Source organism: Kineococcus anabasis, from assembly GCF_054590795.1.
In genome coordinates this window covers 171,240-286,582 of record NZ_BAAIHU010000009.1, presented here as the reverse complement: position 1 = coordinate 286,582, position 115,343 = coordinate 171,240, and the positions used below count along the sequence as shown (strand labels likewise).

At 76.3% G+C, this 115,343-nt stretch carries 95 protein-coding genes and 1 riboswitch (2 of these 96 cut by a window edge); of the genes, 60 read left to right on the top strand and 35 right to left on the bottom strand.

The window, feature by feature from the left end; translation table 11 throughout:
• From ACYQBY_RS15795 to ACYQBY_RS15780, 4 genes are all read right to left on the bottom strand, one after another.
• Positions 1–371: the 5' portion of a phosphoadenylyl-sulfate reductase gene (locus tag ACYQBY_RS15795; RefSeq protein ID WP_459644833.1), read on the bottom strand. Its footprint begins 349 nt before the window's first position; the window shows 371 of its 720 coding nt (coding positions 1–371); its start codon is at positions 369–371; its stop codon lies beyond the left edge, outside the window.
• Positions 368–538, bottom strand: coding sequence for a hypothetical protein (locus ACYQBY_RS15790; protein WP_459644832.1), 171 nt, complete (start codon positions 536–538; stop codon positions 368–370). The genes ACYQBY_RS15795 and ACYQBY_RS15790 overlap by 4 nt, the downstream gene beginning before the upstream one ends.
• The gene (locus ACYQBY_RS15785) at positions 535–2,250 is read right to left on the bottom strand and encodes a nitrite/sulfite reductase (protein WP_459644831.1); all 1,716 of its coding nucleotides are present in this window, start codon (positions 2,248–2,250) and stop codon (positions 535–537) included. The genes ACYQBY_RS15790 and ACYQBY_RS15785 overlap by 4 nt, the downstream gene beginning before the upstream one ends.
• A 293-nt stretch (positions 2,251–2,543) precedes the next feature.
• Positions 2,544–3,851 (bottom strand): class I SAM-dependent methyltransferase, encoded by a 1,308-nt coding sequence (locus ACYQBY_RS15780; RefSeq protein ID WP_459644830.1) that lies wholly within the window; start codon positions 3,849–3,851, stop codon positions 2,544–2,546.
• A gap of 187 nt (positions 3,852–4,038) precedes the next feature.
• On the opposite strand from ACYQBY_RS15780, the gene groES reads away from it, so the two are divergent.
• Together groES and groL are read left to right on the top strand one after the other, a co-directional pair.
• Entirely contained in the window at positions 4,039–4,335 is a 297-nt protein-coding gene (gene groES, locus ACYQBY_RS15775) for a co-chaperone GroES (protein WP_459644829.1), read from the top strand.
• A 123-nt stretch (positions 4,336–4,458) separates the two neighbouring features.
• Entirely contained in the window at positions 4,459–6,075 is a 1,617-nt protein-coding gene (gene groL, locus ACYQBY_RS15770) for a chaperonin GroEL (protein ID WP_459644828.1), read from the top strand.
• Positions 6,076–6,222: 147 nt separating this feature from the next.
• On the opposite strand, the gene ACYQBY_RS15765 is transcribed toward groL, so the two are convergent.
• Complete coding sequence (locus tag ACYQBY_RS15765) at positions 6,223–6,531, bottom strand: WhiB family transcriptional regulator (RefSeq protein ID WP_459644827.1); 309 nt, start codon at positions 6,529–6,531, stop codon at positions 6,223–6,225.
• 380 nt (positions 6,532–6,911) lie between these two features.
• Here ACYQBY_RS15765 and ACYQBY_RS15760 point away from each other — a divergent pair, with 380 nt between their 5' ends.
• The 7 genes from ACYQBY_RS15760 to ACYQBY_RS15730 all read left to right on the top strand — a co-directional run bounded on the left by ACYQBY_RS15760 (position 6,912) and on the right by ACYQBY_RS15730 (position 14,525).
• Positions 6,912–7,949 carry a MerR family transcriptional regulator gene (locus ACYQBY_RS15760; RefSeq protein WP_459644826.1) on the top strand — a complete coding sequence of 346 codons (1,038 nt, stop codon included), beginning with the start codon at positions 6,912–6,914 and terminating at the stop codon, positions 7,947–7,949.
• A 173-nt stretch (positions 7,950–8,122) separates the two neighbouring features.
• Complete coding sequence (locus tag ACYQBY_RS15755; protein ID WP_459644825.1) at positions 8,123–8,734, top strand: response regulator transcription factor; 612 nt, start codon at positions 8,123–8,125, stop codon at positions 8,732–8,734.
• Positions 8,735–8,840: 106 nt separating this feature from the next.
• A complete protein-coding gene (gene shbA, locus ACYQBY_RS15750; protein ID WP_459645104.1) occupies positions 8,841–9,425 on the top strand; it encodes an RNA polymerase sigma factor ShbA in 585 nt (194 codons plus the stop codon).
• Positions 9,422–10,819, top strand: coding sequence for a hypothetical protein (locus ACYQBY_RS15745; RefSeq protein WP_459644824.1), 1,398 nt, complete (start codon positions 9,422–9,424; stop codon positions 10,817–10,819). Before shbA ends, ACYQBY_RS15745 begins: the two co-directional genes overlap by 4 nt.
• Before the next feature lie 9 nt (positions 10,820–10,828).
• The gene (guaB, locus tag ACYQBY_RS15740) at positions 10,829–12,370 is read left to right on the top strand and encodes an IMP dehydrogenase (RefSeq protein ID WP_459644823.1); all 1,542 of its coding nucleotides are present in this window, start codon (positions 10,829–10,831) and stop codon (positions 12,368–12,370) included.
• A 66-nt stretch (positions 12,371–12,436) separates the two neighbouring features.
• Positions 12,437–13,561: a GuaB3 family IMP dehydrogenase-related protein gene (locus tag ACYQBY_RS15735; RefSeq protein ID WP_459644822.1), complete on the top strand. Its 1,125-nt coding sequence runs from the start codon at positions 12,437–12,439 to the stop codon at positions 13,559–13,561.
• A 10-nt stretch (positions 13,562–13,571) separates the two neighbouring features.
• On the top strand, positions 13,572–14,525 hold the full coding sequence (locus ACYQBY_RS15730) for an oxidoreductase (RefSeq protein ID WP_459644821.1): 954 nt from the start codon (positions 13,572–13,574) through the stop codon (positions 14,523–14,525).
• 54 nt (positions 14,526–14,579) lie between these two features.
• Here ACYQBY_RS15730 and ACYQBY_RS15725 read toward each other — a convergent pair whose 3' ends face one another.
• Complete coding sequence (locus ACYQBY_RS15725) at positions 14,580–16,355, bottom strand: ABC transporter ATP-binding protein (RefSeq protein WP_459644820.1); 1,776 nt, start codon at positions 16,353–16,355, stop codon at positions 14,580–14,582.
• Positions 16,352–18,202 (bottom strand): ABC transporter transmembrane domain-containing protein, encoded by a 1,851-nt coding sequence (locus ACYQBY_RS15720; protein WP_459644819.1) that lies wholly within the window; start codon positions 18,200–18,202, stop codon positions 16,352–16,354. Before ACYQBY_RS15720 ends, ACYQBY_RS15725 begins: the two co-directional genes overlap by 4 nt.
• Positions 18,203–18,388: 186 nt before the next feature.
• Here ACYQBY_RS15720 and ACYQBY_RS15715 point away from each other — a divergent pair, with 186 nt between their 5' ends.
• Positions 18,389–18,766, top strand: a complete 378-nt coding sequence (locus ACYQBY_RS15715; RefSeq protein ID WP_459644818.1) for a hypothetical protein — start codon at positions 18,389–18,391, stop codon at positions 18,764–18,766.
• Here the strand turns inward: ACYQBY_RS15715 and def are convergent.
• Positions 18,730–19,293: a peptide deformylase gene (gene def / locus ACYQBY_RS15710; protein WP_459644817.1), complete on the bottom strand. Its 564-nt coding sequence runs from the start codon at positions 19,291–19,293 to the stop codon at positions 18,730–18,732. The two genes, ACYQBY_RS15715 and def, sit on opposite strands and share 37 nt — an antisense overlap.
• Positions 19,294–19,580: 287 nt before the next feature.
• Here def and ACYQBY_RS15705 point away from each other — a divergent pair, with 287 nt between their 5' ends.
• The 3 genes from ACYQBY_RS15705 (at position 19,581) to ACYQBY_RS15695 (ending at position 24,935) form a co-directional block, all read left to right on the top strand.
• Positions 19,581–20,774: a glycerophosphodiester phosphodiesterase family protein gene (locus ACYQBY_RS15705; RefSeq protein WP_459644816.1), complete on the top strand. Its 1,194-nt coding sequence runs from the start codon at positions 19,581–19,583 to the stop codon at positions 20,772–20,774.
• 269 nt (positions 20,775–21,043) lie between these two features.
• Positions 21,044–22,678, top strand: a complete 1,635-nt coding sequence (gene guaA / locus ACYQBY_RS15700; protein WP_459645103.1) for a glutamine-hydrolyzing GMP synthase — start codon at positions 21,044–21,046, stop codon at positions 22,676–22,678.
• Positions 22,679–22,814: 136 nt separating this feature from the next.
• A complete protein-coding gene (locus tag ACYQBY_RS15695; RefSeq protein ID WP_459644815.1) occupies positions 22,815–24,935 on the top strand; it encodes a methyl-accepting chemotaxis protein in 2,121 nt (706 codons plus the stop codon).
• A 252-nt stretch (positions 24,936–25,187) separates the two neighbouring features.
• Here ACYQBY_RS15695 and ACYQBY_RS15690 read toward each other — a convergent pair whose 3' ends face one another.
• Entirely contained in the window at positions 25,188–25,508 is a 321-nt protein-coding gene (locus ACYQBY_RS15690; protein WP_459644814.1) for a putative quinol monooxygenase, read from the bottom strand.
• Between the two features lie 114 nt (positions 25,509–25,622).
• Here ACYQBY_RS15690 and ACYQBY_RS15685 point away from each other — a divergent pair, with 114 nt between their 5' ends.
• Genes ACYQBY_RS15685 through ACYQBY_RS15675 form a run of 3 tightly spaced genes read left to right on the top strand, consistent with a single transcriptional unit; the run spans position 25,623 to position 27,735 of the window.
• Positions 25,623–26,444, top strand: a complete 822-nt coding sequence (locus ACYQBY_RS15685) for an SURF1 family protein (protein WP_459644813.1) — start codon at positions 25,623–25,625, stop codon at positions 26,442–26,444.
• Positions 26,441–26,824, top strand: a complete 384-nt coding sequence (locus tag ACYQBY_RS15680) for a DUF3817 domain-containing protein (protein WP_459644812.1) — start codon at positions 26,441–26,443, stop codon at positions 26,822–26,824. The genes ACYQBY_RS15685 and ACYQBY_RS15680 overlap by 4 nt, the downstream gene beginning before the upstream one ends.
• The gene (locus ACYQBY_RS15675) at positions 26,821–27,735 is read left to right on the top strand and encodes an NUDIX hydrolase (RefSeq protein WP_459644811.1); all 915 of its coding nucleotides are present in this window, start codon (positions 26,821–26,823) and stop codon (positions 27,733–27,735) included. Before ACYQBY_RS15680 ends, ACYQBY_RS15675 begins: the two co-directional genes overlap by 4 nt.
• A gap of 66 nt (positions 27,736–27,801) precedes the next feature.
• On the opposite strand, the gene ACYQBY_RS15670 is transcribed toward ACYQBY_RS15675, so the two are convergent.
• The 3 genes from ACYQBY_RS15670 to ACYQBY_RS15660 form a co-directional block, all read right to left on the bottom strand.
• Complete coding sequence (locus tag ACYQBY_RS15670) at positions 27,802–28,827, bottom strand: ABC transporter ATP-binding protein (RefSeq protein WP_459644810.1); 1,026 nt, start codon at positions 28,825–28,827, stop codon at positions 27,802–27,804.
• Positions 28,824–30,317, bottom strand: a complete 1,494-nt coding sequence (locus ACYQBY_RS15665) for an ABC transporter permease (protein ID WP_459644809.1) — start codon at positions 30,315–30,317, stop codon at positions 28,824–28,826. Before ACYQBY_RS15665 ends, ACYQBY_RS15670 begins: the two co-directional genes overlap by 4 nt.
• Positions 30,318–30,454: 137 nt before the next feature.
• Positions 30,455–31,501, bottom strand: a complete 1,047-nt coding sequence (locus ACYQBY_RS15660) for an iron ABC transporter substrate-binding protein (RefSeq protein WP_459644808.1) — start codon at positions 31,499–31,501, stop codon at positions 30,455–30,457.
• A gap of 145 nt (positions 31,502–31,646) precedes the next feature.
• Here ACYQBY_RS15660 and ACYQBY_RS15655 point away from each other — a divergent pair, with 145 nt between their 5' ends.
• Positions 31,647–34,217 carry an AMP-binding protein gene (locus ACYQBY_RS15655; protein WP_459644807.1) on the top strand — a complete coding sequence of 857 codons (2,571 nt, stop codon included), beginning with the start codon at positions 31,647–31,649 and terminating at the stop codon, positions 34,215–34,217.
• Here ACYQBY_RS15655 and ACYQBY_RS15650 read toward each other — a convergent pair.
• From ACYQBY_RS15650 to ACYQBY_RS15640, 3 genes are all read right to left on the bottom strand, one after another.
• Entirely contained in the window at positions 34,162–34,449 is a 288-nt protein-coding gene (locus ACYQBY_RS15650; protein WP_459644806.1) for a hypothetical protein, read from the bottom strand. The two genes, ACYQBY_RS15655 and ACYQBY_RS15650, sit on opposite strands and share 56 nt — an antisense overlap.
• A 127-nt stretch (positions 34,450–34,576) precedes the next feature.
• Positions 34,577–36,745 (bottom strand): MMPL family transporter, encoded by a 2,169-nt coding sequence (locus ACYQBY_RS15645; RefSeq protein ID WP_459644805.1) that lies wholly within the window; start codon positions 36,743–36,745, stop codon positions 34,577–34,579.
• A 17-nt stretch (positions 36,746–36,762) separates the two neighbouring features.
• Positions 36,763–37,332, bottom strand: coding sequence for a TetR/AcrR family transcriptional regulator (locus tag ACYQBY_RS15640; RefSeq protein WP_459644804.1), 570 nt, complete (start codon positions 37,330–37,332; stop codon positions 36,763–36,765).
• A 115-nt stretch (positions 37,333–37,447) separates the two neighbouring features.
• Here ACYQBY_RS15640 and pcrA point away from each other — a divergent pair, with 115 nt between their 5' ends.
• Both pcrA and ACYQBY_RS15630 read left to right on the top strand, forming a co-directional pair.
• A complete protein-coding gene (pcrA, locus tag ACYQBY_RS15635) occupies positions 37,448–39,847 on the top strand; it encodes a DNA helicase PcrA (RefSeq protein WP_459644803.1) in 2,400 nt (799 codons plus the stop codon).
• A gap of 131 nt (positions 39,848–39,978) precedes the next feature.
• Positions 39,979–42,624, top strand: coding sequence for a S8 family serine peptidase (locus tag ACYQBY_RS15630; protein ID WP_459644802.1), 2,646 nt, complete (start codon positions 39,979–39,981; stop codon positions 42,622–42,624).
• A gap of 37 nt (positions 42,625–42,661) precedes the next feature.
• Here ACYQBY_RS15630 and ACYQBY_RS15625 read toward each other — a convergent pair whose 3' ends face one another.
• Positions 42,662–43,822, bottom strand: coding sequence for a magnesium and cobalt transport protein CorA (locus ACYQBY_RS15625; protein ID WP_459644801.1), 1,161 nt, complete (start codon positions 43,820–43,822; stop codon positions 42,662–42,664).
• A gap of 271 nt (positions 43,823–44,093) precedes the next feature.
• Entirely contained in the window at positions 44,094–44,945 is an 852-nt protein-coding gene (locus ACYQBY_RS15620; RefSeq protein WP_459644800.1) for an alpha/beta fold hydrolase, read from the bottom strand.
• Between the two features lie 138 nt (positions 44,946–45,083).
• Here ACYQBY_RS15620 and ACYQBY_RS15615 point away from each other — a divergent pair, with 138 nt between their 5' ends.
• From ACYQBY_RS15615 to ACYQBY_RS15580, 8 genes are all read left to right on the top strand, one after another.
• Entirely contained in the window at positions 45,084–45,659 is a 576-nt protein-coding gene (locus tag ACYQBY_RS15615) for a PAS domain-containing protein (protein ID WP_459644799.1), read from the top strand.
• A gap of 1 nt (position 45,660) precedes the next feature.
• Positions 45,661–46,620, top strand: a complete 960-nt coding sequence (locus ACYQBY_RS15610) for a methyl-accepting chemotaxis protein (protein ID WP_459644798.1) — start codon at positions 45,661–45,663, stop codon at positions 46,618–46,620.
• Between the two features lie 134 nt (positions 46,621–46,754).
• Positions 46,755–48,209, top strand: a complete 1,455-nt coding sequence (locus ACYQBY_RS15605) for an OFA family MFS transporter (protein WP_459644797.1) — start codon at positions 46,755–46,757, stop codon at positions 48,207–48,209.
• The gene (locus tag ACYQBY_RS15600; RefSeq protein ID WP_459644796.1) at positions 48,206–48,373 is read left to right on the top strand and encodes an MFS transporter small subunit; all 168 of its coding nucleotides are present in this window, start codon (positions 48,206–48,208) and stop codon (positions 48,371–48,373) included. Before ACYQBY_RS15605 ends, ACYQBY_RS15600 begins: the two co-directional genes overlap by 4 nt.
• Before the next feature lie 230 nt (positions 48,374–48,603).
• On the top strand, positions 48,604–49,779 hold the full coding sequence (sucC, locus tag ACYQBY_RS15595) for an ADP-forming succinate--CoA ligase subunit beta (protein ID WP_459644795.1): 1,176 nt from the start codon (positions 48,604–48,606) through the stop codon (positions 49,777–49,779).
• Between the two features lie 3 nt (positions 49,780–49,782).
• Positions 49,783–50,682 (top strand): succinate--CoA ligase subunit alpha, encoded by a 900-nt coding sequence (gene sucD / locus ACYQBY_RS15590; protein ID WP_459644794.1) that lies wholly within the window; start codon positions 49,783–49,785, stop codon positions 50,680–50,682.
• A 154-nt stretch (positions 50,683–50,836) separates the two neighbouring features.
• Positions 50,837–52,207: a cell division protein PerM gene (locus ACYQBY_RS15585; RefSeq protein ID WP_459644793.1), complete on the top strand. Its 1,371-nt coding sequence runs from the start codon at positions 50,837–50,839 to the stop codon at positions 52,205–52,207.
• Positions 52,208–52,336: 129 nt separating this feature from the next.
• On the top strand, positions 52,337–52,948 hold the full coding sequence (locus ACYQBY_RS15580) for a class I SAM-dependent methyltransferase (protein WP_459644792.1): 612 nt from the start codon (positions 52,337–52,339) through the stop codon (positions 52,946–52,948).
• A gap of 154 nt (positions 52,949–53,102) precedes the next feature.
• Here the strand turns inward: ACYQBY_RS15580 and ACYQBY_RS15575 are convergent, their stop codons facing one another.
• Entirely contained in the window at positions 53,103–53,897 is a 795-nt protein-coding gene (locus ACYQBY_RS15575) for a VOC family protein (RefSeq protein ID WP_459644791.1), read from the bottom strand.
• Between the two features lie 125 nt (positions 53,898–54,022).
• On the opposite strand from ACYQBY_RS15575, the gene purN reads away from it, so the two are divergent.
• From purN to ACYQBY_RS15560, 3 genes are all read left to right on the top strand, one after another.
• Positions 54,023–54,724, top strand: coding sequence for a phosphoribosylglycinamide formyltransferase (purN, locus tag ACYQBY_RS15570; RefSeq protein ID WP_459644790.1), 702 nt, complete (start codon positions 54,023–54,025; stop codon positions 54,722–54,724).
• On the top strand, positions 54,721–56,367 hold the full coding sequence (purH, locus tag ACYQBY_RS15565) for a bifunctional phosphoribosylaminoimidazolecarboxamide formyltransferase/IMP cyclohydrolase (RefSeq protein WP_459644789.1): 1,647 nt from the start codon (positions 54,721–54,723) through the stop codon (positions 56,365–56,367). The genes purN and purH overlap by 4 nt, the downstream gene beginning before the upstream one ends.
• Positions 56,368–56,476: 109 nt before the next feature.
• Positions 56,477–56,929 (top strand): GNAT family N-acetyltransferase, encoded by a 453-nt coding sequence (locus ACYQBY_RS15560; RefSeq protein WP_459645102.1) that lies wholly within the window; start codon positions 56,477–56,479, stop codon positions 56,927–56,929.
• A gap of 73 nt (positions 56,930–57,002) precedes the next feature.
• Here the strand turns inward: ACYQBY_RS15560 and ACYQBY_RS15555 are convergent, their stop codons facing one another.
• From ACYQBY_RS15555 to ACYQBY_RS15535, 5 genes are all read right to left on the bottom strand, one after another.
• Positions 57,003–57,854: a sulfurtransferase gene (locus tag ACYQBY_RS15555; protein WP_459644788.1), complete on the bottom strand. Its 852-nt coding sequence runs from the start codon at positions 57,852–57,854 to the stop codon at positions 57,003–57,005.
• 366 nt (positions 57,855–58,220) lie between these two features.
• Complete coding sequence (locus ACYQBY_RS15550; protein WP_459644787.1) at positions 58,221–59,117, bottom strand: aldose epimerase family protein; 897 nt, start codon at positions 59,115–59,117, stop codon at positions 58,221–58,223.
• A gap of 36 nt (positions 59,118–59,153) precedes the next feature.
• The gene (locus ACYQBY_RS15545; RefSeq protein WP_459644786.1) at positions 59,154–59,966 is read right to left on the bottom strand and encodes an ATP-binding cassette domain-containing protein; all 813 of its coding nucleotides are present in this window, start codon (positions 59,964–59,966) and stop codon (positions 59,154–59,156) included.
• Entirely contained in the window at positions 59,963–60,997 is a 1,035-nt protein-coding gene (locus ACYQBY_RS15540; RefSeq protein ID WP_459644785.1) for an ABC transporter permease, read from the bottom strand. Before ACYQBY_RS15540 ends, ACYQBY_RS15545 begins: the two co-directional genes overlap by 4 nt.
• Positions 60,998–60,999: 2 nt before the next feature.
• Positions 61,000–62,094: a substrate-binding domain-containing protein gene (locus ACYQBY_RS15535; RefSeq protein ID WP_459644784.1), complete on the bottom strand. Its 1,095-nt coding sequence runs from the start codon at positions 62,092–62,094 to the stop codon at positions 61,000–61,002.
• A gap of 199 nt (positions 62,095–62,293) precedes the next feature.
• Here ACYQBY_RS15535 and ACYQBY_RS15530 point away from each other — a divergent pair, with 199 nt between their 5' ends.
• Positions 62,294–63,346, top strand: coding sequence for a LacI family DNA-binding transcriptional regulator (locus ACYQBY_RS15530; protein ID WP_459644783.1), 1,053 nt, complete (start codon positions 62,294–62,296; stop codon positions 63,344–63,346).
• Between the two features lie 90 nt (positions 63,347–63,436).
• Positions 63,437–63,775: a DUF3017 domain-containing protein gene (locus tag ACYQBY_RS15525; RefSeq protein ID WP_459644782.1), complete on the top strand. Its 339-nt coding sequence runs from the start codon at positions 63,437–63,439 to the stop codon at positions 63,773–63,775.
• A 24-nt stretch (positions 63,776–63,799) separates the two neighbouring features.
• Here the strand turns inward: ACYQBY_RS15525 and ACYQBY_RS15520 are convergent, their stop codons facing one another.
• Entirely contained in the window at positions 63,800–64,807 is a 1,008-nt protein-coding gene (locus ACYQBY_RS15520; RefSeq protein WP_459644781.1) for a malate dehydrogenase, read from the bottom strand.
• 178 nt (positions 64,808–64,985) lie between these two features.
• On the opposite strand from ACYQBY_RS15520, the gene ACYQBY_RS15515 reads away from it, so the two are divergent.
• A complete protein-coding gene (locus ACYQBY_RS15515) occupies positions 64,986–65,513 on the top strand; it encodes a flavin reductase family protein (RefSeq protein ID WP_459644780.1) in 528 nt (175 codons plus the stop codon).
• Positions 65,514–65,586: 73 nt separating this feature from the next.
• Here ACYQBY_RS15515 and ACYQBY_RS15510 read toward each other — a convergent pair whose 3' ends face one another.
• Together ACYQBY_RS15510 and ACYQBY_RS15505 are read right to left on the bottom strand one after the other, a co-directional pair.
• Entirely contained in the window at positions 65,587–70,236 is a 4,650-nt protein-coding gene (locus ACYQBY_RS15510) for a rhamnogalacturonan lyase family protein (protein ID WP_459644779.1), read from the bottom strand.
• A 127-nt stretch (positions 70,237–70,363) separates the two neighbouring features.
• Positions 70,364–72,625 (bottom strand): GDSL-type esterase/lipase family protein, encoded by a 2,262-nt coding sequence (locus ACYQBY_RS15505; protein WP_459644778.1) that lies wholly within the window; start codon positions 72,623–72,625, stop codon positions 70,364–70,366.
• 206 nt (positions 72,626–72,831) lie between these two features.
• On the opposite strand from ACYQBY_RS15505, the gene ACYQBY_RS15500 reads away from it, so the two are divergent.
• Positions 72,832–73,545 carry an alpha/beta fold hydrolase gene (locus tag ACYQBY_RS15500; protein ID WP_459644777.1) on the top strand — a complete coding sequence of 238 codons (714 nt, stop codon included), beginning with the start codon at positions 72,832–72,834 and terminating at the stop codon, positions 73,543–73,545.
• Between the two features lie 9 nt (positions 73,546–73,554).
• On the opposite strand, the gene ACYQBY_RS15495 is transcribed toward ACYQBY_RS15500, so the two are convergent.
• Positions 73,555–74,364, bottom strand: a complete 810-nt coding sequence (locus tag ACYQBY_RS15495; protein ID WP_459644776.1) for a PIG-L family deacetylase — start codon at positions 74,362–74,364, stop codon at positions 73,555–73,557.
• A 273-nt stretch (positions 74,365–74,637) separates the two neighbouring features.
• Here ACYQBY_RS15495 and ACYQBY_RS15490 point away from each other — a divergent pair, with 273 nt between their 5' ends.
• Complete coding sequence (locus tag ACYQBY_RS15490; RefSeq protein ID WP_459644775.1) at positions 74,638–75,753, top strand: lysylphosphatidylglycerol synthase domain-containing protein; 1,116 nt, start codon at positions 74,638–74,640, stop codon at positions 75,751–75,753.
• Positions 75,750–76,946 (top strand): glycosyltransferase family 4 protein, encoded by a 1,197-nt coding sequence (locus ACYQBY_RS15485; RefSeq protein ID WP_459644774.1) that lies wholly within the window; start codon positions 75,750–75,752, stop codon positions 76,944–76,946. The genes ACYQBY_RS15490 and ACYQBY_RS15485 overlap by 4 nt, the downstream gene beginning before the upstream one ends.
• A gap of 55 nt (positions 76,947–77,001) precedes the next feature.
• Here the strand turns inward: ACYQBY_RS15485 and ACYQBY_RS15480 are convergent, their stop codons facing one another.
• Together ACYQBY_RS15480 and ACYQBY_RS15475 are read right to left on the bottom strand one after the other, a co-directional pair.
• Positions 77,002–80,688, bottom strand: coding sequence for an AAA family ATPase (locus ACYQBY_RS15480; protein ID WP_459644773.1), 3,687 nt, complete (start codon positions 80,686–80,688; stop codon positions 77,002–77,004).
• Entirely contained in the window at positions 80,685–81,971 is a 1,287-nt protein-coding gene (locus ACYQBY_RS15475) for a metallophosphoesterase family protein (RefSeq protein WP_459644772.1), read from the bottom strand. Before ACYQBY_RS15475 ends, ACYQBY_RS15480 begins: the two co-directional genes overlap by 4 nt.
• A gap of 102 nt (positions 81,972–82,073) precedes the next feature.
• On the opposite strand from ACYQBY_RS15475, the gene ACYQBY_RS15470 reads away from it, so the two are divergent.
• Together ACYQBY_RS15470 and ACYQBY_RS15465 are read left to right on the top strand one after the other, a co-directional pair.
• Entirely contained in the window at positions 82,074–82,502 is a 429-nt protein-coding gene (locus tag ACYQBY_RS15470) for a hypothetical protein (protein WP_459644771.1), read from the top strand.
• Between the two features lie 155 nt (positions 82,503–82,657).
• Positions 82,658–83,872, top strand: coding sequence for an NADP-dependent isocitrate dehydrogenase (locus ACYQBY_RS15465; protein ID WP_459644770.1), 1,215 nt, complete (start codon positions 82,658–82,660; stop codon positions 83,870–83,872).
• An 81-nt stretch (positions 83,873–83,953) separates the two neighbouring features.
• Here ACYQBY_RS15465 and ACYQBY_RS15460 read toward each other — a convergent pair whose 3' ends face one another.
• Complete coding sequence (locus tag ACYQBY_RS15460; protein WP_459644769.1) at positions 83,954–85,408, bottom strand: family 1 glycosylhydrolase; 1,455 nt, start codon at positions 85,406–85,408, stop codon at positions 83,954–83,956.
• A 170-nt stretch (positions 85,409–85,578) separates the two neighbouring features.
• On the opposite strand from ACYQBY_RS15460, the gene ACYQBY_RS15455 reads away from it, so the two are divergent.
• Entirely contained in the window at positions 85,579–86,331 is a 753-nt protein-coding gene (locus ACYQBY_RS15455) for a DNA-formamidopyrimidine glycosylase family protein (protein ID WP_459644768.1), read from the top strand.
• A gap of 12 nt (positions 86,332–86,343) precedes the next feature.
• Here the strand turns inward: ACYQBY_RS15455 and purU are convergent, their stop codons facing one another.
• Positions 86,344–87,201 carry a formyltetrahydrofolate deformylase gene (gene purU / locus ACYQBY_RS15450; RefSeq protein WP_459644767.1) on the bottom strand — a complete coding sequence of 286 codons (858 nt, stop codon included), beginning with the start codon at positions 87,199–87,201 and terminating at the stop codon, positions 86,344–86,346.
• Between the two features lie 23 nt (positions 87,202–87,224).
• Between purU and ACYQBY_RS15445 the strand changes: the two genes are divergently transcribed.
• The 4 genes from ACYQBY_RS15445 (at position 87,225) to ACYQBY_RS15430 (ending at position 92,455) form a co-directional block, all read left to right on the top strand.
• A complete protein-coding gene (locus ACYQBY_RS15445) occupies positions 87,225–88,466 on the top strand; it encodes an isochorismate synthase (RefSeq protein ID WP_459644766.1) in 1,242 nt (413 codons plus the stop codon).
• A 4-nt stretch (positions 88,467–88,470) separates the two neighbouring features.
• Positions 88,471–88,559: riboswitch (ZMP/ZTP riboswitch) on the top strand.
• A 57-nt stretch (positions 88,560–88,616) separates the two neighbouring features.
• Entirely contained in the window at positions 88,617–89,930 is a 1,314-nt protein-coding gene (glyA, locus tag ACYQBY_RS15440; protein ID WP_459645101.1) for a serine hydroxymethyltransferase, read from the top strand.
• A complete protein-coding gene (locus tag ACYQBY_RS15435; protein WP_459644765.1) occupies positions 89,927–90,814 on the top strand; it encodes a bifunctional methylenetetrahydrofolate dehydrogenase/methenyltetrahydrofolate cyclohydrolase in 888 nt (295 codons plus the stop codon). The genes glyA and ACYQBY_RS15435 overlap by 4 nt, the downstream gene beginning before the upstream one ends.
• A gap of 96 nt (positions 90,815–90,910) precedes the next feature.
• On the top strand, positions 90,911–92,455 hold the full coding sequence (locus tag ACYQBY_RS15430; RefSeq protein ID WP_459644764.1) for a hypothetical protein: 1,545 nt from the start codon (positions 90,911–90,913) through the stop codon (positions 92,453–92,455).
• Between the two features lie 13 nt (positions 92,456–92,468).
• Here the strand turns inward: ACYQBY_RS15430 and ACYQBY_RS15425 are convergent, their stop codons facing one another.
• On the bottom strand, positions 92,469–93,263 hold the full coding sequence (locus ACYQBY_RS15425; RefSeq protein WP_459644763.1) for a LamB/YcsF family protein: 795 nt from the start codon (positions 93,261–93,263) through the stop codon (positions 92,469–92,471).
• On the bottom strand, positions 93,260–94,480 hold the full coding sequence (locus tag ACYQBY_RS15420) for an NRAMP family divalent metal transporter (protein WP_459644762.1): 1,221 nt from the start codon (positions 94,478–94,480) through the stop codon (positions 93,260–93,262). Before ACYQBY_RS15420 ends, ACYQBY_RS15425 begins: the two co-directional genes overlap by 4 nt.
• A 143-nt stretch (positions 94,481–94,623) precedes the next feature.
• Between ACYQBY_RS15420 and ACYQBY_RS15415 the strand changes: the two genes are divergently transcribed.
• The 12 genes from ACYQBY_RS15415 (at position 94,624) to ACYQBY_RS15360 (ending at position 107,693) form a co-directional block, all read left to right on the top strand.
• Positions 94,624–95,316, top strand: coding sequence for a GntR family transcriptional regulator (locus ACYQBY_RS15415; RefSeq protein WP_459644761.1), 693 nt, complete (start codon positions 94,624–94,626; stop codon positions 95,314–95,316).
• A 244-nt stretch (positions 95,317–95,560) separates the two neighbouring features.
• Positions 95,561–98,224: a family 43 glycosylhydrolase gene (locus ACYQBY_RS15410; RefSeq protein ID WP_459644760.1), complete on the top strand. Its 2,664-nt coding sequence runs from the start codon at positions 95,561–95,563 to the stop codon at positions 98,222–98,224.
• Between the two features lie 153 nt (positions 98,225–98,377).
• Positions 98,378–99,169: an alpha/beta fold hydrolase gene (locus tag ACYQBY_RS15405; protein WP_459644759.1), complete on the top strand. Its 792-nt coding sequence runs from the start codon at positions 98,378–98,380 to the stop codon at positions 99,167–99,169.
• Between the two features lie 4 nt (positions 99,170–99,173).
• Positions 99,174–99,950, top strand: coding sequence for a MerR family transcriptional regulator (locus ACYQBY_RS15400; RefSeq protein ID WP_459644758.1), 777 nt, complete (start codon positions 99,174–99,176; stop codon positions 99,948–99,950).
• A 126-nt stretch (positions 99,951–100,076) separates the two neighbouring features.
• Positions 100,077–100,715, top strand: coding sequence for a 5-oxoprolinase subunit B family protein (locus ACYQBY_RS15395; protein ID WP_459644757.1), 639 nt, complete (start codon positions 100,077–100,079; stop codon positions 100,713–100,715).
• Entirely contained in the window at positions 100,712–101,584 is an 873-nt protein-coding gene (locus tag ACYQBY_RS15390; protein WP_459644756.1) for a 5-oxoprolinase subunit C family protein, read from the top strand. Before ACYQBY_RS15395 ends, ACYQBY_RS15390 begins: the two co-directional genes overlap by 4 nt.
• Positions 101,581–102,921: a carboxyl transferase domain-containing protein gene (locus ACYQBY_RS15385; protein ID WP_459644755.1), complete on the top strand. Its 1,341-nt coding sequence runs from the start codon at positions 101,581–101,583 to the stop codon at positions 102,919–102,921. The genes ACYQBY_RS15390 and ACYQBY_RS15385 overlap by 4 nt, the downstream gene beginning before the upstream one ends.
• A complete protein-coding gene (locus ACYQBY_RS15380) occupies positions 102,918–103,154 on the top strand; it encodes an acyl-CoA carboxylase epsilon subunit (RefSeq protein ID WP_459644754.1) in 237 nt (78 codons plus the stop codon). The genes ACYQBY_RS15385 and ACYQBY_RS15380 overlap by 4 nt, the downstream gene beginning before the upstream one ends.
• Entirely contained in the window at positions 103,151–104,911 is a 1,761-nt protein-coding gene (locus ACYQBY_RS15375) for an acetyl/propionyl/methylcrotonyl-CoA carboxylase subunit alpha (RefSeq protein WP_459644753.1), read from the top strand. The genes ACYQBY_RS15380 and ACYQBY_RS15375 overlap by 4 nt, the downstream gene beginning before the upstream one ends.
• Before the next feature lie 50 nt (positions 104,912–104,961).
• Entirely contained in the window at positions 104,962–105,771 is an 810-nt protein-coding gene (locus ACYQBY_RS15370) for an exodeoxyribonuclease III (RefSeq protein ID WP_459644752.1), read from the top strand.
• A gap of 198 nt (positions 105,772–105,969) precedes the next feature.
• Entirely contained in the window at positions 105,970–106,821 is an 852-nt protein-coding gene (locus tag ACYQBY_RS15365) for a DUF559 domain-containing protein (RefSeq protein WP_459644751.1), read from the top strand.
• Positions 106,822–106,976: 155 nt separating this feature from the next.
• Complete coding sequence (locus tag ACYQBY_RS15360) at positions 106,977–107,693, top strand: Clp protease N-terminal domain-containing protein (RefSeq protein ID WP_459644750.1); 717 nt, start codon at positions 106,977–106,979, stop codon at positions 107,691–107,693.
• Between the two features lie 72 nt (positions 107,694–107,765).
• Here the strand turns inward: ACYQBY_RS15360 and ACYQBY_RS15355 are convergent, their stop codons facing one another.
• On the bottom strand, positions 107,766–109,169 hold the full coding sequence (locus tag ACYQBY_RS15355) for a dihydrolipoyl dehydrogenase family protein (protein WP_459644749.1): 1,404 nt from the start codon (positions 109,167–109,169) through the stop codon (positions 107,766–107,768).
• Positions 109,170–109,261: 92 nt separating this feature from the next.
• Here ACYQBY_RS15355 and ACYQBY_RS15350 point away from each other — a divergent pair, with 92 nt between their 5' ends.
• From ACYQBY_RS15350 to ACYQBY_RS15330, 5 genes are all read left to right on the top strand, one after another.
• Complete coding sequence (locus tag ACYQBY_RS15350) at positions 109,262–110,287, top strand: ABC transporter ATP-binding protein (protein ID WP_459644748.1); 1,026 nt, start codon at positions 109,262–109,264, stop codon at positions 110,285–110,287.
• A complete protein-coding gene (locus ACYQBY_RS15345) occupies positions 110,284–111,171 on the top strand; it encodes a hypothetical protein (protein WP_459644747.1) in 888 nt (295 codons plus the stop codon). Before ACYQBY_RS15350 ends, ACYQBY_RS15345 begins: the two co-directional genes overlap by 4 nt.
• Positions 111,168–112,121: an ABC transporter ATP-binding protein gene (locus ACYQBY_RS15340; RefSeq protein ID WP_459644746.1), complete on the top strand. Its 954-nt coding sequence runs from the start codon at positions 111,168–111,170 to the stop codon at positions 112,119–112,121. Before ACYQBY_RS15345 ends, ACYQBY_RS15340 begins: the two co-directional genes overlap by 4 nt.
• Positions 112,118–112,849, top strand: coding sequence for an ABC transporter permease subunit (locus tag ACYQBY_RS15335; RefSeq protein ID WP_459644745.1), 732 nt, complete (start codon positions 112,118–112,120; stop codon positions 112,847–112,849). The genes ACYQBY_RS15340 and ACYQBY_RS15335 overlap by 4 nt, the downstream gene beginning before the upstream one ends.
• A 106-nt stretch (positions 112,850–112,955) precedes the next feature.
• On the top strand, positions 112,956–115,010 hold the full coding sequence (locus ACYQBY_RS15330; RefSeq protein ID WP_459644744.1) for a putative bifunctional diguanylate cyclase/phosphodiesterase: 2,055 nt from the start codon (positions 112,956–112,958) through the stop codon (positions 115,008–115,010).
• A gap of 38 nt (positions 115,011–115,048) precedes the next feature.
• Here ACYQBY_RS15330 and ACYQBY_RS15325 read toward each other — a convergent pair whose 3' ends face one another.
• Positions 115,049–115,343: the 3' portion of a galactokinase gene (locus ACYQBY_RS15325; protein ID WP_459644743.1), read on the bottom strand. Its footprint extends 965 nt past the window's final position; the window shows 295 of its 1,260 coding nt (coding positions 966–1,260); its start codon lies off the right edge, out of view; it ends in the stop codon at positions 115,049–115,051.

The window sequence follows — 115,343 nt, the reverse complement described above, 5'->3', positions numbered from 1 at the left end:
CCCGGGTCGCGCTCGTACAGGCGCGGGCCGAACTCCGCGTCCTGCTCCGCCACGCTCTGCCGGGGCATCACGTTCTTCACGGTGATCGGGATCCTGCGCTGCACCTGCTCGCGCATGAGCAGCGTCTCGGGGAAGTGGTAGCCCGTCTCCAGGAACAGCACGTCCACGCCCGGCAGCACCTGCGCGTACATGTCCAGCAGGACGGCGTCCTGCATGGAGCCGGCGACCGCGATGGAGTTCCCGAACTGCTCCACCGACCAGCGCACGACGTCCATCGCGTCGGCGCCCTCGAGCTCGGTGCCGGCGCGGGCGGCCAGCTCCCTGCGCCCTGCCTCGTCCAGCGCCAGCGCGGGTGCGGTGGTGGTGGTCACGACGTACCTCCTCGGGGAACGGGCGCGACGCCCAGGATGCGGACGGTGAAGATGCGCAGGCACTCCGCGCACCGCCACGCAGTGGGCGACGCCTCGTCGGGGAACAGCCGTTCCCCGGCGCACATCGGGCAGTGCAGCGGGGTGCTGCGCCCGCCCTCGTCGCTCACCGCAGGGCTTCCTCGTCGGCGCGGGTGGCCCACTGGGCGAAGCGCTCCCCGTCGGCCCTTTGTTCCAGCCAGCGGCGGGTGAGGCGCTCGACGTAGTCCGGCAGCTCGGTCGCGGTGACCTTGTGGCCGCGCAGCTTGCGGCCGAAGCCGGCGTCCAGGCCGAGCCCGCCGCCGAGGTGCACCTGGAAACCGGCGACCTGCTCGCCCTCGTCCGTGGTGACGATCTGCCCCTTGAGGCCGATGTCGGCGGTCTGGATGCGGGCGCAGGAGTTCGGGCAGCCGTTGATGTTGACCGTCACCGGCTCGGCGAGGTCGGGGATGCGGCGCTCCATCTCGGCGACGAGCTCCGTCGCGCGGTGCTTGGTCTCCACGATCGCGAGCTTGCAGAACTCCACACCGGTGCACGCCATCGTGGAGCGCCGCCACTGGCTGGCGCTCGCGGGCAGGCCGAGCTCCGCGACGGCGGCCGTGAAGGACTCCACCTGCTCGTCCGCGACGTCGAGCACGACGAGCTTCTGGTGCGCGGTGGTGCGCAGGCGCTGCGAGCCGTGGGCCTCCATGACGTCCGCCAGGCGCAGCAGCGTCTCCCCGTTCACCCGGCCCACCGCGGGGGCGATGCCGACGTAGTTGCGGCCGTCGACCTGCTTGTGGACGCCGATGTGGTCGGGGGCGTTCACGGCCTGCGGCGCGGGCCCGTCGACGAGCTTGCGGTGCAGGTACTCGTCCTCGAGGATCTGGCGGAACTTCTCCGCGCCCCAGTCGGCCACGAGGTACTTCAGGCGGGCGCGGTTGCGCAGCCGCCGGTAGCCGTAGTCGCGGAAGATGCCGACCACCCCGGCCCACACGTCGGGCACCTCGTCCAGCGGCACCCAGGCACCCAGGCGCTGGGCGAGGTGCGCGCTCGTGGAGAGGCCACCGCCGACCCAGACGTCGAAACCGGGGCCGTGCTCGGGGTGGACGGAGCCGATGAAGGCCACGTCGTTGATCTCGTGGACGACGTCCTGGCGGGGGGAGCCGGAGACGGCGCTCTTGAACTTGCGCGGCAGGTTGGAGAACTGCGGGTCGCCGACGTAGCGGCGGGTGATCTCGTCCACGGCCCAGGTGCCGTCGATGATCTCGTCCGCGGCGATCCCGGCGACGGGGCTGCCGAGCACGACGCGGGGGCAGTCGCCGCACGCCTCGGTGGTGGACAGGCCCACCGCCTCCAGGCGGCGCCAGATCTCGGGGACGTCCTCCACGCGGATCCAGTGGTACTGGACGTTCTGCCGGTCGGTGACGTCGGCGGTGCCCCGGGCGAACTCCACGGAGATCTGCCCGATCACGCGCAGCTGCTCGGTGGTCAGGGCCCCGCCGTCGATGCGCACGCGCATCATGAAGTACTCGGCGTCCAGCTCCTCGGGCGGGATGCTCGCGGTGCGGCCCCCGTCGATGCCCTCCTTGCGCTGGGTATAGAGCCCCCACCAGCGCATCCGGCCGCGCAGGTCCTTGGGGTCGATGCTCCCGAAACCCTGCTCGGAGTAGACGTCCTCGATCCGCTGCCGGACGTTGAGGCCGTCGTCCTCCTGCTTGAACTCCTCGTTGCCGTTGAGGGGGTCGCGGCCGTCGACCTTCCACTGCCCCTCGGAGCGCTTGGCGGCGCCCGCCCGGGGACCGCGGGCGCGCGGCGGGGTGGTGGCCGAGGAGTCGGCGGGGGCAGCGGGTCCGGCGTTCATGGCTGAGGTCCTCGTCGTGGGTGCGGGCGGCGGGCTGGCGTCCCCGGCCGCGGGCGGACGGCGGGAGGTGGCGTCGGGCGCTCGGCGGCGTCAGGCCGCGCGGGTGTCCCGGGCGCGGCACAGGGACGCGCTCTGCAGGCGGCAGAGGTCCACGTGCAGGCGCGCCACGAGTCGCAGGGAGACCGCACGCACCCGCCCATGGTGCCACGCCCACCGCGCCACCCCGCACGCGCGAGACGGCCGTCCCACCATGTGGGCGCACCCGCACCCGCACCGCGCGGCGGCGCAGGGGCTCACCGCACGGCGGCGCCGGGCAGGGGGTGCACGACGAGGACCACCTGGCGCCCGGCGAGACGCGTCAGCACGACCGTCGCCTCCGCGGAGCCCTCCAGCCGCAGCTGCCGCCGCAGCACCTCCGGCTCGACGGCGGTGCCGCGCTTCTTCACCACGAGGCGGCCGACGTCCCGCGCGCGCAGCCAGGCGCGCAGCGGCTTGAGGCCGAACGGCATGACGTGCTCGACGGCGTACGCGCGGGCCAGGGGGGTGGGGACGTGGGTGTCGGCGGTGACGTAGGCGATCGTCGCGTCGAGGAGGCGCCCGCCGACCGCCGCGGCCACGGCACCGACCAGCCCGGCGCGGATCACGGCGCCGTCCGGCTCGTAGAGCACGGTGCCCACCTCGCCCACCACCGCCTGCGGGCAGTCGCGGTCGTCCACCACGTGCCACGCCACCCCCGCGCCGTCGCCCACCCCCGTGCCCACCCCGACGGCGGCGCTGCGCCGCACACCCGCCCGGGCCAGCGGCCCGCACCACAGCGCGCACTCGAGGACGTCGCCGTCCACCGACGTCCACTGCGCCTCCGCCGCCCGGCCGGCCACCTGCGCGGGCAGGGCGGCGTGCGGGACGCCCGGGGCCAGCTTGGCGCCCGTGGCCGGCACCCGGGCGGCCACGCCGAGCACGAACGACAGGGGCGGGGAGGTGGCCTCCGGGTCGAACAGGCGCCGCCCGCCGCTGCGCCGTGCCGGGTCGAACCACGCCCCGCCGCCGGGGCGCACGGCCGCCTCCACCACGCCGGGGGCGGTGACGTCGGCGCAGCGCACCTGCGCGGCGGGCACGGGCAGGTTCGCCGCGGCCACCGCGGCGGTCAGGGGGTCGGCCTCGACGGCGGTGACGCCCAGGCCGGCGTCGAGCAGGGCGAGGGCGTCGGCGCCGATGCCGCAGCCGAGGTCGGCGACGTGCCCGGCCCCCGCGGCGGCGAAGCGCCCGGCGTGGCGTGCGGCGACGACCGCGCGGGTGGCCTGCTCCACCCCGTCGGGCAGCAGCAGCAGGGACGCGGCGCGCGGGCCGAGCCGGGGCACCGCCCGCGCGCGCAGCCGGGACTGGGTGAGGGCCGCCGCGACCAGGGCGGCGGGGTGGCCCTGCGCCCGCAGCCGCTCGCCGAGGGCCAGGGCGGTGCCGGGGTCGTAGGGCGGCAGCGACGCCAGCAGCGCCCTGCCCGCGGGGGAGAGCAGGGCCGCGACGTCGGCGAGGTCCACGCGCCGATCCCACCACGTCGCGGGCGCCCGCACCGCCGCGGCGCCCGCACGGGTGGTGGTGGGCACGCGGAGGGCGGTCGTGCTAGCACTCGGGAGAGCGGAGTGCTAACGTCTGGAACGCGTCGGGCTGGCACTCTCCACCGGAGTCTGCCAGCTCGCGAGGCGGCGCCGCCCGGCACCCGCGACGACGGTCGTGCGCCCCTCGTGACCGACTGCCACCCGTACCGACGTTGGAAGAAGGGGAGGGCCGCACGTGTCGGTCTCCATCACTCCGCTCGAGGACCGCATCGTCGTCAAGCCGCTGGACGCGGAGCAGACGACCGCTTCCGGTCTGGTCATCCCGGACACCGCCAAGGAGAAGCCCCAGGAGGGCGAGGTCCTGGCCGTGGGCCCCGGCCGCGTGGACGACAACGGCAAGCGCGTGCCCGTCGACGTGACCGTCGGCGACAAGGTCATCTACTCCAAGTACGGCGGCACCGAGGTCAAGTACGCCGGCGAGGAGTTCCTCATCCTCTCCGCGCGCGACGTCCTCGCCAAGGTCGCCAGGTAAACAGCTGCTGAGGCCCCTCCGGGGTCTCCCCGCACGACGTCGCCCCGGCGCACCGGCTCACACCCGGGGCTGCCGGGGCGTCGTCGTCATCCCCACCGCTCCTCGAAGGGACTTCGACCGCACATGGCCAAGACGCTGCAGTTCAACGACGACGCCCGCCGGGCGCTCGAGCGGGGCGTGGACGCCCTCGCCAACGCCGTCAAGGTGACCCTCGGCCCGCGTGGCCGCAACGTCGTCATCGACAAGAAGTGGGGCGCGCCGACGATCACGAACGACGGTGTCACCATCGCCCGCGAGGTCGAGCTGGAGGACCCGTACGAGAACCTCGGCGCCCAGCTCGCCAAGGAGGTCGCCACCAAGACCAACGACGTGGCCGGCGACGGCACCACGACCGCGACCGTCCTGGCGCAGGCGCTGGTGCACGAGGGCCTGCGCAACGTCGCGGCCGGCGCCGCCCCCTCCGGCCTCAACCGCGGCATCGACGCGGCCGTCAGCGCCGTGAACGACAGGCTGCTGGAGCTGGCCCGCGAGGTCGACGGCAAGGACGAGATCGCCCACGTCGCCACCATCTCCGCGCAGGACCGCTCCGTCGGCGAGCTGCTGTCCGAGGCCTTCGACAAGGTCGGCAAGGACGGCGTCATCACCGTCGAGGAGTCCTCCACCACGTCGCTGGAGCTGGACTTCACCGAGGGCATGCAGTTCGACAAGGGCTACATCTCGCCCTACTTCGTCACCGACCCCGAGCGCATGGAGGCCGTCCTGGAGGACGCCCACGTGCTCATCCACCAGGGCAAGATCTCCGCCGTCACCGAGGTCCTGCCGCTGCTGGAGAAGGTCCTGCAGACCTCCAAGCCGCTGTTCATCATCGCCGAGGACGTCGAGGGCGAGGCCCTCTCCACCCTGGTGGTCAACAAGATCCGCGGCACCTTCAACGCCGTCGCGGTGAAGGCCCCCGGCTTCGGCGACCGCCGCAAGGCCATCCTCGGCGACATCGCGATCCTCACCGGCGCGCAGGTCGTCTCCGAGGAGGTCGGCCTCAAGCTCGACCAGGTCGGCCTGGAGGTCCTGGGCTCGGCCCGCCGCATCGTCGTCACCAAGGACGAGACCACCCTCGTCGACGGCGCCGGCGACCGCGCCGAGGTGGAGGCCCGCGCCGGCCAGATCAAGGCCGAGATCGAGCGCACCGACTCGGACTGGGACCGCGAGAAGCTCCAGGAGCGCCTCGCCAAGCTCGCCGGCGGCGTGTGCGTCATCAAGGTCGGCGCGCACACCGAGGTGGAGCTGAAGGAGAAGAAGCACCGCATCGAGGACGCGGTCTCCGCGACCCGCGCCGCGATCGAGGAGGGCATCGTCGCCGGCGGCGGCTCCGCCCTGGTGCACGCCGCCGCCGTCCTGGACGGCGACCTCGGTCTCACCGGTGATGCGGCGACGGGTGTGGCGATCGTGCGCCGCGCCGTGGCCGAGCCGCTGCGCTGGATCGCCGAGAACGCCGGCCTCGAGGGCTACGTCGTCGTGGAGAAGGTGCGCGACCTCGGCCCGGGCAAGGGGCTGAACGCTGCGACCGGCGAGTACGTCGACCTCATCGCCGGTGGCGTCATCGACCCGGTCAAGGTCACCCGGTCGGCCCTGCGCAACGCCGCCTCGATCGCGTCGATGGTCCTGACCACCGACACGCTCGTCGTGGAGAAGAAGGAGGAGGAGTCCTCCTCCGCCGGCCACGGCCACGGCCACGGTCACTGACCCGACCCGCTGATCCACGCGGCCGGGCCGCGCGCCCGCCGACGCCGAGAGGCCCGGCACCCCTGGTGGGTGCCGGGCCTCTCGTGTCCCAGGTGTCGCCGCGGCCGGGGCCGCTGGTCGTGCCGTACCGGGTGGTGGTGCGCCGGCTCAGACCGCCACGCGCAGGGGCAGGGCGCGTCCGCGCTGGGCGGCGTAGAGGGCCTCGCGGTCGTCCTCGGTGAGCCCGCCCCAGACGCCGTAGGGCTCGCGGACCTTCAGGGCGTGCTTGCGGCACTGCTCGATGACGGGGCAGGCGGCGCAGACGGCCTTGGCGGCGGCGTCGCGGTTGCGGCGGGCGGGGCCGCGCTCGCCCTCCGGGTGGAAGAAGAGGTCCGGGTCGGCCTCGCGGCAGGAGCCGTCGAGCTGCCACTCCCAGATGTCGGCGACGGGTCCGGGGAGGCGCGAGATCTCAGCCATGGTGGGCTCCCTGCTGTGCTGGGTGTCCGGTGCGACACGGTGACGACCGGTTGGCGACGTCCGTAACCGTACAAGCGCGTCAGAAGTTGTTCAAGCCCCTTCGCGCCAAAAGTTGTTCGGAGATGTCGCTGGACGGCCCGGGAGCGGTCCGGGTGGCCGACGAGCGGGGAAACCGCGTCAGGCTGCGGGCCACAATCAGGTCACAGGCGGTTCACGGTGCGGGTGCACAAGGTGACCGCTCGCGCCACCCAGGCACGGCGTGGCGCGGTCCTGACCGGATATCTGGCGCGGTTCGCCCCAGCTGGCGCGTTTGCCCGCGTCGTCCGGCGGTGGTGGGACGCGCGAGTGGCGGTGCTCCGGGCGCACGGCACAATCGAGCCGTGTCGTCGCCATCGGGAGCGGATGCGTCGGAGCAGCCGCGCGTCACGCTGACCGTCGCGGCCGTCGCCCGGCGCCTCGGCGTCGCCCCCGCCACCCTGCGCACCTGGGACCGGCGCTACGGCGTGGGTCCCTCCGAGCACACCGCGGGCGCCCACCGCCGCTACTCGGCCAGCGACCTCGCCCGGCTGGTCGTCATGCGCCGCCTCACCCTCGAGGGCGTGGCCCCCGCCGAGGCCGCCGCCCTGGCCACCGCCGCCACCGACGCCGGCGCAGGCCCCGGCGCCGCCCTGGCCGGCGCCTCCAGCGTGCCCCGCTCGCTCCTCGAGGCCGCCGTCAGCGACGCCGCGGCGGTCAGCCGCACCGTGGAGCTCGAGGGCGAGGACGCCGCCGACGACCCGCCGGGGGAGGCGCGCGAGGCGCGGCGCGAGGGCCGCCAGTTCGTCCTGCCGCTCGACGCGCCCAGCGCCGTGCGCGAGCTCCTGCGCAGCGCCGACGCGCTGGAGGAGCACGAGACCGCCGAGCGGGTCACGGCGGCGGTCCACGAGTTCGGCACCGCCCGCGCCTGGGACGAGGTGCTCGCCCCCGTCCTCGCGGCCGTCGGCCCCGGCCGGGAGCTCGTCCTGACCTGCGCCACCGCCGTCCTGCGCCAGGCCGCACCCGTCGTGGCGGCCGCGGCCGCGGCGAGCGGGCACCGCTGCGCCCTCGTGGCCACCTGCGAGGAGGAGACGCAGGGGCTGCCCGTCCTGGCCGTGGCGGCCGCTCTCGCCGAGGCGGGGGTGGGCTCGCGCTCCCTCGGTGCCCGCGTGCCCCGCCGGGCCGTGGCCGCCGCCGTGCGCCGCACCGCCCCGCCCGTGCTCGTCCTCCACGCCCAGGACGCCGAGGCGGCGCCCGCCCAGCTGGAGGAGCTGCTGCTCGTGCGCCCCGCGCCCCTGGTGCTGCTCAGCGGACCCGGGTGGACGGGGGTGCCGCGCGGGGGTCAGCAGGCGGGCACGGTGGCGGACGTCGTGCGGGCCGCCGTGGACGCCGTGCGGCGCTGACCCGGCTGGGGCTGTGCGGGGGGCACCCGGGTGGACCCCCGGCGCGTCCGGGGAACGCATACCACAAGGTGCTCAGGTGGTGGTACCCGCCTGCCGAAGTATTCATTGGTGCCGCCCGCGCACCGGCTGGACCACGGAAGGTCCGGCTCCACCATGCAAGGAAGAGGTTCACGGTGGCAACCGTTCTCGTGGTCGACGATCTGCCCATGGCCCGTGAGGCCATGCGCCGCATGGTCGCTGCTGTTCCGGGCGTGACCCGCGTCGTCGGCGCGTCCTCCGGTGAGGAGGCCCTCGCCCGCTGGCCCGTCGAGCGCCCGTCCCTGGTCATCATGGACGTGCGCATGCCGGGCATCGGTGGCGTCGAGGCCGCCCGCCGGCTGCTCGCGCGGCACCCCGAGGCGAACATCCTCATGGCCACCATGGCCGAGGACGGCGACGGTGTGGCCCGCGCGGTCGCCGCCGGCGTGCGCGGCTACCTCGTCAAGGACGTCTCCCGCGAGGAGCTGGCCACCGCCGTGCTGCAGTCCCTGCAGGACGTCTCCCGCCGCCGCGGCACCCCCCGCGCCCGCACCGTCATGACGGGCCGCGCCCCCAGCCTCACCGAGCGCGAGTCGCAGGTCCTCGTCGGCATGAGCCGCGGGCGCAGCAACGCCGAGATCGGCCGCGAGCTGTTCCTGTCCGAGGACACCGTCAAGACGCACGCCCGCCGTCTCTTCCGCAAGCTCGAGGCCGCCGACCGCGCGCAGGCGGTCGCTGTGGGATTCCGCTGGGGTCTCGTACGGTAGGTCCGTGAGCCTCAGGGGCGATCCGGCCCGCGGCACCGCCGCGGACCTCGCCGACAGCAGTTCTCCGCAGGGCGGGGACGGTGTAACGCCGCCCCGCCCTGCGGCGATGTCGGGGGTGGATGCCGGGGGGCTCCAGACACTCGCGGCGCGTGCCCTGACAGGTGACCAGGGCGCTGTCGCAGACCTCCTGGCAGCGGTGCGCCGCCTCGTCCACAGGTACTGCCGGGCTCGGCTCGGGCGCATGCCCGGTGCCGATCACGCCGCGGAGGACGCGGCACAGGAGGTCTGCATCGCCGTGCTGACGGCTCTGCCCCGCTACCGGGACACCGGTCGCCCGTTCGAGGCGTTCGTGTACCGCATCGCGGCCAACAAGGTGGCCGACGTGCAGCGGCAGGCGTACCGCGCCCCCGTGCCGACGGAGGAGGTGCCGGACGAGCCGACCACGGCGCCCGGCCCCGAGCAGTCCGCCCTCGACGCCGCCGACGCGCGCGCCGTCACGGCCCTGCTGGAGCAGCTGCCGCCCAAGCTGCGCGAGATCATCACGCTGCGCGTCGGTGCCGGCATGTCGGCCGAGGAGACCGGCCGCGCCCTGGACATGACCGCCGGTGCCGTCCGCGTCGCCCAGCACCGCGCCATGCAGCGCCTGAAGAAGCTGGCCGCGGACGACGAGCGCCTGCGGGTGACGTCGTGAACGCCCGCCCCGGGGACGACCTGATGGCCCCCTCCGTCCCCGAGCTGCTCGCCACCGACGCCCTCCTGACGCGTCTGGCGGACCACGGCGCCACCTCCGGCGACCTCGACGAGGCCGTCGCGCGGATGCTCGACGCCTACGCCCGGCACGCGGACCCGCGGACCGCCGGGGTGCCCGTGCCCCCGCTGCGCGTTCCCGAGGAGGTCCTCGGCGCCGTCGCCGCCGCCCGCCGCCCGCGGGTCCTGCTCGCCCGGCGGCGGGTGCTCGCCGGCCTGGGCCGCGGGGCCGCCGCCGCCTGCGCCGCGCTGGCCATCGCCGGTGGCAGCGCCGCCGTCGCCGCCACCCCGCCCGCCGTCCCGGCCACCTCCCGCCCGGCCTCCGCGATGCCGATGGGCGCGGCCGCCCTGGTCCTCGTCGGGGTCGGGGACCGCCTCGACGCCTTCGGCGACCCCGGTGCCGTCACCGAGCGGCAGGCCGCCGTGCGCATGCTCGAGCGGCTGGAGGCGGCCGTCGTGGAGGGCCGCACCGAGGGCGCCGGCGTGGCGCTCGCGGGCGTCCGCCGGCGCCTCCTCGCCACCGGGGCCGACCCGGGGGTGCTGCAGAAGGCCGAGGACCTCGCGGCACAGGTGCGCGCCGCGGAGCCGCCTCCCGCGCCCGCCGTGCCGGCCGCCCCGCCCGTGCCCTACGCCCCCGGCGTGACGCCGCCCGCGGGCCCGGAGAAGCCCGGGGCGGACACCCCGCTCATCATCGACTCCCCGCGCGCACCCGGGGCGCCGGTCCCGCCCGGCCCGGTGACCCCGTCGCCGTCCGCTCCGACCGCGGGATCCCCCACCACGGCGCCGGTCCCGCCCCGGCCCGGCACGACGCCGCCCGCGGAGCCGTCCACGACGCCGTCCACGACGCCGTCCACGACGCCGCCGACCACCCCGCCGAGGCCCGGCACCGGCAGGCCCGTGCCGCCCTCGGCGTCGCCCGAGCCGACCCCGGGCTCGCCCACCCCGCCGACCACGGGTCCCTCGGACCCCCCGGCGAGCCCGTCCACGCCGCCCTCCACGTCTCCGTCCACGCCGCCGTCCACGGCGCCGACGGAGCCGCCGGCGACCCCGGGGCCGACCGACCCGGGCCCTGCGCCGACGTCGCCCGGGACCTCCGGGCCGCCCGTCCCGGGCGAGGGCGGCGCGAGCACGTCCCAGCCGGTCGAGCCCACGGCGCCCGTCGAGCCCTCCGGGCCGCCGCCCTCCGAGGCCTTCGTCACGCCGGCGCCCGGGGACGGGCCGACGCCCCCGGTCGCACCGCCCGCGCCCGAGCCCACCCCCGAGCCCACCCCCCACCGCGCCCCGCAGGACGGGCCGGGCGGGGCCGCGGCCGCCGGGGGGAGCGCCACCACGCCGTAGCATCGGGGGGTGACCTCGAGCACCCCCGCAGACGTCCCGGCCGGATCCCCCCCTGCCCAGGCAGGCTCGCCGTTCGGGCTCCTCGGCCTCACGTACGACGACGTCCTGCTGCTGCCGGGCGAGTCCGACGTCATCCCCAGCGAGGTGGACACCTCCAGCCGCGTGTCCAGGCGGATCACCCTGCGGATGCCGCTGCTGTCCTCCGCGATGGACACGGTGACCGAGGCCCGGATGGCCATCGCCATCGCCCGCCAGGGCGGCCTGGGGGTGCTGCACCGCAACCTCTCCGCCGACGAGCAGGCCGCGCAGGTGGACCTCGTCAAGCGCTCGGAGTCCGGGATGGTCACCCAGCCGGTGACCATCGGCGCGGACGCCACCCTGGCCGACGTCGACGCCCTCTGCGGCCGCTACCGCATCAGCGGCGTCCCCGTCACCGACACCGAGGGTCACCTGCTCGGCATCGTCACGAACCGCGACCTGCGCTTCGAGAGCGACTTCACCCGGCCGGTCCGCGACGTCATGACGCCCATGCCGCTGGTCACCGCCCCGCAGGGCGTCTCCAGCGACGAGGCGATGGCCCTGCTGCGCAGGCACAAGGTCGAGAAGCTGCCCATCGTGGACGGCGAGGGCCGGCTGACGGGGCTCATCACGGTGAAGGACTTCACCAAGCGCGAGCAGTACCCCTTCGCCACCAAGGACGACGGCGGGCGCCTGCGGGTCGGTGCCGCCATCGGCATCTTCGAGGACGCGTGGAAGCGCGCGATGACCCTCGTGGACGCCGGGGTGGACCTGCTGGTGGTGGACATGGCCCACGGGCACTCCCGCGCGGTCCTGGAGATGATCGGCCGGCTGAAGTCCGACGGCGCCGCGGCCCACGTCGACGTCGTCGGCGGCAACGTCGCCACCCGCGAGGCCGCGCAGGCCCTCGTGGACGCCGGCGCGGACGGCATCAAGGTCGGGGTGGGGCCCGGCTCCATCTGCACCACCCGGGTCGTCGCCGGTGTCGGCGTGCCGCAGGTCACCGCCATCCACGAGGCCTCCAAGGCGGCGCGGCCCGCGGGCGTGCCCGTCATCGGCGACGGCGGGCTGCAGTACTCCGGGGACATCGCCAAGGCCCTCGTGGCCGGGGCCGACACGGTGATGCTCGGCTCGCTGCTCGCCGGGTGCGAGGAGAGCCCCGGCGAGCTGGTGTTCATCAACGGCAAGCAGTTCAAGTCCTACCGCGGGATGGGCTCCCTCGGGGCGCAGCAGACCCGCACCGGCAGCCGCTCCTTCTCCAAGGACCGCTACTTCCAGAACGACGTGTCCACCGACGAGCGCTTCATCCCCGAGGGCGTGGAGGGCCAGGTGCCCTACCGCGGCCCGCTCGCCGCGGTGGCGCACCAGCTCGTCGGCGGGCTGCGGCAGTCGATGTTCTACGCGGGCGCCCGCACGGTCCCGGAGCTGCAGGCCAGGGGCCGCTTCGTGCAGATCACCGCAGCGGGGCTGAAGGAGAGCCACCCCCACGACATCCAGATGACCGTCGAGGCCCCCAACTACAGCCGTCGCTGAGGGCGGCGCGGCGGGGGCGGGGCGGACGCGTCCACCCCGCCCCCGCCGCGCGGGTAGCCTGCTGGGGTGCACGAGATCGAGATCGGCCGCGGCAAGCGCGGACGCCGGGCCTACAGCTTCGACGACATCGCCATCGTCCCGAGCCGCCGCACCCGCGACCCGGAGGACGTGTCGACGGGCTGGCAGATCGACGCCTACCACTTCGAGCTGCCGGTGCTCTCGGCGCCGATGGACTCGGTGGTCTCGCCCGCGACCGCGGTGGAGCTGGGCCGGCTCGGCGGCCTGGGCGTCCTCGACCTCGAGGGCGTCTGGACGCGCTACGAGGACCCCGAGCCGCTGCTGGCGGAGATCGCGGCCCTGCCCGCCGAGGGCGCCACGGCGCGCATGCAGCAGATCTACGCCGAGCCCATCAAGCCGGAGCTGATCGTCGCGCGGCTCGCCGAGATCCGCGCGGGCGGTGTCACCGTGGCCGGTGCCCTCTCGCCGCAGCGCACCCAGGAGCTGTGGAAGGTCGTCGTCGACGCCGGGGTCGACCTGTTCGTCATCCGCGGCACCACCGTCTCCGCCGAGCACGTCTCCGGCAGCGCCGAGCCGCTGAACCTCAAGCGCTTCATCTACGAGCTCGACGTGCCCGTCGTCGTCGGCGGGGCGGCGACCTACACCGCGGCCCTGCACCTGATGCGCACGGGCGCCGCGGGTGTCCTCGTCGGCTTCGGCGGGGGCGCGGCGCACACCACCCGCAAGACCCTGGGCATCCACGCCCCGATGGCCAGCGCCGTCGCGGACGTCGCCGCCGCCCGCCGCGACTACATGGACGAGTCCGGTGGCCGCTACGTGCACGTCATCGCCGACGGCGGCATGGGCACCTCCGGGGACATCGTCAAGGCCGTGGCGTGCGGCGCGGACGCCGTGATGCTCGGTGCGGCCCTGGCCCGCGCCACGGAGGCCCCCGGTGACGGGTGGCACTGGGGCCCGGAGGCGCACCACGCCGTCCTGCCGCGCGGGGAGCGCGTGCGGGTGGGCACCGTCGCCTCCCTCGCGGAGATCCTCAACGGCCCCGGCCGGGCGGCGGACGGCACGACGAACCTCATCGGTGCGCTGCGCCGCTCGATGGCCACCACCGGGTACTCCGACCTCAAGGAGTTCCAGCGCGTCGAGGTCGTCGTCTCGCCCTACCAGCCCACCGCCTGAGGCCGCGGACGTGGCGGAGCGGCGCTGGACCGTGCCGGACCTCAGCGGGCGCACCGCCCTGGTCACCGGCGCCAACGGCGGGCTGGGGTTCCCCGTCGCGCTGGAGCTGGCGCGCGCGGGGGCCAGGGTGCTCCTCGCCGTGCGCGACGCCGGCAGGGGCGAGGAGGCCCTGCGGCGGCTGCGGGCGGAGCTGGACGCCACCGGCACCCCCGCCACCGCGGAGCTCGTGCAGGTCGACGTCTCGGACCTGGCGAGCGTGCGCAGCGCCGCCGCGGAGGTGGCCGACCGGATCCCGGCCCTCGACGTCCTCGTCAACAACGCGGGCATCATGGCGACGCCCCGCTGGGTGAGCCCGGACGGCTTCGAGGGGCAGCTGGCCACCAACCACCTCGGGCACTTCGCGCTCACGGGGCTGCTGCTGCCCGTGCTGCTGGCCTCGCCGCAGCCGCGCGTGGTGAGCGTGGCCAGCGTGGCGCACTGGTTCGGGCGGCTGAACCGCCGCGACCTGATGTGGGAGAAGCGGTACTCCCCGTGGCTGGCGTACGGGCAGTCGAAGCTCGCGAACCTGCTGTTCGCCGCGGAGCTGCAGCGCCGGGCGCGGGCCGGGCGCACGTCCCTGCTCAGCCTCGCCGCCCACCCGGGGATCTCCTCCACGGAGCTGTTCTCCGTGGGGCCGCGCATGTCGGGCAGCCGTGTCTGGAAGCTCGTGCAGGAGGGCGGGGTCGCGCTCGTCGGGCAGGCCCCCGAGCGCGGTGCGCTTCCGCTGCTGCGCGCCGCGAGCGACCCGCACGTGGCGGGCGGGGAGTACTTCGGCCCCGACGGCCCCCTCGGCTTCCGCGGGGACCCGCGCCGCGCCTCCGCCATGCCGTGGGCGCGCGACGCCCGCGCCGCGCGGTGGCTGTGGGAGCGCTCGGTGGAGCTGACCGGTGTCGACCACGCGGCCCTGGAGCGCGCCGGCGCCTGAGCGCCCCGCCGCCCCGGGACCGCCCGGGCCCGGACCGGGGTCGCGGGGACGTGCTCAGCCCCCGTGCCAGGACTCCCACAGCGCCGCGTACGAGCCGCCGCGGCGCAGCAGCTCCTCGTGGGTGCCGAGCTCGCTGATGCGCCCGGCCTCCACCACGGCGATGCGGTCCGCGTCGGAGGCCGTATGCAGCCGGTGGGCGATCGCCACGACCGTGCGCCCGGCCAGCACCGCCGACAGGGACCGCTCCAGGTGCCGCGCGGCGGTGGGGTCCAGCAGCGAGGTGGCCTCGTCCAGGACGAGGGTGTGCGGGTCGGCCAGCACCAGCCGTGCCAGGGCCACCTGCTGGGCCTGCGCCGGGGACAGCGCGTGCCCGCCCTCCCCGACCGCGGTGTCCAGCCCGTCGGGCAGGCGCGCCACCCAGCCGTCCGCGTCCACGGCCGCCAGCGCCGCCGCCACCTCCGGCGCGGGGGCGTCCGGGCGCGCCATCACCACGTTGTCGTGCAGCGTGCCCGCGAAGACGTGCCGCTCCTGCGTGACCAGCGCCACCTCCCGGCGCAGCCCCTCCAGCGGCAGGCCCGTCACCTCCGCCCCGCCCACCCGCACGCTGCCCGCCGTGGGCGGCTGGATCCCCGCGATGAGCCGCCCCAGCGTCGACTTGCCGGCGCCGGAGGGCCCCACGACCGCGAGCCGCTCACCGGGGCGCAGGTCCAGCGACACGTCGTGCAGGACGTCCGCGCCCCGCGAGCCGTCCGGCCGGGTGTAGGCGTAGCGCACCCGCTCCACCCGCACCTCCGCCCCCTGCGGCACCCCGGGCAGCTCCACCCGGTCCGGCTCGACCTCGCCCAGGCCCACCACCCGCGCGAAGGAGGCCTGCCCCACCTGCAGCTGGTCCCACCACATGAGCAGCTCGGTCACCGGGCCCACGAGCTGGCGCAGGTACAGCACGACCGCCGCGACCTGCCCGGCGCTCGCCGAGCCCTGCTGCACCAGCCAGCCGCCCCACAGCAGCGCCACCACGACGGGCAGGGAGTACGCCAGCTCGATGCTCGGGAACCAGCGGGTCCGCAGCGCCAGGGTGCGGCGCTCGGCGAGGTAGGTGCGCCGCAGCACCTCGTCGAGGACGCTGTCCCGGTGGGCGCCGAGGCCGAGGGCGTCCACGGTGCGGGCGCCGTCGGCGGTCTCCGCCAGGGTGCTGCTGAGCCGGCCCCAGCAGGCGCGCTCGGCGAGGTACGCCTCGGGCGCGCGGCGCAGGTACCAGCGGGTGGTCAGCACCAGGCCCGGCGCGCCGACGAGCACCGCGAGGGCCACCAGCGGCCCGGCGAGGAACGCGGCGGCGGCGGTGAGCAGCGCGGTGACCCCGGCGACGAGGATCCGGGGGGCGCCGTAGCGGACGGTGTGGCTGAGCGCGTCGATGTCGTTGGTGGTGCGGGAGACGAGGTCGCCGGTGCCGGCGCGTTCCACGACGGACAGCGGCAGCGCCGTGGCGCGCTCGAGGAACTCCTCCCGCAGCTGCGCGAACACCTCCTCGGCCACGACGAGGGAGCGCAGGTGCGCGGCGCGCACGAGGACGGCCTGGGCGAGGACGGCGAGCACGAGCAGGGCGACGGTGCGGTCCACCTCCGCGAGCACGTCCCGGCCCCCGCGCCCCGCGGCGCCGGAGACGTCGTCGACGAGGCCGCCGAGCAGCCAGGGCCCGGCGAGGCCGGCGAGGGCGGCGGCGGCGTGCAGGGCGAGCATGCGGGACACGGGCCCGCGGTGCAGGCGCAGCAGCGCCCGGACGTTGTCCCGCACGGCCTCGCGGGCGGCGACGGGCAGCGCGCCGTGGCTCACGCGCCGGCCTCCTGGCAGCTGGTGCCGGTGCCGTGGCCGGTGCCGCAGGGGGCGGCGGGGGCGGCGGGCGGCGGGGTCGCGGGCGGCGGGGTCGCGGGTGGTGCCGGGGCCGGTGGTGTCGCGGGTGGTGTCCCCGTGCCGCGGGTGACGAAACGCCGGTACGCGGGCTCGCCCCGCAGGAGGTCCGCGTGCCGCCCGCGGGCCACCACCCGCCCCCCGGACAGCCAGTGCACCTCGTCGGCGGCGGCGAGCACGAGCGGGCTGGCGCTGGCGACGACGGTGGTGCGCCCGGCGCGTGCCGCGCGCAGCCGCCGGGCGGTGCGGGCCTCGGTGTGGGCGTCGACGGCGCTGGTCGGCTCCACGAGCACCAGGGCGTCGGGGTCGCGCAGCACGGCCCGGGCCAGGGCCAGGCGCTGGCGCTGGCCACCGGAGAGGGAGCGGCCGCGCTCGGTGACCTCCCCGTCGAGGCCGCCGGGCACGAGGTCGAGCAGGTCCTCCGCCGCCGCGACGTGCAGCGCGCGCAGCACGTCTGCGTCGGGGTGCTCCCCGGTGGGGTCGACCTGCTCGCGCAGGGTTCCGCTGAACAGCTGCGCGTCGTCCTCGGCGAGCAGCACGCGGCGGCGGACCGCGGCGACGGGCAGGTCCCGCAGCGGCACCCCGCCGAGCCGCGCCGCGGGACCCGGCACGGTGTCGTCGGTGCGCCCGAGGCGGTGGGCCAGGGCGGCGGCGTCCTCGGGCGGGTCGGCGACGACGGCGGTGAGCCGGCCCGCGCGGGCGTGCAGCCCGCTGACGGGGTCCTCCAGGTCCGCGGCACCCCCGGGCACCGCGGGAGCGGCGGGCGGCCCGGCGGGGTCGCGGACCAGCGGCTCCACCCGCAGCAGCGCGGTGACGCGGCGGGCGGCGACGTACGCGCGGGAGTACTTGTCCGCCGTCTCCACGAGGGTGCGCAGCGGGATGGTGAGGAACGCGGCGAACCCGTAGAGGGCGACCAGCTCGCCGGGGGTGATCTCCCCGCGCAGGGTGGCACGCGCCCCACCCCACACCAGGGCCGCGACGAGCAGGCCGGGAGCGAGGACCTGCAGGCACTCCAGGGCCGACTCCCAGCGCGCCACCCGCACCCCCGCGGAGCGCACCTCCTGTGACAGGTCGCGGTAGCGGCCGGTGAACACCTCCTCGCCGCCGATGCCGCGCAGCACGCGCAGGCCCGCCACGGTGTCGGCGCCCAGGGACGTCAGCTCCCCGGCGAGGCGGCGCTGCTCGCGCTGGCGGGCCTGCAGCGGCCGGACCGCGAGCACCAGCAGCAGCACCACGGCCGGCACGCCCAGCAGCACGAGCAGCCCCAGCGGGACGGACGTGCGCAGGACGAGGACCGCGACGAGGACGACCGCGAGGACGGAGCCGGTCGTGCGCTGGGTGACGTCGTAGGCGTCGCCGATGCGGGGGGCGTCGGAGGCCGTCCCCGCCAGCACCTCCCCGACCCCGGCCCGCCGGGCCAGCGCGGTCCCGGCGGCGGTGGTGTGCCGGCCGAGCTGCTGGCAGATGCGGAAGCGGCCGGTGAGCCGGTTCGCCACGGCGCAGCGGTGCCGCAGCACGGCCGACGTGGCCTGCACCAGCGACAGGGCGAGCACCACCGCCACCCAGCGCAGCAGCTCGCCGGTGCCGAGCACGACGGCGTCGAGGGCCCTGCCCACCACGGCGGGGAAGACGGCCTGGCAGAGCATCCAGGTCACGCCGGCGGCGACACCCGCGGCGAGCGTGGTGCGCTGCTGCCAGCCGGTCCACAGCAGGAACCGGGTGGGGGAGGACAGGTCCGGGTTCCCCGGATGCACCAGGGGCAGGTCACGCACGTGGAACCACGGTAGTGAACCGGTTCCACCGCGGCCACGTGGATCCCGCGTGCAGGAGCGGTGTCCCCGGAGCGCGGTCGGGGGAGAGGCCGCCCGCGGAGGTGGCCGCGGCCGTACGGTCGGCGCACGGCGACGACGCCCCGGCCGCGGCTCCCCGTCCTGCTCGCGCCCGCGCTGCTCCTCGGGGTGTGCGCCCAGCTCCTCGGGGCGTGCGCCCTGCCGCCGGAGCTGCCCGACCCCTCCGACCCGGCGGTGCGTGCGGAGGAGCAGCGGATCGCGGGCGTGCTCGCCGCCGATCCCGTGGTGATCACCCCGCCGGGCAGGTGCTCGGTGCGCCTGCTGCGGCAGGAGGAGGGCACGTCGTACACCTACGCGCTGTGCACGAACGGCACGACGTCGGTGGCGATGCCCGTGCGCGTCGACGGGGAGGAGGTCACCACGCCCGAGGACGGCTCCGGCCACACCCGCAGCATCGAGGCGATGTTCCCCGGTGACCTCGCGGCGGCGGTGCTCGAGCGGCCGCAGGACTACCGGCCCGGGGCGCCACCGGGCCGGCCCGGCTGATCCCCGCTGCCGGCCTGCTCCAGCACCGCCCGCTCCAGCACCGCCCGCCGCGCCGCGGGGGAGAGGGAGTCCACGTAGAGCAGCCCGTCGAGGTGGTCCACCTCGTGCTGCAGACAGCGCGCGAGCAGGCCGTGCCCCGCGAGGGCGACGGGCGCGCCGTCGGCGTCGAGGCCGGTGACGCGGGCCGACGCGGAACGCTCCACCACCCCCGAGGTGCCCGCCAGGGACAGGCACACCTCCTCCGCCCGCACCCGGTTGCGGGGGCCGGGGAAGGTGATGCGCGGGTTCACCACGTGGCCCGTGACCCGGCCGCCGCGCCCGTCGGGGCAGTCCAGCACGAACACCCGCGCGTCGACGCCGATCTGGTTGGCGGCCAGGCCGATCCCGCCGGCGGCGCGCATCGCGGCGGTCAGCTCCGCGACGAGGGCGTGCAGGCCGGCGCCGAACTCCGCCACCTCCGCGCAGCGGGCGTGCAGGGCGGGGTGCCCGTGCTGGACGATCCCGCGTGCCGCGCCGTGCTCGCTCACCCGCGGATCGTAGGCGCGCAGCGGTGCGGGGTGCGTGCGGGGGCGGGGTGCGTGCGGGGGCGGGGTGCGTGCGGGGGCGGGGTGCGTGCGGGGGCGGGGACGTCGTGCGTGCGGCGCGCGGGCGTGTCGGGGCGGAACGTCCCCACCCCGGGTGGGCGCGCCCCGGGTGGGCGCGCGCCGGGAGGATCGGCCCCGGGAGGTCCCGCACCGGGTCGTCGCCTGCGCGTGGCCCGCCGTTCGGCGCGGCGTCGCCCGGGGGCACCCCCGGCCGGTGTTGGCTGCGCCCCATGTCTCCCGCGATCTCCACCCCGCACCGGGCCCTCGTCCCCGGTGCGGCCGCCGGCCTGCTCGCCGCGGCCCTGCTCGCCCCCGCCGCGTCCGCCGCACCCGCCGGCACCGCAGCCCCGCGCCTGACGCCCAAGGCCGCCGTCCAGCAGGTCGACGAGCCCTACGTCGTCGCCCACCGCGGCGCCTCCGCGTACCGCCCCGAGCACACGATCGCCGCCTACGAGCTGGGGGCACGCCTCGGCGCCGACCGGATCGAGCCCGACCTCGTCCCCACCAAGGACGGCGTCCTCGTCGCCCGCCACGAGAACGAGATCTCCGGCACCACCGACGTGGAGACCCGGCCGGAGTTCGCCTCCCGCAAGGCCACCAAGGTCATCGACGGCACCGAGTTCACCGGCTGGTTCACCGAGGACTTCACCCTCGCGGAGCTGCGGACCCTGCGCGCCGAGGAGCGCCTGCCGCAGCTGCGCCCCCGCAACACCGCCTTCGACGGCCGCTACCAGGTGCCCACGTTCGAGGAGGTCCTCCAGGTCCGCGAGCGCCTCGGCCGCGAACTCGGCCGCGAGATCGGGATCGTCCCGGAGATCAAGCACTCGACGTACTTCCGCACCATCGGCCTGCCCGTGGAGGCGGAGGTCGTGCGGCTGCTGCGCAAGTACCGCCTCGACGACGCCGACGCCCCCGTGACCGTGCAGTCCTTCGAGCTGACCAACCTCAAGGCCCTGCGCACCGAGCACCGCCTGCGCGCGCCGCTGGTCTTCCTCACCGGCAGCAGCGGCGCCCCCTACGACCTCGTCGCCGCGGGTGACGAGCGCACGTACGCGGACCTGCTCATCCCCTCCGGCCTGCGCGACCTGTCCCGCTACGTGGACGCGATCGGCCCGTCGCTCGACCAGGTCATCACGCGCACCGCGGACGGCTCCCTCGGGCGCACGACCAACCTGGTGCGCAACGCCCACCGCGCCGGCCTGGAGGTGGTGCCCTACACGCACCGCCCGGAGAACAACTTCCTGCCGACGAACCTGAGGGTCGGCACCGACCCGGCGGCCCACGGCAAGGCCGTGGAGTACGCCCGCGCCGCGTTCGACGCGGGCGTCGACGGGCTGTTCAGCGACGCGCCCGACCTGGCGGACCTGGCCCGCGACGACTACGTCGCGGAGCAGGGCTCCGGGAAGGCGAAGGGCGCGGCCTGAGTTCCGCGCCCCGCGGGGGACGTCCGCGCCGGGTGCGCGGGCGTCCCCCTTCTTCGCCACTCTCCGGGTTCGGGCGATGCGCAAGCGCTTCCCGTCGCCCGGACCCGGAGAAGGGCGGAGGAGGGCGGGGGAGGGGGCGCACCCGCCCGCGCCACTACCCTGGGGCCGTGACGCAGGACGCCGGCAGCAGGCAGGACCCGACCCACTTCACGCCCCCACCGGGCAGCGGTGCCAGCCCCGACGACGCCGGGGTCCCCGCCGCCGAGGGCATCGCCGCGGACGCGCCGCCGCCGGCCGTCAGCGAGCCCGCCGAGACCCCGGAGCAGGCCGCCGAGCGCGCCCACCGCCCCGTCCTCGTCGTGGACTACGGCGCGCAGTACGCCCAGCTCATCGCCCGCCGCGTGCGGGAGGCCGACGTCTTCAGCGAGATCGTCCCCTCCACGACCCCGCTCGAGCGCATCCTGGAGAAGAACCCCGCCGCCGTGATCCTCTCCGGCGGCCCGGCCAGCGTGTACGCCGAGGGCGCCCCCCAGGTCGACCCCGCGCTGTTCGAGGCGGGCGTGCCCGTCCTCGGCATCTGCTACGGCTTCCAGGCCATGGCCAAGGCCCTCGGCGGGGAGGTCGCCCGCACCGGGCTGCGCGAGTACGGCGGCACCGGCGCCCGCGTGACCGAGTCGCGGGACTCCACCCTGCTGCGCGGGCAGCCCACCGAGCAGTCCGTGTGGATGTCCCACGGGGACGCCGTCACCCGCGCCCCCGAGGGGTTCCGGGTGGTCGCCGACTCCCAGGGCGCGCCGGTCGCGGCGTTCGAGGACGACACCCGCCGCCTCTACGGCGTGCAGTGGCACCCCGAGGTGCGGCACTCCACGTTCGGGCAGGAGGTGCTGCGCAACTTCCTGCACCACGGCGCGGGCATCACCCCGGACTGGACGACCGGCAACGTCATCGAGGAGCAGGTCGAGCGCATCCGCCGGCAGGTCGGCGACGGCCGCGTGATCTGCGGCCTGTCCGGCGGCGTGGACTCCGCCGTGGCCGCGGCGCTCGTGCAGCGCGCGGTGGGCGACCAGCTCACCTGCGTGTTCGTCGACCACGGCCTGCTGCGCGCGGGCGAGGCCGAGCAGGTGGAGCGGGACTTCGTGGCCGCCACGGGCGTGAAGCTGCACGTCGTGGACGCCGTCGACCGCTTCCTCGGCGCCCTCGCGGGCGTCAGCGACCCGGAGACCAAGCGCAAGACCATCGGCCGGGAGTTCATCCGCGCCTTCGAGCAGGCCGCCCGCGACATCATCGCCGAGGCCGGTGAGCACGGCGAGGAGGTCCGCTTCCTCGTGCAGGGCACCCTGTACCCGGACGTCGTGGAGTCCGGCGGCGGCGAGGGCGCGGCGACCATCAAGAGCCACCACAACGTCGGCGGCCTGCCCGACGACCTCGCCTTCGAGCTGGTCGAGCCGCTGCGCACCCTCTTCAAGGACGAGGTGCGGGCGGTGGGCCTGCAGCTGGGCCTGCCCGAGGAGATCGTGTGGCGCCAGCCGTTCCCCGGCCCCGGCCTCGGCATCCGCATCGTGGGGGAGGTGACGCGGGAGCGGCTGGAGACGCTGCGCGCCGCCGACGCGATCGCCCGCGCCGAGCTGACCGCCGCCGGGCTGGACCGGGAGATCTGGCAGTGCCCCGTGGTGCTCCTCGCGGACGTGCGCTCCGTCGGCGTGCAGGGCGACGGGCGCACCTACGGCCACCCGGTGGTGCTGCGGCCGGTGAGCAGCGAGGACGCCATGACGGCGGACTGGACGCGCCTGCCGTACGACGTGCTCGCGCGGATCTCCACCCGGATCACGAACGAGGTGCCCGAGGTGAACCGCGTCGTGCTGGACGTCACGAGCAAGCCGCCGGGCACCATCGAGTGGGAGTGAGCACCGGAGCCTGAGCGTCGGGGTCCGAGCGGGACGCGGCTCAAGGCGGACCCCCTGCGTGCCGAGGGCAACCGGGGGAGGACAGTCCGCCCCCGGGCCCGGCTGCGGCCGCCCGGACGTCTCCGAGGTGAGCCCCGTGCCCCACCGTCCCGCCGGCCGTCTGCGCGGCCTGCGCACCCAGCTCGTCCTGCCCGGCGTCTCCGCCGTCGTCGTCACCGCCGCCCTGCTCAGCTCCCTGGGCACGTGGCGCGGCAGCGCCCTGACCGAGGACGTGCAGCGCGACGTCGAGCGGATCGCCGCGCAGTCCCTGCGCGACACCACCGGGCAGATCGCCACGACCGTCGCCGCCCAGGCCTCCGCCGTGCAGGCCGACCTCGACGGCGACCTGCGCGTCACCACGGACCGCCTCGGCACCCTCGGCGCACCCGGCTTCGGCGAGCCGGTCACCTGGACCGCCCGCAACCAGGTCACCAAGGAGGAGCGCCAGGTCACCCTGCCGCGCCTGCAGTTCGGCGGCACCTGGCTGGGGCAGCAGTCCGACCCCGCGGCCCTCGTGCCCGGGCTGGACGAGGCGGCCCGGCTGACGGGTGCGGCCACCACGATCTTCCAGCGCGTCAACCCCGAGGGCGACATGCTGCGGGTGGCCACCACCGTGGTCGGCGCCAACGGCCGGCGCGCCGTGGGCACCTACATCCCCGCCGTGCGGGCCGACGGCACCGCGACGCCGGTGGTGGAGACGCTGCTGGCGGGGGAGACCTTCCGCGGCACCGCCACCGTCGTCGACCGCCCCTTCGTCAGCGTGTACGCGCCCCTCCTCGTCGGCGGCGAGGTCGTCGGCGCCGTCTACGTCGGCATGCCGCAGGCGGAGCTCACCGCCGACCTGCGCGAGCGCCTGGCGCGCGCCACCGTGGGCGCCACCGGGCAGATCGCCGTCTTCTCCAGCGCACCCGACACCCGGGGCCAGGCGGTGGTGGCCCCCGAGGGCGCCACCGACGGCGAACCGATGCTGGAGGCGGCCGACACCGCGGGGGAGCCGTACGTCCCGCGCCTGCTGGAGGCCGCCGCTGCGCTGCCCGCCGACGGTTTCACCACGCTGCCCGTCGAGCTGCCCTCGGGCCGGCAGACCGTGGGCGTCACGAGGTACGCCCCCTACGGCTGGGTCGTCACCGCCTGGGCACCGGTGGCCGACACCGCCGCCGTCACCGAGCGGGTGGTCGCCGGGCGCGCCGCGATGACGCGCGACATGGTCGTCGGCGGCCTGCTGGTCGCGGTGCTCCTCGGGCTCCTCATCGCCCTGCTCGCCGGCCGGATCGTGCGGCGCATCGCCGTGCTCACCGCGGCCCTGCGCCGGGTCAGCGAGCGCGACCTGTCCGTCGTCGTCGTGGACCCGGCGGCCGACGAGCTGGGCGACATGGCCCGGGCGCTCGGCTCCGCCGTCGACGCCGTCCGCGAGGCCGTCACCGCCATGGGCGACGGCGCGCTGCGCGTCACCCGCACCGCGGGGCAGCTCGACGGGGCCAGCGCCCGGCTCGCCGACTCCAGCGAGCGCACCTCCGCCGAGGTGGCCGGCGCGGCCGGTGGCGCGGCGTCGGTCTCCAGCGGCGTGCGGGAGGTCTCCGCCGCGGTGGACGAGCTGCGCGCGGCGGCCGACGCAGTCTCGGCCACGACGAGCTCGGTGTCCAGCGTCGCGGGCGGGGCCGTGGAGCTCGCGCGCACCGCGACGGACACCGCCGAGCGGCTGGGCGGCTCCTCGCAGCAGATCGCCGAGGTCCTCTCCGCCATCACCGCGATCGCCGCGCAGACGAACCTGCTCGCCCTCAACGCCACGATCGAGGCGGCGCGCGCGGGTGAGGCGGGGGCCGGCTTCGCGGTCGTCGCGCACGAGGTCAAGGAGCTGGCCCGCCAGACGGCGCAGGCCACCGAGGAGATCGGCCCGACCCTCAGCGCGGTGCAGGCGGAGGCGGCGGCCGTGCGCGACGACATCGCGCGCATCACGGCGACCATCTCGGAGATCGACCAGCTGCAGTCGACGATCGCCTCCGCGATCGTGCAGCAGCTCGCGACGACCACGTCCGTCAGCGGCACCCTCGGGGAGGCCGCCGAGCGCTCGGCGGCCATCGCCGACGCCGTCGGCTCCGTCGCGGGGGCCGCGGAGGGCACCGCCGCCCACGTCGGCACGGTCCGCACCGCGGTCGGCGACCTCGGCACGGTCGCCGCCGACCTCGACGCGACCGTGCGGCAGTTCCGCCTGTCCTGACGCACCCCGGGTGGCGGGGACGCCCGGGTGCGCCCCGGGCGGCGGGGACGTCCGGGTGCACCCCGGGTGGCGGGGACGCCCGGGTGCGCCCCGGGCGGCGGGGACGTTCTGCGTGCGACACGCCGGTGTCGCGCGGCAGGACGTCCCCGCCCACGGGCGCGCCCGGGGAGGTGGGGACGTTGCGCGTGCGACGCGCCGGTGTCGCACGGCAGAACGTCCCCGGCCCGGGTGGTCCCGTCCTGGGTCAGCGCGTCACAGCACGCCCTTGGCGGGGTCGCCCGCGGGCACCGGGTCCGCCACGACGACCTCCGTCGGCGCCGCGAGGTCGTCGCCCAGCAGTTCCGCCAGCCGCCGCAGCGGCTCCCCCTCCGCGTGCGCCTGCAGCGCCTCGCGGGACGTCCACTTCTCCACCATGTGGAGCGTCTCCGCGCCCGGCTCGCCGGCGACCTGCAGCGCGTAGAGCAGGCAGCCGTCCTCGGCGTGGACGTCCCCGATGATCTGCCCGAACGCGGCGCGCACGGCGTCCGCGCGGCCGGGCTTGGGCCTGATGGTGGCCAGGACGGTGATGGGCACGGTGTCCTCCTGAACGTGTCGGCTGGGGAGTCGATCGTGCCGGGCCGCGCCGGTGCCGCCTCCACCGGGTGGCCACCGGCCCGGGCGGGGCGTGCGGCGACGTAGCCTGGTCGGGTGCCCGCCCCCACCGTCCGCGTGCTGCTCACGCGGCGCTGGGCCGTGCTGACCCTCCTGCTGGTCTTCGTCGTCGGCACGTGCGCCCAGCTGGGGCTCTGGCAGTGGCAGCGCGGCGTCGTCGTCGTGCGGACCCCCGCCTCCACCCTGCCCGTGGCGCCGGTGGAGCAGGTCGTGGGCGGCTCCGACCCGCTCGTCGCCGCCGAGGTGGGCCGCCGGGTGCGGGTGCGGGGCACGTGGGACCCCGCCGTGCGTTTCCTGCTGCCGGGCCGCCCCCTCGACGGGCGGGACGGCGCGTGGGTCCTCGGCATGGTTCGGCTGCCCGGCGGTGCGGGCGTGCCCGTGGTGCGCGGCTGGGCGCCCGCGGGGGCGCAGGCCCCGCCGGAGGTCGTGCCGGCGCAGGGCGCGGCGGACGTCGTGGGCGTCGTGCAGCCCCCCGAGGCGCAGGACCAGGGCGCCGGCAGGGGGCCCCTGCCCCCCGGGCAGTCCTGGGTGGTGAGCGCCGCGGCGCTCGTCAACCAGGTCGGCTACCCCGTGGTGCCCGCGTACGTCGTGGCCACCGGGCCCGCCGTGGAGGAGGCCGGACTGCGCCCCGTGCCGCCGCACCTGCCCGGCTCCGAGACCCGCCGCCTGGACTGGCGCAACATCGCCTACGCCCTGCAGTGGCTCGTCTTCGCGGGGTTCTCCGTCGTGCTGTGGGCCCGGGCGCTGCGCGACGAGACCTCCCGCGCGCCCTCCGCGGCCGGGACGGGCACCCTGGACGACCGACCGCACCCCCGAGACGACGGCAGCGCCGAGCTGCTGGAGGAGCACAGCCGATGAGCAGCGAGAACAGCACCCGCGACACCGCGCCCCCCGCGGCCCCCACCCCGCTGGGGGAGCCGCGGAAGGTGGCGGCGGCGCTGCTGCGCTACCGGGTGATGGCGTGGGTGACGGGTATCGGCCTGCTCTTCGTCGTCGCCGGCATGGTGCAGGAGTACGCCCTGCACGCCGGGGACTCCCTCACGAGGATCATGGGGCCCGTGCACGGCGCGTTCTACATCCTGCTGCTCATCACGACGTTCGACCTGGGCACGCGGGTGCGGTGGCCGGCGGCCCGGATGCTGCTGACGGCGCTGGCGGGGACGGTGCCGTTCCTGTCGTTCGCCGCGGAGCGCCGCAACACCCGGGCGGTGTCCGAGCAGCTCGCCCGGCACCGGTGAGCAGCGCCGGCAACGGCGCGCGGCGGGTGCAGCGCGTCGCCGTCCACGCGGTGCTGCGCTCCGGCAGCCGGCTCCTCGTCGTGCCCACCGGCACCGAGCGCCGTCACGCGCTGCCGGCGACGGTCCTCGGCCACGGCGAGTCGCCCGCCGACGGGCTGCGCCGGGTGCTGGCCGCCGCGGGTGCGCCGCCGGTGCGCACCGGCGCCCCCGTGGAGGCCCGCAACGTCGTCGCGCACCGCCTGGCGCCGGACGGCGGGCACGTCGACGTGCACACCGTCCACCTCGTGCACTCGGTGCAGCTCGTGCACGGCGGCCACCTGGGGGTGGGGCCCGCGCCCGGTCCCGACGCCGGGCACTGGGTGCAGGCCGCGACGCTGCCGGACCTGCCGCTGGTGGACGACGCGGAGCTGCCCGTGCCGCCGCTGCCCGCGCAGCCGGTGGGCGGGCCGGAGGTGCCGGTGCGGCGCCAGCGCCTGGCGGCGTACGCCGTCGTCGTGGACTCGGGCCGGATGCTGCTGACGCGGCTGTCGGAGCGCACCCCCTCCCCGGGGCGGTGGACCCTGCCCGGCGGGGGCGTGGACCACGGCGAGCACCCGTGCGACGCGGCGGTGCGCGAGGTCCTGGAGGAGACGGGCAACGAGGTCGTGGTGGACGAGCTGGTGGAGGTCGGCTCGGAGCACTTCACGGGCCGCTCCCCGGCCGGGGTGCTGGAGGACTTCCACGCCCTGCGGGTGGTGGTGACGGCCACCGCGCCGCGGGCGGTGGAGCCGGTCGTGCTGGACGTGGGCGGCAGCACGGACCTGGCGCGGTGGGTGCCGCTGGCCGAGGCGCCCGGGCTGGGCCTGGTGGGGGTGGCGGCGCGCGGCCTGCAGATCGCCCGCCGCGCGGCCACCCGGGAGGCGAACGCCTGAGCCCCGCGCGCCGGTCCCGCGCCCGGTGCGGGAAGGCCACGGGCCCGGTGCGGGAAGGCCACGGGCTCAGCGCGCGAACACCACGACGGGGCCGCGCACGCCCACCGGCACCACGGCCCCCACCTCCGGCAGCGGGTGCCCCGGGGTGCGGGCCGTCGCCGTCACCCCGCCCGGCAGGCGCAGGCGCAGCAGCGCGTCGTGCCCGTAGAACTCCCGGTGGGACACGACGGCCTCCACCACCGGCAGGTCCCGCGGCCGGACCTCCAGCTGCTCGGGACGCACCACGACGTCCACGGCCCCCTCCACCCGCGAGGCGCTGTCGTGCCGCCCCAGCGGGGAGGTCACCACACCGCCCGCGGCGCTGCCGGGCAGCACCACCGACTCCCCGACGAACGTGGCGACCCCGAGGTCCACCGGCTGCGCGTAGACCGTCCACGGGTCCCCGGCCTGCACGATCCGCCCCCCGCGCACCACCGCGACGACGTCGGCGGTGGACAGGGCCTCCTGCTGGTCGTGGGTCACGAGCACCGCGGAGGCGCCCGCCGCGCGCAGCGAGGCCCGCACGTCGGCGCGCACCTGGGCCCGCAGCCCCGCGTCGAGGGCGCTGAACGGCTCGTCCAGCAGCACCAGCGACGGCCCGGGGGCCAGCGCCCGGGCCAGGGCGACGCGCTGCTGCTGCCCGCCGGAGAGCTCGTGCGGCATCCGCGAGCCCAGCCCGGCCAGGCCCACCAGCTCCAGCAGGGCCCCGGGCCGCGGGCCGCCGCGCTCGCGCCGGGGCAGGCCGAAGGCCACGTTGTCCCGCACGGACAGGTGCGGGAACAGGGCGCCCTCCTGCGGCACGACGCCCACCCGGCGCCGCTCCGGGGGCACGGGCCGCCCCGCGCCCTCCACGAGGCGCCCGCCGACCTCGACGGTGCCGGTGTCGGCGTGCTCGAAGCCGGCGACGACCCGCAGCAGGGTCGTCTTGCCGCAGCCGGAGGGGCCGAGGAGGGCGACGAGGGCGCCGGTGGGGACGTCGAGGTCCAGACCGGTCAGGACGGGGGCGCCGAAGGACTTCGTGACGCCGCGCACCCGCAGCGCGAGGTCGCTCACCCGGCGCTCCCGGAGCGGGGCCGGACACCCAGCAGGTAGGTCGGCACGGCGGACAGCAGCACGAGCACCGCAGCGTAGGGGGCGGCGGAGGAGTACGCGGCGACCCCCGTCTCCGTCCACAGCTGGGTGGCGAGGGTCGCCGAGCCGAGGGGCTGCAGGAGCAGCGTGGCGGGCAGCTCCTTCATGCAGGTGAGGAACACCAGTGCGGCCCCGGCGCCGATCCCGGGTGCGGCCAGCGGCAGGGTGATGCGCCGCAGCACCTCCCGGGGCGTGGCGCCGGCGCTGCGGGCGGCGTCCTCCAGGGCGGGCGGGAACTGCGCGGCGGCGGAGTGCACCGCGCCCACGGCCAGCGGCAGGAACAGCACGACGTACGCCAGGACCAGCGCGGGGGTGCGCTGGTAGACGGGCTGGGCGTAGCGGACGGTGAGGAACACGATCGAGAAGGCCACGACGATGCCGGGCAGGGCGTGGCCGATGTAGGCGGCGCGCTCCAGCAGGCGCGGCAGCCGGTCGCCGCGGCGTCCCGCGAGCAGGCCCACCGGCACGGCCAGGACGGTGGTGACGAGCGCCCCGAGCGCCGCGAACGCCAGGGAGGTGCCGGCCGCCGACGCCAGCTCCGCCACGGGCAGACCGCGGGCGGCGCCGACCGCGGTCCAGTGGACCAGTGCGGCCGCGGGCACCCCGAGGGAGAGTGCCGCGACGGCCGCGACGGCCAGCACCGCCAGGGGCCGGGCGCGGCCCAGGGCGAGCGGCCGCGGGGGCCGGGCCCCGCCGCCGCCGACGCGGGAGTAGGAGGCGCGGCCCTGGCTGCGCCACTCCAGGACGACGAGGACGGTGGTGACGGCCACGAGCAGCAGGCTCAGCACGGCCGCGGGGGTGCGGTCGAACGAGGCCTGGTAGGAGGTGTGGACCACCCGGGTGAAGGCGTCGAAGCGCAGGATCGAGACGGCCCCGAAGTCGCTGAGGGAGTACAGCGCCACCAGCAGCCCGCCCGCGGTGAGCGCCGGGCGCAGCTGCGGCAGGGTGGCGCGCAGGAACACCTGCCACGGGCTCAGCCCGAGGGAGCGGGCGACCTCCTCCCCGGCCGGGTCGGTGCGGCGCAGCGCGGCGGAGACGGGCAGCAGCACGTACGGGTAGGAGCAGGCCGTCAGGACGAGGAACGCCCCGGAGGGCCCGGCGAGCCCGGGGGCGAAGGAGATCCACGCGAAGCCCGCGACGTAGGTGGGCACCGCCAGGGGCAGCGCGGCGACCACGGCCCACGCGTGCCGGCCGGGCAGGTCCGAGCGGACGGTCAGCCAGGCCAGGCCCACGCCGAGGACGAGGCAGGCGGCGGTGACGGCGGCGGCGAGGGCGAGGGAGCGCGCCAGCAGCCGCACCGTGCGCTCGCGCAGCAGGATCTCGGCGACGGCGCCGGCCCCGTCCTCGCCGGCGCGCACCACGAGGTAGGCCAGCGGCAGCAGCGCCACCAGGGCGGTGAGCACGGCGGGCACGAGCAGCAGCGGCGGCGGCCCGGGGCGGCGACGCCGCAGGCTCGGCAGGCGACGCCGCAGGCCCGGCAGGCGCCGCGCCGGGCGGGGGCCCGCCGCGCCGGGTGCCTGCCGGGCCGGGGTGGCCGGGCGGGTGCTGCTCAGGTGAGCCCCACCTCGTCGAGCAGCGCGAGCGTCTCCTCCAGCGAGGACAGCTCGGACAGGTCGATGTCGGGGCCCTGCAGGGACTCCAGCGGCGGCATGCCCTCAAGGTCGGCCGGCACGCCGGGCACCAGCGGGTACTCCTTGGTCTCCTCCGCGAAGTACGTCTGCGCCTCCGTGCTGAGGAGGAACTCCACGAACTCCCGGGCGGCGTCGGACTCCTTGCCCGCGAGGACGCCGACGCCGGCGACGTTGACGAGGGAGCCGGGGTCGTCGCCGGGGAAGAGGTGGTTGCGGGCGGTGACCTTCTCCAGCCCGCCCGCCTCGGCGGCCTTCTCCAGCAGGTAGTAGTGGTTCACCAGCCCGAGGGGGACCTCGCCGGAGTCCACGGCGTCGACGATGAGGTTGTTGCGGTCGTAGACCTTGGGCTCGTTGGCCTCCAGGCCCTCGAGGAACTCCCGCGTGCGCTCCTCGCCGGCGCTGACGCGCATGGCCGTGACGAAGGCGTGGAAGCTGGCGTTGGCGGGGGCGTAGCCGATCTTCCCCTTCCACCGCGGGTCGGTCAGCTCGAACACGCTCTTCGGCAGGTCCGCCTCGGGCACCTGCCCGGGGTTGTGCACGAGGACGCGGGAGCGGCCGGAGACGCCGACCCAGGTGCCCTCGGCGGAGCGGTAGCGGGCGGGGACCTTCTCCAGGAGCGCGGGGTCGAGGGGGGCCAGGCGCCCGGCCTCCTGCACGGCGCCGAGCGCCCCGGCGTCCTGGGACAGGAACACCGCGGCGGGGGTGCGCCCGCCCTCCTCCAGCAGCTGCGCGGCCAGCTCGGCGCTGCCGGCGTAGCGGGCGGTCACGTCGACGCCGCTGGACTTCTCGAACCTCTCCAGCAGCGGCGCGATGAGGTTCTTGTTGCGGCCGGAGTAGACGATCAGCTCACCGTTCTCGCTGGCCTCGGCGATCTGCTCCTCCACGCTGGGCTCGCCGCAGGCCGCGGTCGTGAGCAGGCCGGCGGTGAGGAGCGCGGCGAGGAGGCGGCGGGGCAGGGAGGTCACAGGAGGGCTCCGGTGGAGTCGTCGGGTGGGAGGTGCCGGTCTCGCCCCGGGGTGCTGGGTGTGCAGGCGGGGCGGGCGGCGGCCCACCCGGACGGCGCACCCGGGCCGGCCGGAGCTGTGAACAAGCTGAGCCTAACCTCATACGATGGCGGTCGTGACCGTCCCCGACGTGCTCCCCGGCGTCCGGGGCGTCCCCCTGGTGCGGGAGCTCGCCCGGCACGGGGGGCGCACGGCCCTGGTGGGCGGCAGCGGGGACGGGCGCTGGGAGCTGACGTACGCGGAGCTGGCCGCGCGCGCCGGCCGGCTGGCCCGCCGGCTGGGCCCGGTGCGGCGCCTGGTGCTCGTGGAGGGCGCCAACGACCTCGACGCGCTCACCGCGTACCTGGGGGCGCTGGCGGGCGGGCACGTGGTGCTGCTGGTGCCGCCGGGGGGCGCCGCGCCGCTGGTGGGCGCCTACGACCCGGACGTGGTGCTGGCGCGCGGGCGGGAGGGCTGGGCGCTCACGGAGCGGCGGGCGGGCTCGGCGCACGAGCTGCACCCGGACCTGGCGCTGCTGCTGTCCACGTCGGGCTCGACGGGCAGCCCGAAGCTGGTGCGGCTGTCCGCGGGGAACGTGCAGGCCAACGCGGAGTCCATCGCGCGGTACCTGGGCATCCGGGACACCGACCGGGCGGTGACGACCCTGCCGGTGCACTACTGCTACGGGCTCTCGGTGGTGCACAGCCACCTGCTGCGGGGTGCGGCGCTGGTGCTGACGTCGCTGTCGGTGGTGGACCGCTGTTTCTGGGACCTGGTGCGGGCCGAGCGCTGCACGAGCTTCGCGGGGGTGCCGTACACGTTCGACCTGCTGGAGCGGGCGGGGTTCGAGCACATGTCCCTGCCGCACCTGCGGTACGTGACGCAGGCGGGGGGCCGGCTGGCCCCGGAGCGGGTGCGGCGCTACGCGGAGCTGGGCCGGCGCGCGGGGTGGGACCTGTTCGTGATGTACGGGCAGACGGAGGCCACGGCGCGCATGGCGTACCTGCCGCCGCACCTGGCCGTCTCGGCGCCGGAGGCGATCGGGGTGCCGGTGCCGGGCGGGCGCTTCCGGCTGGAGCCGGTGCCGGAGGCGGGGCCGGGCGTGGGGGAGCTGGTGTACTCCGGGCCCAACGTGATGCTGGGGTACGCCGAGGACCCGGCGGACCTGGCGCTGGGCCGCACGGTGGAGGAGCTGCGCACGGGTGACCTGGGCCGTCGCCGCCCGGACGGGCTGTTCGAGGTGGTGGGCCGGCGCAGCCGCTTCGTGAAGCTGTTCGGGCTGCGCGTCGACCTGGGTCACGCGGAGCGGGTGCTGGACGCGGCGGGCGTGACGGCGGCGTGCGTCGGGGTGGGCGAGGAGCTCGTCGTGGCCGTGCCGGAGGGCCGGGAGTCCGGGGCGGCGGTGCGGGTGGTGGCGCGGGAGCTGGGGCTGCCCGCGCACGCGGTGCGGGTGTGCCGGCTGCCGGAGCTGCCGCGGCTGCCGTCGGGGAAGGTGGACTACGCGCGGGTGCGGGAGCTGGCGGGGCCGGTGGCGCAGCCGCGGCCGGGTGCCGCGGGGTCGGTGCGGGCGCTGTTCGCGCAGCTGCTGGAGCGCCCGCACGTCGCGGGCGGCGACACGTTCGTGGGCCTGGGCGGGGACTCGCTGTCCTACGTGGAGGCCTCGGTGCGGCTGGAGGAGCTGCTGGGGCGCCTGCCGCCGTCCTGGCACACCACGCCGGTGCGGGAGCTGGAGCGCTCGTGCGTCCCTGCGCGGGCCGCGGGCCGCCGGGGCCGCAGCCTGGAGACGGGTGTGGTGCTGCGGGCGGTGGCGATCGTGCTGATCGTGGGCACGCACGCCCACCTGTTCCAGGTGCTGGGCAGCGCGCACGCCCTGTTCGCCCTGGCGGGGTTCAACTTCGCGCGCTTCCAGCTCGCCGCGCCGGGCCGGGCGGAGCGGCTGCGGGCACAGCTGGTGGGCCTGGCGCGGGTGGTGGTGCCGAGCGTGGTGTGGATCGCGGCGGCGGCGCTGGTGACGGGTGCGTACGGCTGGCTGAACGTGCTGCTGCTGCACGCGCTGCTGGGGGCCGAGCGCTGGAACGGGCGGTGGCACTTCTGGTTCGTCGAGGTGCTGGTGTACGTGCTGGTGGCGGTGGCGGCGCTGCTGGCGGTGCCGGCGGTGCACCGGCTGGAGCGTCGGTGGCCGTTCGCGCTGCCGGTGGCCCTGTTCGTGCTGGCGCTGCCGGCGCGCTACGGGCTGCTGGACGCGGGCCTCCCGAACCCGAAGCCGGTGCTGTGGCTGTTCGCGCTGGGCTGGGCGGCGGCGCGCGCGGGAACCCCGGGGCGCCGCCTGCTGGTGACGGCGGCGGCGGTGGCGACGGTCCCGGGGTTCTTCGGCGACCCGTGGCGCGACGCGCTGATCGCGGCGGGCGTGGTGCTGCTGACGTGGGTGCGCACGGTGCGCTGCCCGGCGCGGCTCGCGCCCCTGCTGGGGGTGCTGGCGAGCAGTTCGCTGTTCGTGTACCTGACCCACTGGCAGGTGTACCCGCACCTGGTGGGCCTCTCCCCGGTGCTGGCGGTGGTGGCCTCGCTGGCGGTGGGGGTGGGGTACTGGGCGCTGGTGTCGGCGGTGTCGCGGCGTCTGGTGCGGGTGCGGTGGGGGCGGGTCAGTCGCTGGGCTCGGAGTGCGGCATCCCGTCGGTGGTCTCCTGCTCCCCGCTGAGGGTGGGGTCGGCGGCACCGGAGGTGGTGTCGGGGACGACGTCCTGGGACGGGCCCTCGCCCTCCTCGGTCGCGCGGGCGGCCTGCGCCTCGCCGGAGCCGCCGTGGACCTCCTGCTGCACGTCGGCGGCGACGCGCTGCTCGATCTCGTCGACGACGTCGGGCAGGTTCGCGCCGGGCGGCGGGGGGACCTCGCGGGGGACGGGTCCGTCGGTGGGCGGCTCGTTGCTCATCGTGGGTCCTCCTCGTCGGTTGGCGGGTGGCGCGGCCGGGGTTCTGCTCGCTCAACGTAGCCGCCGGGGGCGTTCCGGCCACCCGGGAGGCCTCACGGCCGACCTCGATCGGCACGCGATCCGCCCGTCAGCGCCCGCGGCGCAGGGCCTCGCCCTCGACGTCCAGCACGGGCAGCCAGGACAGCCACCGCGGCAGCCACCAGGCGGAGCGCCCGAGCAGGGACAGCGCGGCGGGCACGGCGACCATCCGGACGACGACGGCGTCGACGAGGATGCCGACGGCCAGGGCGAACGCGATGGGCTTGACGGTGGCGTCGCCCTCGGGCACGAACCCGGCGAACACCGCGAACATGATCGCCGCGGCGGCGAGGACGACCGGGGCGGCCTGCCGGAACCCGGAGACGACGGCCTGCAGCGGCGGCGTGCCGTGCGCGTGGGCCTCGTGCATGCGGGAGACCAGGAACACCTGGTAGTCCATCGCGAGGCCGAAGAGGATGCCCACGACGATGATCGGCGCCATGCTCAGCAGCGGCCCGGTGACGTCGGAGTTCACGGCCTGCTGCCCCCAGCCCCACTGGAAGACGGCGACGGTGGCGCCGAGGGCCGCGCCGATGGTGAGCAGGAACCCGAGCACCGCGGTGACGGGCACGAGCACCGAGCGGAACACCAGGACGAGCAGGACCAGCGCGAGCCCGACGACGAGCAGCAGGTACAGGGGCAGCGCCTCGCGCAGCTGCTGGGAGACGTCGACGCTCACGGCGGTCTGCCCGGTGACGTAGGCCCGGGGACCCTCGCCGGCGGCGATGCGCTCGCGCAGGGCGTGGACGAGGTCGGTGGTGGCGGGGTCGGTGGGCGCCGTCTGCGGGATCACGGTGACGAGGGCGGCGTCGCCGTCGGCGCTGGGCCGCGGCGGGGTGGCGATCGCGACGCCGTCCAGCGCGGCGGCCTCCTGGGAGATCGCGGCGGCGCGCTCCGGCGCCCCGGTGCCGTCGACGAGCACGAGCAGGGGCCCGTTGACGCCGGGGCCGAACCGCTCGGCGACGAGGTCGTACGCCTTGCGCTGGGTGGAGGCGGGGGAGGCGGTGCTGTCGTCGGGCAGGCTGGTCCGCAGGTCGGCGACGGGCAGCGCGACGAGGCCGAGGAGCACGACGGCGCCGAGCAGGCTGAGCCAGCGCCGCTGCGTCACGAGCCGGCCCCAGCCCTCCAGGAACGGGTGTGGCCGGCCGAGGGCGAGGTGCTTCTCCCGCCGTCCCTCCAGCGCGGCGCGGGTGCGGCGGGAGAGGGTGCGGCGCCCGAGCAGGCTCAGCGCCGCGGGCACCAGGGTGATCGCGACGAGGACGGACAGCACGATCGTGGCGGCGGCGGCCAGGCCCATCTCGGCGAGGAAGGGGATGCCGGAGACGGTGAGCCCGACCAGGGCGATGACGACGGTGGTGCCGGCGGTGACGACGGCGGAGCCCGCGGTGCCGGTGGCCAGGGCGACGGCCTCGCGCACGTCCCGGCCGGCCAGCAGCTCCTGGCGGAAGCGGGAGCCGAGGAAGAGGGCGTAGTCGATGCCGACGGCGAGGCCGAGCATGACGGCCAGGATCGGGGTGGTGGACTGCAGGTCCACCAGGCCGGTGAGGGCGGTGATGCCCGCGGCGCCGATGCCGACCCCGACGAGGGCGGTGAGCATGTTCATGCCCGCGGCGACGAGGGAGCCGTAGGTGACGGTGAGGACCACGAGGGCCGCGACGACGCCCACGACCTCGCCGAGGCCGCCGACCGTGCTGACCTCCACGGTGGCGTCGCCGCCGACCTGCACGTCGAGACCGGAGGAGTCCCGCGCCTCCTCGACGGCCTCGAACAGCGCCTCCCGGGCCCCGGCGGTGACCTGGGGCTGGATCACCTCGTAGGTGACGGTGACGAGGGCGGCGCGCTGGTCGGGGGAGACGGCGGGGGCCTGCGGGTCCAGGGGGTTGGAGACGCTCTCCACCTGCGGCAGGCCGGTGAGCTCCCCGACGATGCGGAGGACCTCCGCGGCGTTGGCCGGGTCGGTGACGCGCTGGCCGGCCGGGGCGTCCAGGACGACGCGGGCGGTGGCCGAGCCGCCGCCGCCGGTGCCGGGGAAGCGCTCGTCCAGCAGGCCGATGGCCTCGGTGGACTCCTGGCCGGGGATCTCGAAGGTGGAGACGGACGGGCCGCGCAGGGTGATCGCGGCGACGGCGGCGGCCGTCAGCAGCAGCACCCAGGCGACGACGACGGCGAGGCGGTGGCGGAAGGCGGCGAGCCCCAGGCGGTGCAGGAAGGTGGCCAAGATCGGTCCTCTCGGGCTCAGCGCGCCGGCGCGGGGGTCGGGCGGTGGCCCAGGGCGGCGAGGGTGGTGGCGGTGATGAGGGGGCGGGTCCGCTCGGGGGGGTCCTCCAGCGGGGTCATCGCGGTGATGGCGAGGCTGCCGAGGGCGCCGAGGACGTGCAGCCGGCGCTCCAGGGGGGCGTCGGCGGCGCCGAAGGCGGTGAAGAAGCGCTCGGGCACCTGGGCCATGCGCCGGCCCGCGGCGGTGCCGGCGAGGGTCCCGCACAGCGAGAGCAGCAGGGAGACGAAGCCGGGGCGGCCGACCGCGAGGTCGACGAGGCGGCGGACGACCTCGGTGTCGCGGGCCGGGCCGGGGGGCAGGTGCTCGACGGCGCGCACGATGGCGTCGACGTTGCGGAAGCAGTCCTCGGCGACGGCGTCGAGCAGCGCCTCCTTGGAGGGGAAGCGGTGCAGCAGGCCGGTCTTGGAGTAGCCGACGGCGTCGGCGATGCGCTGCACGGAGGTCCCCTCGTAGCCGTGCTGGGCGAACAGGCTGGCGGCGGCCTCGACGATGCCGGCGTCGATGTCCTGGGCGGTGGGACGCGACATGGGACCAGGTTAGACCATTTCGGACCGGACCGGTCCGCCGCGTTCGGTGGAGAACCGCTCACCCACAGCATCGGCCTGACGCGCTGTCCCCGCATCCGCCTACGCTGTGCGGACGATGAGCACCCTGTTCGACGACCTCCCCCTCGGCCGGCCCGGCGCCGGCGCCGGCGCCGCTGCGCCCGCCTCCGGGGCGCCGGCGCGCCGCGCCCCCCGGGCCCTCGACGCCGAGGCGCTCCTGGACGGCCTAAACCCCCAGCAGCGCGAGGCCGTCGTGCACTCCGGCTCGCCGCTGCTCATCGTCGCCGGCGCCGGGTCCGGCAAGACCCGCGTCCTCACCCACCGCATCGCCCACCTCGTGAGCGCGCGCGGGGTGCAGCCGGGGCAGGTCCTCGCCATCACCTTCACCAACAAGGCCGCCGCCGAGATGCGCGAGCGCGTCGCCGCCCTCGTCGGCGACGTCGTCGGCCACGGGCAGCACGGCATGTGGGTGTCCACGTTCCACTCCGCCTGCGTGCGCATCCTGCGCCGCGAGGCCCGCACCGTCGGCCTGCGCCCCTCGTTCTCGATCTACGACGCCGCCGACAGCCAGCGGCTCATGGCCCTCGTCGGCCGCGAGCTGGACCTGGACCCCAAGCGCCACCCACCGCGCGCCTTCAGCGCGATGGTCTCCAACCTCAAGAACGAGCTCGTCGACCCGGAGACGTACAGCGCCCGCGCCCAGGGCGAGGACGGCAACGCCACCGAGCGCACCCTGGCCGCGGCCTACACGCTCTACCAGCAGCGGCTGCGCGAGGCCCAGGCCCTCGACTTCGACGACCTCATCATGACGACCGTCGCCATGCTGCAGGCCTTCCCGGAGGTCGCGGAGCACTACCGCCGCCGCTTCCGGCACGTCCTCGTCGACGAGTACCAGGACACCAACCACGCCCAGTACGTCCTGGTCCGCGAGCTCGTCGGCGGGTCCGTCTCCGAGGCGCGGGCCCGCTCCGGGCGCACCGCCGCCGACGGCACCGTCGTGCGCGAGGGCAGCGAGATCACCGTCCCGCCCGCCGAGCTCACCGTCGTCGGCGACGCCGACCAGTCGATCTACGCCTTCCGCGGCGCCACGATCCGCAACATCGCCGAGTTCGAGCAGGACTACCCCGACGCGCGCACGATCCTGCTGGAGCAGAACTACCGCTCCACGCAGACGATCCTCAGCGCCGCCAACGAGGTCATCAAGCAGAACCCCAACCGGCGGGCGAAGAACCTCTGGACCGCCTCCGGGGCCGGGGAGCCCATCGTCGGCTACGTCGGCGACGACGAGCACGACGAGGCCGCCTTCGTCGCCGAGGAGATCGACCGCCTCCACGACACCGCCGGCGTGCGCTACGGCGAGGTGGCCGTCTTCTACCGGACCAACGCCCAGTCCCGCGCCCTGGAGGAGGTGTTCGTCCGCACCGGCCTGCCCTACAAGGTCGTCGGCGGCACCCGCTTCTACGAGCGGCGCGAGGTCAAGGACGCCATGGCGTACCTGCGCGTGCTGGCCAACCCCGACGACACGGTGAACCTGCGCCGCATCCTCAACGTGCCCAAGCGCGGCATCGGCGAGCGCGCCGAGGCCTGCGTCGCCGCCCTGGCCGAGCGGGAGCGGATCTCCTTCGGCGCGGCCCTGGAGCGCGCCGGGGAGGCACCCGGCCTGGCCACGCGCTCCCTCGGCGCCGTCACCGGGTTCACCACCCTCGTCTCCGACCTGCGCACCCTGGTGGAGGCCGGCACGCCCCCGGCGGAGGTCCTGGAGGCGGTGCTGGAGCAGTCCGGCTACCTCGCCGAGCTGCGCGCCAGCCACGACCCGCAGGACGAGTCCCGGGTGGAGAACCTCGCCGAGCTCGTCGCCGTGGCGCAGGAGTTCACCACCGCCAGCCCCCAGGGCACCCTCGCGGACTTCCTGGAGTCCGTCTCCCTCGTCGCCGACTCCGACCAGATCCCCAGCCCCGAGGAGGAGGAGCAGGGCGTCGTCACCCTGATGACCCTGCACACCGCCAAGGGCCTGGAGTTCCCGGTGGTGTTCCTCACCGGCATGGAGGACGGCACGTTCCCCCACCTGCGCTCGCTGGCGGACCCCGAGCAGCTCGCGGAGGAGCGCCGCCTCGCCTACGTCGGTCTCACCCGGGCCCGGCAGCGGCTGTACATCACCCGCGCCGCGGTCCGCAGCGCCTGGGGCGCCCCGCAGCAGAACCCCGCCAGCCGCTTCCTCGACGAGCTCCCCGCCGACCTGGTGGAGTGGCGCCGGGCGCAGGCCCCCGTGACGCGCTCCACCGCCGCCCCGGCGGTCGCGCGGCTCGGCTCGCGGCCGGCGAGCGGCAAGCCGGTGATCAGCCTCGTCCCCGGCGAGCGCGTCACCCACGACACGTTCGGCATGGGGACCGTCGTGCGCGTCGAGGGCGAGGGCGAGCGCACCGTCGCCCACGTCGACTTCCGCACCGAGGGCACCAAGCGGCTGCTGCTGCGCTACGCGCCCGTCACCAAGCTCTGACGGGGCGCCGGCCCGCCGCCGCGCGCCCCGGCCTCACCCGAACGGCCCCTCAAGCCGCGGCCCTCCCTGCCGATGGGCTGACCTGGACGCCTGTGCCACGGACCGGGCGCCGAGGGGGACGGGGTGGAACGGTGGACCGCAGGACGGCCCGGCGGGTGGGTGCGCTCCGCAGAACCCGGACCCGGCGGGGCCTGGCAGCCCTCGTCGCGGCCTGCGCCCTGGTGCCGCTGACGCCGGCCGCCTCCTCCGCCGTCGGCGGTGACCTCGCCGCCCTGCCCGAGGAGGTCCGCGCGCAGCTCTCCGCCGCGGAGAGGTCCGCCCTCGGCGCCCTCACGGACGGCTCGGGGGTCGGCGTCGACGTCCTCGTGCGGACCGGGGCCGGGCTCGACGTCGTCGCCGTGTCCGCCGACAGCACCGCCGACGCACGGGGCGCCGCGGAGCTCCTCGACCGGCAGCCCGCCGTCGTCAGCGCCGACCTCGTCCAGGTGGCCACCCTCGTCGCGGACGCCGGACCGGACCTGACCTCCGGCCAGTGGGGCGACCTGCGCATCCGCTCGCGCCTCGTCGCCCCTGCGCTGCGGGACGAGCTCGTCTCCGGGGCCGTCACCGTCGCCGTCGTCGACACCGGCCTGCAGCCCCACGCCGACCTGCCCCGCACCACCGCGGGGATCAGCTACACCGGCGAGCCCGGTGGGGCGTTCGCCGACCGCCACGGCCACGGCACGCACGTGGCCGGCACGATCGCCGCCGCGACGGGCAACGGCGGTGTCAACGGCGTGGCGGACGGCGCCACGATCATGCCGGTCAAGGTGTTCGACAGCTCCGGCGGTGGCGGGACCAGCACCCGCGTCGCCCAGGGCATCGTCCACGCCGCGGACAACGGCGCCGACGTCATCAACCTGAGCCTGACGTTCGGCGCCCCCAGCGAGGTGGTCGCCGGCGCCGTCGCCCACGCGCGCTCCCGGGGCGCGGTCGTGGTCGCGGCGGCCGGCAACTCCGCCCTGGAGGGCAACCCGGTCCTGTACCCGGCCGCCTCGCCGGGCGTCCTCTCCGTGGGGGCCACGACCTCCCGGGACCAGCGGGCGGCCTTCTCCCAGCACAACCCCGCCGTCGACCTCGCCGCCCCCGGCCAGGACGTCCTGTCCACGACCCCCGGCAACGCGTACGGGTGGATGAGCGGGACCTCCATGGCGAGCCCGCACGTCGCCGGTGTCGCGGCGCTCCTGAAGGCCGTCGACCCGACGCTCACCCCGGACGAGGTCGAGGCGATCCTCACGCGGACGAGCCAGGACCTCGGCACCGCCGGGCGCGACGACCACTTCGGCCACGGCCTCGTGCGGGCCGACGACGCCGTCGCGGAGGCGTACCGGCTCACCACCCCCGCGCCGCCCGCCAACACCGCTCCCACCGCCGTCGCCGACGCCGTCACCGTGGCGTTCTCCGCCCCGCGGGCGCGCCTGGACGTCCTCGCCAACGACACCGACCCCGACGGCGGCGACGTCCTCGGCGTCACCGGTGTGACGGCGGCCTCGCACGGCACCGCGGAGGTCGCCGGCGGCGAGCTGTACTACACCCCCGCCCCGGGGTGGTCCGGGACCGACGCCTTCACGTACACGGTGACCGACTCGCGCGGGGGCACGGGCACCGCCGCGGTCACCGTCACCGTCGCCGGGCCCCCCGGCACCGCGCCGGTGGCCGCCGCCGACACGCTCACCGTCGCCTCCGGCGGCACGGGCCTGGTGGCCGTCCTCGGCAACGACACCGACGCCGACGGCGACACCCTGGCCCTGGTCTCGGTCTCCGCGCCCGCCTCGGGCACCGCCGTCGTGGAGGGCACCTCGGTGCGCTACACCGCGGCGGCCGGGTACGCCGGTGCGGACCGGTTCACCTACACGGTCACCGACGGACGCACCGAGGCCACGGGCACCGTGGACGTGACGGTCCGGGCGCCCGTCCCCGTCCAGGCCCCCGCTCCCGCGCCGGTTCCGGCACCCGTGCTCGCGCCGGCACCCGCCCCGGCGCCTGCCCCGGTGCCCGCGCCCACCCCTGCTCCCGCTCCGGCACCCGCGCCCGCCCCCGCACCTGTGCCCGCCGACGGGGTGCGGAACCCGGACGGCTCACGCACCTACGCCGGCACCGTCGTCAAGGGCGCCATCCTGGCCCACTACCTCGCCACCGGGGCGACCTCCGGCGCGCTCGGCAGGCCGGTGGGCACCGAGTTCGGCCCCCTGCGCGGCGGTGGGTACGGCCAGCACTTCGCCGGCGGGTCCGTCTACTTCAGCCCGGCCGGCGGAACCCACGTCCTGAAGGGTGCCGTCCGCGACCGCATCGCGCGCCTGGGCTGGGAGAACTCACCGCTGGGGTACCCCACCGGTGGTGAGCTCCCCGTCAGGGGCGGTGTCCTGCAGCGCTTCCAGGGCGGGCTGGTGCACTGGACGGCGGCCACCGGCCCGCAGGTGGTGCGCGGCGCCATCCTCGACGCCCACACCCGCGCCGGGTCCGCGGACGGGAGCCTCGGCCACCCCACCGGTGAGGAGTTCGCCCTCCGCCACGGCGGGCGCGTCCAGCGCTTCCAGGGCGGGCTGGTCTACTGGACGCCCGCGCTGGGTGCGCACCCCGTGAAGGGCGCGATCGGGGAGCACTACGCCGCCCGCGGCTGGGAGAACTCCCGGCTCGGCTACCCCAGGACCGGGGAGCACCCCGTCCGCGGTGGCCTGCGCCAGGACTTCGAGGGCGGGTCGGTGACGTTCAGCTTCGCCACCGGCCGCACCACCTGACGGGCGCCCCGGCCGGCGCGCAGGGGGCCGGCGGCGCTCAGATCCAGCGGCGGCGCTTGAACACCGCGTGCAGCGCCACGCTGATCGCCACCATGAGGAACATGGCGAAGGGGTAGCCCCACGCCCACCCCAGCTCGGGCATGACCTCGAAGTTCATCCCGTACACCGTGCCGATGAGCTGGGGCGCGAAGAGGATCGCCGCCCACGCGGAGATCTTCTTGACCTCCTCGTTCTGGGCGTTGCTCGCCTCCCCGAGCGTCTTCATCTCCTCGTTCTGCCGCTGGGCGACGAGGGTGGCGTTCACGGTGAGGATGTCCCGCAGGGCCGCGCGCAGGCCGTCGATGCGCTCGTTGATCTGCGTGACGTGGTCGGCGACGTCCCGCAGGTGCCGCTGCAGCTCCTCGTCGACGCCGTACTTCGCGAACCCCCCGCGCAGCGCCGAGAGGATCCCGACGAGCGGGTGCGTGGCGCGCTGGAAGTCCACGACCTCCCGGGACAGCTCGTAGATGCGCCGGGACACCTCGGGGTCCCCGCCGAACACCTCGGTCTCGATCTCGTCGACGTCGTTCTCCAGCCCCGCCACGACCGGGCCGTACCCGTCCACGACGGCGTCGAGGATCGCGTAGAGCACGGCCTCGGTGCCGTGGGCCAGCAGCCCCGGGTCGTCCTCCATGCGCTGTCGCACGGCGGAGAGGTCCGGGGACTCGCTGTGCCGCACCGTGAGGAGGAAGTCCTGCCCGATGAACAGGTGCAGCTCGCCGAACTGCACCTCCTCCGCCGCGTCGTCGTAGCGGGCGGCGCGCAGCACCACGAACAGGGTGTCGCCGTAGCGCTCCAGCTTGGGCCGCTGGTGTGCTTGGATCGCGTCCTCCACGGCGAGCTCGTGCAGCTCGAACTCCGCGGCCAGCGAGGCCAGCTCGCCGGCGTCGGGGCGGTACAGCCCGATCCACGCCATCGCGCCGTCCTGCTCGCGCAGGGAGCGGTACGTCTCGGCCAGGGACGACGGGGAGGCGGTGCGCCGCCCGCCCGAGTAGATGCCGCTGTCGACGAGGCTGCTGCGCGGCAGGGGGTGCTTGCCGGGCAGGGCCAGGGCGGCCGCGCGCACGGGCGAGGCGTTGCGGCGCCGGGGGCGCGCGGAGGCGGGCGTGACGGAGAACAGCCGGCGCTCGGCGGGCCGCTCGGACAGGCGGTCGGACACGGGCAGCTCCAGGGACACGGGGCGTGGGGGAGCCGCTCGCACCCGGGGAGCGGCTAGGGCGGGAACGGGGTACTCGGGGGCTCGCTGCTCACGCGGCGCCTCCTCCCGTACCGTCCCTGCCGTCCGCCACCCTCGTGCCGGAACCGGACCGCGGTGACCCGGGTCCGGGCCTGCGCGTGTCCCGACCAGGTTAGTCCAGCGCCGCCGGGCCCCGGGGCGGCTCCCGCCGGCGTCATCCGTCCGGCCCCGGCCCGCCGCCCGGCCCCGGCGCTCAGCCGCCCGCCGGGGTGGGGGAGGCGGTGCAGAAGTCCCGCACGGCCGCCCAGAAGGCGTCGGGCTGGCTGAACACCATGCCGTGGGTGCCGCCGGGCACCACGGCGAGCCGCCCGTCCGGCAGGAGCGAGACCAGCCGCCGCGCCCACGGCTCCGGGCTGACCGGGTCCCGCGTGCCCCACGCCACCAGCGCCGGCACGCCCACCGCGGCCAGCTGCAGCTCCTCCGGCTGGCCCAGCACGTGCCGCAGCACCGCCAGCATCCGGCGCGGCCCCGTGCGCAGGTAGTCGAGCAGCGCCAGCAGCAGGATGCCGGGGCGCTCGCGCCGCGCGTCCGCCAGCAGCCGCAGCGCCTGCCGCAGCGGGGTCGGTGCCGCGGGGTCGCGCGTCGCCCCGGCCAGCACCAGCCGCTCCACCCGGTCGGGGGCGCGCAGCGCGGTGGCCACGGCGAGCTGCCCGCCGTAGGAGTGGCCCACGAGCACCACCCGGCGCAGTCCCACGGCGTCCAGCCAGGAGACCAGCGCGGCGGCCTGCTCGTCGAGGCGCAGCGGGCGCGGCGGCGGCGCCGAGCGCCCCGAGCCGGGCGCGTCCGGGGCCAGCACGCGCCCCTGCCGCCCGGCGCGGCGCAGCAGCGGCACCAGGGACAGGCTCGACATCCCCAGCCCGTGCAGCAGGACGACGGGCGTGCCGCCGCCGTCCACCGCACCGGCCTCGCGGTGGTGCCAGCGCAGCAGGTGCAGCCCGGGCTCGACGGCGGGCCAGCCGCCGGGCCCCGGCTCCGCCTGCAGCGCCAGGGGCACCTGCGTCCACCCGCGCCGCAGGCCGCTGCCGCGCTGTCGTGCGTGCTCCACCCGGCGTCCTCCTCCCCGTCATCATCTGCCGCGACCGCGCGCCGGACCACCGCGCAGGTCACCCGTCCGGCTCAAGCGCGCGGGGCACCTGCCGATGGGGGGAGGGGCAGGTTGCCCCGGCGAACGACAGGAGACGACGTGAGCACCAACGGGACGACGCGCAGCGCGGCCGGGGCCGCCCGGCGCGAGATCCGCCCCACGGGGGTGGAGCGGACCTTCGACGCCGGTGAGCTCATCGTCTCCAAGACGGACACCAAGGGCGTCATCACCTACGCCAACGACGTGTTCCTCCGGGTCAGCGGGTACACCGCGGACGAGGTCATCGGCAGGCCGCACAACCTCGTGCGGCACCCCGGCATGCCCCGCGCCGTCTTCAAGCTCCTGTGGGACACCCTCGGCCGCGGGGAGGAGATCTTCGCCTACATCAACAACCTCGCCGCCGACGGCGCGCACTACTGGGTGCTCGCCCACGTCACGCCCTCGCGCTCCGCGGACGGCCGCGTGGTCGGCTACCACTCCAGCCGCCGCCGGCCCGACGCCGGTGCCGTCGCCGCGGTGAAGCCGCTGTACGAGCAGCTGCTCGCCGAGGAGGGGCGCTCCTCCGGCAGGGCGGCGGTCGAGGCGTCCGGCGCGCTGCTGGACCGCCTCGTGCGCGAGCGCGCGGGCGGCTACGACGAGTTCATCTGGTCCGTCATCCCCGAGGAGCTGAGCTGACGTGGGCCTCTTCGGCCGCAGCAGGGCCACCCGTCCCACCGAGCGCGAGGAGCTGGAGACCTACCGCGCGTTCGTCCGCCAGCTCACCGAGACCTGCGAGGCCGCGGCCCGCGGGGACCTGGAGGCCCGGGTGCGCCCCGTGCCCGGCTCGGACGCCGCCCCCCCGCTCGTCGCCTGCCAGCACAGCGTCAACCGCGTGCTCGACGTCTCCGACGCCTTCGTCCGCGAGGCGGGCGCCGCGCTCACCGAGGCCGCGCAGGGGCGCTACCACCGCAGACTGCTCCTGACGGGCCTGCACGGCGCGTTCCGGCAGGCCGCGAAGGCGATCAACACCGCGCGCGAGGCCATGCACCGCACCGCCGACCGCGTCACCGAGGCGCAGACCTCGCGCCTGGGCCTGGCCGACGAGTTCGAGTCGGTGGTGCTCACCATGTCCGAGCAGGTGGCCACCGCCGCCACCGAGCTGTCCGCCTCCGCCGCCGGCCTGCACGGCGCCGCGACCGCCGCCCACACCGAGGCCGAGCAGGCCCAGACCACCATCGGCTCGCTGACCCGCTCCTCCGAGGAGATCCAGCAGGTCATCGCGCTCATCAACGCCGTCGCCGACCAGACGCGCCTGCTGGCCCTCAACGCCACGATCGAGGCCGCCCGCGCCGGGGACGCCGGCAAGGGCTTCGCCGTCGTCGCGGCCGAGGTCAAGGAGCTCGCGGACCAGACCGGCCGCGCCACCGAGCAGGTCACCGCGCAGGTCGCGTCCATCCGGCAGGCGTCCGCGGGCGCCGCCGAGGTCATCGCCAGCGTGGGCGCGACGGTGGCGGAGATGAACTCCCTCGTCGACGGCATCGCGGCGGCGGTCGACGGGGCCCCGGGCCTCGGCGCGGGCGACACGACCGGCCTGTCGCAGCTCGCCGAGCGCCTGCGCAGCGAGATGACGGGCTTCCTCGCCGCCATGCGCAGCTGAGACCGGACGGTCCGCCGCACCCGCCCGGTCCCGGGCCGGGTGCGGCGCGCCCGGTGGGCGGTTGCGGGACGACGCACCTACCGTGGGGCGCAGCAGGGGCAGCGTCGCCCCTCCCGCCCCGTGGAGGTCCGCCGATGGCATCCGTCCTGGACCGCGAGCGCACGGTCGCCGGCCCCGGGTTCAACCGGTGGCTCGTGCCGCCCGCGGCGCTGGCGGTGCACCTGTGCATCGGGCAGGTGTACGCCACGAGCGTCTACAAGACCGCGCTCGTGCAGCACTTCGACACGAACCTCACGCGCATCGGCGTGGTGTTCTCCGTCGCCATCGTGATGCTGGGCCTCTCCGCGGCGCTGCTGGGCACCTGGGTGGACCGCAGCGGCCCCCGCAAGGCGATGGCGGCCTCGGCGGCGTGCTGGGTGTCGGGCTTCCTCGTCGGCGCGCTCGGCATCGTCACCGGCCAGCTGTGGCTGCTGTACCTCGGCTACGGCGTGATCGGCGGCATCGGCCTGGGCATCGGCTACATCTCCCCGGTCTCCACCCTCATCAAGTGGTTCCCCGACCGCCCGGGCCTGGCCACGGGCATGGCCATCATGGGCTTCGGCGGCGGCGCGCTCGTCGCGAGCCCGCTCTCCAGCCGCCTGCTGGCCTGGTACGACCCGGCCTACGACGCGGGCACCGCGGGCTCGGTGCCCAGCGGCGAGGCCGTCGCGTGGCTCTTCCTCACGCTCGCAGCCGGTTACGCGGTGTTCATGACGTACGGCGCCGCCACGATCCGCGTGCCCCCGCCCGGCTGGCGGCCCGAAGGGTTCGACCCCGCGTCGGTGCGCAGCCGTTCCCTGGTGACCACCGCCAGCGTCTCGGCGGGCAACGCCATCCGCACCCCGCAGTTCTGGCTGCTGTGGATCGTGCTGTTCTGCAACGTCACCGCGGGCATCGGGATCCTGGAGCAGGCCTCCCCGATGATCCAGGACTTCTTCCGCGAGAACGGGGAGAGCACCGTCGCCGCCGCGGCGGCCGGCGGGTTCGTGGGGCTGATCGCGATGGCGAACATGGCGGGCCGGTTCGTGTGGTCCACCACCTCCGACGTCATCGGCCGCAAGCCGGTGTACATGGTCTACCTCGGTGTCGGCATGGTCGCCTACGCGCTGCTGGCGCTGTTCGGGCAGACCAGCACGGCGCTGTTCGTGCTGTTCGCGGCGGTCATCCTCTCCTTCTACGGCGGGGGCTTCGCCACCGTCCCGGCGTACCTGCGGGACCTGTTCGGCACGTTCCAGGTCGGCGCGATCCACGGCCGCCTGCTCACCGCGTGGTCGGCTGCGGGGGTGTTCGGGCCGCTCATCGTCAACGGGTTCCTCGACGCCCAGGGCACCCCGGGGAAGCTGACCGCGGAGGCGTACCGGCCGGCGCTGCTGACGATGGTGGCGCTGCTCGGCGTCGGCTTCGTGGCGAACCTGCTGGTGCGGCCGGTGTCCTCGCGGTTCCACGAACCGTCCGGGAACCCGCCCGCCGCAGGTGCGGGGGAGCGCGCGCCCGCCGCGGGCGCGGAACGAGGCGTGCCCGGGACCGGGCGCGGGGAGGAGACGCGGTGAGCGGGACGACGGGGAGCACGGCGGGCGGCCGGGCCGGCGACGGGGCGGGCGGCCCGGGGAGCGCCCGGGCACGGCTCGTGGCCGGCTGGACGCTGGTCGGCATCCCCCTGCTCTACGGGGTGCTGGAGACGGTGAACCGCGCCAGCAAGCTGTTCACGTCCTGACCGCCCGCACCCCGGGCGCGCCCGCCGCCCGGGGCGGTTCCCGGGACGTGCTCCGCGGGGTGCGGTGAGCGGTGTGACGGAAACCGCTCCCCTCGTCGGGCTGTCGGGAGCGGTCCAGGTCTAGGGTGCTGGGTGGCTCCGGTGCCGGTCGCCGTCGACGCTCCGCGTGTGCGCCGGGGGTGCGGCACCCCGCCGACCTTGACGACCTAGGACGAGGACGAGGACGACGCGTGGACCTCTTCGAGTACCAGGCGCGCGACATGTTCGCGGCGCACGGCGTACCGGTGCTGGACGGCAGGGTGGCCACCACCCCCGAGGAGGCGCAGGCTGCGGCCGAGGCGCTCGGCGGGGGCACGGTCGTGGTCAAGGCCCAGGTGAAGACCGGTGGGCGCGGCAAGGCGGGCGGGGTGAAGCTCGCGCACGACCCGGCCGAGGCCGCCGACCGCGCCCGGGACATCCTGGGCATGGACATCAAGGGCCACACGGTCCACCAGGTGCTCATCGCCGAGGGCGCCAGGATCGCCGAGGAGTACTACTTCTCCGTCCTGCTCGACCGCGCCAACCGCACCTACCTGGCCATGGCCAGCAAGGAGGGCGGCATGGAGATCGAGCAGCTCGCCGTGGAGCGTCCCGAGGCGCTCGCGCGGGTCCCCGTCGACGCGCTCACCGGCATCGACGGGGCCAAGGCCGCCGAGATCGTCGAGGCCGCGGGGTTCGACGCCGACGTGCGCGACGAGGTCGCCGCCGTCATCCAGAAGCTGTGGACCGTCTTCACCGCCGAGGACGCCACCCTCGTCGAGGTCAACCCGCTCATCAAGAGCGAGGACGGGCGCATCATCGCCCTCGACGGCAAGGTGACCCTCGACGAGAACGCCGACTTCCGCCACCCCGGGCACGCGGACCTCGTGGACGTCGCGGCGACGGACCCGCTGGAGCGCAAGGCGGGGGAGATGGGCCTCAACTACGTCAAGCTCGACGGCGAGGTCGGCATCATCGGCAACGGCGCCGGGCTCGTCATGAGCACCCTCGACGTCGTCGCCTATGCCGGTGAGGAGTTCGGCGGCGTCAAGCCCGCGAACTTCCTCGACATCGGCGGCGGCGCCTCCGCGCAGGTCATGGCCAACGGCCTCGACGTCATCCTCCACGACGCGCAGGTCAAGAGCGTGTTCGTCAACGTCTTCGGCGGCATCACCGCCTGCGACGAGGTCGCCAAGGGCATCGTCTCCGCGCTCGGCATGCTCGGCGACGAGGCGTCCAAGCCGCTGGTCGTCCGCCTCGACGGCAACAACGTCGAGGAGGGCCGGCGCATCCTCGCCGAGGCCGCGCACCCCCTCGTCACGGTGGTCGACACCATGGACGGCGCGGCCGCCAGGGCCGCCGAGCTCGCAGCGACCGGAAAGGCCTGAGACGTGGCGATCTTCCTCACCGAGAACAGCAAGGTCATCGTCCAGGGGCTCACCGGCTCCGAGGGCCGCAAGCACAGCCAGCGGATGCTCACCTCCGGCACGAAGATCGTCGGCGGCGTCACCCCCGGCAAGGGCGGCCAGAGCGTGGAGCTCACCGGCGCGGACGGCTCGCCCGTGCAGGTGCCGGTGTTCGGCTCCGTCGGCGAGGCCGTGGAGGCCACCGGCGCGGACGTCACGGTCATCTTCGTCCCGGCGAAGTTCACCAAGGCCGCCGTCGTCGAGGCCGTCGACGCCGAGGTCCCCCTCGTCGTGGTCATCACCGAGGGCGTGCCGGTCCACGACTCCGCCGAGTTCTTCGCCTACGCGCAGTCCAAGGGGAAGAGCCGGCTCATCGGCCCGAACTGCCCCGGCCTCATCAGCCCCGGGAAGTCCAACGCGGGCATCATCCCCGCCGACATCACCCCGCCCGGGCGCATCGGGCTGGTGTCGAAGTCGGGAACGCTGACGTACCAGATGATGTACGAGCTGAGCGACATCGGCTTCTCCTCCGCCGTCGGCATCGGCGGTGACCCCGTCATCGGCACCACCCACATCGACGCCCTGGAGGCGTTCCAGGCCGACCCGGAGACGGACGTCATCGTCCTCATCGGCGAGATCGGCGGCGACGCCGAGGAGCGCGCGGCGGCGTACATCAAGGAGAACGTCACCAAGCCGGTCGTCGGCTACGTCGCGGGCTTCACCGCACCGGAGGGCAAGACGATGGGCCACGCCGGTGCCATCGTCTCCGGCTCCGCGGGCACCGCCCAGGCGAAGCAGGAGGCCCTGGAGGCCGCCGGCGTGAAGGTCGGCAAGACGCCGAGCGAGACGGCGCGGCTGGCGCGGGAGATCGTGCAGTCGCTCTGAGCGGGTGCTGACGGACGGGGCGCGGACCACACGGTCCGCGCCCCGTCCGTCGTCCGGCCCGGCCGCCGGTGTGGCGGCCGGTGTGGCCGCCGATGTGGCCGCCGCAGGCGCGTCCTGACCCCTGCCCGCCCGCGCGCGGGGGACGATGGTCCCGATGAGCACCCTCCTGGACTCCCGTGCCCCCCGCCCGGACGGCGCCGCGCCCGTCACGGCCGCCGACCTGCTGCCGCTGCTGCCCGCGGCCGTGCGGGCCGCACTGGGCTCCCTCCTCGTCGTCGTCGCCGCCGCGGTGGTCGCGTGGACGGGGTCGGCGAGCACCGGCGCCCCCCTGTCGGCCGCGGTGCGCGTCGGCGCCGACCTGTGGCTGCTCGCGCACGGCTGCGACCTGCTGGTGGCCGGCGGGCGGGTCGGGGTCGTGCCCCTGGGCCTGACCCTGCTCGCGGCCGCCACGTGCGTGCGGCAGGTGCGCCGCTGGAGCGAGGAGCAGCTCGCCGCGGAACGGCCCCTGCCGTGGGGCAGGGCCGCCGCGGTGTTCGCGGGCGGCTACGCCCTCGTGACGGCCGTGGTGGCGCTGGTGTCCCGGATGCCCGGCGCGGGTGTCGACCTGCCGCCCGCGCCCCTCGGCGGTGCGGCGCTGGCCGGGCTGGTGTTGCTCGGGTGCGCGGTGCGCTGGGACCCGTGGATCGTGGAGGCCGCCCCGCCGTGGCTGCGGCGGTGCCTGCGCCCGGCCGCCACGGCGACCGCGCTGCTGCTGGGCGCCGGGGCGCTCGTCGTGGCGGTGGCCCTGGTCGTGGCGCACGAGCGGGTGCTGCTGCTGCACGGGTCGCTGTCCCCGGGCCTGCTCGGGGGGTTGCTGCTGACCGCTGCGCAGGTGCTGCTGCTGCCGGACCTGGTGGTGTGGGCGCTGGCGTGGCTGGCCGGGCCGGGGTTCGCCGTGGGCACCGGCACCGCCGTCACCCCCGCCGTCGCCGAGGTGGGTGCCCTGCCGGCGCTGCCGGTGCTGGGTGCGGTGCCGGAGCCGGGCGCGCTGCCGACGGTGCTGCTGGCCGTCGTGGTGGTCCCGGCGCTGGTCGGTGCGGTGGTCGGCCTGCTGGGTGCCGCGCGCTCGGGCGGGGAGGTGCCCGCCCTGCCGCAGCGGCTGGGCACGGCCGGTGGGACCGGGTTGCTCGTCGCCGCGGTCGTGGCGGCGCTGGCCTGGGCGGCGAGCGGTCCCGCGGGGCCCGGCCGGATGGCCGAGGTGGGGCCGCAGCCGCTGCTCACGGGGTTCGTCACCGGCGCGGGCGTGGCCGTGGGGATGCTGTTGGCGGTGGGGCTGACGGCCGCGCTGGCCGGGGCGCGCCCCGGCGGTGAGCACGTCCCGCACCGGCTGACCCGGCCGCTGCCCGCCGGGACCATCAGCGGCCGCGGCCGGGTGCACGAGGGGCCCGGGCAGAGCGCCCCGCAGGCGCCGGACGCGGGGCTGCGGCGGCGGTGGGCTGCGGCGTGGTCGCGCCGGGGCCGCGGCGGGGGACCGGCGCAGCCCTGACCGCGGCCGGGCGCCCCGCCGGACGGTGGCCGGGCGCCCCGCCGGACGGTGGCCGGGCGCCCCGCCGGACGCCCCGCCGGACGGCGCCGGACCGTGGACAGCGCCGGTGGTCGCGAGCACACTCGTCCGGTGGGCCTCTACGCGCGCGAACTCCGGCCGCGCCTGCTCGACGCCACGATGCACACCGAGGCGATGACCGGGGCCCGGGTGCGTGCCTGCGCGGGTCTGGCCGGGGACGTCCTGGAGATCGGCTACGGCTCCGGCCGCAACCAGCCGCACCTGCCGCGGCAGGTGCGCGGCGTCTGGGCGGTCGAGCCCTCCGCCACCGCCCTGGCGCTGTCCGCGCAGCGCCGCGCCGCCTCACCCGTGCCGGTGGTGGTGGCGGGTGGGGACGCCCGGGACCTGCCGTTCCCGGACGACCGTTTCGACGCGGCGCTGTCGACGTGGACGCTGTGCGGCATCCCCGACCCGGACCGCGTGCTGCGGGAGGTGGCGCGGGTGCTGAAGCCGGGTGCGACCCTGCGGTTCGTGGAGCACGGGCTGGCTCCCGACGAGCCCGTCGCCCGCTGGCAGCGGCGGTTCAGCGGCGTCAACCGGCACCTTGCGGGCTGTGTCCTGGACCTGGACGTGCGGGCCCTGCTGGAGGGCTCACCCCTGACCGTCCTCGACCTGGAGACCTTCTACGAGGAGGGCGCCCCGAAGGTCCCGGGGTTCACCTACGCCGGGTCGGCCGCGGCCTGAGACCCGAGCCGGGTCCCGTCGTCGGGGGCCCGTGGCCCGGAACCCGTGGCCCGGACTCGTGGCCCGTGGCCGGGGCGGACGCCGGTGTGCGCCCGCCCCGGGCACCCGGTGTGCACGGCCCGGCCCCGCAGCGGGCCGTGCACGGGGTGCTGCCTCAGGCCGAGCGGTCGGGCTGCTGCGACCAGTCGCCCGCGATGACGGCGAACTCCGTGCCGTTCGGGTCGGTCAGGACGGCCATGCGGCCGTACGGGGTCGTCTCGGCCGGCATGACGACCTTGCCGCCGAGCCGTTCGGCGGTCGCGACCGCGGCGTCGGTGTCCTCGACGCCGAAGTACACCAGCCAGCCGCTGCCCTGCCCGGGGGTGTCGGGGCCGGCCGGCCCGATGCCGCCGAGGAAGACGCCCTCGGCCTCACCGGGCTGCGTGAAGGTGGTGTACCCCTCGAAACCCTCCATCGGCTGGAACGTCCAGCCGAAGACGCTGCCGTAGAAGGCGCGGGCGGCGTCCGGGTCGCTGCTGCGCAGGTCCTCCCACGTCAGACCGCCCGGCTCGTTCACGAGGGAGGCGCCGATGTGCTGTCCGGCCTGCCACAGGCCGAACTGGCTGCCGGTGGGGTCCTGGGCGATGGCCATGCGGCCGAAGGGGCCGACGTCGCCCGGCTCCACGAGCACGGTCCCGCCGGCCGCCGTGACGGCGGCGGCCGTGGCGTCGACGTCGTCGGTGGCGATGTAGAGGTTCCACCAGAAGGTGTCGGAGGTGGCCGGGGCGATGCCGGCGGCGGCGTTGCCACCGCGGTGGGCGCTGACGTAGCCGCCGTACTCCTCCCCGCCGTCCTCGACCTCCCAGCCCAGGACGTCGGCGTAGAAGCGGGAGTCGGTCGGGGGGTCGGGGGTGCCGAGGTCGATCCAGCACGGCACGCCGGTGGGCCAGGGCTTGGTTCGGATGCTCATGGCGGTACTGAAGCGCACGCCACCGACACCGTCGAGGCCATGTGCACGGAACCGGCGTGATCGCCACCCGGGCGTTCCCCGCTCGAGGCCCGGTCGAGGCCCCCCGGCCACTATCGTTGGCACACGTGCCGCTCCCCGCCGAGTCCAGCGCCCCCGACGACAGCACGACCGTCCCTGCCGGGGCGGGTCGTCCCTTCCGGGTGGTCGTCCTCGTCTCCGGGTCCGGCACCACCCTCCAGGCCCTCCTGGACGCCACCACCGGCCCCGCCGCCGCGACCCTGCCCGGCACGCTGCCGCCGGCCGCCCGGCCCGTGCAGGTCGTCGCCGTCGGATCGGACAAGCCCGCCGCGCAGGGCCTCGCGCGCGCCGCCGCCGCGGGGGTCACCACCTTCGTCGTCCCGCCCGCGGAACACCCCGACCGCGCCGCCTGGGACGCCGCGCTGGCCTCCGCCGTCGCGGACTTCGAGCCCGACCTCGTCGTGCTCGCCGGGTTCATGCGCATCCTCGGGGCGCCGTTCCTGCAGGTCTTCGGCGGGCGCGTCCTCAACACCCACCCCGCGCTGCTGCCCTCGTTCCCCGGCGCCCACGGCGTGCGCGACGCCCTCGCCCACGGCGTGCGCGTCACGGGCTGCACCGTGCACCTCGTCGACGACGGCGTCGACACCGGCCCCGTCGTGGCCCAGGCCGCGGTGGACGTCCTCGACGGCGACGACGAGGACACCCTGCACGAGCGCATCAAGGAGCAGGAGCGCCGCCTCCTGGTCGAGGTCGTCGGCCGCATGGCCCGCGGCTGGTCCGTCACCGGAAGGAAGGTTCGTCTCGCGTGAGCACAGCACCTGGAGCAGCACAGGCACCGGAAGCGGCCCCGCAGGAGCGCCACCCGCTCCGCCGCGCCCTCATCAGCGTCTACGACAAGACCGGTCTGGAGGAGCTGGCCACCGGCCTGCACGCCGCCGGCGTCGCGATCGTCTCCACCGGCTCCACCGCCGCGCGCATCGCCGAGGCCGGGGTGCCCGTCACCCCGGTGGAGGAGCTCACCGGGTTCCCCGAGTGCCTCGACGGGCGCGTGAAGACCCTGCACCCCAAGGTGCACGCCGGCATCCTCGCCGACCTGCGCCTGCCCGAGCACGCCGCGCAGCTCGCCGAGCTGGGCGTGGAGCCGTTCGACCTCGTCGTCGTCAACCTCTACCCCTTCCGCGAGACCGTCGCCGCCGGTGCCGGGCGCGAGGAGGTCGTCGAGCAGATCGACATCGGCGGCCCCTCCATGGTCCGCGCCGCCGCGAAGAACCACCCGAGCGTCGCGGTCGTCGTGAACCCCGCCGCCTACCCCGACGTGCTCGCCGCCGTCGCGGCCGGGGGTTTCACCCTCGCCGCGCGCCGCCTGCTCGCCGCCGCCGCGTTCGCGCACACCGCCGCCTACGACACCGCCGTGGCCACCTGGTGCGCCCAGGAGCTCGTGGCGGACGCCACCACCGCGCAGCCGCACTGGCCCGCGTTCGCCGGGAACTCCCTCGTCCTCGGCGACGTCCTGCGCTACGGGGAGAACCCCCACCAGGCCGCCGCCCTGTACGTCGACCCCGACGCCCCCGCCGGCATCGCCCAGGCCACGCAGCTGCACGGCAAGGCCATGTCGTACAACAACTACGTCGACGCCGACGCCGCCGTGCGCGCCGCGTTCGACCTCACCGGGCCCGCGGTCGCGATCGTCAAGCACGCCAACCCCTGCGGCATCGCCCTCGGCAGCGACGTCGCCGACGCCCACGCGAAGGCCCACGCCTGCGACCCGGTGTCCGCCTTCGGCGGGATCGTCGCCGCCAACCGCCCCGTGACCGCCGCGATGGCCCGGCAGGTCGCCGAGGTGTTCACCGAGGTCGTCGTCGCGCCCGCCTTCGAGCCGGAGGCCCTGGAGGTCCTGCAGGGCAAGAAGAACGTGCGCCTGCTCCAGCTGCCGGAGGGTTTCCGCCGCGACGAGCTGGAGTGGCGGCAGGTCTCCGGCGGCGTCCTCGTCCAGGGCACCGACCGCCTCGACGCCGTCGCCGACCGCGGTGAGGCCGGCGACGGCCCCGGTGGTGACGACCCCTCGACCTGGCAGCTCGTCGCCGGGGAGCCCGCCGACGCCGCGACCCTCGCGGACCTGGAGTTCGCCTGGCGCGCGGTGCGCGCGGTGCGCTCCAACGCGGTCCTGCTGGCCAAGGACGGCGCGAGCGTGGGTGTGGGCATGGGGCAGGTGAACCGGGTGGACTCCTGCCACCTCGCGGTGTCCCGCGCGGGCGGGGATCGCGCACGCGGATCCGTCGCCGCCTCCGACGCGTTCTTCCCGTTCGCCGACGGCGCGCAGATCCTCCTCGACGCCGGGGTGCGCGCCATCGTCCAGCCCGGTGGTTCCGTCCGCGACGGCGAGGTCGTCGAGGCCGCCCGCGCGGCCGGCGTCACGATGTACCTGACGGGCGCGCGGCACTTCGCGCACTGACGTCCACCGACCGGCACCGGTCCGCAGCGACCGGCGCCGTCCCGACCGGACGCCCCCGCCGCACCGGCGGGGGCGTCCGCCGTCCCACCCCGAGGAGTTCCGAGTGGAGATCGTCCGCGACGACCTGGCCGGACCCGCGATCGCGGAGTTCCTCACCGAGCACCTGCAGGACATGCGGTCCGTCTCGCCCCCGGAGAGCGTCCACGCCCTCGACCTCGACGCGCTGCGCCGCCCCGACGTGACGTTCTGGACGGTGCTCGACGCCTCCGGCGCCGTCGCCGGGTGCGCGGCCCTGAAGGAGCTCGACCCCGCCCACGGCGAGGTGAAGTCCATGCGGGTGGCCCCCGCGCACCGCGGCACCGGCCTCGCGACGCGGCTGCTGGAGCACCTCCTGACCGAGGCCCGCCGCCGCGGCTACCGGCGGATCAGCCTGGAGACCGGCTCGATGGGGTTCTTCGCCCCCGCCCGCGCCCTGTACGCCCGGCACGGTTTCACCGCGTGCGGCCCGTTCGGCTCCTACCGCGAGGACCCGCACAGCGTGTTCATGACCCGGGAGCTGTGAGCTCCCCGCCCGTCGCGGCCCCTACTGCGCCGTTCCCGTCGCGGTCCCTACTGCTCTGTTCCCGTCGCGGTCCCTACTGCTCTATTCCCGTCGCCGCCGGGCGCGCCGGGTCGTTCGACCACTGCGACCACGAGCCCGGGTACAGCGCCGCGTCGATCCCGGCGGCGGCGAGCTGCGCGACGGCCAGGCTCGCGAACACCCCGGAGCCGCAGTACGCCGCGACCGGGACCCCGGGCGCGGCGCCCAGCGCGGTGAGCCGCTCCCGCACCTGCGCGCCCGGCAGCAGGAGCCCGTCCGGGCCGGTCAGCGTGCCCGGCGGCAGGTTCCGCGCGCCCGGCACGTGCCCGGCGCGGGGGTCCACCGGCTCGCTCTCCCCGCGGTAGCGCTCCGCCGCCCGGGCGTCCAGGAGCAGCCCGTCCCGCGCCAGGGCCGCGGCCCCGTCCGCGTCGAGCACCGGCATCCGCCCGGAGCCGAGCACGACGTCACCGGGCTCGGGCACCACCTCGCCCGCCTCCAGGGGCAGCCCCGCCGCCTGCCACGCGCCGAGCCCGCCGTCGAGGACCCGGACCGCGTCCCAGCCCGCCCAGCGCAGCACCCACCACGCCCGTGCCGCCGCCGCGCCGCCGGAGTCGTCGTACGCCACGACCTGCGCCCCCGCGCGCAGCCCCCACCTGCGGGCGGCGCGCTGCAGGTCCGCCGCCCCGGGCAGCGGGTGCCGCCCGGCCCGCGGCGACGGCGGTGCGGACAGCTCCGCGTCCAGGTCCACGAACACCGCACCGGGCAGGTGCCCGGCGCGGTGGTGCTCGCGGCCGTGCGGGTCCCCGAGGCGCCAGCGCACGTCCAGCAGCACGAGCGGGGCCGCGGAGTCCAGCAGGCGCCGCAGTTCCGCGACGCTCACGAACGGGCCGGCCTGCGCGTCGGTCATGGCGTCATCGTGGCACCGGCGCCCCACGGCGTCGCGGGCACCCCGGGGTGCCGGCACCCGCCGTGTCGCTCCGTCCCCGCCCACACCCGGAGACGGGCGGGCTGGGGGCTGCCGCTGCCCGCCCACACCCGGAGATGGGCGGGCTGGGGGCTGCTGCTGCCTGCCCAAATCTGGAGATGGGCGGGGTGGGGGGTGCTGCTGCCCGCCCAAACCTGGAGATGGGCGGGCTGGGGGCTGCTGCTGCCCGCCCAAATCTGGAGATGGGCGGGGTGGGGGGTGCCGCTGCCCGCCCAAACCCGGAGATGGGCGGGCTGGGGGGTGTCCGGGAGCGCCCAAACCCGGAGATGGGCGGGCTCGGGGCGCGCCTCACAGCGTCGCGGTGACCCCGGCGGTGAACGTGCGGCTGCGGCCGGGCTCCAGGGGCGCGGCGGCGGACGGCGCCTCCGCCGGGGCCAGGGCGACCGAGCGGCGCCGGTCCCGCCCCAGGGTGTCGCCCGTCGACACCCGCAGAACCCCCGGCGCCTGCCACAGCGTGAGCGAGCGCCCACCGGCCCGGTGCCGCAGCGTGGTCCGCACCCGCCCGTCCGCGTCCACCCGCAGGTCCCCGTAGCAGGTGTCCAGCCGCACCCCCCGCAGGCTGCGGGACGTGCGCAGGTCCGGCGCCGGCCCGCCGCCGGTCTCCCCACCCGTGTCCGCGCCGGTTCCCCCGCCGGTGTCCGGGGGCAGCACCGAGGCCGCCGGGACCCGCAGCTCCAGCTCGTCGGCGCCCGGCGCCCCGAGCCGGAACCACGGGTGCCACCCGCAGCGCCACGGCGCGGGGGAGGTCCCGGCGTTGCGGCCGGTGACGGCCACGTCGATCCCCGAGGCGGTGACCGTGTAGTCGACCGTGACGTCGACCTCGTGCGGCCAGGCGGCCCGCGGGCCCGTCGCGCCCGCCGCGAACGTCAGGTGCGCCGCGCCCGCACCCGCGCTGCAGCTGCGCACCTCGAACTCCGCCGTGCGCACCAGGCCGTACCCGCGGGACCAGCCCGCGCCGGTGCAGGGCGCGACGACGGCGCCGCGCGCACCGTCCTGCGCGCGCAGCTCCGCCGCGCCGAGGTAGCCGTCCACGAGGTCCAGCCGCTCGTCCCCGTGCCCGCGCACCCAGCGCAGCAGGGTCGCCCCGAGGCAGCTGACGACGACGTGCACGCCCTCCTCGGCGTTGTGCACCTCCACGGTGCCGTGGCCGCCGAAACGGCCCCGCTGGATCTCGAAACCCGGCACGGCGAGCCCCAGGGGTCCCGGGCGGGGGTGGGGGCGTCAGCCCTGCTCCGGGGGTTCCATCGCCCCGGTCATGATCGCCACCGCGTCGGACATCGAGATGCTCCGCGGGTCCACCACGGCCTTGCGGCGGCCGAGGCGCTGGATGTGGATGCGGTCGGCCACCTCGAAGACGTGGGGCATGTTGTGGCTGATGAGGATCACCGGCAGGCCGCGCTCGCGCACGCGCAGGATCAGGTCCAGCACCGCGCGGGACTCCCGCACGCCGAGGGCGGCGGTGGGCTCGTCCATGATGACGACCCGGCTGCCGAAGGCGGCGGCCCGCGCCACCGCGACGGCCTGCCGCTGCCCGCCGGAGAGCGTCTCCACCGCCTGCCCGGGGTTCTGGATGGTCATCACGCCGAGGTCGTCGAGGTGCCGCTTGGCCTCCTCACGCATGCCCTTGCGGTCCATCATCCGCAGCACCGACCCCAGCGGGCCCGGGCGGCGGCGCTCCCGCCCGAGGAACAGGTTCGCCGCGATGTCCAGGGACGGCGCGACCGCGAGCGTCTGGTGGACGGTCTCGATCCCGGCGTTGCGGGCGTCGATGGGGGTGCTGAAGGAGACGGCCTCCCCGTCGAGGCGGATCTCGCCCTCGTCGGGCACCAGGGCACCGGACAGGGCCTTGATGAGGCTGGACTTGCCGGCCCCGTTGTCGCCGATGACGGCGAGGATCTCCCCGGGCAGCAGTTCCAGGTCCGCCCCCGCGAGGGCGGTGACCCGGCCGTAGCGCTTGACAAGGCCGCGGGCCTGCAGGATCGGCGCGGGAGCCGGCCCGGCGGGTTCCGGAGCGGTCCGCTCCACCAGGCTCATGCCTTCACCTTCCGGATCCACTGGTCGAGGGAGACGGCCACGATGACGAGCGCGCCGACGGCCACGGTCGTCCAGAGGGCGTCCACCCCCGCGAGGACGAGGCCGTTGCGGAACACCCCGACGATGAGCGCGCCGACGAGGGTCCCGACGATGGCGCCCCGGCCGCCGAACAGGCTGGTGCCGCCGATGACGACGGCGGTGATGGAGTCGAGGTTGGTGTCCTGCCCGACCTGCGGGCTGGCCGAGGCCAGGCGGCCGATGAGGATCCACGCCCCCAGTGCGTAGATCGCCCCGGCGACGGCGTAAACGCTCAGCAGGACCCGGGGGGTGCGGATGCCCGACAGCCGCGCGGCCTCGGCGTCGTCACCGGTGGCGTAGACGTGCCGGCCCCACGCGGTGGAGCGCAGCACGAACGCCATGACGGCGACGAGGAGCACCATCATGACCGAGCCGTAGGTGACGTTCGTGCCGCCGACCCGGAAGAACTGCCCCGTCCACGTGAGCAGGTCCGGGATGTCGCTGCCGCGGATCGTGGCGCTGCCGGAGTACCAGAGGTTGAGGCCGAAGAAGACGCTGAGCGTGCCGAGGGTGGCGATGAACGGGGGGAGTTTCAGGCGGGTGATGAGCAGGCCGTTGACGAGACCGCACAGGGTGCCCAGCACGAACCCCAGGAGCAGGGCCAGCGGCCCGGGGACGTCGTGGTCGACGGCGACCTTGGCCATCACGATCGAGGAGAGCACCATGATGGCGCCGCAGGACAGGTCGATGCCCGCGGTGAGGATGACGATGGTCTGGCCGACCGCGATGGTCCCCACCACCGCGGTCTGCTGGAGGATGAGCGCGATGTTCGAGGGCTGCAGGAACCGGTCGGAGAGCAGCGAGAACAGCAGGACCGCCAGCAGCAGGACCGCGGCGGGACCGAGCACGGCGTGGGAGTGCAGCAGGTGCTGGAGCCGGGCGAGCGGGCTGTCGTCGACGTGCTCGGCCAGCGGGCTCCCGGCGGTGTGGTCCGCGTCGAGGGTGCTCGCCACGGTCAGCCCCAGCAGTTCTCGAGGCCGAACGCGGTGTCCTCGGACTCCACCCCGTCCATCGGCTGGTCGGTGATGAGGGTGACGCCCGTGTCGACGAAGTCCTTGCCCTCGGTGTTCTGCGGTTTGGTGCCGTCCTTCGCGAACTTCGCGACGGCCTCCACGCCCATCTGGGCCATCTTCAGGGGGTACTGCTGGGAGGTGGCGCCGATGACGCCCTCCTTGACGTCCTCCACGCCGGGACAGCCGCCGTCGACGGAGACGATGGTCACGTCCTTCTCCTTGCCCGCGGCCTTGAGCGCCTCGTACGCGCCCGCGGCGGCGGGCTCGTTGATGGTGTAGACGAGGTTGATGGCGGGGTCCTTCTGCAGGAGGTTCTCCATGGCGGTGCGGCCGCCCTCGGGGTCGCCGTCGGTGACGTCGTGCCCGACGATCCGCGGGTCGGACTCGTCCCCGATCTTCGTCTTGTCCTCGACGTCGATGCCGAAGCCCTCCAGGAAACCCTGGTCGCGCTGGTAGTCGACGGTGACCCCGTTGGGGTTGAGGTCGAGCAGGGCGATCCTCGCCTCCTTGCCCTCCTTCTCGAACTTCGCCTTCGCCCAGCGGCCGATGAGCAGGCCGGCCTGGTAGTTGTCCGTCGCGAAGGTGGCGTCGGCGGCGTCGGCGGGTTCGAGCTGGTTGTCGAGGGCGACGACGAGGAGCCCGGCCGCGCGGGCCTTGTCCACCGAGGGGACGATGGCCTTGGAGTCGTTGGGGGTGAGCAGGATCCCCTTGGCGCCGGCGCCGATGAGGTTCTCGATGGCGTCGACCTGCGACTGGTTGTCGCCGTCCTTCTTCCCCGCGAAGGACTGCAGCTGCACCCCCTGCTCGCCGGCGGCCTGCGTCGCGCCCTCCTTCATCTTGACGAAGAAGGGGTTCGTGTCGGTCTTGGTGACGAGACCGACGAGGGCCTCGTCACCGTCGCCGCCGCCGGTCGCGGTGCCGCTGTCGCCGCCGCAGGCGGTGAGCACGAGGACGGGCACCGCCAGCAGCGCGACGGCCGCCCTGCGGCGCCGGGTGGACGGCGAGGAGCCGGGGAACGGGGGGACGGGGAGGGACATCGTGTGCTCCTGTCGCTCAGACATCGTTGACGTAGCGAGCTCCCGCCGGGGCGGGTGGAACGTGGTGCGGTCCGGCACGCCGGTCGGCCGGGAACCCTGCCGGCGGACGCACGCCGGGACGACACCGTTGACGTTAACCTCGTCGGCAGGGCAGCGGAAGGGGCCGTTACCCACTCTTGACCCCAGGTGCGAGGTGCCGGTGGACGCGGTGAGGCGGCAGCGGCGCTCCGAGCCGACCATGCGCGACGTCGCCGCGATGGCCGGGGTCAGCATCAAGACGGTCTCCCGCGTCATCAACGACGAGCCGGGCGCCGGGGCCGAGGTCGCCCGGCGGGTCCTGGAGGCCGCCGCCAGCCTCGGCTACCGACCCAACCTCTCGGCCAGCAGCCTGCGCCGCGCCGACGGGCGCAGCACCACCCTCGGCGTGGTCGTGGAGGACCTGTCCAACCCCTTCGACGCCGCCCTGCTGCGCGCCGTGGAGGCCCGCGCCCTGGAGAGCGGGTTCCTGGTGTTCGCCGGCAGCGACGAGGACGACCCGCAGCGGCAGGGCGAGATCCTCTCCGCGCTGGCCTCCCGCCGCGTCGACGGGCTCATCGCCATGCCCCTGGCGGGGCACCGGCCCGGGGACCCCGACCACCTGCACGCCGAGCACCGGCGCGGCATGCCCGTGGTCCTGGTGGACCGGCCCCCGGCGTTCGGCGGCACCGACTGCGTCACCACCACCAACCGCGACGCGAGCCGGGAGGTGGTGCTGCGACTCGCCGCGCTCGGGCACCGCCGGATCGCCCACCTCGGGGACCGCCCGACGCTGTGGACGGTGCAGGAGCGGTACGCCGGCTACGCGGAGGGGCTGCGCCAGGCGGGCCTGCCGCTGCAGGAGGGTCTCGTGCGCACCGGCCTGCGCGGGCCGGACGCGGCGGAGGCGGCCGTGGCGGAGCTGCTGCAGCTGGCCGAGCCGCCGACCGCGGTGTTCGCCGCGCAGAACCTGCTGACCGTGGGCGCGGTGCGGGCCCTGCAGCGCAGGGGCGCGGAGCACCGGGTGGCGCTGGTCGGTTTCGACGACGTCCCGCTGGCGGACCTGCTGCGCCCCGCCGTCACCGTCGTGCGGCAGGACCTGCCCGCCATGGGGCGGGCCGCGGCCGACCTCGTCCTGGCCCGCATCGAGGGGGACACCTCCCCGCCCCGGCACGTCACCATCCCGGCCACGATGGTGCGCCGCGGCTCCGGGGAGATCCCGCCGCCGGGGCGCTGAGCGCGGCGGGGCCGGGCCGCGGCGCGCGCCGGTAACCTGCACCGGCGCGCCGCGCGGCGCGCACCCCGCGACACGGGAGGAGCACCACCGGTGCCCACGGGCAGGGCAGGTCCGGACGGAGCCCGGCCGGGGGAGGGGCACCCGGGCGCCCGCCACGTCCACGACGAGGTGCCCCCGGGTGACGGGGTGCTGTACGGGGTCCTCGCCGGGGTGGTGCTCGCCCTCGTCGTCACCGTCGCGGCCGGGCCCCGGGCCGGTGGTGTGGTGCTGGGGGCCGACCTGCTCGTCGCAGCCGTGCTGCGCCTGGTCCTGCCCGTCCGCGTCGCCGGCGCCTTGGCGGTGCGCTCCCGCGGTGTGGACGTCGTGGTGCTGCTGGCGCTGGCGGCGGCGTGCGCCGGGCTGGCGTGGGTGGTGCCGACCACGGCCTGACGCCGGCACCACCCGCGCCGCGCGTCAGCCGAGCAGTCCCAGCTCCCGCACCGCCTCGCGCTCCCCGGCGAGCTCGGCGACGCTCGCGTCGATCCGCGCGCGGGAGGCGGCGTCCACCGCCAGGCCCTGCACGATGCTCCACGACCCGCCGGCCGTCGTGACGGGGAACGAGGACACCAGGCCCTCCGGCACGCCGTAGGAGCCGTCGGAGACCACGGCCATGGACGTCCAGGTGCCCTCGGCGGTCCCGTGGACCCAGTCGCGGACGTGGTCGACGGCGGCGCTGGCGGCGCTGGCCGCGCTCGAGGCGCCCCGCGCCTCGATGATCGCCGCGCCGCGCTGCTGCACGGTGGGGATGAAGTGCCCGCCCACCCACTCCGGGTCGCCCACGGCCTCCAGCGCCGGGCGGCCCGCGACGGTCGCGGCGGTGAGGTCGGGGTACTGCGTCGCGGAGTGGTTGCCCCACACCGTGACCCCGGAGATCTGCGCCACGGGCGTCCCGGTCCGCCGGGCGAGCTGGGCCACGGCGCGGTTGTGGTCCAGCCGGGTCATGGCGGTGAAGCGCTCCGCGGGCACGCCGGAGGCGTTGGACAGGGCGATGAGCGCGTTGGTGTTCGCGGGGTTGCCCACGACGAGGACCTTCACGTCGTCCGCGGCGGCCTCGGCGAGGGCACGGCCCTGGGTCGTGAAGATGGCGCCGTTGGCCGCCAGCAGGTCCTTGCGCTCCATGCCCTTCGTGCGGGGCCGGGACCCCACGAGCAGCGCGACGTTCGCGCCCTCGAACGCCACCCGCGCGTCGTCGCTGATGTCCACGCCGGCCAGCAGCGGGAACGCGCAGTCGTCCAGCTCCATCGCCACGCCCTCGGCGGCGCCGAGCGCGGGGGTGATCTCCAGCAGCCGCAGGCGCACGGGGGTGTCCGGCCCGAGCATCGCGCCGGAGGCGATGCGGAACAGCAGGCTGTACCCGATCTGCCCGGCGGCACCGGTCACGGTGACGGTCACCGGGGTCGTGCGTGCGGCTGCGTCTGTCACAGGGGTCCTCCAGCGCTCGGCGGGTGCCGGCCCGGTCGGCGCGGCACCGGCGGCACGCTAACCCGTGCCCGCACCGCTCCCGCGCCACCCCGCCCGGTTTGCACCCTCCCGCACGCGCGGCGACGCTGGGGAGCGCCGGCGGGTACCCGCCCGCACCCGTCCCGGAGGGAGCCCCCGCATGCGGTCCACCCCCGGCGAGGCCGGTCCCGACGGGCTGCGGGCCGCGTTCCGCCGCGCCGCGAGCAGCGTCTGGGTGGTCACCGCCGCGGCCGCCGGCGAGCCCGCCGGGTTCACCGCCATCTCCGTGACCTCCGTCTCCGCCGACCCGCCGCTGCTGTCGTTCAACGTGGGCGCGACGTCCTCGACGCTGGCCGTACTGCGGGCGGGCGGGCGCTACGCGGTGCACCTGCTCGCCGCGGACCAGGAGGCCCTCGCCCGGCGCTTCGCCGGACCGGCGGCGGAGCGCTTCGCGGACCCCTCCTCCTGGGGGTGGGGCGAGGACGGGCTGCCCGAGCTCGCCGGCACCGCGGCCCGGGTGGCGGGCCGGGTCACCACCCTGACCCCCGCCGGGGACAGCGTCGTCGTCGTGGGGGACGTGCGGGACGTCGCCGTCGGCGGCGCCGCGCCGCTGGTGCACCACGACCGCGCCTACGGCTCCTTCCTGCCCGCCGGCCCCGGCCGGCACCTGCGGGTCGCCGCGCCTTGAGGGCCGCTGCGGCGGACGCGGCGACGCCGCGGCCCCGGGGAGGGGACCGCGGCGTCGCCGGTCGTGGCGGGTGCTACTTCGTGAAGGTGACGAGCGTGCCGCCCACCGTGCCGCCGCCGACGTCCACGCTGACCGTCTTGCACGAGCCGGCGTAGGACTTCGGGGTCCGCCAGTTCACCTGGTACCAGCCGTCCCCGAGGTTCTGCAGGCCACCGGCGGTCTCCTCGCGCGGCAGGTCCGGGGTGGTGCCCGCACCGCAGGCCGCGGTGCGCGCGGTCACGGTCGCCGCCTTCAGGTCCGTCACCGGTGCGCCGTCGTGGCCGACGACGCGCCACTTCAGCGGGACGGTGCGCCCGGCGTTGACGGTGTTCTGCCCGCCGGTGGACACCGGCCCGTCGAAGTTCCCGAACTCGTGGGCGGGGGCGCCGGTGTAGAGGATGCTCGGGGCCTTCGGCTGCTGCATGCCCACACCCAGGTGGAAGGAGGTGTGCGGCGGCTGGTTGTAGCCGACGTTCTGCCAGGCCACCCCGAGGCGGTACACCGGGTCGTGCATGAGCGTGCGGATCCGGTGCTCCGTGACGTCCGTGGTCGTGTAGATGCGCAGCTCCTGCGAGTCCGCGGAGCGCCACACGACCTCCTCGCGCCAGTCGCCGAACAGGTCGGCCTGCACGGCGGGGTTCGCCTTGGTGCTGTTGCTCGACGACGCCCCGGTGGCGGTCAGGAGGTTGTCCGTCGTCGACGTGTTCCAGTTCCACTTGTCGATGCGGTTGGAGTCCTGCAGCTCCCGCAGCAGGTCACCGTCCCACCAGACGCCGAAGTTCGTCGAGGACGGCACCCTGTCGGCGATCTGCTCGCCCCGGGCGTTGAACAGCGCGCTCACCTGCTGCTGCTGGGCGTTGGTGATGTTCGACGCCCACGCCTCGCTGCCGGGGTGGCGCGGGTCGATGTCCACGGCGAGCCCGCGGCCGGTGTCGACGCCGGTGCGCTTGCCCCACAGGATCTCCCCGGTTTCGGCGTCCCGGAGCGCGAAGCCGTACGGGGCGTCGGTGTGCTCCTGCACCGCGAACGTCTCCAGCCCGGGACGGGCGGGGTCGTGGTCGGCGAGGTGCAGGGCGTCGCCGTGGCCGAGCCTCGTGTTGTACAGCGGCGTGCCGTCGTCGTCGACCGCCATCGCGCCGAAGGTGATCTCGTCCTTGCCGTCGCGGTCCACGTCGGCGACGGAGAGGTTGTGGTTGCCCTGCCCGGCGTACTCCGCCAGGCCGTCCTCGTTCGTGTCGAACCTCCACCGCTTGACGATCTTCCCGTCGGTGAAGTCGTACGCCGCCAGCACCGTGCGGGTGTAGTACCCGCGGCTGAAGACCATGCTCGGCCGTTCGCCGTCGAGGTAGGCGACCCCGGCGAGGAAGCGGTCGACGCGGTTGCCGTACGCGTCGCCCCAGGACGCCACGTCCCCGCGGGGCGGGTCGTAGGGCATGGTGTCACGCGCGGCACCGGTGCGGCCGTCGAAGACGGTGAGGAACTCGTCGCCCAGCAGGACGTACCCGGTGGAGTTGCGGTGGTCCACCCCCGCCCTGCCGATGACCTTCCCGGTGCCGTCGACGGTGCCGTCGGCGGTCTTCAGCGCCACCTCGGCCCTCCCGTCGAGGTCGAGGTCCTGGACGAGGAACTGGGTGTAGTGCGCGCCGGCGCGGATGTTCGGGCCGAGGCCGATGCGCCACATCCGCGTGCCGTCCAGCCGGTACGCGTCGAGGAGCACCTCGCCGGTGTAGCCGGCCTGGGAGTTGTCCTTGGCGTTGCTGGGGTCCCACTTCACGACGACCTCGTACGTGCCGTCGCCGTCGAGGTCCCCGACGCTCGCGTCGCCCGCGCTGTAGGTGTAGGGCTGCCCGTCCCTGGTGTAGCCGTCGGCGGGCTTGTCCAGCTCCACCGGCAGGTACTGCTCCCCCCGGACGCCGAACTCCTTCGTGCCCGGGCGCTCCACCCCGCCGCTGACCGGCACGACGCGGTACCTCGACGTGGCCGTCCCGGCCGGGTCGAGGAGGTTCGTGGCGCCGGTCACGGGGGCCTGGGTGATGCGGGTGCCGTCGCGGTAGACGTGGAAACCGAGGTCCGCGGGGTCCAGGCCGAGCAGGCGCCAGCCGACGTACACGCCCTTCTCCGTCGTGACGGCGACCGGCGCGCGGTCCAGGAACTCCATCGGCCGCTTCAGGACGGTGACCGCGGGGGTCTCCACCGGCGCGGACTGCTCCGAGACCCCACCGGCGTTGACCGCGGCGACGCGGTAGAAGTACGGGATCGTGGTCAGGACCGTGGTGTCGGTGAAGCGCGGCTCGGCGCTGCGGCCGACGAGGGTGTACGGCCCGTCCTGCTTCGTGGCCCGGTACACCCGGTACGAGCGGGCCGCGGCGTCCCCGGTCCAGGTGAGGGTGAGGGACTTCTTCTGCACGTCGGTGGCGCTCAGCCCCGTGGGCACGGGCGCCTTCGCCACCGCCGGGTCGATCATCGGCACGAGCAGCGGCGCCGACGGCACGGACTCCAGCCCGGCGGCGTCGACGGACGTGACGCGGTAGGAGTGCTCGATGCCGAGGTCGGCGGTGGCGTCGGTGAACGTGGTGCCGGTGACCTCCCCGAGCAGCGCCGGCCTGGCCGCACCGGGCTCGCCGCGGTACACGCGGTACTTCACCGCGCCCTCGGCCGCGGTCCACGACAGCGCCGCGGTGGCGGGGTCCTCCTCCAGGGACTTCGAGTCCAGCGTGACCGCCGCGGGTGCCAGCAGCAGCGGGGTGATCTCCAGGCCGTTGAGGTGGGCGGTCGCCCCCGAGACGGTGAAGTTCAGCTGGCCGTCGGTCACCGCGACCTCGTTGACGACCTTCTCCGCGGTACCCCGCGAGGCGTTGGCGGCGCCGTGGTCCTTGCCCTCGATGCGGACGTTGCTGCGCACCGTCCCCGAGAGGTCGCCGTGGTAGGACTTCACGGCGTAGGTGCCGTTGGGCAGGTCGACCCTGAACTCGTAGGAGTTGTTGAAGTACGCGACGAAGTCCCGGCGCAGGTCGTCCACCGCCGCGCCGCGGTCGCGGTCGATCATCGCGGCGGTGTTGCCCACGAGGCCGTACTTCTTCTCCGGCGTGTACACGTCCGCCCGCGTGACCCCGGTGTAGCCGGCGGCGACGGGCGCCCCGGCCGGGCCGAAGTCGAAACGCAGGTTCGCCGAGCGGGTCGTGAACGTGACCGCCTCGGAGGGGGCGGACTCGCCGCGGCCGTTGACCGCCACGACCCGCACGGAGTACGCCGCGCCCTCCGCCAGACCCCCGACCGGCTGCGAGGGCACCGTCGTGGCGCCCACGAGGGTCCAGGCGCCGTCCGGCTCCGCGGCCTTCTTGCGGTACACCCGGTACACGTCGGCGCCGGCGGCGGGGTTCCAGCGGGCGGTCGCGGCGGCGTTGCTGATGCTGCCGACGGCGAGGCCCTCGACCTTCGCGGGGACGGCCGCGGGCGGCTCCACCTCCCGCACCTGCTGGCCCAGCGGCAGCGGGGAGCCCTTCGTCAGGGTGGCGACGAGCCGGGCGATCTGGATGGCGCCGTACTCCTGGAAGTGGGTGTTGTCCTCCACGCCGTTGATCCACGCCTGGTAGATCCCGGGCTGGGCGTGCAGGAACACCGCCTTGGTGCCCTCGGGGCCGACCTCGTCGTAGAAGGCGCGGCTGGCGGCGGACAGGTCCAGCAGCGTCGCCCCCGTCTCGGTGGCGACCTCCTTCATCGCCTGCACGTACTCGGGGAAGCTGACGTTGAACCTCCCGGTGCCGGCGTCGAAGTCGCGCCGGCCCACCGGCGTGACCAGGACGGGCGTCGCGCCGCGCTGGCGGGCGCCCTCGACGTACACCTTCAGGTAGTTCTTGTAGTCCGCGGGGGAGGCGTAGCGCTCGGGGCGGCTCACGGTGGCGTCGTTGTGCCCGAACTGCACGAAGAAGTAGTCCCCGGGGCGGATGTTGCGCAGCACCTCGTCGAGACGGCCCTCCACCAGGAACGACTTGGAGCTGCGCCCGCCGATGGACCTGTTCTCGAAGACCACCCGGTCGCTGAAGAAGCGGGGGATCATCTGCCCCCAGCCGGCCTCGGGCTTCCAGTACGGGTCGTACGTCTGGACGGTGGAGTCCCCCGCGAGCCACGCCGTCGGCTTCTCCCCGGCGGTGCGCGCATCCCTGCGGGTGATGACCAGGCCGTTGAGGTTCGGGTTCGCGCCGGTCAGGTCCAGGTCGAGGCGGCCGTCGACGAGGGCGATGTCGAAGCTCATCTCCAGGTGCTGCCCCGCCGCCTTCGCGGTCGTCTGCACCTTCTGGATGCTCTCGGCCCTGATCGCGATCTCGGTGGGGCCCGTCGCGTCCCCGGCGACCAGGGAGACGGTGTAGTCGGCGTTCGGCAGGTCCACCGAGAACGTCGTGTCCCGCGCCGTCACGAAGTCCGAGCGCAGCGCGTCGGGGCCACCCCGGTCGGTGCCCGTGACCTTCGAGGGGTCGGTGAAGCCGAACGCGCCGGGGGAGTACGCCGTGCCGGCCTCGACCTTCGTGTGGTCCGCGGCGGTGGCGCCGGGACCGAAGTCGAGCCGCAGCGAGGCGCCCGGGGCGACCTCCACCGCGGCGGCGGGCAGGACGGGGCTGATGCAGGTGGCCGCCAGGGCGATCACCGGGACGGCGAGGAGCGAGCGGGGGGTGCGGGGTGGTGCCATGGCGGCGGGGCTCCGATCGGCGGTGGTGCGGGAGTGGGCGGCGCGGGCGGGCCCTGCGGGCAGGCCGGCGGGAGGGAGGGCCGGGCGGGCCCTCCCCTGCGGGGAGGCGGATCGGGTCTGCGGGTGCTCAGGCGGGCGCGGCGACCACGACGTCGACCGGCGCCGACACCAGCGAGGTCACCCCCCGGCCGTCCACCGCTGTCACGGTGTACGACCAGCGGCCAGGGCGCAGTCCCTTGTCACCGGAACGGGTGCCGCGGGTCTCCTCCACCAGCTCCGGGGTGCCGCCGGCCGCGGTGCGGTGCACCCGGTACGCCACGGCGCCGGGGACCGGCTGCCACTGCAGGGACGCGGTCGCGGTGGCGGTGTCCTCGTGCCACTGGACCCTGCGCAGCTCCGGGGCGGCCGGGGTGGGCAGCACCGCGGTGACCTCGATGCCGTTGACGTGGGCGCTGTCCCCGGCGAAGGCGAGGTCGAGCCTCCCGTCGGTGACGCGCACGTCGTTGACGATCTTCTCGTTGACGGTGCGCTTCTGGGCGACCGAGGTGCCGCGGGCGACGCCCTCCACCATGACGCTCGTGCGCGAGACCTCGGTGAAGTCCCCGTGCCAGGTGCGGACCGCGTACACCCCGTTCGGCACGTCGACGGTGAACCCGTACGCCGCGCCGGGGGAGGCGAGGAAGTCCCGCTGCACCGCGTCGCCCACCTCGGGGCGGTCCCCGGCGACAGGGGTGCCGCCGGCGGTCAGGCCGTACCCGCGGGCGGCGGTGTACGCCGAGGTGGGGTCGATCCCCGTCCAGCCGGCGGGGACCGTCGCGCCGGCCGGGCCGAGGTCGAAGCGGTGCAGCGCCGCCGGGGTGCTCAGGTGGACCGTGGTCGCGGAGGACTCGCCGCGGTCGTTGGCCGCGACCACGCGCACGTCGTACCGCGTGGCCTCGCGCATCCCGCCGAGGTGGACGACGGGGACGGTGGAGGTGCTCACCAGGCGGAACGCGCCCGAGGGCTGACCGGACTCCCGGCGGTAGATCCGGTACAGGTCCGCGCCGGCCGAGGCCTCCCACTGCAGGACCGCCCCGCCCGCCGAGACGCTGCCGACGCGGACGCCGCGCGGGGCGGTGGGCACCGCGGCGGGCGGCGGGGGCGTGCGGACCTCGCGGGCCAGCGGGACGTCCAGCTCGGCGAGGCCCTCGCCGACCATCCGGGCGAGCTGCCTCGCCCCGTACTCCTGGAAGTGGGTCTGGTCCTCCAGGCCCTGCGGGTACGCGGGGTACACCCCCGGCGGCACGTAGAGGAACGCCGACAGGGTGCCCTCCGGACCGATCTCGTCGTACCAGGCGACGCTGCGGGCGCTGAGGTCCACCAGCGGCACGTCGAGCTCCGCCGCCAGCTCCTCCATCTTCGCGACGTACTCGGGGAAGCTCGGCTCGAACTTCCCCGTCGTCGGCTCGTACACCCGCCGGCCCATCGGCGTCACCAGCACGGGGACGGCGCCGCGCTGGCGGGCGCCCTCGACGTAGGTGCGCAGGAACTCCTTGAACTGCTCCGGCGTGGCGTACCGGGCGGGCCGCTGCGGGGTGGAGTCGTTGTGCGCGAACTGCACCAGCAGGTGGTCGCCCGGCCGGATGCCGAGCAGGATGTCGTCGAGGCGGCCCTCGAAGATGAAGGAGCGGGAGCTGCGCCCGCCGATGGCGCGGTTGTCCACGCGCACGTTCCCGCTGAGGTAGCGCGGCAGCTCCTGGCCCCAGCCGGCCTGCGGGGCGGTGGCCTCCCCGTAGGTCATCACGGTGGAGTCGCTCGCCAGGTAGACGGTGGGCTTCTCGCCGCGCTCGCGGGTGGGCAGCCGGGTCACGACGACGGCGGCGAGGTTCGCGGCGGTGCCGCCGATCTCCAGGTCGAGCCGCCCGTCCACGAGGGCGATGTCGAAGGACGTCTCCAGGAACTGCCCCGCGGCCCGCCGGGTGGCGGGGACCTTCTCGATGGTCTCCGCGACGACGCGCACGTCCGTGGCCCCGGCGGCGTCCCCGGCGACGAGGCTCACCCGGTAGTCGGCGCTCGGCAGGTCCAGCCGCAGTTCCGTGCTGGCGACCCGGGTGAAGTCCGAGCGCAGGGGGTCGGCGGTGCCCCGGTCCACACCCGTCACCTTCGAGGGGTCCGCCCAGCCGAGGCCGGTGGCGGGGGAGTAGGCCGTGGTGGCGTCGAGGCGCCGGTAGCCCCCGGCCAGCGCGCCGGGCCCGGCGTCCAGCCGCAGGACCTCGGTGGCCCCCGTGGTCGCGGTGGTGGTCGCGGGGGGTTCCGCGCCGGCGGCCGCCGGGGCCGTCAGGCCGGTCACCGCCAGCGCGACGGCGGGCAGGGCGAGGGCGGGGCGCAGGGGGCGGTGCGACGGTGCCATGGACGGCGACTCCGATCGACGGTGACAGGAGGAGCGCTGACGGGCGGCGATCGGGAGACCGCTTTCCGTGTAACGTTTCAGGAGTATCGTCGCGCCGCTCGGCGGGTGTCAACACCCAGCTCTCGCAACGCACCCGGGCGCTCGCGCTGCGTGCTCGCGGGCCGTCGCGGTGACCGCGCTCCCACCGGGGCGATAGTTTCTCGCCCGTGCACCTGTCCACCCGCTCCTGGGGCTCCGGTGAGCGCTGCGCCGTCCTCCTCCACGGCATGACCTCCGACTCCGGTGCCTGGCACCGCGTCGCACCGCGCCTCGCCGAGGCCGGCTACGCCTGTGTCGCCGTGGACCTGCCGGGGCACGGCTCCAGCCCCCGCGGCGGCTACACCCTCGCCGGGTGCGTCGAGGCGCTCCTGGACACCGTCCCCGCCCGCCCCGCCCTCGCCGTCGGCCACTCCTTCGGAGGGCTCGTGCTCTCCGCCGCCGTGAGCAGGCTGCAGCCCGGCGCCGCCGTCTACGTCGACCCGCCCTGGCACCTCGGCCCCGGCACCGACCCCGCCACCCTCGAGCGCTTCCGCCTCGCGCCCGCCCGGACGGGGGAGCAGCTCGCGCGGGAGAACCCCCGCTGGAGCCCCAGCGACCTGCACTACGTCCTCGCCGGGCGCAGCCGCTGGGACCCCGCCTCCCTCACCCTGCTCGACGAGGTGCGGCGCACCGGCCCCTCCCTGCCCACCACGGCGCCCGTGCCCTCCCTCGTGGTGCGCGCCGACGGCAGCGAGTGCGTCGGCGACGCCGAGACCGCACACCTGCGCCGCGCCGGGTTCACCGTGCGCACCGTCGCCGCCGCCGGGCACAGCGTCTTCCGCGACGACCTCGAGGGCTTCCTCGCCGCGCTCGACGGGTTCGCCGACACCCCCGCCCGCTGAGCCCGCCCCTCAGCGCAGCGAGGCGAACACGTCGTCCAGCGGCGCACCCGGGGTGCGGCCGCGCTCGGTGAACCACTCCCGGCCCAGCAGCGCCGCGAACACCGGCCGCGGCAGCCGCAGCAGCAGCGCCAGGCCCCGCGTCCCCGAGTCCGACGCCGCCTGGCTCGCGTGCGCGGCCAGCGCCGCCCGCTTGGCGTCCAGGTGGGCGCGCACGTCCACCCGGTGGGTCAGGTCCTCCCGCGCCGTGAACGCCTCCCCGAGCCGGTGCGCCAGCAGGTCGGTGTCCAGCCGCGGCACCAGCCGGGCCAGGCGCAGCGCGCGCCGCACCAGCGTGCGGTCCACCGTCGCCTCCAGCACCAGCGGGGTGCCCGCCAGCTCCGCGGCCCGCACCCCCACCCGGTGCACCTGCACGTGGTCCGGGTGGCCGTAGCCGCCGGCCGGGTCGTACACCGTCACCGCGTCGGCGCGCTCCTCCGCCAGCACCGCCGCGAGCCCCGCGGCCGCCCCGTCCACGTCCAGCGCGCTGAAACCGGTGCTACCCGGCCGCGCGGCGCTGGAGCCCCACCCCGAGTCGGCGTGGCCCAGCCGCACCACCCGCGCGCACCCCAGCGCCGCCGCCGCGCGCTCCAGCTCCGCCGCCCGGGCCGTGCCCAGGTCCCCCGAGCGCCGCACCGACTCCGACGTCGGTCCCGCGTCCCCGTCCGTCGCGGTCACCAGCACCACGCGGTGACCCTCCGCGGCGGCCCGCGCGAGCGTCCCGCCGGTCAGCAGCGCCTCGTCGTCGGGGTGGGCGTGGAAGGACACGACGGTGAACGGCACCGGCACAGCCTCCCAGCCGCCCTCCCGGCCCCCCGCACCCCGCCCGGCGTCCCCCTTCCGGTGTGCCCGAACGGTCACCCTGTGCGACCTGCGGGTCCACCACGGCGTCCATCCGGTTCCTTCACGCGCGCCCCGGCCGAGGGGAGGTCCGCACCTCGTACCGTGGACCCCGCTGCGCCCGGCGCAGCCTGGACCCGGCGCCGACCCGCCCGGGCCAGCGGTCCGCAGCAGCCCCCGGCGCGGGGGCGGTGCACCAGAGACGCAGGAGCCGCCTTGACCGCACCCGCCGCCGACCCCGTGGCGCTGCCGGGCACGACGCCCGCAGCGCGGTGGGCGCCGCCCGGCGAGCGGTCCACGGCGCGGCGCGCCGGCCGCACGCTCCTGTCCCTGCTCGCCCTCGCGGTCGCCGCCACCCTGGTCGCCCTCGTGCCCCGCGCCGCCGGCACCAGCTGGGCCGCCGTCGTCGGGGTCGTCTCCCGGGTGCCCCCCACCACCGGGGTGGCGCTGCTCGGGCTGTGGCTGGCGGGGCTGTGGTGCTACACCGGCGTGCTCACCGCCGCCATGCCCGGCCTGACGCGGCGGCGCGCCCTCCTGCTCAACCTCTCCGGCAGCGCGGTGGCGAACGTCCTGCCGCTGGGCGGTGCCGCCGGGGTCGCCCTCAACGCGGCCATGACCACCTCCTGGGGCCACACGCGCCGCGAGACCGCCGCCTTCACCGTCGTCTCCAACGTCGTCGACGTCGCGAGCAAGGTCCTCGTCGCCGGCACGGTCCTCGCCGTCGCCCTGGTCTCCTGGCACGCGAGCGGCGCCCAGCCGGTCCGGGGCGCCCGCGCCCTGCTCCTCACGTGCGGCGTGGTGGGCCTGCTGGGCGCGCTGCTCCTGGTCAGCGACCGCGTGTCCGTGCTGCTGGGCCGCCTCCTGCAGGCCGTCACCGGCGCCGCGGCCGCGCTGCGGGCCCGCCTGCGCGGCACCGCCCGCCCCCCGGCCCGTCCCGGCGTCGACCTGCCCGCGTTCCGGCGCGACACCGTCGCGGCCCTGCGCGGGCGCTGGCGGCAGTTCGGCGCCGGCGCCCTGGGCTACCTGCTGCTGCAGGCCCTCCTGCTCGCCGGCTGCCTGCACGCCGGGGGCGCTCCGGCGGGCGCCGCGCTCGTCCTCGTCGCCTTCGCCGTGGACCGGCTCGCCACCATGCTGCCGATCACGCCCAGCGGCACCGGCTTCGCCGAGGCCGGCAGCACCGCCGTCCTCGTCGCGGCGGGGGTGCCCGCCACGTCGGCCGTCGCCGGGGTCCTGCTCTACCGCGCGTTCGTGGTGCTGCTGGAGATCCCCGTCGGCGGGCTGGCCCTCGCCGGCTGGCTGCTGCACCGCCGGGCGGGGAAGGCCGCCCGGTGAGGGTCCTCCACGTCACCGACTGCTACCTCCCGCGGCTCGGCGGCATCGAGACGCACGTGCACGACCTCGCGGCGGTCCAGCGCGCCGCCGGGCTGGACGTCCACGTCCTCACCGCCACCCCCGCCGGCGAGCCCGCGCAGGAGACCGCGGCGCCCGGCACGCCGGTGGTGCGGCTGCCCGTGCGGGGCCTGCTGGACCCCCGCGGGGGCCCGGCGCTGCTGCGCTCGGCGCTGCGGGCACCGGACGCCGACGTCGTGCACGTGCACTCCTCCGTCGTCTCGCCGCTGGCGTGGGCCGCGGCCCGGCAGGCGTGCGCCCTGGGCCTGCCCGTCGTCCTGACCCTGCACTCCATGGTCCGCGACGGCGCCGCGACCGCCGCGATGCGCGCCGCCCTCGGCGCCCCCGCGGTGTCCGCGATCCGCTGGACCGCCGTCAGCCGGGTCGCCGCCCGGCCCCTGCAGGAGGCCGTGGGCCGCCCGGTCAGCGTCCTGCACAACGGCATCGACCCGGCGGCGTGGCGCCCGCGGGAAGGGGCGCGCCCCGCCGGCGGGGGCGCCGTCACCCTGGTCAGCGCGCTGCGCTTCGCCCGGCGCAAGCGGCCGCACGCGCTGCTGCGGCTGCTGCAGCAGGCCCGGCGCGCGGTGGACCCGGCGGTGGGGCTGCGCGCCGTCCTGCTCGGCGACGGGCCGATGTGGGAGGCGGCGCGGCGGCGGGTGCACGCGGCGGGCATGGCCGGCTGGGTCGACATGCCGGGCCGGTGCAGCAGGGCCGAGGTGCGCCGGCACCTCGCCGCGGGGGACGTGTACCTGGCCCCGGCGCGGCTGGAGTCGTTCGGGCTGGCCGCGCTGGAGGCGCGCTGCGCGGGGCTGAGCGTCGTGGCGTTCGCGGGCAGCGGCGTGGAGGAGTTCGTGACGCCGGGCGTGGAGGGCTTCCTCGCCCGTGACGACGACGACATGGCCGCGGTCGTGGCGCGGCTGGCCTCCTCCCCGGACGTGCTGGCCCGGGTGCGGGCGCACAACCTCGCCACCGAGCCCGCCATGACCTGGCCGGCGGTGCTGCGGGTGGGCCTGGCGCAGTACGCCGCCGCCGGAGCGCCGCTGCGCACGCCCCGGCCGCGCTCCCGCACGATCGACGTGCGCGCGGCGCTGGCGGACGCGGAGCTGGTGGCGTCACAGCGGGGCCGCCACACCTGAGCGGCGACCCGGGCGGCGGGTTCCCGGGTGGCGCCCGCCGTCGGTCCGGGCGCCGTCAGTCCAGACCGTGGGCCTGGCGGTAGCGCCGCCGGACCTCCTCCGGCAGCTTGCCCACCGCGCTCACCTCGATGCCCTCCCGGCGCGCCCACGCCCGCACCACCTGCGGGTCGGTGCGCCCACCCGTGGCGGCACCGCGCCCCGCCGGTGCCGCGGCCGGCGCCGGCGCCGCGCCGAGCGGGCCCGGGGAGGGCAGCGCGGTGACGTCCACCCCCAGCTCGCGGGCCGCGTCCGCCACGTGCGCGTGGTGCGTCAGCACGATGACCTGCAGGTCGTCCCCGAGGCGTGCCAGGACCCGCAGGGCGGCGGCGACGCGCTCCTCGTCGAACGTCATGAGCACGTCGTCGAGGACCACGGGCAGGTCCCGGCCCGTGGTGGCGACCAGTGCGCGGTGCTGGCGTGCGATCGCCGCCAGGCGCAGCGCGAGGAAGACCTGGTCGGCCGTCCCCTCCGAGAGCCCGTCCCCGGCGAGGACCTCCCTCCCGTCGGCGCGGCGCACCCACAGCGTGCGCCGCCCGCCGTCGTCGGCCGCGCGCAGCGCGCTCCAGCGCCCCCCGGTCAGCGCGGACAGCAGGGCCCCGGCCTCCTCGAGCAGGGGGTTGGCGTGCCGCGCGGCGAACTCCTCGAGCTGCTCGCGCAGCAGCCGCCGCTGGAGGTCCACGACGACGAACCGCTCGGTGGCCTCCGCCAGCCCCGCCAGCGCCTCGGCGCAGCGGGCGGCGAGCACGTTGGCGTCGGCGGCGCGCTCGAGCTTCTCGAGGGCGCTGCGCGCGGCGCCGGTCGCCTGCTGGGCGGACGTCAGGGCCCGGTCGGCCTCGTCGCGGGCCCGCGCGAGCTGGTCCGCGTCCGCCTGCACGTCGACGTCGTCGCGCTCGGCCAGGCCCGCGAGCAGAACCTCCACGTCCGGGTGCGACTCCGCGAGCAGGGCGACGGCGGACGCCTCGTCCTCCTGCAGCCGCCGCACCCGCCCGCCCCGCTCCGCCGCGTCCGCCAGCGCCTCCTCGTCGGGGAGCGCGACGGCCGCCACGACCGGCCAGGGGGGCTCGGGGCTGCACCGCACGGCCGCCGAGCGCAGCCGCTCCAGCTCGGCCCCGGCGGCATCCAGCTCCTCCTCCACGAGCCGCTGCTCGTCCGCCAGCGCGGACAGCCTGCGGTCCAGGCCCGCGACGACCTCCTCGTTGGTGCGGCTGCCGCCCAGCCGGGCGCCGAGCCCGGCGAGCAGCGCCCGCGCGCCCGCGAGGTCGCAGGCCGCGCCGGGGTCCTCCCCGAGGCGGGCGGCGAGCCCGGCCACCCGCGCGAGGAAGTCCGCCACCCGGTCGGTGAGCACCCGCACGGACGCCTCGTGGTTCCGCTTGTGCTGCAGCGCCTCCGCGGCCCGCTCCAGGGTGGCCTGCCGCTGGGCCCAGCCCGCCGGCCCGGCACCCCCGGGCAGCCCCGCGGCGCCGGCGGCGGCGCGCCACTCCTCCTCGGCCGCGGCCAGGGCCGCCGCGGCGAGGCGGTGGTCCTCCTCGGCGTGCTCCCGGTCCCGCGTGCGCTCCTCCGCCACCGCGCGGCGCCCCCCGGCGGCGTCGGCCTCCGCGACGATCCGGCGTGCCGCCGCCAGGGCCACGTCGAGGTCGGGAGCCGCGGCACCCTCCGCGCCGGCGCGCTCCAGCGCCTCCCGGAGGGCGCCGAGCTGCACCTCCACGTCGCCGCGCAGCGCCTCGGCGCGGGCCCGGGCGGCCGCGGCCGCGGTGGTGGCCTCCCGGGCCTCGCCGAGGGAGCGCAGCACGTCGCCGAGCGCGTCGTCCCCGGGCACCGACACGCCGGCGTCGGCCCAGCGGCGCCGCCACGCCGCCTCCAGGTCCTGCCGCCGGGAGGCGGCCTCCCCGTGCGCCTCCTCCATGGTGCTCGCGTCCAGCTCGGCGCTGCGCAGCCGGCCCAGCAGCAGGTCGTGCCGGGCGGCGGCACCGGCGTCGGCCAGGAGCGCGTCGGTCACCGCGTCCAGGTGCGCGAGGGCGCGGTCGAGGGCCACGGCGGCCCCCGGGGTCAGCGGGCCGGCGGCGGACACCGCGGCCCACGCCTCGTCGCGGGCCGCGCGGGCGCTGCGCAGGTCCTCGGGCCGCACCCGCACCCGCTGCTCGTGCTCGGCGAGCTCGGCGGCGGCGGCCCTCGCCGTGGCGATCAGGCCGTGGAGCATCTCCTCCCGGTCCGCCGCCGCCTCGCGCGCCTGCCGGAGGGCGGCCAGCTCCCGGCGCAGCAGGGCCCCGTCGAGCACCGGCGCCGCGGCGGCCGGGTCCAGGGCACCGGCCGCGCTCGCGGCGCGCCGGGCCGTCGCCGCGTGCTCGTCCGCCTCGGTGAGGGCCGCGCGCCACCGCGCGGCCGCCGAGCCCTCCCCGGGGGACGCGGCGAGCAGGTCCCGCAGCGCCGTGACCGCGTCCTCGTCCGGCCCGGCCAGCGCCCCGGCGGCCTGCCGCTCCGCCGTCCGGCGCTCCGCGAGGTCCTCCCCGGCCTGCCGGGCGTCCTCGGCCAGCGCCGTGCAGCGCGCGGCGAGCGCGGTGAGGTCCGCGGCGCGGTCGGCGGGCACGCGGAGCTCCTCGAGCAGCTCCTCCGGTGCGGTGCCCGGCGCGGCCACGGCCCCGAGGTCGCGCAGCAGCGCCCCCGCCGAGGCCGCGGCCCCGTCCGCCGCGGCGGTCAGCTCACCGGCCCGCTCCGCGTCCTGCGCGCGGGCCTGCGCGGCGTCGCGGAGCTCGTCGATCTCCGCGCCCACCGCGAGCAGGCCGGCCTCCACGGGGCGGCCCTCCCGCTCGCGCAGCAGGGCGGCCCGCTCCGCGGACAGCCCGTCGAGCCGCGTGCGGGCGGCGCCCGCACGCCCGGACGCCTCGGCGTGGCGGTCCAGGTCGGCGCCGGTGAGCACCGCGCCGGCACCCAGCAGCTCCGCGACCGCGGCGCGCAGCCGCAGCAGCGTCCGCACCCGGGGCAGGTCGCGGGCGGTGCCGGCCGCCGCGTCCGCCGCCTTGCGGGCGGAGCGGGCGGCGGTGTCCGCGGCGGCGGCCTCCTCCTCGGCCGCGCGGAGCTCCTCGCGCGCGGCCTCGACGCCGCCGGCGCGGGTCTCGGCGCCCTCGAGGTCCTGCTGCGCCCTCCGCACCGCCTCCGCGCGCTCCTTGACGAGCACCCTGCTCGTCCGCTTGCGCCAGAGCCGGTCCGCCTCGCCGTCCAGCTCCGCCAGGACCGCGTCGACACCGCTGCCCTGGTGGGCGGTGTAGACGAGCGCGGCGAGGTCCCCGCCGCCGCCGAGGACGGCCCGCCCGCCCGCCCGCAGCTCCTCGTGGGAGAGGCCGAAACCCTGCAGCCAGCCGGTGCGCCCGTGGCTCTCGCTCCAGGGGGCCTCGACGGCCTGCCCGGCGCCGTCGCCGAGCCCGAGGGAGGTGCGCACGAGCTCGACGGCCCCGTCCGGCCCGTGCCACAGCGCGCCGACGCGCAGCATGGGCCGGGCGTAGTCGAACGCGTACGCCGGCTGCATCTCCAGGCCCCACAGCAGGTCGGCGATGGCGGCGAGCAGGGTGGACTTGCCCGCCTCGTTCGGGCCGCGGACGACCGTCACGGGACCGGGCAGGGCGACGACCGATCCCGTGAAGGCGCCGTAGCGCTCCAGCCGCACCTCGCGCAGGTGGCCGCGGGGGCGCGGGGTCCCGGCGGCGCTCACCGCAGGCCCCCGAGCCGCGCCTCGAGCTCGTCGGCGGCCTGCTGGGCGAGCGCCCGCAGGTCGTCGGGGTCGGCGAGGTCGAGCAGGCCGGCCTCGGCGAGGGGGCGGCCGACCTCCGTCCGCAGCAGCCTCAGGTCGCGGGTCATCGAGCTGGGGTCGGACACCCGTCGCGCGGCGGCGCGGCGCAGCGCCTCGGTGAACCCGTCGTCGAGGGCGGCGGCGGCCCGGGGGGTGCGGGCCCGCGAGCGCACCTTCTCGCACGTGACGCCGGTGACCTCCGCGACCTGCTCGACCTCCTCGCGCAGCCGTTCCGCGTCCGCGAGAGCGGCCGCGGCGGCGGTGCCGCCGACGAGCTCGGCCCGCACGACGAGGGGCAGGCCGTCCGCCCCGTCGCGGGCCGCCGCGAACGCCGCCTGCACCCGCTCGAGCACCTCCGGGTAGTCCGCGGCGCCGTCCACGTCCACGGTGAGCCGTTCCCAGCGGGCGACGTCGAGCGGGTGGAACGTCGTGCGCGCCTCGCCCCCGGGCTGCAGGTCCACGACGTAGGCGCCCTTGGGGCCGGTCTCGCGGGGGTGGCGGCCCTGGAGGTTGCCGGAGTAGGCGACGGTGTGCGGGCCGGCGGCGAGGACCCGGCGGATGTGGATGTGCCCGAGGGCCGTGTACTCGTAGCCGAGCGCGACGAGGTCGGCGACGGTGCAGGGGGCGTAGCGGGCGTGGTCGCCCTCGCTGCCCTCCACCGCCGCGTGCAGCACCCCGACGTTGACGAGACCGCCGACCCGGTCGGGGTAGGACGCCGCGAGGTTCGTGCCGACCGCCTTGGTGGCGTACCCCTGCCCGTGCACGGCGAGACCGCGGTCCTCGTCGAGCACGGTCTCGGCGGAGTCCACGGCGAAGACGTGGACGTTGGGCGGCAGCGTCAGGGAGTGCGTGATCTGGCTCTCCGCGTCGTGGTTGCCGGAGGCGAGGAAGACGCGGATCCCGGAGTCGGCGAGGCGGCGCATCTGCTGGGTGAAGAACCGGCCCGTGGCGTAGTCGTGCCAGGTGCCGTCGTAGAGGTCCCCGGCCAGGACGAGGGCGTCCACGCGCTGCTCCTCGCACAGGGCCACCAGGTTCTCCAGCGCCCGGCGGGTGGCGGCGCGCAGCAGCCGGGCGAGGTCGTCGTCGCCCAGGCGGGAGAGGCCCCGCAGCGGGGAGTCGAGGTGGATGTCGGCGGCGTGCACGATGCGCACGGTGGCCGGCGGGCGCGCCGCGGGGGGCCGGGACGCGGACGCGGCGTCGGTCATGCCCGGCACGGTAGGTGATGGCGGCGACAGACGTCGGCGCGGAAGGTCACGACATGGTCGGAGGTCTCCCGCGGCGCGGGGGCCTGCCCCTAGTCTCGGACGGTGCCCGAGGACGAGTCCCTTCTCTACACGATCCAGACGTACTCCCTCATCCTGTGGCCGGTGGCGACGATCGTCGCGGCCGTGGTGCTCGCCGTGGTCGTGCCCCGGCGGGTGCGCTCGGCGGTCCGCGACGGCATCGTGGCGGGCCTGCGCGAGCGGCGCGGCGAGGCGGTGCGTGCCGGTGCGGCCACCGAGCAGGCCCCCGGCCGGCCCCCCGGCGTGTACGGCGGCGAGCCCGCCGGGACGGCCGCCGACCCGCTCGCCGCGGCGCTGCCCGAGGCGCAGCCGCCGGTACCGGGGGAGGCGTCGTGGGGGCGCCCGCGGGTGGCGCCCCCCACGCGCCCGGCGACCGAGCGCACCGGCCCGGTGCTGCCCCGCCGCCGCGGCCCGGTGGTCACGGCCGACCACGGCGACGCCTGGCGCCCCTGAGGCCGGCCCGCCCGGCGCCCGCGCCGGGCGCCCCCCGTGCGCGCGCCCGCCCCTGAGCGCACGCCCGCCCCGGGGCGGGCGGTACGTTGGGCCCGAGCGACATGCACGGCCCGCGCCGCGACGACGCGGGCTCCGAGGGGCAGAGGAGACCAGGCGTGGCGAAGATCAAGGTGCAGGGGCCGGTCGTCGAGCTCGACGGCGACGAGATGACCCGGATCATCTGGCAGTTCATCAAGGAGCGCCTGGTCCACCCCTACCTGGACGTCGACCTGCGGTACTACGACCTGTCGATCCAGAACCGCGACGCGACCGACGACCAGGTCACGGTCGACGCGGCCAACGCCATCAAGGAGCACGGCGTCGGCGTCAAGTGCGCCACCATCACCCCGGACGAGGCGCGGGTGGAGGAGTTCGGCCTCAAGAAGATGTGGCGCTCCCCGAACGGGACGATCCGCAACATCCTCGGCGGTGTCATCTTCCGCGAGCCGATCATCATCTCGAACATCCCGCGCCTGGTGCCCGGCTGGACCAAGCCGATCATCGTGGGCCGCCACGCGTTCGGCGACCAGTACCGCGCCACGGACTTCCGCTTCCCCGGCGAGGGCACCCTCACGGTGACGTTCACCCCCGCGGACGGCTCCGAGCCCATCCAGCACGAGGTGTTCCAGGCCCCCGGCCCCGGTGTGTCGCTGTCGATGTACAACCTCGACGCCTCGATCGTCGACTTCGCGCGCGCCTCCCTGAACTACGGCCTCGCGCGGAACTACCCGGTCTACCTCTCCACGAAGAACACGATCCTCAAGGCCTACGACGGCCGGTTCAAGGACATCTTCGAAGAGGTCTACGAGGCCGAGTTCAAGGAGCAGTTCGAGAAGGCCGGGCTGACCTACGAGCACCGCCTCATCGACGACATGGTCGCCTCCGCCCTGAAGTGGGAGGGCGGCTACGTGTGGGCCTGCAAGAACTACGACGGCGACGTGCAGTCCGACACCGTCGCGCAGGGCTTCGGCTCCCTGGGCCTGATGACCTCCGTGCTGGCCACCCCGGACGGGCGCACCGTGGAGGCCGAGGCCGCGCACGGCACCGTGACCCGCCACTACCGCCAGCACCAGCAGGGCAAGCCGACGTCCACCAACCCGATCGCGTCGATCTACGCGTGGACGCGCGGCCTGGCCCACCGCGGCAAGCTGGACTCCACCCCCGAGGTCACCGGTTTCGCCGAGACCCTCGAGGACGTCGTCATCAGGACCGTCGAGGGCGGGCAGATGACGAAGGACCTCGCCGTGCTCGTCGGGCCGGAGCAGTCCTTCCTGACGACCGAGGAGTTCCTCGCCGCGCTGGACGAGAACCTGCAGGCGCGCCAGGGCTGAGCCCCGCACGCACGACGGCCCGGGTCCCGGTGGGACCCGGGCCGTCGCACGTGCGGTCCGGCCGGCCCCGCGGGGCCGGGTTCACAGGGCGTTGGCGGCGATGACCTCGGAGTACCACCAGGCGCTGTCCTTGGCGGTGCGCGTCCCGGTGTCGAAGTCGACGTGCACCAGTCCCCGGCGCTGCCCGTAGCCCTCCGACCACTCGAACCCGTCCAGCAGCGACTCCACGTGGAAACCCTCCAGGCGCACGCCCTCGCCGACGGCGCGGTGCGCCTGGTGCAGGTGCTCGCGCAGGTGCTCGGTGCGCCCGGGGTCGGCGGTCGGGTGCCCCGAGGCCGCCGGGGTGGCGTGGCCGCTGCCCGTCACGCTGAGGACGGGGTTGCCGTAGTCGAGGGCCACCCGCGTCAGCGTCTCGTGCAGCCCCTCGGACAGGGAGCGCAGCTCCTCGGCGGGCGGTGGCCGCCGGTCCACCGTGCGCCCCGCGGCGTCCACCACCAGCGGGGGAGCGTGGTTCACGCCGAGGACGTCGAGGGGGGAGGCGATGGTGTCCATGTCCCCGGCGCGCACGCTCGCCCGCAGCGCCGGGGCGTCCAGGCCGCCCGTCCCCCCACCGGCCAGGACGTCCCCGGGGTAGCCGCCGGTGAAGACGGGGTCCAGGTACAGCCGGTTCTCCACCCCGTCGCGCAGCGCGGCCGCCGCCCGCGCGCCGGGGGAGTCGTCGGCGGCGCGCACGGAGGAGAGGTTCAGCACGATCCCCACCCGGGTGCCTGCGTCGGCCGCGCGGATGGCCTGCACGGCCAGCCCGTGGCCCAGGAGGAGGTGGTGCAGGGCGGCGGCGGCGGTGGCCGGCTCGCGCAGGCCGGGCGCGTGGACGCCGGTGAGGTGGCCCAGCACGACGGCCGTCTTGGGCTCCTCCAGCGTCAGGTACGTGGGGACGGTCCCGGCGAGGGCCTGCGCCACGGCGGTGGCGTACTCCGCGAAGCGGGAGGCGGTGTCCCGCGCCGCCCAGCCGCCCACCTCCTGCAGGGCCTGCGGGGTGTCCCAGTGCCACAGCGTCGCCACGGGGGTGATGCCCCGGGCCAGCAGCCCGCCCACCAGCCGCTGGTAGAAATCCATCCCGGCGGTGTTGACGGGGCCGCTGCCGGTGGGCTGCACCCGCGGCCAGGAGATGGAGAAGCGGTAGCTGCGCACGCCCAGCCTGGCCAGCATGTCCAGGTCCTCGGGATAGCGGTGGTAGTGGTCGCAGGCCACCTCGCCGGTGCCGCCGTCCGCGGTGCGACCCGGGGAGGCGCTGAAGGCGTCCCACACGGACGGCCCGCGCCCGTCCTCGTCGACCGCCCCCTCGACCTGGTACGCGGAGGTCGCCGCGCCCCAGGCGAAACCGTCGGGGAAGCGACGCGACCCCGGGGTCGGGGTGGGGGCCGGGTCGGGGGCGCCCGCACGTGGGGAGCAGCCGGCGACCCAGCCCGCCGCCGAGCCCGCGGCGGCACCGGCCGCCAGGGCGGTGAGCGCCTGGCGGCGGGTCGGGCGGGGCATCGGTGTCCTCTCGCAGCGGGTGGGAGCGCTCGCAGGGTGCCGGATGGCGATCACCTCCGTCAACGGAGTGTCGACGACACCTCACGGACAGGTTCCCCCGTGTCCGGCCGCCCGCACCGGGTACACCGGGGAGGGAGCCCGCCGCGGCGGTGGGCGGTGAGGAGCGCGTCGTGCCCGAGGGCCACCTGCTGCACCGCGCCGCGCACGAGCAGTCGGCGGCGCTGGCCGGGCGGGTGCTGCGCGCCTCCAGCCCGCAGGGCAGGTTCGACGCGACGCCCTGGGACGGGCACGTGCTCACGGGCGTGGAGGCGTGGGGCAAGCACCTGCTGTACGCCGTCGAGGGCGCCCCGGCCCTGCACGTGCACCTGGGGATGCGCGGGCTGTTCCTGCGCTACGACGACCTCGCCGCCGCCCCGCCGCGCAGCACCCGGCTGCGCCTCGCCGGTGCGGACGCGGCGTTCTGCCTCATCGCGCCCTCGCGCTGCGAGCCGCTCACCGCCGCCGGGCAGGAGGCCCTGCTGCGCTCCCTGGGGCCCGACCCCCTGCGCGAGGGCGCGGCGGGACGCGGGGAGGCCGTGGCCCGCCTGCTCGCCGCGCGCGGGGCGGTGGGGGCCGCGGTGGTGGAGCAGTCCGTGTGGGCGGGCCTCGGCAACGCCTGGCGCGCGGAACTGCTGTTCCTCGCCGGCATCGACCCGGCCCGGCCCGTCGCCGGGCTGGCGGAGCAGGAGGCGGGCGCGCTGTGGGACCTCGCGGTGGAGCTGCTGCCCCTGGGCCGCGACGCCGGGCAGGTCGTCAGCGACCCCACCGCCCCCGACGAGCGCTGGGTCTACAAGCGCGACACCTGCCGGCGCTGCGGGGCGCCGGTGCGCGTCTCGCAGGTCGGCGGGCGCACCGCCTACACCTGCCCTGCCGAGCAGCGCTGAGGTCGGCCCTTTTCAGCGGAAGACGACCGTGCGGTGCCCGTCCAGCAGCACCCGCTGCTCCGCGTGCCAGCGCACCGCCCGCGCCAGCGCCCGGCACTCCACGTCCTGCCCCAGCCGCACCAGGTCCGCCGGGGTGGAGCGGTGGTCCACCCGCTCCACGTCCTGCTCGATGATCGGCCCCTCGTCGAGGGCGGCCGTCACGTAGTGGGCGGTCGCGCCGATGAGCTTGACCCCGCGGTCGTGCGCCTGGTGGTAGGGCCGGGCGCCCTTGAAGCTGGGCAGGAAGGAGTGGTGGATGTTGATGGCCCGCCCCTCCAGGGCCCGGCACAGCGGGTCGGAGAGGATCTGCATGTACCGGGCCAGGACGACCAGCTCGACGCCCTCGGCCTCCACCAGCTCCAGCAGCCGCGCCTCCGCGGCCTCCTTGGACGCCGGCTCGCCCGCCACGACCGGCACGTGGTGGAAGGGCACCCCGTAGAACTCCGCCATCGGCGCGAGGTCCGGGTGGTTGGAGACGACCGCCGCGACGTGCACGGGCAGGGCGCCGGAGCGCTGGCGGAAGAGCAGGTCGTTGAGGCAGTGCCCCTCCTTGGACACCATGACGACCGTCCGCACGGGGCGGTCGGCGTGCACCATGCGCCACGTCAGGTCGAAGCGGCGGGCCACGACCTCCAGGTTCGCCCGCAGCGCCTCGTCGGAGGCGTCCGCCTCGAAGGCCACGCGCATGAAGAACTGGCCCGTCGCGGGGTTGCCGTACTGCTGGCTGTCGGTGATGTTCGCGTCCAGCGCGACCAGGGCCCCGGAGACGGCGTGGACGATGCCCGGGCGGTCGGGGCAGGACAGGGTGAGAACCCGGGATCCGTCTGTCACGGAACCGAGCCTAGGGTGCTGTGGTGCCCGGAAGCCCGGGGGCCGCCGCCCTCCTGCCGCCCGAGGCCGTGGCGGCGCTGGCCGCGGGTGCCACGGTCCTCGCCGCGCCCGACGGCGTCCTCGTCGGCGCGGGGCAGCGCCCCGTCCCCGGCCGCAGCGGCCGCGAGCAGCTCCGGCAGGTGGGGGCGGTGCTGGCGGCGGCGCCGGCCGGCTCGGTCGTCCTGGGCGCGGTGCCCTTCGACCTCGACGGGCGCGGTGCGCTGGCCCTGGCCACCGACGTGCGGCGGCTGCCCCGCGCGCTCGTGGGGGCTGCGCCCGGAGCCGCGGGGGCCGGTGTCCCGGCCGCGGGGCAGGGCGCCGCGGCGCCGGTGCAGCGCGTGGTGCGCTCGGGCTCGCGGCCGACGCCGGAGGGCTACCGCAGGGCGGTGGCCGACGCGGTGCGGCGCATCCGGGCGGGGGAGCTGGCCAAGGTGGTCCTGGCCCGCTCGGTGGACGTGCGGCTGCTCGCCGCGCCCGCCCTGACCGACGTGGTGCAGCGGCTGGCCGCCGCGAACCCCGCGGCGCGGGTGCTGGCGGTGCCGCTGCCGGGCGGCGACCCGGCGCACCGCACCTGGCTGGTGGGGGCGACCCCGGAGCTGCTGGTGCGCCGCCGCGGCCGAGAGGTGACGTGCGTGCCGCTGGCGGGCTCGCAGGCGCGCTCGGCGGACCCGGCGGTGGACGCCGCACGGGCCGCGCGGCTCACCGGCTCGGACAAGGACCGCCGCGAGCACGCCTTCGTGGTGGACGCCATCGTGGAGGCGCTGCGCCCGTACTGCACCGAGGTGCGCGCCCCGGCGCCGGAGCTGCTGGCCACCCCGGCGGTGTGGCACCTGGCGACGCGCGTCACGGCGCGGCTGCGGGACCCGGCGACGACCTCGGCGGACCTGGTCGCCGCGCTGCACCCCACCCCGGCCGTGGGCGGCACCCCGCGCGGGGTCGCCACCGCCGTCATCGCGGAGCTGGAGGGCTTCGACCGCGGCTGCTACGCGGGGGCGGTGGGGTTCCAGGACGCGGCCGGGGACGGGGAGTGGTCCGTGGGGGTGCGCTGCGCGGAGCTGGTGGGCAACCGGCTGCGGCTGTTCGCGGGCGCCGGGATCGTGGCCGGCTCCGACCCGGACGCGGAGCTGGCGGAGACGGACGCGAAGCTGCGCACCGTGCTGGGCGCGCTGGGCCTGGTGCTGGAGGGGAGCGCGGAACCCGCCGGAGCGCCCCGCGCGGTCGGCTAACCTGGGGAGGAGTCGCGACTGGCGAAGGTGGGGCACCACCGGGGAGCGGCGCACGAGGTCTCCGACCACGGGTCGTCCGCCTGGGCCCCGGTCACCACCCGACAGCGCACCCGTCCGCGAGATCCCCGGAGGACACCCGTGACCGACGTCCTGCCCGCCCAGAACGGCCCCGCCGCGAGCAGCGCGGGCCAGATCACCGACCTGCCCCTGGCGCAGGTCGACCCCGAGATCGCCGCCGTCCTCGACGCCGAGCTGGGCCGCCAGCGCGACACCCTCGAGATGATCGCGAGCGAGAACTTCGCCCCCCGCGCGGTGCTGGAGGCGCAGGGCTCGGCCCTGACCAACAAGTACGCCGAGGGCTACCCCGGCAAGCGGTACTACGGCGGCTGCGAGCACGTGGACGTGGCCGAGCAGCTGGCCATCTCCCGCGTGAAGGACCTGTTCGGCGCCGAGCACGCCAACGTGCAGCCGCACTCCGGCGCCACCGCCAACGCCGCCGCGATGCACGCCCTGATCCGCCACGGCGACGGCATCCTGGGCCTGGAGCTGGCGCACGGCGGCCACCTCACGCACGGCATGAAGATCAACTTCTCGGGCCGGCTGTACGACGTCTCCGCCTACGGCGTGGACCCGCAGACCTTCCGCGTCGACATGGACCAGGTCCGCGCCAAGGCGCTGGAGTCCCGCCCCAAGCTGATCATCGCGGGCTGGTCGGCGTACCCCCGCCACCTGGACTTCGCCGCCTTCCGCTCCATCGCGGACGAGGTCGGCGCCTTCCTCATGGTGGACATGGCCCACTTCGCCGGCCTCGTCGCCGCCCACCTGCACCCCAGCCCCGTGCCGCACGCCGACGTCGTGACCTCCACCGTGCACAAGACCCTCGCGGGCCCGCGCTCCGGCGTGATCCTCTCCCGCGAGGAGCACGCCAGGAAGATCGACTCCGCGGTCTTCCCGGGCCAGCAGGGCGGCCCCCTCATGCACGTGATCGCGGGCAAGGCCGTGGCGTTCAAGCTCGCCGCCACCGAGGAGTTCCGCGACCGCCAGCGCCGCACCCTGGAGGGCGCGCAGATCATCGCCGAGCGCCTCACGCAGCCGGACTGCGTGCAGAACGGCGTGGACGTCCTCACCGGCGGCACCGACGTGCACCTGGTGCTCGTCGACCTGCGCAAGTCCGCCCTGGACGGCCAGCAGGCCGAGGACCGCCTGCACGCGGTGGACATCACCGTCAACCGCAACGCGGTGCCGTTCGACCCGCGCCCGCCGCGCGTCACCTCCGGCCTGCGCATCGGCACCCCGGCGCTGGCCACCCGCGGCTTCGGCGCGGCGGAGTTCACCGAGGTCGCCGACGTCATCGCCGCGGCCCTCAAGCCCGGCTTCGACGCCGAGGCGCTGCGCGCGCGGGTCCGCAGGCTCACCGCGCAGTTCCCGCTGTACCCCTCGACCCCGGCGCAGGTGCGCGCGTGACGGCGGTCGTCCTCGACGGCAAGGCCGCCGCGGCGGAGATCAAGGCCGACCTGACGACCCGGGTCGCGGCCCTGCGCGAGCGGGGCGTGGTGCCGGGCCTGGGCACCGTCCTCGTCGGTGACGACCCGGGCAGCGCCAGCTACGTCGCGGGCAAGCACCGCGACTGCGCGCAGGTGGGCATCTCCTCGATCCGGGTGGACCTGCCCGCCACGGCCACGCAGGCGGAGGTGGAGCAGGAGGTCGCCCGGCTCAACGCCGACCCCGCCTGCACCGGCTTCATCGTCCAGCTGCCGCTGCCGCGGGGGATGGACGCCAACCGGGTCCTGGAGCTGGTGGACCCGGACAAGGACGCCGACGGGCTGCACCCGACGAACCTCGGCCGCCTCGTGCTGCGCGTGCGCGAGGAGGTCACCTCCCCGCTGCCGTGCACGCCGCGCGGCGTGATCCACCTGCTGGAGCGCCACGGGGTGCCGCTGCAGGGGGCCGAGGTCGTCGTCGTGGGCCGCGGTGTCACGGTCGGGCGGCCCATCGGGCTGCTGCTCACCCGCAACGGCGTCGACGCCACCGTCACCCTCTGCCACACCCGCACGCGGGACCTCGCGGCGCACCTGCGCCGCGCGGACGTGGTCGTCGCGGCGGCCGGGGTGGCGGGGCTGGTGCGCCCGCAGGACGTCAAGCCGGGCGCGGCGGTCCTGGACGTCGGCGTCTCCCGGGTGGAGGACCCCGCCACGGGGAAGGCCCGGCTCGCGGGCGACGTCGACCCGGCGGTCGCGGAGGTCGCCGGCTGGCTGTCCCCGAACCCGGGGGGCGTCGGCCCGATGACCCGCGCGCTGCTCCTGACGAACGTCGTCGAGAGCGCCGAGCGCGCGGCGGGTCTGCGCTGAACCGGCCCCGCGGCCCGCGCGTCCTGCGCGGGTCCTCCACCGGCTCCGCCCACGAGCGTGATCGACCGGCACGGGCGGGTCTGGTTTGATCCACCCGTGCTGACCGACGCCACGACCGCGACGGCCGTCCCCACCGGGCCGGCCGTCGCGGCGCCCGCGGGGCACCGGGCCCGGCGTCTCGTGCACGCCCTGGCCCCGGTCGTGCTCGTGGCGGCGCTGGCGGCGGGCGCCGCGTGGCTGACCCGCGGCGCGCTCATCGACGACGCCTACATCACCCTCACCTACGCCCGCAACGTCGCCGAGCACGGCACGTGGGGGCTGCTGTCGGACGTGCCGTCCTCGACGGCCACCGCACCCCTGTGGGTGCTCCTCCTGGCAGCGCTGACCCGCCTGAGCGGGGACGCCCTGACGGCCCTGGCGCTCGCGCAGGTCGCTGTCGCGGCCGCGCTGGTGCCCGTGCTGCGGGCGCTGGCCCGCCGGACGCACCTGCCGGTGTGGACGGCTCCGGCCGCCGCGGCCGTCGTGGTCGTCCACCCGCTGCTGCTGAGCGTGACGGGCATGGAGAGCGGGCTGCTCGTGCTGCTGCTGGCCGCCACGGTGCTGGCGGGTGCCGCGGGGCGGGCGGTGCCGTTCGGCCTGCTGGCGGGCGCGGCGTTCCTGACCCGCATGGACGCCGCGTTCGCGCTCGTCGTCGTGGCGCTGCTGAGCCCGCGGGTGCTGCGCCGCCTGCACGTGGCGCTGCCCGCGGCGGCGGTGGTGGCGCTGTCGTGGATGGCGTGGAGCTGGTACGCCCTGGGCACCGCGATCCCCGACACGTTCCTCATCAAGACCCAGCAGGGCACGTTCGGGCCATGGTCCGTGGCGGACGGCTGGGCCTGGTACCACGAGCTGTACGGCGCGGTCGCCGTCGTGGCGTTCGCGCCGATCGCGCTGGCGGCGCTGGCGCTGGTGCTGCTCGGGGCGCTGCTGCGCCGCCGCACCGGCCCGGGGCGGCCGGCGACGCTGCCGTGGCTGGCGCTGACGGCCGCCGGTGTCGCGCACTGGCTGACGCTGGTGGTGCTGGGCGTGCCGCCGTACCACTGGTACTACGCGCCGCTCGTGGCGTCGGGGCTGCTCGGCACCGTCGCGGTGGTGGCGGCGCTCACCGCCCGCGGTGCCCGGCTGCGGGTGCCCGTGGCGGCGCTGCTGCTGGTGCAGGTCGCCACCTCCCTCGCGGTGGACGTGTCCGGGCCGCTGCCGTGGCGGGTCATGCCGGTGCAGACGAACTTCGCCACCTCCCGCGCGTACGAGGCGATGGGCGAGGACCTGCGCGCGGAGCTGGACGGCGGGCGGGTGGTGACGTTCGGCGAGATCGGGCACCTGGCCTACGTCTGCGACTGCGTCGTCGACGGGTTCGCGGACCCGGCGCGGGTGGTGCCGGGGATCGAGAAGGCGCTGGAGGAGTCCACCGGTGTGGGCCGGGCGTTGCTGGAGCTGAACTACCGCCACCGCGACCTGGACGCCCAGCCGGTGCCCGTCGTGGGTCACCTGGCGGTCGTCCGGCCGAGCCAGGGCCCGCCGGGCGCGCCGGCGTGGCACATGGACCTGCTGCCGTGGTGGCGGGACGTGGCGCTGGTCCTGGACGCGCCGCCGGCCCGCTGAGGCGGCGCACCGCTCAGGTGGGGGGTGCGGTGAAGGGCGCGACCCGGATCCCCGCCTCTTCCAGCGCGGCCCGCACGGCGCGGGCGATGGCCACGGCGCCCGGGGTGTCCCCGTGCACGCACACCGACCCCACCGCGACGGGGACCACGCTGCCGTCGACGGCCTCGACCTCGCCGTCGCGGGCCATCCGCACGCAGCGCCGGGCGATCTCCCCGGCGTCGTGCAGGACCGCACCCGGCTCCCGCCGGGACACGAGGGTCCCCTCCGGGGTGTAGGCGCGGTCGGCGAAGGCCTCGGCGACGGTGCGCAGGCCCGCCCGCCCGGCCAGGTCCAGGAACCTGGAGCCGGGCAGGCCGAGCACGGCCAGCGCCGGGTCGTAGCGGCGCACGGCCTCGACGACGGCGGCGGCCTGCGCCTCGTGGTGCACGACGGTGTTGTAGAGCGCCCCGTGCGGTTTGACGTAGGCCACGCGGGTGCCGGCGACGCGCGCGAACGCCTCCAGCGCGCCGAGCTGGTAGAGCACGTCGTTCGTCAGGTCGGCGGGTTCGACGTCGACGAAGCGGCGGCCGAAACCGGCGAGGTCGCGGTAGCCGACTTGCGCGCCGATCACCACCCCGCGCCGCGCCGCCTCCTCGCACGTGCGGCGCAGGACGGTGGGGTCCCCGGCGTGGAAACCGCACGCGACGTTGGCGCTGGTGACGACCTCCAGCACGGCCTCGTCGTCGCCGAGGACCCAGCGGCCGAAGCTCTCGCCGAGGTCGGAGTTGAGGTCCACGGTGGGCCCTCCCGATGCCGTCGCCGCGCTCACGCCCAGATCGTCCCGAGCGCGCTGAGCGAGCGGTAGGCCAGGTACAGGGTGACCAGCCACGCCGCGATGCCGATCCCGATGAGCCAGCGCGGGTAGCGGTACCCGCCGAGCAGGTCGCTGCGGCGCAACCCGACCCAGAGGACGACGACCAGGCCGAGGGGCAGGACCATGCCGTTGAAGGCACCGGCGAACACCAGCAGGCTCACCGGTGCGGCCCCGGCGAGCAGGAAGAAGGCCGTCGAGGCCACGATGAACAGCACCGTCAGCGCGCTGCGCGTGCGCGGGCTCGTCGAGGACGTCGTGAGGAAGCTGACGGAGGTGTAGGAGGCGCCGATGACCGAGGTGAGCGCCGCCGCCCAGAGGATGACGCCGAAGACGCGCAGGCCCACCTCCCCGGCCGCGGACTGGAACGCCGAGGCCGCGGGGTTGTCCGCCGCGAGCGAGGCGCCGCCGGCCACGACGCCGAGGACGGCGAGGAACAGCAGCGTCCGCATGACGGCGGTGATGACGATGCCGGTGACGGAGCCGCGGGTGATCTCGGCGACGTTCTCGCGGCCGGTGACGCCGGCGTCGACGAGGCGGTGGGCCCCGGCGTAGGTGATGTAGCCGCCGACGGTGCCGCCGATGAGGGTGGTGATGGCGAGGAAGCTCACCGTCTCGGGCGCCACCGTGTTGCGCAGCGCCTCGCCCACGGGCGGGGAGGACACCACCGCCACGTACGCCGTCATCGCGATCATGACGATGCCCAGGACGACGACGATGCGGTCGAGGGCGACACCGGCGGAGCGGGAGAGGAAGACGGCGATCGCGAGGAGCGCCGAGAGCGCCGCGCCCCACCGGGGGTCCAGGCCGAGCAGCGCATCGAGCCCGAGCCCGGCGCCGGCAACGTTGCCGATGTTGAAGACCAGGCCGCCGACGACGACGAGCGCGGTGAGCGCCCAGCCCAGCCCGGGCAGGACGCGGTTGCCGAGCTCCTGCGCCCGCAGCCCCGAGACCCCGATGACCCGCCACACGTTCAGCTGCAGGGCGATGTCGACGAGGATGCTGACGAGGATGGCGAAGGCGAACGCCGCGCCGAGCTGGACGGTGAACGTGGTGGTCTGGGTGATGAAACCCGGGCCGATGGCGCTGGTGGCCATGAGGAACATGGCGCCGAGCAGGGCGGAGCGACCGCGCCTGCCGGTGGTGGCGGGCGCCGGGGACGTGGGGACAGCCATGGGGACCTCGCACGCGTCGTGGGGGCGGAGGGAGCCGGCCGTGCTGGGCGCCTGCGGGTGCGGGTGCCGGGGGAGCGGCCTCCGAGGCTAGGAGTTGTTGAACGATCCGGCAAGAGCCGGGAGGTTCCGGCTAGGTTTCGGCCGTGACCCCCGCGCGTTCCGGCACCGACGGCGGCCTCGCCGAGCGGCTGAGCTCCGCCGGCCGCGCGCTGGCGCTCGGCGGCACCGCCGACCGCGTGGCCGACGCGCTGCGCGACCTCGTCCTCGCCGGTGAGCTGCGCCCCGGCACCCGGCTGCGCGAGGACGCCGTCAGCGGCCTGCTCGGCGTCTCCCGCAACACCCTGCGCGAGGCCTTCCGCCTGCTCTCCCGCGAGCGGCTGCTCCAGCACGAGCTGCACCGCGGCGTCTTCGTGCGCACCCTGACGGCTGCCGACGTCGCCGACGTCTACCGGCTGCGCCGTCTCCTCGAGGGCGCCGCCGTGCGGGCGGACCCGGTGCCGGGGAGCCTGTCGCGCGTGCGTGCCGCCGTGCGGGACGGGCGGGCGGCCGCGAGGCGTCAGGACTGGGCGGGCGTGGGGACCGCCGACGTGGAGTTCCACCGGGCGCTCGTCGCCCTGGCGGGCAGCCCCCGGATGGACGAGGCGATGGGCCACCTGCTGGCCGAGCTGCGGCTCGCCTTCGCCGCCGCGCTGGACCCGCGGGAGCTGCACGAGCCCTACCTCGCGGACAACGCCCGCATCCTGGAGCACCTGGGGGCCGGCGAGCGCGAGGAGGCCGCCCGCCTGCTCGCCGACTACCTCGACCGGGCGGAGCGGCAGGTCCTCGCGGGCGGGTAGTGGGCGACCCCGACCTCGTGGGGAAGGTCTTCGCCTGCCCCTTGACGCACACCGGGGCGGGTGCTTTTATCGATACATTGTTAGCGCTCACGCGGACGGTCCGTCCCGTGCAGCCTGCGCCACACCGACGCGAGCACGGCCCCGAGGACGAGGCCGCAGCCCCGGCCCGGAGGACGCGCACCGCTGGCAGAACCGCGTGGGGCGCCTGCCGCACGCGGCGCCCACGACCCCGAGGAGCCCGCTCGTGCAACGACGAACGAGAACAGCCCCCACCAGAGGGGTGGCCGCGGTCGCGGTCGCCGCGACGCTGACCCTGATCGGCGGGGGAGCGGTGGGCACGCCGGCGTCGGCGGCCACCGAGCTCACCGTCAACGGCGGCTTCGAGGACGGCCTGACCGGATGGTTCGCCAACAACGGCAACGCCACCGACCGCGCCAAGCTGACGGTCACCGACGACGCGTGGTCCGGGAGCAGCGCCGTGCTGGTCACGGACCGGGGTTCCACCGGTTCGGGCCCGATGCAGGACCTGTCGGGCAAGCTGCAGGCGGGGCAGACCTACGAGCTCAGCGCCCGCGTCAAGTACGACGACCCCGACAGCCCGGCCACCAAGCAGTTCTTCATGACGATCCACTTCGGGGGCGGGTCGTACACGAACATGGGCAGCGTCACCGTGGCACGGGGTGAGTGGGGCCTGATCGACGCCACCTTCACCATCCCGGCCGGGCAGGACGTCAGCACCGCCAGGGTGTTCCTGGAGACGCCGTGGGTCGCGGACCCGCAGGCGGCCCCGGACGTCCACCTCATGGACTTCGTCGTCGACGACGTGTCCCTGGAGGGTGTCGAGGCCCCGCCGCCCGCGCCGCCCGCGTCGCGGACCGTCGAGGTCGTCGGCAAGCTGCCCGGTGACAGCAACCCGCTGATCTCGCACAAGTTCGGCGCCGACGCGTTCGGCATGGTCGACGGCGACCGGGTGTACCTGTACATGACCAACGACACCCAGGGCTACGCGCCCGACCCCGTCACCGGCGTCTCGCCGCAGATCGACTACGGGAAGATCAACCAGATCACCGTCATCTCCTCCGAGGACCTCGTCAACTGGACCGACCACGGCGAGATCCAGGTCGCGGGCCCGAACGGGATCGCGCCGTACACGAACAACTCGTGGGCGCCCGGTGCGGTGCAGAAGGTCGTCGACGGCGAGGAGAAGACCTTCCTCTACTACGCCAACGGCGGTGGTTCCAGCAACGTCGTCGTCGGGAAGTCCCCGCTCGGTCCCTGGAGCAACGAGCGCGACAGCACGCTCGTCGACTCCCGGACGCCCGGGGCGCAGGACGTGGCGTGGAAGTTCGACCCTGCACCGTTCGTCGGCGACGACGGCCAGGCCTACCTGTTCTTCGGTGGCGGGCCCGCCTCCACGGCGCTGCCGGCGGCCGAGCGGTTCAACAACCCCAAGAACATCCGCGTCATCGACCTGGCCGACGACATGGTGAGCACCGAGGGTTCCGCCCGCGTCGTGGACACCCCCGTGTCGTTCGAGGCCGGTCACGTCTTCGAGCGCCAGGGCCGCTACTACCTGTCCTACTCCTCCCACTTCGGCGGCCCGGACTTCGGCGGCAACCAGCCCCGCACGCCCGGGTACCCCGGGGCCGGGGAGATCGGCTACATGATCTCCGACCGGCCCGACGTGTGGCCCAAGGAGAAGTACGCGGGTGTCCTGTTCCCCAACCAGTCGCAGTTCTTCGGCGCCGGGACCGGGGGGAACAACCACCAGTCCGTGTTCGAGCTGGGCGGGGAGTTCTACTTCACCCACCACGCGCCCACGCTGAACAAGCGGATCAACGGCGACCGGACGCAGGGCTACCGCAGCCCACACATCGAGAAGCTGGAGTTCAACGCGGACGGGACGATCAAACAGGTCGTCGGCACCTACAAGGGTGTCGAGCAGGTCAAGGACCTCGACCCCTACCAGGTCCTCGAGGCCGAGACCATCGCCTGGCGCCAGGGCCTCACCACCGCGCCGGTCGACAGGCCGTCGAAGCAGTTCGGGGCGGGCGCGCCCAACCTGGCGCTGACCGACGTCGACCACGGCGACTGGACGTCTCTGTCCTCCGTCGACTTCGGTGCGGACGGGGCCGCGCGCCTCACCGCCGGCGTCAAGGCGCTGGCCGAGGGCGCACGCATCGAGCTGCGCCTCGACGACCGCACGGCACCCGTCGTCGCCACGCTCGACGTCCCCGCCGGGGGCGACTGGGCCGAGGTCTCCGCGGAGCTGAAGGGCGTCACCGGCGTGCACGACGTCTACCTGACGTTCACCGGCCCCGCCGGCAAGGACCTCCTCCAGGTCGACACCTGGGAGTTCACGGCGGCCGAGAAGTGGGCCACCGACGTGTCGCTGGCCGACGTGCTCGCCGAGGACACCAGCGGCCCGGAGAGCCCGCCCCGCGCGAACGGGGCGGACTTCGACCTGCTGTCCGTCGCGCTCGACCGGGTGCTGACCGCGCGCCCGGACAGCCCCCTCCGTGCCCTCGCCGACCCCGACCGGGCGCTGACGGCCTTCCTGCCCGACGACGACGCCTTCGTCGCCGCGCTCGAGGCCACCGCGCGGGGACGCGTCCCCCACGAGAGGGCCGCGGCCGCCCGGCTGCGCTCGGCCTACCCGGTCGCGGAGCTCGAGAAGCTGCTCCTCGGCCACGTCGTGCTCGACGCCACGCTCCCCGGCGGAAAGCTGCTCGACGGCACCGGGCTCACCACCGCCGCGGGGTCGAAGCTCACCGTCCGGGTCCAGAACGGCCGGGTGGACCTGCTCGACGGCGGCGGCCGCGTCGCGGCCACCGTCACCACGGCCGACGTCAACCTCGGCCAGGTGCAGGTCGGCCACGCGCTCGACCGGGTCCTGCCGCTCGGCTGAGCCACGGGCACCGCTGCAGGCTGGTGCAGGTCGGAGAGGGCCACCCCGTCCCGCGGGGTGGCCCTCCCGCGTCGGCGGCCACCGGCTCGGACCGGGAACCCGTTCCCCGGTGACCGTTGACCTTGACCCGAGGTCAGGGAGCAGGGTGAGCGCATGACGACTTCTCCCTGGACGGGCACGGTCCCCGTCGACGACAGCGCGCTCGCGGTCACCGACACGGGCGGGACCGGCACGCCCGTCCTCTACCTGAACGGCTCCTACGCCAGCCGGCGGCACTGGCGGGCCACCATCGCCGAGCTGGGTGACGGGTACCGGCACATCACCTTCGACGAGCGTGCCCGCGGCAGGTCGAAGCGCTCCGCGGACTGCTCCTTCGAGGCGTGCCTGCGGGACATCGGGGTGGTCCTGGACGCGCGAGGGGTCCGGCGGGCCCTCCTCGTGGGGTGGTCCTACGGGTCGTACCTCGCGATGTACTGGGCGGAACGGCACCCCGACCGGGCGCTGGGGGTGGTGAACGTGGACGGCGCCCTGCCCTACGGCCTGACCGGCCCGGAGGGCCACGAGCGGATCCGGACGCTGTTCCGCCGGATGCGGCTCCTGCTGCCCGTGCTAGCCCCCTTCGGCCTGGCGGCGCGGATGTCCGCCGACCAGCACGCCGACATCAACATCGAGATCAACGAGCTCGCCGCCGCCTGCGGTCCGGTCCTGGAGCGGGTGGCCTGCCCGGTGCGGTACGTCCTCGGGACGGGCGACAGCTTCGGGAGCCGCGACGGCGAGCAGGAGCAGGCGCGCGCCGCCCTGGAGCCGGTGCTCGCCCGGAACCCGAACCTGCGGATCAGCGCGAAGGTCGCCAGCGACCACGGCGCCATCCTGCGCAGGGACTCCACGGCCGTCGCCCACGCGGTCCGCGAGGTCGCCGCCGCACACAGCCGAGCCACCAGCTGAGCCGATGACGGGTGGGCTCACGATCGGGCAGGCGGCCTCGTTCGCCGGGGTCACGATCAAGACCGTGCGCCACTACCACCGCCTGGGGCTGCTCGCCGAGCCACGACGGGACGGTTCCGGTTACCGCCGGTACACGTCGGCCGATCTGCTCCGGCTGATCCAGGTGCGCACCCTGGCCGAGGCGGGGGTGGCACTCGCGGAGATCGGCGATCTGCTCGACGCCGAGCCCGGACCGTTCGCCGCGGCCCTGGTGGACGTCGAGCGGCGGCTCGGCGAGCGGATCGAGGAACTCGCCGCGCGCCGGGACCGGTTGCACCGGCTGGCCGACGGTGACCGGGCGCTCCTCCCCGCCCGCGCCTGCGCCGTCCTGGCCCGGTTCACCGGACTCGGTTTCCCGCCGGACTTCGTGGCCGCGCAGCGGGAGGGTCTCGTCCTGGCGCAGGCCCTGGCCCCGGACTTCCTGGACGGTTTCCTGGCCCAGCTCGAGCAGCGGCTCGACGATCCGGAGCACGTCGAGCTGCAGAAGCGCAGCTGGGACGCCGTGTCCTGGGACCCGGGCGACCCGCGTGTCGACGAACTCGCCTCCGCTCTCGCCGACAACCTCCTGGCCCACCGGGAGCTGCTGGAGCCGCAGGCCGGCTTCTTCTCCGAGCCCGACGCCGGCACCCGCTACGGCCTCATCAACGACCACCAGGCGGACCGGGTCCCGACCCTGGCCCGGATCACCGAGCTCGTCGAGGCGCGGCTGCGCGCGGCGGGTCTGGCGATCCCGCTGTCCTGACCGGGCCGCCGGCAGGGCCACCGGAAAGGTTCCCCGGCGCCGGGGGCTGGCGGATCGTTCAACGATCCGCCAGGCTGTGCGCATGCAGCCCCGCACCGCAGCGGTGCCCCGGCCGGGGAACCGGGCATGAGCGCCGCGCACGTCCTGCCCGCCGGTGACCGGGCCTGGCTCGTCGTGCCCGCCGCCGCGGAGGACCTGCCGGCCCTGGTGCGCGCCCTGCAGCAGCGCCCGCCCGCCGCCGTGGAGGACGTGCTGCCCGCCGCCGCCACCGTCCTGGTCACGCTGCGGGAGGGCGCCGACCGCGACATCGCCGCGGCGGAGGTGCTCCGGTGCTGCGCGGAGCACGGCGCCGGCACGGGTGAGGTGCCCGCGGCGGAGGAGGAACCGGTGCTCCTCCCCGTCCGCTACGACGGGGAGGACCTCGACGACGTCGCCGCCCTGCTCGGCACGACCCCGGCGGAGGTCGTCGCCCGGCACACCGGTGTCGTCTGGCGCTGCGCCTTCCTGGGTTTCGCCCCCGGTTTCGGCTACCTCACCTCGCCCGACGGCCGGCTCGCCGTGCCCCGGCGCGCGCAGTCCCGCACCGCCGTCCCCGCCGGCGCGGTCGCCCTCGCCGACGGGTACAGCGCCGTCTACCCGCGCCGCTCGCCCGGGGGCTGGCAGATCGTCGGCCGGACGGACGCGACGCTGTGGGACCTCGCCGCCGACCCGCCCGCGCTGCTGCAGCCGGGAACCCCGGTGCGGTTCGTCGAGGAGGGCGCGTGAGCGTGCTGGAGGTGCTGGAGACCGGGCCGTCGAGCACCGTGCAGGACCTCGGCCGGCCGGGCCTGTTCCGCTACGGCGTCGGCGTCTCCGGTGCCGCCGACCGGGGTTCGCTGCGGCTGGCGAACGCGCTCGTAGGGAACCCCCCGGGTTCCGCCTGCGTCGAGTCGGTCCTCGGCGGCCTCGCCGTCCGCGCCACGCGGCGCTGCGTCCTGGCCCTCACCGGCGCCCCCGCCCCGGCGAGCGTCGACGGAACGCCCGTCGGGCACGCCAGCGTCCTGGTGCTGCGGGTCGGGCAGACGCTGCGGCTCGGGGTCGCGGGCAGCGGCCTGCGCACCTACCTGGCCGTGCGCGGCGGGATAGACGTCGAGCCGGTGCTCGGCTCCCGCAGCCGCGACACCCTCTCCGGCATCGGGCCGGAGCCGCTGGCCGCGGGGGACCGGCTGCCCGTGGGGGCGCCCCCGCCGGACCTCCCGCGCCGGCGCAGCGCCGTGGTCGCGCCCCTCCCCGCGGGAGCGCTGGTGCTCGCCGTCCGGCTGGGCCCGCGCGCCGACCGGTTCAGCGACCCCGCGGCGCTGTTCGCGGGGTCCTGGCGGGTCTCCCCGCAGACCGACCGCGTCGGCGCCCGGCTCGACCGCGCCGCCGGACCCGCCCTGAGGCGCGCCGACGACGCGGAACTGCCCTCCGAGGGCGTCGTGCCGGGCGCGCTGCAGGTCCCGCCCAGCGGGCAGCCGGTGCTGTTCCTCGCCGACCACCCCGTCACCGGCGGCTACCCGGTGATCGGCGTGGTCCGCGACGCCGACGTGGACCGGGCCGCGCAGGCCCGGCCCGGGCAGGAGCTGAGGTTCCGGCCCGCGGGGGACCTGCCGTGACGGGCACCTCCGCCGCGTTCGCGGCCGTCCTGGACCTCCTCGACGAGGACGGCCTCGTGGTGCTGGGAGCCGGTTCCCCCGGCGGCGCCGTGCGCTCCGGCACCGGCACGGTCGAGGGTCGCGACGTCCTCGTGTGCGCCTGCGGGAACGGCGGGCCCCTCGGCGCCGGCGACGTCGAGCAGGTGTCCCGGGTGCTCGCGCTGGCCGCGAGCGCCGGCCGGCCCCTCGTCACCGTGCACGACGCCACCGGGGCCCGCACCGCCGACGGCCTCGCCGGGCTCGGGGCCTACGGGCGCCTGCTGCGGGCCGCCGCGCGGACGTCCGGGGTGGTCCCGCACGTCGCGGTGGTCCTGGGTGCTGCCGGGCAGGAGCAGGCGCTGCTCGCCGGGCTGGCCGACGTGGTGGTGGCGGTGCGCGGGGGGACGCGGGGGAACCCCGGCCGCCCGGCGCACCTGTCCGCACCGGACGCCGCCGCGGCCGTGGACCTCGTCCGCGACGTGCTCTCCTTCCTGCCCGCCAACAACCTCGCCACCCCGCCCCGGCTGCCCGGTGCCCCGGACGGCACGGAGGACGCCGGGGACCCGGGGCTGGACGACGTCGTCCCCGCGCACCCCACCGCGGCGTACGACGTGCGGGAGGTGGTCTCCCGCCTCGCCGACGACGGGGAGTTCCTCGAACTGCACGCCGGGCGCTCACCCGGCGTCGTCACCGGCCTGGCCCGCCTCGACGGGCGCGGCACCGGGATCGTCGCCACGGTCCCCGCCACCGCGGGCGGTTCCCTGGACGCGGCGGGTGCGGACCGGGCGGCCGCCCTCGTCCGCACCTGCGACGCGTTCGGCCTGCCCGTCCTGACCCTCGTCGACACCCCGGGATTCGTCCCCGGAGGAGATTCCGGGAACGGCGCCGGTGCGGAGGAGGAACCCGCCGCCGTGCGGCTGCTGCACGCCTACGCCGCCGCGAGCGTCCCGCTGCTCACCGTCCTCACCGGCCAGGCGCACGGCCCCGCCTACCTCGTCCTCGGCTCCCGGCACGTCGGCGCCGACGTCGTGCTCGCCTGGCCCCGTGCCCGGATCGCCGTGCGCGACCCGCTGGCGGTGGTGGCGGAGCAGCACGGGGAGGAACTCCGCGCCGCCGGGACGACGGGCGGGGCGGAGGAGCGGTGGCTGGACCTGGTGGAGGACCACGAGGCCGCCGCGGCGCCCGGCTCCGCGGCCGGGGACGTCGACGCGGTCGTCGCCCCCGGCGACACCCGCGAGCACCTGCGCCGCGCCCTGCGCCTGCTGCAGCGCAAGCAGAGCGCCCTGCCGGCCCGCAAGCACGGGAACCTCCCGCCGTGAGCGCTCCCGGTCCCGGCGCCGGCCCGGGGTCCTGGGTCGTCACCGGCAACCCCACGAGCACCGAGCTCGCCGCGGTGGTGGCCGTCCTGACCGCGGCGCCCCCCGCGGCCGGACCCCCGCCCGAGCCGCCGCGGGAGCGCTGGGGTTCGCCCGAGCTGCTCCTGCGGCGGGCGCACCCGTTCTGCCCGCAGCTGGCGACGGCGGACCCCGACGACGGAGGAGAACGCGGATGACCGCACCCACCCGCATCAGCAAGGTCCTCGTCGCCAACCGCGGCGAGATCGCCATCCGCGTCGTCCGCGGCGCCCGCGACGCCGGGATCTCCAGCGTCGCCGTGTACGCGGAACCCGACGCCGACGCACCCTTCGTGCACCTCGCCGACGAGGCGTTCGCCCTGCCGGGCAGCACCGCCGCGCAGACGTACCTGTCGGTGGACGCCCTGCTGCAGGCGGCCTCCCGCTCCGGTGCCGACGCCGTGCACCCCGGCTACGGGTTCCTCTCCGAGAACGCCGGTTTCGCGCAGGCAGTCCTCGACGCCGGGCTCACCTGGATCGGGCCGCCCCCCGGCGCCATCCGGGTCCTGGGGGACAAGGTCAGCGCCCGGCACCTCGCCGTCTCCGTCGGCGCGCCCCTCGTGCCCGGGACCCCCGGCCCCGTCGCCGACGCCGGCGCCGTCCTCGACTTCGCCCGCGAGCACGGCCTGCCCGTCGCCATCAAGGCCGCGCACGGCGGCGGCGGGCGCGGCATGAAGGTGGCGCGCACCCTGGAGGAGATCCCGGAGCTGTTCGCCTCCGCCACCGGCGAGGCCGTCGCCGCGTTCGGCCGCGGTGAGTGCTTCGTCGAGCGCTACCTGAAGCGCCCCCGGCACGTGGAGGCCCAGGTCCTCGCCGACCGCGCCGGAACCGTCGTCGTCGTGGGCACGCGGGACTGCTCCCTGCAGCGGCGGTTCCAGAAACTCGTCGAGGAGGCGCCCGCGCCGTTCCTCACCGACGGGCAGCGGGAGCGCATCCACGACAGCGCCCGGGCGATCTGCCGCGCGGCCGGGTACGAGGGCGCCGGCACCGTGGAGTACCTCGTCGGGCAGGACGGGCTCGTCTCGTTCCTGGAGGTCAACACCCGCCTGCAGGTGGAGCACCCCGTCACCGAGGAGACCTCGGGCACCGACCTGGTGCTGGCGCAGTTCCGCATCGCGGAGGGCCGCCCCTTGGAGCTGACCGGGGACCCCGTGCCGCGCGGGCACTCGATCGAGTTCCGCATCAACGGCGAGGACCCGGGGCGGGGTTTCCTCCCCTCCCCGGGGACCGTCACGCGTTTCGAGCCGCCCGCGGGGCCCGGCGTGCGCCTGGACTCCGGTGTCCGCGCCGGCTCCGTCGTCGGCGGCGGCTTCGACTCCCTGCTCGCCAAGCTCGTCGTGACCGGCGCCACCCGCGAGCAGGCGCTGGCCCGCGCCCGCCGCGCGCTGGCGGAGTTCACCGTCGAGGGCGTCCCCACCGTCCTGCCGTTCCACCGCGCTGTCGTCGAGGACCCCGCGTTCACCGCCGACGGCGGGGGTTTCGCGGTGCACACCCGCTGGATCGAGACGGAGTGGGTGAACACGCTGCCGCCCGCCCCACCCGCGGCCGACCCGGCGGTGCCGCAGGAGCGGCGCACCGTCGTCCTGGAGGTCGACGGGCGCCGGGTCGCGGTGAGCATGCCCGCCGACCTGCACGCCGCGCCCCCGGCGCCGCCCGCGCGCCGGCGCCGCAGGGGTTCCGGTGCGCCCACCGCGGCGCCGGACCCCGGAGCCGTCCTCGCCCCCCTGCACGGCACCGTCGCCCGCGTCGCCGTCGGGCCCGGCGCGCAGGTCGCCGAGGGCGACCTCGTCGTGGTCGTGGAGGCGATGAAGATGGAGACGCCCGTGACCGCGCACCGCGCCGGGACGGTGACCGCCGTGCACGTCGAACCCGGCGCCGCCGTCGCGCAGGGCCAGCCGCTCGTGACCCTCGGCTGACCCGCCGCACCCCGGCGCGGGCGGCGGCGGGCACCGGGCAGGATGAGGCCGTGTCCTTCACCGTCGCCACCGTGAACGTCAACGGCATCCGCGCCGCCGTCCGGCGCGGCATGGGCGCCTGGCTCGCCGGGCGCGACCCCGACGTGCTGTGCCTGCAGGAGGTCCGCGCCTCCGACGAGGTGCTGTGCGAGGTCCTCACCGACGCCGTCGGCGACGGCTGGCACATCGCCCACTGCGAGCCCACGGACACCGGCACCAAGGGCCGCGCCGGGGTGGCGGTCGCGACCCGCCTGCCCGTCGGCGCGCAGCGGGCGGACCTGCACCCCCGCTTCGACGGCGCCGGCCGCTGGGTGGAGCTGGAGGTGCAGACCCCCGCCGGGACGGTGACCGTGGTGTCCGCCTACGTCCACACCGGTGAGGCCGACACCCCGAAGCAGGACGAGAAGCACGCCTTCCTCGACGCGGTGACGGCGCGCATGGCGGAGCTGCGCGCCTCCGGCCGGCACGCGCTCCTCACCGGGGACCTCAACATCGCCCACCGCGAGGCGGACCTGAAGAACTGGAAGGGGAACCTGAAGAAGGCGGGGTTCCTGCCCGGCGAGCGCGCCTACCTCGACCGCTGGTTCGACGAGCTCGGGTGGGTGGACGTGGTGCGGGCGCTGAACCCGGACACCGACGGCCCCTACGCCTGGTGGAGCTGGCGGGGGCAGGCGTTCGACAAGGACGTGGGCTGGCGCATCGACTACCAGATCGCGACGCCGGAGCTGGCGGCGCTGGCCCGAGAGTCCGCCGTGGACCGCGCCGCCTCGTACGCGGAGCGCTTCAGCGACCACGCGCCGGTGGTCGTCACGTACGGCTGAGGCGCTCCTGGCCGACACTCCTGCTGCACCGCTCGGGCGGCGCACCGGGGCGGGCGGCCCCCGCGGTGGCGTGTCGCGGCGCACGTGCAGCGGGGGTGTCAGGCGCCCGGCGCGTCCACAGGGTCCTGCGGCGGCTCCCGGGCACCGCGCGCTGTGCAGGGCGCACCTGATGCCCCACCCTCGCGCGAGCGTGCCACCGTGCATCCCGTCCAGGCCCTGCAGCGCCTCGGTGGAGCCGCCCGCTGGTCCGGTCTGCGCGGGCACGTCGCCCGGGGCACGCTGCTCGCCGCCGTGGACCGAGGTGACGTCCTGCGGCCCGCGCGCGGCCTCTACGCGCTGCCCTCCTGCCCGCCGGGGCGTCTCGCCGCGGTGGCCGCCGGTGGGGTGGTGTCCTGCGCGAGCGCGGCCCTGGCGCACGGGCTCGACGTGGTGCGCACCCCCGGCCGGGTCCACGTGACAGCTCCCCGCGGTTCACGCCTGGTGTGGCGCGGCACGGTGGTGCACCGCCGGACGGTGCGCGACGACGGCGGCCGCACCGACGTGCTCACCACCGTCCTGGACTGCCTGCGGTGCCTGCCCCCCGGTGAGGGGATCGCCGTCGCCGACAGCGCGCTGCGCCTGGGGCTGCTGTCCCGCGACGACCTCGTGGGGGCCGCCGGCGCTCTGGGGGCGGGTGACGCGCGCCGGGACCTGCTCGCCGCCACCGACCCCGCCTCGGGCTCGTGCCTGGAGTCGCTCACCCGCTGGGCGCTCGTGCGGGACGGTTTCGCGGTGCGCTCGCAGGTGCACGTACCGGACGTGGGCCGGGTGGACCTGCTCGTGGACGACTGGCTCGTCGTGGAGACCGACGGTTTCGGGTTCCACGCCGACCGCGCCTCGTTCCGCACGGACCGGCGCCGCGACGCCGAGCTGACGCGGCGCGGCTTCGTGGTGCTGCGCTTCGGCTTCGAGGACGTCGTGCACCGGCCGGACTCGCTGCTCGCCGTCGTGCGGGACACCCACGTCCGCGGGCGCCCGCCGTTCGCCTGGACCGACGGGACGGTGCGCTGACACTCCTGCTGCACCGCTCGGGCGGCGCACCGGCGCGGGCGGCCCCCGCGGCGGCGTGTCGCGGCGCACCTGCAGCGGGAGTGTCAGCGGCGGTGCACCCGTCCCGGCGTCAACTGCAGGTTGACGGTCATCGACCGTCAACCTAGGGTTGACGCATGGCGCAGCCCGTGAAGATCACCGCACCCGTCCGGCTCGGCGACCTGATCGACGCCATCGAGCACGCGCAACCCGATGCGCTGCAACGGGTCTCGCAAGCCGTCCTCACCGGCGAGGCCCTCGGCGACGTGGCCGACCAGCTCATCGGCCACTTCGTGGACCAGGCACGGCGCTCCGGTGCCTCCTGGACCGAGATCGGCCGCAGCATGGGCGTCACCAAGCAGGCGGTCCAGAAGCGCTTCGCGGCGAGGACCGAGCCGCAGGCCCCCGCCGACCCGCAGCAGGGTTTCGCGCAGTTCTCCCCGCGCGCCCGCGACGTCGTGGTGGCCGCGCAGAACCACGCCACCGACGCCCGCAACGAGCGCATCACCCCGGCCCACCTGCTGCTCGGCCTGCTGGACGAGGCCGGGGGGACCGGCGCGCGCGCCCTCGCCGCGGCCGGCGCCGACGCGGGTGCGCTGCGGACCGCGGCCCGCGCCACCCTGCCCCCCGCCGCCGACGAGGCCCCCGCGCTCGTCCCGTTCGACGAGGACGCCAAGGCGGTGCTGGAGGAGACCTTCGCCGTGGCGCAGCGGCTCGGGCACCCCGTCGTCGGGACCGGGGACCTCCTCCTGGCGCTCGCCGGCGTCCCCGCGGTGCGCGACCTGCTCGCCGGGCAGGGCGTCGACGCACGCTCCGCCGAGCAGCACGTCCTCGGTCTCGCGGCGGAGGCGTGACGGCGGGGGTGTGACGGCGCGCCCACCGGGCGCCGCCCGGCCGGTGCAGCGGGGGTGTCGGCCCGGGGCGCCTCAGGCCGCGGCGGCCCGGCGTCGCACCAGCCGGTCCCGCAGCTCCGCCACGGCCGGGTAGACCGCCTCCGACCAGGTGAGGAAACCCCGCACGTGCTGCTCCAGGAACTCCACGTCCAGCCGGGCGCGGACCGCCAGGGCCAGCTCCGCACCCCAGGAGTCCGCCTCCCGCCCCGCGCAGGTCGCCCCCAGCAGCACCCCGCTGCGGGCGTCGGCGACGAGCTCGACGAGGCCGGGCACGTCGTCACCGCAGCCGATCTCGATGAGGTTGGCGCGCTTGAGGTCGGTCAGCGCGAAGGCCGCCACGTCGACCTCGTGACCGGCCTCCCGCGCCTCCGGGGCGGTCATGCCCACGGCGAAGACCGGGGGAGCGGTGTAGACGGCGCGCGGGACGGCGGAGTAGTCCGCCTCGCGGGGGCGGCCGGCGAAGTTCTCCGCGACGACCCGCGCCTGCATGTTCGCCGAGTGCGTGTAGGTCGAGATCCCGGTGACGTCGCCCACGGCGTACAGCCCGGGGACCGGCTCGCCCTGCGGGGACAGCACCCGGCACCGGCTGTCGATGCGCACGGAGCCGTCCGCGCCGAGGGAGCCGCCGGCCTCCTCCACGCAGAGCCCCGCGGTGCGGGGGCTGCGCCCGCCCGCGACGAGGACGCGGTCGCCGCGGACCTCGCCGCCGTCGTCGAGGTGCAGCACCACGTCGTCGCCCTCGCGCGCGGCGCGCGCGGCGGTGACCCCGGTGCGGACCTCCACGCCGCCGCCGCGCAGGGTGCGGGCCATGAACTCCCCGGCGGCGGGGGACTCCCCGGGCAGCAGGTGCGCGCCCTTCTCCACGACCACCACCTCGCTGCCGAGTCCGCGGTAGGCCTGCGCCAGCTCGCAGCCCACGGACCCGCCGCCGAGCACCAGCAGGCGCCGGGGCCGCTCCGTCGCGGACAGGGCGTCCTCGCTGGTCCACGCCGGCACGTCGTCGAGGCCCTCGACCGGCGGGCGCGCCGACACGCTGCCCGTGGCGAGCACCACCGTCCCCGCGCGCACCTCCTGCTCCCCGCCGCCGGTGAGGTCCACGTGCACGGCGAGCGGGGAGCCGCCGACCAGCCGCCCCCACCCGCGCACGAGCTCCACGCCGTCCTCCGCGAGGCCCTCCACCGCACCGGAGTCGTCCCGGTGCGCCACCGCCTCGTCGCGCAGGCGCACGGCCTCCTCGAAGGGGATGCCCGCCTGCGCCGACAGCAGCATCGACTTGGCCGGCACGCAGGACAGGTACGGGCAGATCCCGCCGACCCGGCCCGGCTCCACGACCGCGACCCGCCGGCCCTGCCGGGCCAGTTCCTGGGCGGCGATCTTCCCTCCCGACCCGCTGCCGAGGACGACGACGTCGAAGGTGCGGGCGGTGCGTTCCGTCATACCTGCGATGGTCGCCGAACGTCCCCCGGGCGGCACGTCGACCGACGTTCGACGGACGCCCGCGGCCGGTGCCGGGTGGTTGGCTGGGAGGCGTGACGCCTGGACCTGGGGATGCCGTGGCCGTGCTGGAGTGCGGGCAGCTCGTGAAGACGTTCGGCGCGGTGCGCGCCCTCGACGGCCTGAGCGTGCGGGTCAGCGCACCGGCCACGGGGCTGCTCGGTGCGAACGGTGCGGGCAAGTCCACGCTGATGCGCGCGGCGCTCGGCCTGATCGACGTCGACTCCGGCAGCCTGCGGGTGCTGGGCCTCGACGCCCGGCGGCAGCGGCGGGAGCTGCGCCACCGGATCGGGTTCATGCCCGAGCACGCGTGCCTGCCCGTGGACATGTCCGCGCAGGACGTGTGCGTGCACCTGGCGAGGCTGCGCGGGCTGGGGCGGCGGGACGCGGTGCGCAGGGCCAGCGAGGTGCTGTTCGCGGTGGGGCTGGAGGAGGAGCGCCGGCGCCCGGTGGGCACGTACTCCCTGGGGATGCGGCAGCGCACCAAGCTCGCCCAGGCCCTCGTGCACGGCCCGGACCTGGTGCTCCTCGACGAGCCGACGTCGGGGCTGGACCCGGCGGGGCGCGCGGAGATGCTGAGCATCGTGCGGCACCTCTCGCGCGACCTGGGCGTGCGGGTCGTCACCTCCTCCCACGTGCTGGACGACATCGAGCGCACCTGCGACGAGGTGGTGGTCGTGCACGCCGGGCGCCTGGCGGCGCAGCGGCCGGTGGTGCTCTCGGCGCGCCGGGGCGGGCCGACGGCGCTGCGCGTGACGGGGGACCTGGCGGAGTTCGCCGCCCAGCTCCGGCGGCGCCTGGCCGCGGTGGGCCTGGCGGTGGCGGTGGGCCCGCGCGAGGACGGCGACATCGGCCTGGACCCGGGCGGCGACGACGTGCTGGAGGTGGTGCGGGACCTGGCGGCCGAGCTGGGCGTGGGGGTCCTGCGGCTGGCCGGCGAGGACGAGGGGCTGGAGGAGACCGTGGTGGCGGCGATGGTGCGGCAGCCCGGGGAGGCGCCGCCGGGACGGGACGGGCAGCCGGAGCGGGACGGGGCGCGCGAGGCGGTGGTGCAGCCGTGAGCGCCCCGGCGCCCGGGAGGGGCGTGGCGGCGCCGCGCGCGGTCCTGCACGACATCCGCTACTCCCGCTTCAGCGGCCAGCTGCGCCCCCGGGCCTCGTCCGTGGCGGACCTGGTCCGCACCGACGTGCAGCGCTCCCTCGGCATCCGCCGCAGCGCCGGGGCCAAGATCTGGCCGTTCCTGCTGCTGGGGGTCGCCTACCTGCCGGCCCTCGCGGTGGTGGCGGTGCCGCTGCTGGTGCCCGCGGTGACGATGCAGCCGCTGGACCTGCTGCCCTACAGCGCGCTGCTGACCACCGACGCGGTGGTGCTGCTGGCCTTCGTGGCCACCACGGTGCCCTCGCTGCTGACGCGGGACCGGCGCGACCGGGTGCTGTCGCTGTACTTCGCCACGGCGCTGTCGCCGCTGGAGTACCTGCTCGGCAAGGTCCTGGCGGCGCTGTCGCTGGTGCTGGTCATCGTGCTGGGCCCGCTGCTGGTGCTGTTCCTCGGCTCGATCGCCACCGCCGAGGAGCCGCTGGCGTGGATCGGCGAGCACGCCGGGGACCTGCCGCGGGTGGTGGGCGCGGCGCTCGTCGTCGGCGCCTTCCAGGCGGTGCTGGGCCTCGCCCTGGGCTCCCTGACGTCGCGGCGGGTGTTCGCGGTCGGCGGCTACCTCGCGGTGGTGCTCGTGGGCCCGGCGCTGACGGCCCTGCTGGCGACCCTGCTGGCCGACGACTCCTGGCTGGGGCTGGACCCGGCCAGCGGTCCGATCCGGCTGGCGACCCGCGTGCTGGGGGACCCGCTGGAGGGCTCCGGCGCCCTGGCGTGGTGGGCGTGGTCGGTCGTGGTCGCCGGCGGCCTGGCGGTGCTGTGGCTGCGGTACCGGAAGGGGGGCGACGCGTGAGCGCGGTCGAGGTCGAGGGCGTCAGCAAGTGGTTCGGCGACACGGTCGCCCTGTCGGACGTGAGCTTCTCCCTGCGCCCGGGGGTGACGGGGCTGCTGGGGCACAACGGTGCCGGCAAGTCGACCGTCCTGTCGCTGCTGGGCGGCTCGGCGCGCCCCAGCCAGGGGCGGGTGCGGGTGCTGGGCGCGGACCCCCACTCGGACCTGGCGGTGCACCGGCGCCTGGGCGTGGTGCCCGACGGCGAGGGCACGTGGGGGTACCTGACGGCCCGGCAGAACGTGGCGTTCCTCGCGCGGCAGCGCGGCGTGCGGGACGCGGGGCGCGCCGCGGAGGCCGCGCTGGAGCGGGTGGGCCTGGGGCACGCGGCGGACCGGAAGGTGGCGGGCTTCTCCAAGGGCATGCGCCAGCGGGTGAAGCTGGCGCAGGCCCTGGCGCACGAGCCGGAGGTGCTGCTGCTGGACGAGCCCCTCAACGGGCTGGACCCGGTGCAGCGGCGCGCGGACGTGGACCTGGTGCGGGCCCTGGGCGCGGAGGGGCGCACGGTGCTGGTCTCCTCGCACGTGCTGGGCGAGGTGGAGCGGATGGCGGACGAGGTCCTCGTCGTCGTCAACGGCCGGCTCGTCGCGGAGGGCGAGCCCGCCGGGATCCGCGACCTCATGACGGACCGGCCCCGCACGCTGCGCCTGGCCGGGCGGGGGGTCGCGGCGATGGCGGGGGTGCTGCTGGGGGAGGGGCTGGTGACGGCGGTGCGCCACGACGTGGCGGCCGGTACCGGCGCGGACGAGGAGGCGCTGGTGGTGGAGACCCCGGCGGCGGTGGCGCTGGCGACGCGGCTGCCCGCGGCGGCGCGGGAGACCGGCGCGGTCCTGCGCCGGGTGGAGGCCGTCGGCGACGACCTGGAGAGCGTCTTCGCGCACCTGACGGCGGCGGCACGGGGGGTGGGGCGGTGAGCCTGTTCGAGGCGTCCCTGCGAGGGGTCCTGCTGCGCGGGCGGACGGCGGCGTTCGCGGTGCTGCCGCTGGCGGTGGCGGCGGTGCTGCTCGTGGTGGTGGCGGTGACGAGCGTGCCGGGCCGCTACGGGGCGGTGGGCACGGTGACGGCGCAGCTGCTGGTGGGGCTGGTCGTCCCGGTGGTGGCGCTGGTGCTGGCCACGGGTGCGTTCGGCGACGAGCGGGACGGCGGCACGCTGCCGCTGCTGCGCGGGGTGGCCCGGCCGCGCTGGCACCTGGTGGGCGCGAAGCTGCTCGCGTCGTGGCTCTCGACGTGGCTGGTGTGCCTGCCGGCGTCGGTGGCGTGCGTGGTGTTCGTGGCGTCGGTGAACCAGCCGCTGGGCGCGGCGGTGGCGGGGGTGCTGCTGGCGACGGCGCTGGGCGCGGGGGCGTACTGCGCCCTGTTCGTCCTGCTGTCCCTGCTGACCCGGCGGGCGCTGCTGGCGGGCCTGGCGTACGTGGTGCTGTGGGAGGGGTTCCTGGCGGGCCTGTCGCCGGGGCTGCGGGGCCTGTCGGTGGGCTCGTACGCGCGGCGGGTGGCGCAGGTCGGGCTGCCGGGCGACGTGCAGGTGGGTGTGGTCTCGACGCTGGCGACGCCGTGGGCGGTGGTGGTGCTCCTGGCGGTGGTGCTCACCGGGTGGGCCCTCGGCGGGGTGCGGCTGCACCGCATGGACGTCGCGGCGGGGTAGCGACGGGAGCCCTCCGCGGCCTCAGGTCCGGGCCCGGGCGTGTCGATGTCCTCTGGACGTGGACGTGCACCGGGGGTGCACCCGGGCTGGGACGGGGGGAGTGCGCATGCGACGGCGGATCGCCGGCTGGCCGCTGCTGCTGTCCTTCGGCGTGTCCAGCTTCCTGGCCCTCGCCGTGGTCGCGGTCGTCCTGCAGCACGCGCTGCGGGGGATGGTGGAGGACCGCGCGGTGGAGGAGGCGGTGCGGGCGGCGGAGTTCGCCGCGCACGTCGGGCTGGAGCCGGTGCTGCCGGAGGACGCCCGCGGCCGGGTCCTGGAGGGCGCGGACCGCCGCGCGCTCGACGCTGCCGTCGCCAGCGGGCTCGGTCACGGCGTCCTCACCCGCATCAAGATCATCGACCCCGAGGGTTTCGTCGTCTACAGCGACGACCCGCGGGCGCAGGGCCGGCGCAACCAGTCGACGCCGTTCCTGCGGCAGGTCGTCTCCAGCGGTGTGGCGAACCACAAGTTCGCCGACACGTCGGGCTCCAGCCACGCCGGCGAGCGCGGCCTCGGCGAGCTGATGGAGGTGTACGTCCCCCTGCGCGCTGCCGGCCGGGGCCCCGTGACCGTGGTGGCGGAGCTCTACGTGCCCTTCGACGAGCGCCGCCGCACCGCCGAGCAGGACAGCACCCGCCTGGCGGCGATGCTGCTCGGGGGCCTGGTGTTCCTGTGGCTCGTGCTGTACCGCCTGGTGGAGGCCGCCTCGCGCCGCCTGCACGGGGAGCTGGCGCGCAACGAGCACCAGGCGCTGCACGACGCCCTGACGGGCCTGCCGAACCGCGCCCTGCTCTTCCAGCGCACCGAGGCGGTGCTGGCCGGCGGTCCCGGGCGGCGCGCGGGCGTGCTGCTGCTGGACCTCGACCGGTTCAAGGAGGTCAACGACACCCTGGGGCACCACGTCGGCGACCGGCTGCTGGTGGAGGTCGCGCAGCTGCTGTCGGCCGAGCTGGCCCCCGTGGGGTTGCGCGAGCCGGTGACGCTGGCCCGGCTCGGCGGTGACGAGTTCGCGGTGCTGGTGCCGGAGGTGGAGCGCGAGGAGGACCTGGAGCTGCTCGCGCACCGGCTGGTGGAGGTGCTGCGGCGTCCCGTGTCCCTGGACGGGGTGGACGTGAGCGTGGGGGCGAGCGTGGGTGTCGTGCTGGCCCCGCACGACGGGGACAGCCCGGAGCTCCTGCTGCAGCGGGCGGACGTCGCGATGTACACGGCGAAGCGGGCCTCGGCCCCGGTGGCGCGCTACGCCGCCGAGGCGGACCAGTACAGCCCGGAGCGGCTGACGATGGTGGGGGAGCTGCGCCAGGCCCTGGCGGCGGGGGACCTGGAGCTGCACTTCCAGCCCAAGGCGCAGACCAGCACCGGTGAGGTGCGGGGTTTCGAGGCGCTGCTGCGCTGGTCGCACCCGCGCCGCGGCACGGTCCCGCCGGACGTGTTCGTGCCCCTGGCGGAGAGCACGGGGCTCATCGACGAGATGACCCTGTTCGTGGTGGAGCGCGCCCTGGAGCAGTGCGCGGCGTGGGCGGCGGCCGGGCACGAGCTGTCGGTCGCGGTGAACGTCTCGGTGCGCAACCTCGGCGACGTGCGCTTCCCCGAGCGCGTCGCGCGCATCCTGCGCGGCTCGGGGGTGCCGGCGTCCCGCCTGGTGCTGGAGCTGACGGAGAGCGCCTTCATGACGGACCCGGCCACGGCGATGCAGGTGCTGCACGCGCTGAAGTCCGTCGGGGTGGGGCTGTCCATCGACGACTACGGCAGCGGGTACTCGTCGCTGGCCTACATCCGGGAGCTGCCCGTCGACGAGCTGAAGATCGACCGCGAGTTCGTCCGGTGGCTCGCCGAGCGGGAGCGTGACCGGGCCATCGTGCGCTCGACGGTCGACCTGGGCCGCAACCTCGGGCTGCGCGTGGTGGCCGAGGGGGTGGAGGACCGCGCCGCGTGGGCGGTCCTGGCCGACGCCGGTTGCGAGCAGGTGCAGGGGTACTTCCTGAGCCGGCCCCTGCCCGCACGGGACGTGCTGCCGTGGCTGGCCGGGCACGACGCCGCCGCCGTCTCCGGGCGGCGCGACGCCGGGCAGCACCGGAGCGGGCAGCAGGTCCCCGCGCTCGCCTCACCGCCCGCGCCGCGCTGAGCGCGCGGCAGGCCCGCGGCNGCCGCGGGCCTGCCGCCTCAGCTGTCGCGGCCGGCTCCTGCGGAGGGCAGGGCGGGCAGGAACTGCGGGGCGTCGAGCCCGGCCGCGGTGAACGCCGCGGCGACCTGCCCGGCGACGGCGTGCACGGCGCCGGCGCGGACCAGGGCGATGGCCGAGCCGCCGAAACCGCCGCCGGTCATGCGGGCGCCGAGGGCGCCTGCGGCGCGGGCGGTGTCCACGGCGAGGTCCAGCTCCCGGGAGGAGACGGCGTAGTCGTGGCGCAGGGACTCGTGGGAGGCATCCAGCAGGGGCCCGATCCCGCCGGCGCGCCCG

Bases quoted from the DNA above. Each gene is read 5' to 3' on its own strand.
- ACYQBY_RS15405 (WP_459644759.1), top strand. From the start codon at position 98,378: ATGACGACTTCTCCCTGGACGGGCACGGTCCCCGTCGACGACAGCGCG.
- shbA (WP_459645104.1), top strand. From the start codon at position 8,841: ATGTCGGGGGTGGATGCCGGGGGGCTCCAGACACTCGCGGCGCGTGCC.
- ACYQBY_RS15555 (WP_459644788.1), bottom strand. From the start codon at position 57,854: ATGACCGACGCGCAGGCCGGCCCGTTCGTGAGCGTCGCGGAACTGCGG.
- ACYQBY_RS15640 (WP_459644804.1), bottom strand. From the start codon at position 37,332: ATGTCGCGTCCCACCGCCCAGGACATCGACGCCGGCATCGTCGAGGCC.
- ACYQBY_RS15585 (WP_459644793.1), top strand. From the start codon at position 50,837: ATGAGCACCCTCCTGGACTCCCGTGCCCCCCGCCCGGACGGCGCCGCG.
- ACYQBY_RS15705 (WP_459644816.1), top strand. From the start codon at position 19,581: ATGTCTCCCGCGATCTCCACCCCGCACCGGGCCCTCGTCCCCGGTGCG.
- ACYQBY_RS15785 (WP_459644831.1), bottom strand. From the start codon at position 2,250: ATGAACGCCGGACCCGCTGCCCCCGCCGACTCCTCGGCCACCACCCCG.
- ACYQBY_RS15650 (WP_459644806.1), bottom strand. From the start codon at position 34,449: ATGAGCAACGAGCCGCCCACCGACGGACCCGTCCCCCGCGAGGTCCCC.
- ACYQBY_RS15605 (WP_459644797.1), top strand. From the start codon at position 46,755: ATGGCATCCGTCCTGGACCGCGAGCGCACGGTCGCCGGCCCCGGGTTC.
- ACYQBY_RS15355 (WP_459644749.1), bottom strand. From the start codon at position 109,169: ATGACGGAACGCACCGCCCGCACCTTCGACGTCGTCGTCCTCGGCAGC.
- ACYQBY_RS15575 (WP_459644791.1), bottom strand. From the start codon at position 53,897: ATGAGCATCCGAACCAAGCCCTGGCCCACCGGCGTGCCGTGCTGGATC.
- ACYQBY_RS15400 (WP_459644758.1), top strand. From the start codon at position 99,174: ATGACGGGTGGGCTCACGATCGGGCAGGCGGCCTCGTTCGCCGGGGTC.
- groL (WP_459644828.1), top strand. From the start codon at position 4,459: ATGGCCAAGACGCTGCAGTTCAACGACGACGCCCGCCGGGCGCTCGAG.
- ACYQBY_RS15330 (WP_459644744.1), top strand. From the start codon at position 112,956: ATGCGACGGCGGATCGCCGGCTGGCCGCTGCTGCTGTCCTTCGGCGTG.
- ACYQBY_RS15655 (WP_459644807.1), top strand. From the start codon at position 31,647: ATGGCGGTCGTGACCGTCCCCGACGTGCTCCCCGGCGTCCGGGGCGTC.
- ACYQBY_RS15460 (WP_459644769.1), bottom strand. From the start codon at position 85,408: ATGCCCCGCCCGACCCGCCGCCAGGCGCTCACCGCCCTGGCGGCCGGT.
- ACYQBY_RS15680 (WP_459644812.1), top strand. From the start codon at position 26,441: ATGAGCAGCGAGAACAGCACCCGCGACACCGCGCCCCCCGCGGCCCCC.
- pcrA (WP_459644803.1), top strand. From the start codon at position 37,448: ATGAGCACCCTGTTCGACGACCTCCCCCTCGGCCGGCCCGGCGCCGGC.
- ACYQBY_RS15420 (WP_459644762.1), bottom strand. From the start codon at position 94,480: ATGGCTGTCCCCACGTCCCCGGCGCCCGCCACCACCGGCAGGCGCGGT.
- ACYQBY_RS15515 (WP_459644780.1), top strand. From the start codon at position 64,986: ATGCGGTCCACCCCCGGCGAGGCCGGTCCCGACGGGCTGCGGGCCGCG.
- ACYQBY_RS15360 (WP_459644750.1), top strand. From the start codon at position 106,977: ATGGCGCAGCCCGTGAAGATCACCGCACCCGTCCGGCTCGGCGACCTG.
- ACYQBY_RS15765 (WP_459644827.1), bottom strand. From the start codon at position 6,531: ATGGCTGAGATCTCGCGCCTCCCCGGACCCGTCGCCGACATCTGGGAG.
- ACYQBY_RS15545 (WP_459644786.1), bottom strand. From the start codon at position 59,966: ATGAGCCTGGTGGAGCGGACCGCTCCGGAACCCGCCGGGCCGGCTCCC.
- ACYQBY_RS15505 (WP_459644778.1), bottom strand. From the start codon at position 72,625: ATGGCACCGTCGCACCGCCCCCTGCGCCCCGCCCTCGCCCTGCCCGCC.
- ACYQBY_RS15535 (WP_459644784.1), bottom strand. From the start codon at position 62,094: ATGTCCCTCCCCGTCCCCCCGTTCCCCGGCTCCTCGCCGTCCACCCGG.
- ACYQBY_RS15510 (WP_459644779.1), bottom strand. From the start codon at position 70,236: ATGGCACCACCCCGCACCCCCCGCTCGCTCCTCGCCGTCCCGGTGATC.
- ACYQBY_RS15375 (WP_459644753.1), top strand. From the start codon at position 103,151: ATGACCGCACCCACCCGCATCAGCAAGGTCCTCGTCGCCAACCGCGGC.
- ACYQBY_RS15475 (WP_459644772.1), bottom strand. From the start codon at position 81,971: ATGACCGACGCCGCGTCCGCGTCCCGGCCCCCCGCGGCGCGCCCGCCG.
- ACYQBY_RS15395 (WP_459644757.1), top strand. From the start codon at position 100,077: ATGAGCGCCGCGCACGTCCTGCCCGCCGGTGACCGGGCCTGGCTCGTC.